Origin of the sequence: Pseudoalteromonas sp. A22, assembly GCF_018141345.1 — a bacterium.
GTDB lineage: Bacteria > Pseudomonadota > Gammaproteobacteria > Enterobacterales > Alteromonadaceae > Pseudoalteromonas > Pseudoalteromonas maricaloris.
The window spans coordinates 3837672-3953014 of sequence record NZ_CP047238.1; the positions used below are offsets into that span (position 1 = coordinate 3837672).

A 115343-nucleotide genomic window follows, 5' to 3' on the forward strand; every position below is an offset into this window, starting at 1 on the left:
GCGCCCACTCTTGCATGCTGATCAAACCATGCACGTATTGGTCGTGTGCATCGCTGAACAAGTGCATAGCGTCATGATAAGTTTCTAAGGCCATGCGAGGGGTTAATTGTGACAACGAATGCCATAACTCTTGTAATACTAGTGGGCTGGTATCTTGTGGTTGCACCGGTTCGACTTGATTTGGCGCTTTTTCTACGTCGATCACATCCGTGATCAGCATCGCGTGATGGGCAGTTAATGCTCGGCCAGATTCAGTAATAATATCCGGATGCGGAATGCTATTGAGCTCCGCAATATCATGAAAAGCATGCACCACATTTTTCGCGTATTCCGCCACTGTATAATTCATAGAGCATGAACTACGAGAACCTGAGCCTTCGTAGTCCACTCCTAGGCCACCGCCAACATCAACGATACGCAGCGGAACACCTAGTTGGTATAGCTCAGCATAGTGACGCGCACATTCTTTAAGCGCACGTTGAATATCGCGAATATTGGCAACTTGCGAGCCGATATGGAAGTGTACCAACTGCATTAAGTGCAAACGATTATGCGACTTAAGTAGCTCAACCGCTTGCAGCACTTGGCTAGCAGTAAGACCAAACTTGCCTTTTTCACCACCAGTATTTTGCCATTTGCCTTTACCAACTGAATTAAGACGAATACGAATACCAATCGACGGTTCAATGCCTAAATCGTCGATTTCCTGTAATAAGGTATCCAGTTCAGAGAGCTTTTCAACGACTATGTTTACTTGATGGCCCATCGCTTGACCGATGCAAGCTAAACGCAAGAACTCACTGTCTTTGTAACCGTTACAGACAATGGTAATAGGTTGGTGTGCCACACCCAAAATTGCCATCAACTCAGGCTTAGAACCGGCTTCAAGGCCAACAAGACCGCTTGGATGAGCCAATAACTTGCTGACAACCGAGCGCTGCTGATTCACTTTTATTGGATAAACACAAGTGTACTGGCCTTGGTAATCACGTTGAGTTCGTGCAGCAGTAAATGCTTGAGTCAAGGTATCGACACGATGTTTTAAAATGTCGGTAAAACGCACCAAAACCGGCAAAGTTAGCCCCTGCGCTTTAAATTGCTCAGTTAACTCTGGAAGAAGAATTGGTGGCTTAGTGCGATCACCATCAGGAAACGCCACTAACTGGCCCTGTTCATTGATATCAAAATAGCCGTCACTCCAGTGAGTAACGTTATAGATAGAACGTGCTGTTTGCAGACCCCAAGTCATTGCTGCTCTCAATTAATTCTTTATAAAGCTTCATTCTAATACGCGAGGCTAGTCAATGCGACCTAAAGTTGCGTTTTCATTAGCTTACAAACCTGATAAATAGCCCATGCTTGATTAGGACTAATATGAGGCAAAGTACAAAATGTTGACTAAAATTGATTGAGCAAAGGCGCAAGCACTGGCAAAATTGCCTTAATTTTTATCAAGTGTGAACACAATCATGGCAAACTTAGAAGCAAACCGTTGGTTTACAGAAATTAGCGACCGCGATGGCAGCGCTTTTTCACTTAGAGTCAACAAAAAATTAGACGAAATCCAATCACCATTTCAAAAAGTAGAAATGTTTGAAACGACGGATTTTGGTAACCTGATGATCATTGACGGTTGCACTATGGTGAGCACGCGTGAAAACTTTTTCTATCACGAAATGATGAGTCACCCAGCGCTATTCTCACACCCTGCACCTAAAAATGTTGTGATCATTGGCGGCGGCGACTGTGGCACATTGCGTGAAGTATTAAAGCACCCTGGCGTTGAAAAAGTAACTCAGATTGATATCGACGAAGTTGTGACGCAAATGTCTTTGAAATACTTCCCTGAGCTTTGTGAGTCTAATAACGATCCTCGCGCAACTGTGATGTTTGATGATGGCATCAAATATATGCGTGAAGCCGAAGCAGAGTCTATCGACGTTATCATCGTTGATGGCACCGATCCTGTTGGCCCTGGTGAAGGTTTATTCAACCACGCATTCTACAAGAGCTGCTTAGCAGCGCTTCGCACTGGTGGTATCATGATCCAGCAAAGTGAATCACCTCTGATGCACATGCCATTGCTACTAGAAATGCGCGATGCAATGTTGGAAGTAGGCTTTGTTGATCTGCAAACCCTGCCTTTCCCACAACCAATCTACCCAAGCGGCCTGTGGTCAGCAACAATGGCGCGTAAAGATCAAAAGTTTGCCGGATTCCGCGAGCAAGACGTCGATAACGCAACATTTGACACTGAGTACTACAACACAGGTATTCATAAGGGTGCATTAGCAACACCTAACTTTATGAAGCGTGCTTTCGAAAAGTAGGCCGAATCAAAATATAAACTTAATTGTTAAAGTGTAGTGGCTCATATCTGACTCTACAGCCTTGATGATTAGGTTAATACTTCACCTGACCTGCAGTTATGAGCGAACAATAGACGTTCGCTCTAGCTCGTTTTTGGATAAAAACGTTTTAGGTCCTTGGTTTAATGGCTTTGTTAGGCTAATTTTTCTCATTGTTTAGGATAGCAATTGCAGCATTTAAACGAATTGTTTCGTTTTCACTAGCTAATAGCTCATAGAGAACATTCAACGCTTCTGCTTTATTTCCTGAACACGTGACTTCAGGAGCCGACTCTGCTTCAAAGCCAGACACGATGTAATCGTCTAACAAATCATAGTGCTGAGATATCTGAGATAAGGTCTTTCGAGCACCAGATAAAGAACGTATTACCGCTGGCGGTAAATCTGCGCGAGAAACTGTTTTCAATAACTCGACAGTTACATAGTGTGGATTACCAACATCTTCTCGGTCAGCATCAGAGTCATATTGATACACACTCGTTGTTTTAAAAATATGTATCAGTGCTTTATTTGAAATTGAAGGTGTTAATACAATTGAGTTTGCAGGCATATCTACAAACAAATTCACCATAGAAACCGAAATTTCTGATAAGTCTGCATATCTTCCAGCCAGAGTTTTAGCAACTTCTTCACGAGATTTGTTAGCTAAAGAAGTGCCACAAGGCCAGCCTATGCTGATGCGCCCATCAAGAAATTCTTGTTCACGGTTAAAGCCGTGTGGTTTACAACGTAATATATATGCGTTCATAGGAGTTCTCTTTTGGTTCATTGAAGTACAAGAGAACTATAGATGAAGCCTTTCGCCCTGTAAAGCACTTAGAAGTTCTATTTTTAAATTTTGAAGTTCTATGAACGCTTATATCAGATGTATTGCCTATTAGCCTAAAACGCCCGCGTAATAAGCGCGAGCTAGCGAGCGTCCTGATTGACGCGTTTGTTAGCTTGTGTTGCACGAATAAAATCAAGATCACTAGTAATAACTCCAATACCCGATGCGACAACGTCATCGTAGGATTGGGTGATCGATTCATGTCGAGACCATAGATAAACATCCGAACCATAGCTTTGTAATCTTGATGCTAGGCGTTCAGGATAGCCCCAAAAATACTTTGTCATCGAGGGAGGTATAAAAAGAATGGTGTTCCTACAGGACTCAGGAACTAATCCCGCCCATCCAACTAAAAGATAATTTATTCCGCAACTCTTTACACTACCAACACTTGCTAACCGTAAAGATGAATCCTTGTTTCGAAACCACTCCATACCTTTTGAAGAGGTAATTACAATATGGCTAGATTTTTTTCCAGATAGATACTCATATAAAGTTTCGAATGAACGTATGTCGTTATCCTTTAGGTTTAACCAAAACTCATGCTTTGGATACCGTTTATAAAACGCCTCTAACTTAGAGATCCCAAAACCTTTTCCTCTAAATGGAAAAGTCGCACCATCATCGAACGTATATCCATATCCTGCATCAATACTTTTCAACTGCTCAAATGATGCTTTATGTACCGGCCCAGACCCGTTTGTAGCACAATCTAACGTCCAGTCATGAAAAACAACCAGTTGATCATCACGAGTTCTGTGAACATTTAGATGAATTACGTTCGCTCCGGCTGCAACGGAAGAAGCCACTGCTTCTAGTGTGTTCTCAACAGAATTGATGTTTGATGCTTTTATTGAAAGGGCGGTACAGCCAGTTTTCTTTAATTTTTCATAATTAACTGCGCTTCCCCCTCCTCGATAGGCCACGATCTCGCCATGTCGCTGAAGGTCAGGAACGAACACATAAGCGTTAACAACTCCTAGTGTGATTATGCAAAACAGTGCGATCAAAAACGTCTTAACTATTTTTATAAACATTTATTACCTGAATCCTTGATAGATGGTCGATGAAAGCTAACGCCCGCAACACCGGACAATTTGGAGCGCAGCGGAAAATCAGTCTGGCAACATGCGCTTGTTAGATGTTTTTAAATCAAATTTTTTGTTGCAAAAACAATTAGCATGATGATGCCCATGATAAATGATCCACCAGCTACTAAATAGGAATTCTGAGCATAAGTCTTAGTATTTTCATTCATCTCAACTTTTTGAATAGCATCACTAATATAAAGCATGGAAAATAGACTGGAGACGATTGAAATAAGGAATGACACCATCACTACTGGAATTAGATATACCCATTCTGGCTGCGAAAACACTTTAGTTAAAAAGGAAACTAATATCACTAGCGTACCCGTGCTTATAGTTGTCAGGTGCTTCATAACATCATAAAGCAGCCTGTAACCTTCCTCTTCTTGCTTACGTTCTAAAGGTAATTCGTTGTCTGACATAAATCGTTACCTACTATTCATCTAACGAGCCTGTAGAATAACTCGTTTCAAATTTGCTTTTGTAATCAACAAACGATAACTGAGTTCCTATTTTGATTCAATCGTTTAGTTGGGTGTGAGTTGTTATTTTAGGGCGTTTTTTAAGCTGGTTTGTTGTGGTTTGAGAGGCGTTTCGGAGCTGTTAGGTCAGGTTGTTCTTAGCTTACGACACCCTTTCTCGTAACTTTTCGATATTGTGAACAAGGCAGTATAGCTGCCATTGAGCATTGACTTTTACTTGGCCGCGTAATGTGAGCTTATTTATCCCTTTATTCACCGTGATGTTGCCGAATACTGGTTCGATACAACCAAGTCGTTTGCTGTATTGTCGTCGTCCTATTGGGCTGTCTATTTTTACTTTCATTTTGTCGATGTAACTGATTTTTTTGCGAGACTCATCACTCTTAAACTGTACTTGTCGGCCTGTTTTTATCGGTGGCTTTCGCATGCACTGCTGTTGTAGTGGGCATACTTTGCAATCTTTTAAGTAACCACAGAATCGCGTGTATTCTTGGTTGTAGCTTTTTACATTGATACCGCTTCGCCACATCTCGTTCCCTGCGGGGCAGTGGCAGGTTTGTGTTGCTTCATCATAATGGAAGTCGTCTGAGGTAAATAAGCGTGGCTTGCATTTACTGCGTTTTAATCGGCGCTTTTCTTGCTCTGTTTCGTAGGTTTCGCTCTCTTTAAACAGTGGGTTGCGTTTTCTAAATTGGTTATCAGCTATGTAAGTATCAAAGCCACTTTGCGCCATGAATTCAAGGTTCGCTTCACTATTAAATCCACTGTCTGCGGTAAATTTAATGGCCTGTTTGTGAGAGAATTTATCACTGTTCAGTTTTTCAAGTTGTCGTTTTAATTGCTCAACGGCTGGCTGCAGTGTTTGTTGCTCGCCCACCGAGCCCCATGCCTGTGCTTGTAGTATAATTTGATGTTTCTCATCGTTTATCGCTATCCCGTTATAGCCTTGAATTGTGCCTTTTGACGTGGTCATTTTCGCGCTGTCTGGGTCGGTAATATTACTTTTAACCGGCTTACCTTTACTGCCTGTTTTCTCTTCGTGAGTAGCTAAGAACGCGGTGATTTTATCTGCACTTTTATCTAGCTTTTCTTTTTGCTTTAAGTCTTGAGTGACCAGCTCTTCACTTAAGCCATCTTGCGCTTGATGGCGCTCAATTATGCGTTTGCTTGCGCGTTCTAATTTGGCTTTTTTACGGCCTAGCTCATCGAATGTACCGCTCCACTCTTTACTTGCGTTGGACTTCAATTTGCACCCATCAATGGCAAACATGTTGCGTCCTATCAAGCCTTCTTCATCACATATCATCAGCACTTGCGTAAATAGCGGTTCAATCTGTTCGTGCATTTTAGCCACAAAACCCGCTATTGATGTGTAATGCGGCTGAATATCACCCGACACACTCATAAATAAAATGTTTGTTTCACACGCTTTAGCAATTCGCCGACTACTGATTAAACCATGTGCATAGCCCAGTAAAATAACCTTTAACATCACCGCGGGCGGATACGCCGCAGCGCCTGTTTTGTCGTTGTTATACCAAGCGTCAAAGCCCGACAAGTCAAGCTTATTTTCGACTATATAACAAAGCGCATATTCAAAGGTTCCCGGCAAAATTTGCTCAGCGAAATTGATTGGAATGAATTTATTTTGGCGGGATAAGTCTGGCTTATAGTTGGCCATAACAGATTACCGTGGGTGAATAATAGCTATTAGATCACAGTAACCAACTCGATTCAAGGTTAAGAAATAGTCAATCCAAAACCAACACTCCAGTACCTGAAAAGAGTAATTCTACAGCCTCAACGTCGCCATCACAGGTGTCAAAAAGTGTAGTGAGTGAAACGAACATAGCTTTTTGACATCCTGTGCATGGCCTTGTTAGGTTGCTGCGGTAGCCGCTATTTGCTTTCGATACTTGAGAGAAATTCATCAAGTGCCTTGTTAAACTCATTTGGTCTTTCCCAAAACATCATATGCTTGCCCATGTAAACAGCTGTAGCAGAGGGAGTGTTAGATTTTATCCATTTTTCCGCAACTTTCTTCTTTTCTTCGCGGACGATGTATAACAACGGCATTTTCCCGTCTAGGGCGAGAAGGTCGGCGCTATAATCAAGATAGAATCCAGTCGCGTTTTGAATCGACGCGACACTACTGGATGTGTTGCTGGCGATTTTAGATAGCCAAGCAACATTCTCTGGTGATGGATTCTCTAACATCCATTTAACGAATTCTCTTATTACGTTTTCACGATCCTCGATAATACCTTCAGTGAATGACCTCGAATAACCATCTGAATCATCGTTAAGGTACCAGACCCATTCGTCATATGTTGCGCCGGCTATATCTGGGCCAGTATCGATCATAATCATGGCTTTGATTTTATCGGCACCAAACTGATTCAGATACGCCAATTGCTCTGTTACCCCGTAAGACCATCCCGCCAAAATTACATTTTTCAAATCTAGTTTCTTGATGAATTGAGCAAGGTCGCGAGCATGCTGTTGATAAGTATGGCCTTCAACGGGTTTTGATGATTTTCCTTGCCCCCGAGGATCAAACGCCACCGCTGTATATTTGGTCGATTCTTTGAAGTGGGCCAATTGATGCTCGAAAACCTCCGATGACATCATCCAGCCTGGGATGAAAATTATTGTGGTGTCACCGCTTCCTGACTGCTCATAATGAATGGTGAGATTGTCATCAATTTGAACTTCTTTCGCAGAAGTATTTACGGTAAATATACTGAGGCACATCATGGTTATGACTAGACTTGAAATTTTCATGGCTTCCCTATGTTGACCGAGTTGTTTACGTAGGCAGAATGAAAGCAACCTAACGCTTGCCGTGAACGGCACAAAATAGCAGGCTAAAATTGGCGACAAAGGAGCACAAGCCTGCAGTTTTGTGTCCTTGGTTTAACGGCTTTGTTAGCTGTACTTCACTAGAACTTCTTTAGCAAACCTATAAAAACAAACTGCCGTTAATAGTGTGAAAATAGAGGGGATAAGAAATACGAAAACCTCAATTAAGCCAAGCTCTTCAGAACTCTCTGCAATTGAACTTGCTACAAACGAAGAGAAAATTGTAGCAACAATAGAGATTTTAACTCCTTTGGCATGCTTACTTTTTGTAACTTTATCAAGCTTAACAAATGCGAAAAGTACTATGAAAAGAGCAATTAGATAAGTAAAAGTATCTACTATCATCACAGCGAATTCAGCCAGTGATATCCCATACATATTTTTGATAATTTCTGCGAACATTTCCACTACTCAGGTTTTCCTTGTACAGCTAACGCCGCAAATAAACGGCAAAAAATAGTTGGCTATAATTTTGTGAGGTACGAACAAAGCCAACTGTTTTTTGTCCGCACTTTTTAATTTGCCTTGTTATATGCCTATTTTCCTAGGCTTTTGAAATTAGATATTTCATAAAGTTTATTGCCTAAGTTAACAAAATTCTCTAAGTTTCTTTCCTGTGTCGAAGCTCTAGGTTCCCACAGGCATGCTTTTGAATACCCAGCACCATTTTTAGGCTTAAAACACCAAGTTGAACCATCCAATCCTCTTGTATTGTCTTCCCTTAAGGTAGCTTGAACTATTCGATACAAGTCTTTCAAGTAGATGACTGTGCCGGAATCTAACTTTGCTGTTGATTCATGCTTTATAGTTGTTTTCAATGGCCCGTTGGTTGAAACAGGTTCAATGTATTCTGACAATAAATAACTCTCTTCACCCGAGCAGAATTTGAAGAAATAACTCCCATGAAAAGAAGTGGTAATTTCAAACTCAAATAACTTTCCCCCAAGCACGTCTGTTTCTGAGCAATTAGGGAGATCGTTAGAAAATGCTTTGAAGCTAAATACTATTAATAAAGCTAAGGTTTTGTTCATAACTTAAAAGGCACATAACGCCGCCATATGGGGCACACAAATGCTTGGCTAAAATTAGCGACGAAGGAGCGCAAGCCAAGCATTTTGCGTCCAACTACCATAATGGCCTTGTTATAAGCCCTTTTTACAATGCATTGCTACTTTATGAGCCACTTTACTACCAGTTAGCATATTGATGGCAATAATCATCGATGGCGTATATAGAAATAATGCAGCTCCCGCAAAAGCATTTTTTGCCTCTGGAGCAAAAGTCATGATTACCATCGATGTGTTAACTAGAACAAATGACCAAATGAACCTTTTAATAAAACCATCAGCTTTAACAAAAAATTTATAGTATTTATTAAAGAGATAAATACCCGCTAATAATATTAAGCTGAACACAAAAACCTTTTCATAATAGCCGTGAACTGAGGTGTAAAAGATAAACCCTGGCACCACTACTGGAGATAAACTCGCAAATGCTAATTTTTGCCTAAGCATTTTATTTGTCACCGAACCTCCGAGGGCTTATAACGCCGTTGTAACTGGCTAAAAATAGTTGGCTAAAATTTGTGAGGCACGAACAAAGCCAACTAATTTTTGTCCGCGTTAACAACTTTGTTATGAACCGCATCCAGTTGGTTTAACTTCTTTAACCTCAATTGCGATTGGTAAGTCATTCTCCAATTTATATACTGAAACCTTACAAGATTGAAAAGCGACGCCTGTCCATAATGCAGAAATTCCTTTACCACCGATCCGCTCATTTACTACAACATAATTACCACCAAGCTCAGGAGTAAAGCTTACAAAAGGCCAGCATGATTTTTCCCAGCCTGAATTGTGCCACTTTATGATTGAAGTCAATGTAATAGGCTCATTAGCTGCTACTTTAATTATTGTATTTCGTTCAGTTTCGTTGAAGGTTGTTTTTAGCCCTGAATTCGTGCAGACAATAGGCTCACCGTTAAAAGGAACACCTTCCTCAGTCTCATATTTTTTATCCGCGCTAAATTCTATAGTCGCAAAATTTTGGTTTGTAGTATTCTTATATTTCGGAAGCTTTGTGCCAAAAGATTGTTCTGATAATGAAGTGGCAGCACACCCTGTTAGTGCAAGAAACGAGAATATAACTACCAATGCCTTAAATTTCACACTTATCTCCTGATAGGTTCATAACGCTTGCCGTAAACGGCACAAAATAGCAGGCTAAAATTGGCGACGAAGGAGCACAAGCCTGCTGTTTTGTGTCCTTGGTTTAACGGCCTTGTTAGTTACCATTTTCACGGAACTTGGCAATTTTTTGTTTTGCTATCTCGACCGAGTTACCTTCCCAGATATCTATTTTGCTACCTTCAGCAAAATAGTTTTCAAGAAAATTCTGAGCAAAATGCCATGGGTGGTATTCCCAACCGTTATTTTTAGCATTGGCGGAATTACGAATCCATAGATCCCAAATTGCCACGTCAATTGTATTTGATAAGTGAAGTTGCTGTTTAACGTAAACCCTCCAATCTCCATTAGTTGATTCGAAAAAGCTTGGGTGTTTCCGATTAAACTCTTGAAGGGCAGCTTCAGTTTCATTTGGCAATTTTTCCAACACGCTAATGATATAGAGTTCAAAGAAGTAATCTAATGGTTGCTCTGCCTGATAATGAGGAGCCAAAGTGATCATTACATCATCATATGACTTAGGGTATTCAGGCATTTTAGGTGGAACATATTGCTCTTGATTCAATTGATTATCCTTTTCAATGGCTTCAACACTAAAGCCAGTCAGTGCAAAGGCTAAAAATAATACTCGCAGATTTAGCATATGCTTCCTTTGGTAACTAACAATTTAATATCGACCCAATGGGTCGTTTTTCTAACGAGTCATGGGTCATTATTCTCATTGTACCAGCTTTATCACAATAACTAACTTGTTGCTACAGATATATTTTTAATCATTATAGAAGCTATAAAAAGGATAAAAACGACCCAATGAGTCGTTTTCTTGACTATAGGAGAAACACAACAATACTGTATATAAACACAGCCAAATTAGGGCTAGCTCAATGAGAACTCGTTCACCATTTTTAAACCACATCGCAGAGTTTATGCTGACTAAGCAATATTCGCTCAGAACCGTTGATACATATCTTAAGTGGATTTCTTCCTATATTCATTTTCATGATAAGCGTCACCCAGCTTCAATGGGCGATAACGAGGTTGTCGAATATCTCGACTGCCTTGTATTTAAACGTAATGTGTCGCCTAAAACACAAGCGACAGCGTTAAATGCATTATCTTTTCTGTATAAGCAAGTAATTAAACAGAATTTGTGTCCTAATTTAACGTTTGTCAGAAGCAAGCGCCAATCTAAGTTGCCAATTGTTATGACCCCCGATGAGGTTAAACGCCTCATGTCGTTTTAAGTAAACGATATTATTTAATTTCAGGTTTAATGTATGGTAGCGGCTTACGTGTAATGGAAGCCGTTCAACTACGAGTTCAGGACATTGACTTTGACTACAAGTGCATTCGGATCTGGAATGGAAAAGGGAATAAACATCGGGTAGTTACACTTGCCACTGAACTTATACCTTTGCTAAGAAATCAAATTGCTCAGGTTAATGAATACTTAAAATTAGATTCCCAGAACGAATATTATGCTGGTGTTTGGATGCCAAACGCACTAGCAAGAAAATATCCTAGCGCTAATAAGTCAATTGCTTGGCAGTATCTATTTCCCTCATATAAGTTAAGTGCTGATCCTGAAACTGGCGAGATCCGCCGACATCATTTTCATCAAACAGGAGTACGTAAAGCGGTTAAAGAGGCAGCCAAAAAAGCACAAATAACAAAACCTATAACGCCCCACACTTTTAGACATTCATTTACTACAAAGTGGTGCAGATATCAGAACCGTGCAAGCTCAACTTGGTCATTCCGATGTGAAGACAACGCAAATATATACTCATGTTTTACAGCAAGGCGCAAACTGTGTTGTTAGCCCTTTGAGCAAAATTTTCTAGCTTTTTTTGGGCCAGAAACGAGTTACGCCTGCGGGTTCGTTTCCGGCACATACACAACGGTCCAATTTGATTGAGCTCCGTTAATAAAGACTAACAGATCACATTAAGACGTATTCAGATAAAGGGCTTAATTACCCTTTATTTTTTCCAAAAACAACCGTTTTTGTTCTGGGGTTGCTTGTTGCCACCAATAGTCCAACATGCCAACCACATCTGGGTGTGCTGACTTAGGCGCCGCTGGCGTTACGGCTCGTGTGGTAGTACTTGGCGTTGAATAACGTGGTGCAGTGGGTGTTGAAGGCTCACTTGCTATCGTTGTCGTTACTCTTGGTCTTTCTTGCGTCACCACCAGTGTTGTCGCTAACGATTCATTGGGTGCTTGCAACATAATCAACGGCTGATCTGCAAATGCCTTTGCCGCAACCACATTGTCAGGTCGGTTAAATTCAACCTGATACTCGCCGTCTTGATCGATACTTACTTTCGCCCAGAATGGCTTCGACTCTATGGTTTCGTGGTCGTCATAGCCCACTTCATACAAATCGGTGTAACGCATTTTGACCGCATACTCTCCTTTTGCTAAGTCCAACTCTCGCACTTTGGAGAAGAATGAGTGTTCAATGGTTTTATCATCAACTTGCAAGGGAATAATTTCTTCAGGAAAACTTAGCAACGCGGCCTGTGAAAGCGGTGACAACAGTAAAACAGCGGTCGCAAGCGTATATTTTAAGCGCATCTATTCACTCCTTCGTGAGTACCAAATCATTATACCTTGATGAGATTACTGCATACCTGCTTATATCTCTACCCTTTTAATTGATGCGCAGCGGGATAACGCATCAAATCTATTGAGTCTCCTTGAGAGTTAGCTATGCTAGAGCAATTCAATATACAGATAAGGAAGGACCATGAGTTCAGAAACTATTTTTACCAAAATTATTAATCGAGAGATCCCAGCAGACATCGTTTACGAAGATGAACAAGCACTCGCGTTTAGAGACATTAATCCACAAGCGCCATTTCACGTCTTAGTTATTCCTAAAACAGCAATTGCGACTATCAATGACGTGACGGAAGAAAATGCTCATCTTGTTGGTCATTTGTATGTTGTTGCAGCCAAACTAGCGAAAGAGCACGGCTTTGCAGAAGATGGTTATCGTGTAGTGATGAACTGTAATGATCACGGTGGTCAAACCGTATATCACCTTCATCTACATGTATTAGCTGGAAAAGAAATGGGCTGGCCGCCTTATCAAAATACGAAAAAAGTACCAGTTTAGATTATTCTCTGTTAAGCAATGTAAATAAGTAAGTTATTAACAGAAAATGCTAAAAGCTTACTTATTTCAACAAATTACATTTCAATACATATTCTGTACATAATTTCGATTTATTATTTCACTTTGTTATATAGCGGATTTCTCTATCTTGTACTAAAAATTCTAATACAAAAGGTCTGAATCCCATGTTAGCATTGAGAAATCGGAAAAATTAGAGTGTGTCCTAAAATGAGCAGTAGTGCTTTTTTGTTATTAGATAAAGAACCGGTTAACACCATTGGTATCAATGTGTTACAACCTTTGTTAAAAACCCAAGGGTTGGATGTTACGACTGGAACTGATATCTCAGATGTGCCTGAAGGCACTCGATTACTTTTCATCGAAACCGCAGTGAACGATTCTTGGGGTAAATTAAAAGAACAACTAGTCAACCTCAAAGTCAAATGCGATATCGTACTATTCAACTTAGATGAAAACCCAGAGCTGGCCAATCGTGCGCTGCTAAGCGGGATTCGTGGTGTCTTCTACACGACAGATAATGCCGACGTGCTAATGAAAGGGATCCGTTTGTTGCTTGAAGATCAACTGTGGTATCGCCGTGACGTGATGTGTAATGTGTTAAATCGCATGCTGCAATTTAATAAAGATGCATTACATAAACTAACCGAAGGTGATATCGAACCTGTGAAACTCACTAAGCGAGAAAAAGCAATTATCGCGCTGATGAGTAAGGGTGCGAAAAACAAAGAGATCGCTGAAGAGCTAAATATCAGTCCACATACGGTGAAAACGCATTTGTACAGTGCATTTCGTAAAACCAAATGTCGTAACCGTATCGAACTCCTTTCGTGGGCTCAGCAGAATATTCCTGACGAGATCCGCTAAGCTTCATCTGTCTTTAACCTGCTGACGCAAGTCAGTGGGGGAAAGACAGCGCTGACATCGCGATATCGAGGCTTCTGCGTCATACAGGCTTTACTGCCTTGGCGAATACCTCTATGCTAAGTTTTTCGCAACTGAAAGCAGCCTTAGGTACATGCTCGACCCAAAAACCCTCTACCTAACTAGTCTCGTCATGACAGCAATGATGGCGCTCCTTACCTTTTTAACGTGGCGAGCAAATAAAAGCACACCCGGAACGCTGCTCTATATTTTTTACCCTCTGGTTTTGCTCTGTGCGATTTCTTCCTTTGCATTACACGGCTATTTTGACAACTGGGAAACTATTCCCATTGCTAATACCTTGCTGTTTGCGGCTTCCATTATCCACTGCATGGCGATAAGGCAATTTTTAGGGGTTAAAGGCCCATCTTTTAAAGTGTTTCTCGGCGTTACTGCTGGGCTCTTCATTTTGTTGATGTACAGCAGTATTTTCTCTCCAAACTTGAGAGATAGGATCCTTATCTCGGACTTACAACACTTAGCTGAAGCGACACTCCTGCTCTATTTCTTTAGCCGCTTTGCACGAAATAAATACCCTAACGGCAGCATAGTCTATATCACCATTTTACTTATTATATTGGTGATATTTACCGGCAGAACCCTATTAATGGGAGAAGTAACGCATTTCACGCTGTTCAAAGAGAACTGGTTTACCATCACTATTTTCTTCAATGGCGTTCTTGCACCTATTTTTTATGCAACAGGTATGGCGCTGTTATGTAACGAGCAAAGAGAACAAAACCTTAATAAATTAGCATTGAAGGCTCAACAAGACCTTGAGCTACGCGGTATGTTTTTATCAACGATCAGTCATGAGATACGGACTCCGCTTAACGGCATCTTAGGCAGCGCCCAACTCGTACTGGGACGCACCAGAGATAGTCGCAACAAGGCCTACTGTGAGGCCATCGTAAACTCTGCTGAATCGCTAAACTTACTGATTGATAAAGTACTAGACTACGCCAGTTTGGAGCAAAGTGATGAAGCCTTGTACGAAGAGGACGTTGAGCTTAGAAGTTGGCTACAAAACCTTTGCTTATTGTTAAGCCCGCTTGCGGAGCAAAAGAAGCTGCACTTTGAATTGGTGTACGAGCTGCCCGATCAGGTGTGCTATTACTTTGACCAACAAAAGCTGAGACAAATTCTTATCAACCTCGTTGGTAATGCTATTAAGTTCACTGATAAAGGGGAAGTAAAGCTCAAAGTTGAGATTTTAAAAGACCAACAAATTGAGCATAAAGTGCGCTTTAGTATCACGGACTCAGGGCCAGGTATTGATAGTGAAGATATTAATAAACTGACCGAGCCATACGTGCAAAGTAGTGCGGGTAAAGTTAAGGGTGGCACAGGCTTGGGGCTTGCCATTACCAGTCGCCTACTCAACCGTCTGAATTCACAGCTAGATATTCAAAGTGAGCTTAACAAAGGCAGTACATTCAGTTTTGATTTACTGCTAAACATTGGTGAACTGAGCTTAGTGGAGCAGCGCCCGCAGCACGATAATTGTATCACTGGTCTGAAAGTACTGTTGGTAGAAGACCTGGATCTCAACCAAAAAATCGCTATTGAGTTTATGGCAGAAGATGAGCATAAGGTTAAATTGGCAACCAATGGTAAAAGCGCCATCGAGATGCTAATACAGCACCATTTCGATGTGGTGTTGTTAGACATGAACTTACCCGATCTTTCCGGGCAAGAAGTATTAAAGCAGCTACAAAATTGTGAGCATAAAAACAAACGAACCCCTTTTCTAGCCTTTACTGCCAGCCTCAGTCCAGATGAGGTAAAAGAATACTTGGCACTCGGCATTCGCGATATTGTTGGCAAACCGATAAAGCAAGAGAAATTACGCCAAGCGCTTAGTGAGTCGCAGTCTCCGAAAAAGGCCAATGTCAGCGTAGAATTGCCCGATATCCTATACGATGAAACGGCTGTAAACGCCCTAAAATCTGGATTTAGTGAAGATGAAGTCTCTTCGATTTACAACGAGTTTGTGTTGTCGGCTCGTAATAAACTCATCCATATTCAGCAGCTATTAGAGCAGGACGAAGATCAATGCATCAGACAGCTTCATCGTCAAGCCAGCACCGCCTTACAACTCGGATTTAATCGCTATGGCTCAAACTTGAAAAAAGCAGAGCGCCGTTTATTGGATGGTAAATCTTGCCATGATGAGCTCACAGAAGCCATGACGCTATGGCAAGACAGTCTCGCGGCATATCTCCACTTCGTTCGTAAAGAGGCAATGGGTTAAGCGTCATTAAACGCATGTTGTTCGACATCATAATAAAACTTGTTCATGCTTAGTGAGCATTTACATTAACGCTAATTTAACCGAGGCAAACCGCTCGCCTTGGGCAATAACTATAAAATTAAGGGAACATCTATGTCATTTTTTAAATCACCATTAGCCATTGCTATTGGTGCTGCTGTGATCGGTTTGGCTCAGCCAGCCAGCGCTGATGATGCCGTTACAGCCACGCAAACAGAAGAGAAGTCAACCAAAGGCTGGGATGTGCTCAACCCTCCAGGTGAAAAGCAAACCATCACCATCGATACCAACGAAACCACATGGAGTAACTTAGATGTTAGCCCTGATGGTAAAAGCATCGTCTTTGATATGCTTGGCGACCTTTACATCATGCCAATTGGCGGTGGTAAAGCAACTGCCTTAACATCCGACATGGGCTGGAACATTCAACCTAAGTTTTCGCCTGATGGTAAACACATCGCATTTATCTCCGATCGCGCAGGTGGCGATAACCTGTGGGTGATGGACGTAGATGGCCAAAACCTGCGTCAGGTGTCAAAAGAAGTGAATAATATTGTTCACAACCCCGCATGGTCGCCGGATGGTCAATACATTGCAGTTAAGCAAGGTCAAGTAACGGGGCGTACCATCCCAGGTGGCTCTATTCGTATGTATCACATCAGCGGTGGTAAAGGCGTGTTGGTCCGTGAGCGTCTACATGGTGCAAAATCGCAAAAGAACGTTGCAGAACCCGCTTTTTCTCACGATGGCAAGAAAATCTATTACTCAGTTGATGCGACCTCTGGCGTGCGCTGGGAATATAACAAAAACTCGCTCGACGCTGTTTTCGAAATTCGTAGTTGGGATTTAGCAACCGGTGAAGAAGAGACCGTGATCCGTGGTGCTGGGGGTGCTATTCGTCCAACTGTCAGTCCTGATGGTAAATCTATTGCGTTTGTTAAACGCGAAGATAACGGCAATGAAATGATCGGTGCTTTGTATATTAAAGATCTACACTCTGGGGTCGAAACTCGTGTTTATGCTGGCCTTGATCGCGATTTACAAGAAGCCAATGGCGCACATGGCAACACGCCTTCTTTTGCTTACACGCCGGATGGTAAATCCCTCGTTTTTTGGGCGAAAGGGGTATTCAACCGCGTCAATATTGCATCGCACGAGGTCAACGTCATCCCTACTCGCGTTGTCGCTGAAAAACAAATCACACCGGCACTACGCTTTGCGGTAGATGTCGCACCTGACACCTTTAAAGTCAAACTTGCACGCTGGTCTCAAATTTCTCCTGATGGTGAAACTGCACTATTCCAAGCGCTTGGCTACCTTTACGTAAAAGACATTGCGTCAGGCAAAGTAAAACGCCTCACTAAGCAAACTGACCACTTTGAGTTCTACCCAAGCTATTCTCGCGATGGCAAGTCTATTGTTTACACAACTTGGAGTGATAAAGACTTAGGCGCAATACGTGTTGTATCTGCAAACGGTGGTAAAGGTAAAGTGATCACCCAAGAACCCGGTCACTATATATCACCTAGCTTTTCACCAAATGGCAAAAACGTGCTATTTAAAAAGGTAACTGGTGGCTACTTGCTAAGCGGTGACTGGTCAATGCATCCAGGGATTTATCTAGTTAATGCCAACGGCGGTGAAGCAAAACGCATTATTAAAAGCGGTGACAACCCGCACTTTGGAGCCGACTCTGAGCGCATTTACTTCTCCACCATGAGTGATGAAACACATCGCGAACTAAAAAGTGTTAACCTCAATGGTCAAGAAGAACGTAGCCACTTCAAAGGTGATTATGTCTTTGACTTTAAAGTCTCTCCAAATGGTCAATACGTTGCATTTATCGAGCATTTCAATACGTTTGTTGCACCTTTTACCAGTACAGGTAAAACCTTATCCATTAACAAGGGTGAGAAAGCTTTCCCAGTTAAGCAAGTGTCAAAGTACTCTGGTGATTTCCTAAATTGGAAAGCAGACAGCAGCGCGCTAACTTGGGCATTTGGTCCCACACTTTATCAGCGCAAACTGACTGACACTTTCGCTTTCGTCGATGGTGCATCTGACAACACCGACGAGCTAACCGCTGAAGGCATCGACTTGAGTTTTGAGCAAAAAGCAGATAAACCTGAAGGTATGATTGCGCTAGTTGGCGGTAAAGTAGTGACCATGCGTAACGCTGAGAACGAACAAGAAATCATCGACAATGGTGTGATCCTAATCAAAGAGAATCGCATCGTTGCAGTCGGTAAGCAAGGTGAGCTAGACGTTCCTAGCACAGCTAAAGTAATGGATATTAGCGGTAAAACCGTGATCCCAGGCCTTATCGATGCCCACGCGCATGGTAGTTACGGTAGCTATAACCTACAGCCACAGCAAAACTGGAATCAGTATTCTAACCTTAGCTTTGGTGTGACGACTATCCATGATCCATCAAATAACTCTGCCGAGGTATTTTCTATGGCAGAACTACAAAGAACGGGTTTAACGGTCGCGCCACGCACCTATTCTGTTGGACGTATTTTATATGCTGGCCACGCGCCGGGTTATAAAACACCAATCAGTAACCTTGAAGACGCAGAGTTCCACGTTAAACGCCTAAAAGACGCTGGCGCTATTTCAGTGAAGAGTTACAACCACCCTCGCCGTGAGACACGTCAGCAAGTATTGGAAGCGGCGAAGAACATGGAAATCATGGTTGTGCCTGAAGGTGGTTCAAAATTCCAACACAACATGAACATGATAGTCGATGGTCATACCGGTGTTGAACATGCCCTGCCGATCCCGAATATTTACTCTGATATCGAACAAATGTGGGGACAAACAAACGTTGGTTTTACGCCAACTTTTGTTGTGGCCTATGGCGGTATCTCTGGCGAAGAATACTGGTATCAACACACAAATGTATGGGAAAACGAGCGCTTAATGAGCTTCGTTCCTGAGTATGTGGTAAAGCCAAGATCAATTCGTCCAAGCAAAGCACCTGAACGTCACTATAACCATATCAATGTCGCCAAAACCGCAAAACAGCTTCGCGATAAGGGTGTGACTGTACACATTGGTGCTCACGGCCAGCGTGAAGGTCTAGCTGCACATTGGGAATTATGGTCTATGGCACAAGGCGGGTTTACACCTTGGCAGGCGCTTCGCAGCGGTACAATCGACGGTGCAAGATATCTAGGTATGGACCGTGACCTTGGTACGATTGAACAAGGAAAACTCGCCGATCTTGCCATCATAGATGGTGATGTGCTGTCTAACATCCGTGATTCGGAGAAAGTTGCCTACACCGTGATCAATGGCCGTGTCTACGATGCGGCAACCATGAATGAAATCGGCAACTATGACAATAAACGTCAGCCTTTCTTCTTCGAAAATGGCGCGCAAACCCAAATGCATCCAGCAACTGCTGAGTATATGGAAGAAAAGGCCCATACCTACCATTGGAAACACTAATACGTAGCACGATTGAAGCGTGAAACGTTAAGTTTACAAGCCCGGCTATCTAGATAGCCGGGTTTTTTATTTTTTGTCTAGATCTTAATCAATACTGTTCTATGCTGTTATAGGTACTTCCATAGCAACAGGGAATTAGGTTATGTCTGGGTTTTCGCAATTTTTTAACTCTCTTAATTTAACTAAAAAGCTGATTTTTGCATTTCTAATCGTCGCGCTCGTGCCGTTAATAGTAATTATTTCCATCGCACTTAATACCGCATCGAATGCCATGACAGCGCAAGTATATTCACAACTTGGTGCCGTTAGTGAGATCAAAAAAAGCGCGGTTAATCGCTACTTTAAGACCGTTGAGGATAAACTCGATGCCTTTACAGCAAACCCATTGCTTCCTGTGATTGCACAAGAGTTTATTACTAGCTTTCCTAGCGCTCAGGCCGATATTAACTATGCCAAATTATCTCGATTTTATGATGAAGTGTTCGTACCTAAATTCAATCAAGAAAACCCCGAAGATACGAGCACAGCAAGGCTCATTGGTAACATTTCAGAGTCTGGGCTTGCGCTGCAAGCACGTTACTTAGCAAGCAACCCCTACCCAGTTGGTGAAAAATACAAATTTATTGAAACCGGTCACTTAGATAGTTATGACCTTGCTCACCGCAGTTACCATCCATATATGCTTAATATCGCCGACATTTATGAGTTTTACGATATCTTTATCATTGACCCAAGTAATGGAAATATTGTCTATTCTGTATTTAAAGAGGTTGATTTTGCTACGTCACTAGAATCGGGTCCTTATGCCAATAGTAATCTAGCTTCTCTTTATCGAGAACTGAAGGACTCAACGGATCCGACAATCAGCGCTTTCGCAGACTACAAACAATACCTCCCCTCCTATAATGCACCCGCTAGTTTTATTGCCAAACCTATCGTGGTGAATGGCCAAACCGTTGCAATTGTAGCTGCACAGCTATCTATTGATGCCATCAATGCCATTATGACCGAGCGAGAAGGCTTGGGAGAAAGTGGTGAAACCTACCTAGTCGGCCCTGAGGGCCTGATGCGTTCAGACTCATTCTTAGATCCACAACATCATTCCGTGGTGAATTCATTTCGATACCCTGAACGCGGCAAGGTAGCCACGCTTGCAGTCTCTCAAGCATTAAATAATCAATCTGGACAACAGGTTATTGAAGACTACAACGGCGAAGCCGTGTTGTCTGCCTATACACCAGTGGAAGTCTTTAATACCCGTTGGGCACTGCTTGCCGAAATTGACGAAGCGGAAGCATTTGCTTCTATCACCTCGCTCTCTCAATACCTGATGATTATTTTAGCGGTCACTATAGTGTTAGTACTGATAGTCGCCTACTGGTTCTCAAAAACGCTTACCAAACCTGTTCACGAGTTGGTAGAAACCATGAAATCAGTTGAACAAGAAGGCAACTTTTCATTGCGAGCGCCCATTCGTAGCCACGATGAAATAGGCAACAGTGCACAGGCATTTAATTCACTACTGGATGCCTTACAGCTTTCTATCACTGAGGCTAATCGAGTCATGAATCAAATGGCCTCGGGTAAGTTTGACGACCGCATAAAAGTACCGTGTCGGGGCGAGCTTGAAACCCTAAAAGAAGCCACTAACCACTGTGCCAATACGTTAAGTCGAGCGATTTCTGAGCTCAACGAAATTTCCATTGATATGGCAAATGGTCGCTTCGATACCAAACTTAATGCCCCCATGTCTGGCGATTTAGAAAAGCTCAAAAATAATATTAACGATTCTTTGGCATCGATTAATTCGACTATGAACGGTATTGTTCATGTGATGACCAATATTGAGCAAGGTAACTTTAAGGAACAAGTCACCGTGCCCGCTAAAGGAAAATTAGCGCAACTTAAAGATTCGGTAAATAATTCCGTACGCAGCCTTAGCAGTGCGATTGACGGTATCAGCACGATTATGTCTGCACTACGCCAAGGCGACTTTTCTGCGCAACTCGATGCCCCTCTCGCAGGCCAATTAGATACCTTAAAACAAGATATCAACTCCAGCATGGCAAACCTAGACAGAGTAATGAAAGAAATAGGCACTGTGATGGCTGGCGTCAGCAACGGCGACTTTAAACAACAAGTGGACGTAGCAGCAACGGGTCAGCTCGCGCAACTTAAAGATAATATCAATGCTTCTGTGACCGCCGTTGATGTTGCTATCTCGGAAATCTCTACGGTGATGATGGCTATTAGCCATGGTCGATTTGACCGCACCATTCAATCTGCGATGTCTGGTCAGCTCGATAATCTCAAAGGTGATATTAACCGTTCGGTCGAGAACCTCAATCAAGTCATTGAAGAACTCGGCAGCGTAATGGGCGCAATGTCCGAAGGAGACTTTAGTCAAAAAATAGAGTTGCCACTACAAGGTCAACTGCAACAACTTAAAGAGAATGTAAATGACTCGACTTTACAGGTCTCTGGGGCTATCTCCGAAGTCAGCAGTGTGTTGGCTAACGTTGCTCAAGGTGACTTAAGTAATCAAGTAAAGGGTGAATATTTTGGCGTGTTTAAGTCTCTTCAGAATGACACCAATACCACAATTAAAAAACTCACCAGTGTAATCGAAGGGATCCAAGCCGCAGCAAATTATGTTGCTCAAAGTGCCGGTGAAATAGCGGCAAGTAACACCGAAATCAGCCAACGCACAGAAGAGCAAGCAGCAAACTTAGAAGAAGCCAGTGCCAGCACCGGCAATATGTTAGATGAACTCACTAAGGTTTCAAACCAATCTGGTGATGCCGTAGGACTAGCAACAAACGCAGAAAACATAGCCAAAGAAGGAGGCAGTTTATCTGCCCAAACCGTAGCTGCAATAATTGAAGTGAACAAAGCCAGTAAAGACATTAATGAGATTGTATCGGTGATTGATGGACTTGCGTTTCAAACCAACCTGCTGGCACTAAATGCTGCCGTTGAAGCGGCACGAGCGGGAGAAAATGGCCGTGGCTTTGCTGTCGTTGCAAACGAAGTACGAGAGCTGGCAGGGCGTAGCGCCGCTTCAGCAAAGCAAATTAAAGAAATTATCTCTAACAGTAATCAGAAGGTAGAGCAAGGTACTGAGCTTGCCAATAGTTCCGGTGAAAAGCTGCAACAAATCGTTGGTGCCGTGAGTGATGTAAATAACAACATCATTAAAATCAATGAGTCGACTTCAATGCAGCAACAAGCCATTAAAGAAGTGGACTTGGTGGTGCAAAGGCTAACGGATCTTATTCAAGAAAACTCTGCAATTACCGAAGAAACGATGGCAGCGGCGAGGCAAATGGCTGAGCAAGCCCATGAAATGCGTACCCAGTTGAGCTATTTCCGTTTATCAAAGAATGATTACAGTGCCACTGGCAGAGAAGGTGAATTGCTTGTGCATCAATATAATGCATCTTAGAACCTGTTGATCTTTGATAGTTAAATCATGCCCAACTAAGCCTTTTAGTTGGGCATGTTATGCATGTACCAATGTGTATTATGCCAGCGTAAATTTATCCGCATCGAGATGGGCTGGAAATTTAGCTTTATACTGCTGCAAGTCGCTCAGTTTTAGCTTTACGGTAATAACTTCTGCTTGGTCATCTGCTGCCGAAACAAGACTATTACCATTGAAGTCAATCGCTTTTGTACCACCATTATGCGCGGTGCCATACCCATCTTCACCTACGCGATTTACCGCAAGCACAAAGCACTGATTCTCGATTGCACGAGCAGCCAGTAGAGTATCCCAATGATTTCGGCGTGCCGCTGGCCAGTTTGCAATATTAATCATAACCTCATAATCGTTCTGATTACGCTGGAATACTGGAAAACGTAAGTCATAGCAGATCTGCGGTAAGAATTTAATGCCTTTTAATTCGAACACTTCACGGTGCTCACCAGCAACCACAAAATCACCCTCATTACCCAAACAGAATAAGTGTCTTTTGTCATAATGAAGTATCTTTCCATCCGGCAGGCACCACACCATACGGTTGGCCTTTTTATCTCCTTGCGGAACCAGTACGCTGCCTGCTACAACAGCCTGAAAGCGCTGAGCACATTGCTGTAAAAACTCGATGGCTGCATCAGCATAGCGCTCAACATCCGGCTCTTTTACGGCGAAGCCGGTAGCAAATGTTTCTGGTAGCAAAATTAAATCGCTTGGCTCGACATTTTCTAGCAAACGTTCAATATGGGTAAAGTTGGCCTCAGGTGAAAGCCACTGAATATCTGTTTGAACAAGGGTAACGGTTAAAGTTGACATAAGCGTTTTGCAGCCTCTTCTAATGTCTGGTTTTCCTTAGCAAAGCACAATCGTATGACCTTGTCTTCAGGTGCTTGTTGGTAAAAAACGCTGAGTGGCACTGCCGCAACCCCAACCTCTTCCACCAGATAGCGACAAAAGGCAACATCATCAAGATCAGAAATTTCACTGTAATCCAAAAGCAAAAAATAAGTCCCTTCACTTGGTAATAGCGTAAATCGACTTGACGCTAACGCCTTAACCAGAACATCGCGTTTTTGTTGATAAAATACACTCAGCTCATCAACGTGCTCAGGGTGTTCAGCAAGCATATCAGCCAATGCAAGTTGTGCCGGAGTGAAGCTTGAGAACGTTACATACTGATGGATCTTTCTAAACTCAACAGTCATTTGCTTTGGCGCCACACAGTAACCCATTTTCCACCCTGTACTATGAAAGGTTTTACCAAAGCTAGAGATCACAAACGCACGCTCAAACAATGCAGGATCAGTTAATGCGCTCAGATGAGGCAAACCATCAAAGGTAATATGCTCGTATACTTCATCACTGATCAATAACAAGTCATGTTGATTTAGCAGCTGTTTTAGTTGCTCTAAATCTGACGGCTTTAGCGTTTTAGCTGACGGGTTATGCGGTGTATTGATGATAATAGCACGGGTATTTGGGTTGATACTCGCTGCGACTTGTTGCCAATCGATATGGTAGTGCGGCGCAGTCAATGCAACATGCACGGCTTTCCCGCCAGCGAGTTCAATTGCAGGCTCATAAGAGTCGTAAGCTGGGTCGAATACAATAACTTCGTCCCCTTCAGATACTATTGCCTGAATTGCCACGAAGAGTGCTTCCGTTGCACCCGAGGTCACCGTGATCTGTTCTTGTCCTGAAACACTCACCTGATAGCGACGTTCAATTAATGCCGCAACTTGTGCTTGCAAGCTCGGTACGCCGGCAGAAGGCGAATACTGGTTTTGACCTTCGCTAACATAGTGGCTCAGTTGCGATTTTAGGTAATCAGGCGCATCAAACTCCGGAAAGCCTTGCGATAAGTTGATCGCACCATGCTCGTTCGCTAATGCCGTCATTTGGCTAAATATACTAATTCCAACCTGAGGTAACTTACTTTTCACTGCAACACTCTCTTTCTTATGGTGCTAATCGTGAGTGGATGCTATCATTGCTCAAAATAGATGTATAGCCGTCCAAACGCATTTAATTTATAGGTGTTAACTATGCACACACAAGCCGCAAAACTCGCGCTTATCGACGCAGGAGCTTGGGTTGCTCAGCAAGGCTGGGTTCCCGCGACTGGTGGTAATTTCTCTATCAAAACAGACTCTGGCTTTGTTGTCACGGCCAGCGGCTTTGATAAAGGTAAATTAACACCAGAACAATTTCTGGAATTAGACGCCACAGGCACCATCATTGCCGGTAGTGGCAAGCCTTCAGCCGAAACTGCATTGCACCTAAAATTATATGAATTATGCGTGGGTGCACAGTGTATATTACACACTCATTCCGTTGCTGCGACTGTGTTGTCGCGATTTATTCAAGGCGAGCAATTTCAGATCTGTGGTTATGAAATGCAAAAGTCACTGTCTGGCATTCAATCGCATGAAGAAACCTTATCCATTGCTATTTTTGATAACGATCAGGATATAGAGCGGCTAGCACAGCGCGTGGCGCAATCTCATCAAACTACACCGGTTATACACGGTGTATTGATCCGAGGTCACGGGTTATACGCAGTGGGCCGTACAGTGCAAGAAACGCGTCGTCATATTGAGGGCTTAGAGTTTTTATTTGCCTGCGAATTAGAACGCATTAAATTGGAGGGGCGCCAATGATCAAAGCCATTTTAACAGATATTGAAGGGACAATTACCCGTATCTCATTTGTTAAAGAGATACTATTCCCGTATGCCGCTGCGCATTTACCGCAATTTATTCGCGACCATCAACATGACGCCGCCGTTGCCGAGCAAATTGGTGCCGTCAGAGCAGAATTGGATAATGCCAACGCTGATATTGATACCGTGATTGCCGCACTACTTGAGTGGATCGCCGCAGATAAAAAAATCACGCCATTAAAACAGCTACAGGGTCTCGTTTGGCAGTTTGGCTATACAAACGGCGATTTTACCGGACATTTATATGAAGATGCCTACCAGTTTTTAACACAGCAAAAAGCGAACGGCCGCGACCTCTACGTGTATTCGTCGGGTTCAGTGAAAGCGCAGCAGCTACTTTTTGCGCACTCAGACTATGGTGATATTCGCCCGCTATTTAGCGACTACTTTGATACTAAAGTGGGTGCCAAGCAGGAAGCCTCGGCGTATCAGAATATTATTGCAGCCCTACCGTACCAAGCAGAGCAAATCCTCTTTTTAAGCGATATCGTTGCCGAGCTAGACGCAGCAAAAGCCGCCGGCATGCACACATTACAGCTGTTTAGAGATGCACAAGCAACCTCACCTGAACATCCAGTTATATCAAGCTTTGACCATTTTGATGAAGGGGCATTTTCATGAGTCAACTGACTATATATCAGGTACAGAATCCAAGCCAAGCTTTACAACAAGAACAAGACGCAAATATCATCGCATCTTTGCTCGCTGAGCAAGGCGTACGCTTTGAACAATGGCAGGCTAACACCGATATCACAGCTGAAATGTCACAAGACGACATTATTAATGCCTACCAGAGCGATATTGAAAGAATAAAGACGCAAGGTGGTTATCAAACTGTCGACGTGATTTCACTCGCAAAGGGCAACCCTAGTGCCTCGGAGTTGCGACAAAAATTTCTTTTTGAACATACTCATAGCGAAGATGAAGTACGTTTTTTTGTTAAAGGACAAGGGCTATTCTGCTTACACTTAAACGATAAGGTTTACCAAGTTTTATGTCAGCAAGGTGACCTAATCTCAGTACCAGAAAATACGCCTCATTGGTTCGATATGGGTAGCGATCCAGAATTTACCGCCATTCGCCTATTCAATAATCAAGAGGGTTGGGTTGCAAAAAGCACGAACTCCGAAATTGCAAAGCAGTTTCCATTACTTGATTAATACAAGTCTAAATACTCACAGTGCTAACGAAGCGCTGTGAGTACTTGCTTACTCATGTTAGGCTCGCAACCTTCAACAAAATACACACCGATATGGTTATCACGATAAGCGTGATTATATTTACCGAAAAAATCTGCTTGAAACTTAAATCCAGCGTTATCCAACTCAATCAAAAGTTTATCCACCACATCCCACGACATTGTTAGCGGTGAAAAAAGCAAAGTATTTGTGTGCATGCCGGTAGGAATTTCAGCCTCAGAGGGCGATATAACTAAGCTATCTGTCGTATCGATAAACAATTGTTCAAACACCTGAGGGGGGCAACTTGCAACTATATGGATGTAGGTTTTTTGCGGCTGAATAGAGTGGCAACTGCATAAGGCCAGTACAACCACACCAATAATGAACCATCCCTTCATTAGCGACTTTCCTTACTTCAAAATCCCCATAGTAGTACAGCTTGTCCCCAAAAATAAAATGAAGATTTTGTGACTACTTCACGAAAAAAGCGGTAAGCAAAACGCATTTGCGTGCCAATAGCAGGCTATTAGCACGCAAATTCAACGTGATCAGCACCAAGTCAGTACCATAGAGGCGTTACATACTTAAATACTACAGAGTAATCAACAGCATGCTGCGATGTTCAGAAACAAAACTGTAGCTAATATAGCTTTAAATTACAAAGTTCTAAGTAGCTCTTCCTTCGCTTCCATAAAAACTATAACTGCAGAGGTTCTTCTAGGAATTCGAGCACTTTCTTAAAGTATTTCAGACGATGTTCCGGTTTATAGAAACCATGCCCTTCATCTTCAAGTAAGTAATACTGATAAGACTTATCAGCCTTTTTCAGTGCATCAATTAAAGATTCCGCTTGTTCAATTGGCGCTCTTTGGTCCTCACCACCATGTACGATAAGGACAGGAACCTTAAGCTTATCGACATTATAGCTTGGAGAAAATGCCTTTAACTGTTTCTCATCGGTACCAAGTACACGTTCTAAATATGCGACCCCTGAGCTACGCTGAGCAACATCACCTTCTTCAAACATCAGTGGTAAATCGTATACACCAACAACACCGACTGCACATTGGAATAAGTCGGGTTCTAATATTGCGCTTTGCAATGCAGAATAACCGCCAAAACTTGCCCCCATAATACAAATCCGCTTTTTATCGACGATACCTTTGGAGATTAAGTCACGGGTTCCATCAATGATGTCATATTGAATTTCCTTGCCCCACTTTTGGTAGCCAAGCACTTCAAATGCATCTCCATAACCACCAGAACCTCGAAAGTTAACTTGTAATACAGCCATTCCTCTGCTCGCTAGCATTTGTACCTCAGGGTCAAACTGCCAATAATCTCTTGGCCCATGAGGTCCACCATGAGGCATAACAATCAGAGGAAGGTTTTTCTTTTCTGCGTTTATTGGTGTTGTGAGATATCCATGAATAGTAAGTCCATCACGGCTTGTGAATTTAACAGGCTCGACTGTAGACATTTGATTTGGTTTAATCCAGCCTCTTGCAGACGCAAGATATTTCATCTTGTTGGCTTTACTATCATAAAGGTAATAATCCCCAGGATTGGTATCGCTGCTTGCGAATACAACCACTTGTCCACCATCTCTCGTGCTACTTACAATACGTATTTGATTTCCAGGGATCGAAGCTATCAGAGACTTTAAGCGTTGACTCCAATCAGCACTTTCATCAATAAATGCATAGGTAGGATATCCGGGGTCTAGTTCAATAGCGAAAGGGGATTTATCAATCGGATCTATCCATACTTTTGTTGGATCAACCACTTTATCTTGAAAAACATGAGTAAGTTTTTTGCTTTCTAAGCCTAATTTATAGAAGGCCATGGGCTCACCAGCCGTAGATGCTGAAAGATAAACTGACGTTCCAGATTTATCGAATCCATGCATCCAGAAATCATCTAAGTTGTTTTCTAATGTGAGCTCAGCCCATTTTGAGCCTGCTTCTTCACGGATGAACACTAATGAATTGCCATCATCATCCTCAGACACAACGGCGCGAACCTCTCCTTGGTGATCGGTCAAAAAGCGCCCCATTTTTTTTGGAGAATTTGTCACTTTGCGTCTGACACCAGTATGAACGTTAACCTCGTAAACTCGTGTAGTAGGCTCTTTCGAGCCAGTCCAAGGATAGGTCACAATCAACATCTTGTTTTCGTCATTGACCAAAGGGTCAAGAATATAAGATGTGCCATACAGCGGGGTAGCTTTGCGCAAACGAGACCCCGTTTGTCCCTCACCTTGGTAACCCACCAAATATTTACCACGGCTTCCATCTACATTTACGCCGAATAACTCACCATGAAACTCAGGGTGATCTTTCCAGCCTCTAATATATTCCTTTTCTAATACCACACGGTCATCATTCACCCATTCATAGCGGCCAATTTGAGCATTGTCATTGAATCGCACGGCGTGAATGAGTTTGAATTTATCAAGTTGTAAAAAACCTAATGTGTTTTTACCTTCCCTTTTTGTGATAAAGCTAAGATATTCTCCGTTAGGTGATATCTTTACATCGGAAAACTCACTACCTTTACTAAACGACTCTAGTGGTATTTCCTGTTTAGCGAATGCCTTAGCAGCTAAGGGCAACAACATCAAAGCAATAAACTTCTTCATCCTGTTTTACTTTCTCCATTTATATCGAAGCACAAAATGGGTACATTTTAACAAGATTTTGGATTTACGAGTAGTTAAAGTAATTACAAATGTTTAACTTTGTGAAAATACACCTAGGGCAACCTTATCACCCGTAAACAACCCCGTATCCAGCACCCATCCGGTGATCAAACTCGCTGGTGTAACATCGAATGCTGGGTTGTATACCTCAGCATTGTTGGGTGCCCATTGGCAATCACCAAAACTACCACTGACACCTGTTACTTCGCTTTTGGCGCGTTGTTCGATTGGAATGGCTGCGCCATTTGGACAACTGCGATCTAATGTTGTGATCGGGGCAACCACATAAAAAGGAATATTATGGAAATGGGCTAACACCGCGAGATTATAAGTGCCGACTTTATTCGCAAAATCACCGTTTGCCGCAATCCTATCTGCCCCCACAAAGACTTTATCAACTTTACCCGCCGCCATTAAACTCGCAGCCATATTGTCACAAATTAGCGTGTATGGGATTTGCCATGCATCTAGCTCGAACGCAGTAAGCCGACCACCTTGTAACAGTGGCCTAGTCTCATCAACCCAAACATGAATGTCACCATGTTGTTTTGCAGCATGATAGATTACGCCAAGAGCGGTGCCTACACCGGCCGTTGCCAGCGCGCCAGTATTACAGTGAGTAAGAATATTGTCTCCCGCATTCACAAGCTCCGCACCAATGTTTGCCATACGGTCGCATAACGCAGTGTCTTCTTCAAATAACTGTTCAGCGGTTGTGATCACTTGTTGTTGCCAATCAATCGCTTGCAACGCTTCACGCAATTTCGCCATGCAGTGCATTAAATTCACCGCAGTAGGGCGCGTGGCCTCAAGTTCATCTATCGAACGGGCAATTGCGTCTTTATCTTCTCCTTGTTCGACGAGATAACCAATTAACAAACTTGCCGCTAAACCGATAAGCGGAGCGCCGCGAACCTTAAGTGTCAGAATGAGCTCGCTCATCGTCGCAACGTCGCGGCATTCATGCCACACCTGTTGATGTGGCAGTAAGTATTGATCCAATACCTGTACCACGCCCGATTCAAATTTAAGACTACGTGCAATTAAGGTTTTCATGACATCCCGCTCTTTCAAAGTGTACTAATGATATTTTACATCAAGATATAAAGAAGTATAGACATCTAAACACTTAAAAATATAGAATGCTAACAGCAAATATCCACAAGGTGCTGAAACATGTCGAGCTACATTGAATTTGATGCAGAAAAAGTTATTGATTACATTACTAATTTAGGAAGCTTCTTTGATAAAGATGCAACCTTATCTTGTTATGAATTTGGTGATGGCAATCTGAATTTGGTTTTCCGCGTACAAGATACGCAAGAAAATAGCATCATCGTCAAGCAAGCTTTGCCTTACGCTCGATGTGTGGGTGAGAACTGGCCACTGACGTTAGACAGAGCCAGAATTGAAGCCAGTGTATTACAGCGCCATGGTGAGATCTGCCCAGATACCACAGCAAAAGTGTTGCACCATAATACGGAGTTAGCACTAACTGTGCTGGAAGATCTTGGTCATCTACGCATTTTACGCGGTGAATTAAACCAAGCGAACACCTTTACAAGGCTCAGCAAAGACGTCGCAAATTATCTAGCAAAAACCAGCTTTTACCACTCAAGCTTTTATTTAACACCGAGTGAAAAGAAAGCCCTAGTCACCGAGTTTACTAATCCTGAGCTATGCGCAATCACAGAAGATTTATTCTTTGACGACCCATACCGCGATGCTGAAAGAAACAACTTTCCAGAGGCGTTGCAATCGTCTGTGGAAATACTGAGAAAAAATAAGACGTTATTAGTTGAAGTGGCAAAACTCAAAGCCCAATTTCTCAATGCACCAGAAACTTTACTTCACGGTGATGTCCATACAGGCAGTATTTTCGTCGACGCAGAGCACACTAAGCTAATCGATCCAGAGTTTGGCTTTTTTGGCCCCATAGGCTTTGATTTAGGCTCATTTATCGGCAATTTACTGCTTAACTACTGTGCCCAACATGCTCGTATTAACGCTCTGCCAAAACGTCGAAATATGCAGGTGTATTTACTCGATAATATCGCCACCACCCTATCTAACTTCTATGCCACTTGGCTTGAACTGGCGAAAACACAAACACGCGATCTCTCATTGCAAGCAGATGGCTATGCGGAATACTTCCTCACTAAGGTACTGCAAGACGCGGTTGGTTATTGTGGGTGTGAATTGATCCGCCGCACCATTGGTCTCGCACATGTTGCAGACATTGATGCGATTGAAGATGAAGACGCGCGCTTAGCGGTACAACAGCGAGCACTACACTTAGGTGAACAGCTCATCATTAATGCCAATAAATGCCGAACGACCGACGATGTATATCAGCTAATTATTAGTTTTGTAAACTAAACTAGCTTAGGCTAATAAAATGATAAAAGCCCAAGGTTACTACTTTGGGCTTTTTTATTAGAGGGATAATCTCGATTACTTACGCGCTTGATTCATCGTGGTTTCAATATATTTGTCGATTTGCTCTTCAAGCACAAATAATGGCACAGAGCCATGACGTAAGATTTGGTGGTGAAATTCACGGATATCAAATTGATCACCCAGTGCTTTTTCCGCTTTGCGACGTAGCCGCTTAATGGTTAGTTCACCAATTTTGTATGACAGTGCTTGAGCTGGCCACGAGATATAACGATCAGTCTCCGTTTTAACATTATGTAAGGACAAGGCAGTGTTGTCTTTCATAAAGTTCATCGCTCGTTCGCGGCTCCAGCCAAACATATGCATGCCGGTGTCTACAACCAAACGAGCCGCTCGCCACATCTCGTAGGTTAAACGACCAAAATCACTGTAAGGGTCTTGATAGAACCCCGCTTCGATACCCAAAAATTCAGAATATAACCCCCACCCTTCACCAAAAGCTGAAATATATTCGTTACGACGATATTCCGGTAGGTAATCAAGCTCGGCATTCAAGGAGATCTGCAAATGGTGACCAGGCACGGCCTCATGTAGAGTCAATGCTTCTAATACGTATAACGGGCGCTTATCCAGTGCGTAGGTATTTACCCAATAGTAGCCTGCATCAGTATCACTGCGTGCCCCCGAATAACGCCCAGTCGTATATTTAGGCGCAATGCTCGCAGGTACTGGGGCGACGCCGTATGGCTTTCTTGGTAATGTATGGAATAGCTTAGGTAGCTGAGCATCCATCTTCTTTGCTATATATGCAGCTTCTTTAAGTAACGCTTCGGGGGTCTTGGCATAAAACTGTGGATCGGTTCTTAAGAACTGCACAAAGTCGGCAAAAGATCCCTTAAAGCCTACTTTTTTAATAATTTTTTCCATCTCCGCACGGATCCGAGCCACCTCTTTGAGACCAAGTTCGTGGATCTCCTTAGGCGTCATATTCGTGGTGGTATAGTATTTCGCTCGATTCGCATAAAACGCCTCACCATTTGGTGTCGAAGAAATTCCAATTTCAGTTCTCGCCGCAGGACGATACTCATTGACAAAGAAATTAAGGTAATCTTGATACGCTGCGATCACATCGCCTTTAATAATCTTTTTGGCACGCTGTTGCAGTGCTTTAAATTCGGTATCAGGCAAACCCGCTTGGTTTTGTGTAAACGGGCCATAAAACTCGGATTTTGTCACATCATCAACGATATAAGCTTCGATAGAACTTTCATAACCTTCAAGCACCGCTTTCGGCTGAGTCAAGCCAACCGCTATACCTTCTTTCATCCAGTCGATATTTTGCTCAAAATAGCGTGGAACCTGCTGCAAACGTGCCAAATATAGCTCGTAACCAGCACGTTTCTTAAAGTCATGACTCGAGATCATAAAAGACAGACCGGAATGAAAACCGTATTCCGAGGTGAGCGGCATATAATGGCTATGAAACCGATATTCATCGACGTTATTCTGCACTTGTGCACGCAATATCGTGAGATTGATTTGGTTTTCCTCACTTAGCGCTGAAGTGTCGATATTATCGAGCTGAGCCAAAAACTGTAGACGCTGCTGATTTGTGGTCGCCAACTTTTCTGCACTGAGGTTTGGTAGCAGAAACTCTGCTTTTGTATCACTGCGACCATAGGCATTGTTATCACTTCTAAATTTCATAACGCTGCCAGCTATTTGAGTAAACTCAGCGTTATTGTCAGTTCCGGTAATAGCACAACCAGATAAGGCGACAGTTAAATAAACGGCGACACTTGAACGTTTAGTCCACAGCTTTAATTTTGGTGATAACACGCTGACTTCCTCAATACTTTGTTGTTACTCAGTTCGCGGTAAAGTAGCCAAAAAATAATGATTATCCATCGCTCTGAGCTTTGTTATGGTGAAATGAACTTTCTGCTAGTCAAAGTAGGAGAGTCCCGTAACAGATGCAACTTAATTCGATAGAATCACGAATATCTCAGATCGAATACAATTTACCCAACCTAGTAAAAATTGATGAGAAAATCAGCAATTCAACAAAAAAATGTAAATTTTCTATTTCAAAGACAAATTTTTTACTTTTAAATTCGGACGATACAGATTAATGTAGGTCTAGTGCAATTAGGACAAGAGTTACACCGAAGGAGCTGGTGGTAGTTCATTAACGTTTGATAATTAATTGTTGTGGTAAATGAAATGATGTTCCATGATCCCATGGCTGTTGCCCAAGAAAAAATGACACAGGTGTGCCTGTTTTTAGAGCAACATCATTTGCCGCCTACGCCTTTAAATTATCAGGTTGCTTATACCCATATTAGCGCCACGAACAAAGATCTCGACTGTGCCATCAACAAAGCCATCAAAGCGCACACAAAAATAGACTGTGTATTCATTGAGCAACTCTACTATCAGTTTCTAGATCAAGGACAAAAAACACAATCTGAATTGCTTGAAGGTGTTGATTCTTTGGTGACTGAATTACACGAAAATGCAGAAACCTCACAAAAGCAGGTTATTCGCTTTGCCCAACAAGTCAGTCAATGTGTGCATAATTTAGATGAACACAACATTCAAAAGAGTAAGCGCGCACTATCAACACTCACCAAACAAACTGAGCTATTGCTAAAACAGCACAAACAATTTAAACAAGCGTTAATAAAATCGCGTTTAGATTATGAACGTAATCAAAAGTTACTACTCGACTTGCGTAAACAACACTTATTAGACCCACAAACGGGTCTTTATAAGCGTCACTATCTTCATCAAAAAGTGTCCCTATGGCAATCGCAGCAAAAATCCGTCTGTGCGCTTTCTATACAAGTTGATAACCTTGACGAGTTTTCAACGCGGTTTGGTGATGTTGTGGGTGAAGTTGTGCTTAATCGTATCGCCAATAATATCAAACGTTATGTCGTTGAAAGCGGCTTACCTGGTCGCACCGGTAAAAAAGAATTCACGGTTATCCTTGCCGATGTAGATTTAGATACCGCGAGTGTTATCGCGGAAAAAGTGCGTAAAGGTGTTGAGCGATTAAAGTTTGTCAGCGCGAAAGGGAAAATTCCATTACCTAATGTGTCTCTGGCCCTTGGGATAGCCCAACTTGCACCAGAGCAAGACTTTAATATGTTGGCAAAACGCGCAGGTTACGCTGCACAGAAAGCACATTCTCTCGGCCAACACTGTTATATTAGTCACTGATCCGCAATATCCTCTTTTGTTTGCATTTTCAACAATACAACACGGATAAGAAATTGCACCTACGGCTACCAATCAAGTACACTAGCAACCATAGTTGCAGAGTAATGATGGAACCCACATGAAAGAGTCACAAGACAATACTACCCACTTTGGATACAAAACAGTCGAGACCGACAAAAAAGCCTCTATGGTTGCAGACGTATTTCATTCTGTAGCTGCAAAATACGACATCATGAATGATCTGATGTCATTCGGTATCCATCGTTTGTGGAAGCGTCAAACTATTGCCTGCTCTGGTGTACGCGCTGGTCACAAAGTACTTGATCTTGCTGGCGGTACGGGTGATTTAACCGCAAGATTTAGCGAATTAGTTGGTGATAAAGGACAAGTTGTTTTAGGTGATATTAACGACTCAATGCTTAAAGTAGGCCGCGAAAAATTACGCGATTCGGGACTTGTTGGCAATATTGAATACGTTCAAATGAACGCAGAAATGCTGCCATTTGACGATAATACTTTTGATGTCATCACTATTGCCTTTGGTTTACGTAACGTAACTGATAAAGATAAAGCATTGCGCTCAATGTACAGAGTACTAAAGCCAGGTGGACGCTTACTGGTACTTGAATTTTCAAAGACCGATAACGAGGCGCTGGCAAAGCTGTATGATATGTATTCATTTACACTATTACCTGCAATGGGCAAATTAGTTGCAAATGACAGTGAGTCTTATCGCTACCTTGCAGAATCTATTCGCATGCACCCAGATCAAGAAACGCTAAAATCCATGATGGATGAAGCCGGTTTTGAACAAACTGACTACCAAAATATGACCGGAGGCATCGTCGCCCTTCATCGCGGCTTTAAATTCTAGGAGTTGCTGTGTTAGCTTCATTACTTGGCGCCGTACTTGAGACGGCTTTAAACAAAGGCCTTAAACTCTCGCCTGAGCTAAAGCATGTGCTAAGTAAAGGCCAACACAAAGTGCTCAGTGTTGATATTCGAGATCAAAATACTTGTTTAGCTGTGACTTACACAGGCATTAACATTCACGTTTTATGTCCTTTTGATGGCGAAGCCGATTGTTCAATTAGTGCCGATTTACCAACCTTGCTTGAGCTCAAAGATCCAAGCCAACTCACTGCGCTTATCCGTCAAGATAAGCTCGACCTTGAAGGGGATTTGGCGCTCGCACAACTATATAGTAATGCATTAGCAACACTTGATATTGATTGGGCGGAACACCTCGCCAAATATGTCGGTGATGGGCCCGCACAAGTTGCCGTAGATGCTTTTCATAAGTTGGCGCATCGCGCAAAGCAAGATGGACAGGTAGCCAAGGCAACCCTAACTGGGTTATTTCAAGATGAGTTGAAGGTTGCGCCTCACCCGCTCGAGTTTCAACAGTTTAAGCAGCAAGTGAGAACATTAAACAATCAAGTCGAAAGCTTAAATCAACGCCTCAGCGCATTACTTCAGCAAAACAAAGGAAATTAGGTTGTCTTTACTTCGCTTGCATCAGATCACCAAAACATTTTTAACCTATGGTTTAGACGAAATCGTCCCTGCGCATAAGCAGCCTTGGTACGGTAAACTCGCTCGAGCGAGTTTGTTTTGGCTGCGCAACAAACATAAAGACAAACCAGTAGGCACACGCCTACGTCTGGCATTACAAACTTTGGGGCCGGTGTGGATCAAGTTCGGCCAGATGCTTTCAACCCGTCGAGATTTACTACCACCAGATATTGCTGAAGAACTTGCATTTTTGCAGGATCAAGTTCAACCATTTGACCCCGCGATGGCACAAAAGCTCATTGAGCAAGCACTAGAAATCGACAATATTCATGAATACTTTGCTGAATTTGAATCAAAACCGCTGGCTTCAGCCTCGATAGCGCAAGTACATGCAGCCAAGCTACAACACAAAGATGAGTTAAAAGATGTCGTGATCAAAGTTATTCGTCCCGATATCGAGAAACAAATCCATGCAGACCTCTCTTTAATGGAGCGTTTCGCTAAAATCGTTGTCAACTTACTCAGCGAAGGAAAACGCCTGCGCCCAGTGGAAGTTGTTAGGGAATACAAAAAAACCTTACTCGACGAGCTAGACTTGATGCGAGAAGGCGCGAACGCAATTCAACTCAGACGCAACTTTGAAGACTCAGATTCACTGTATATCCCTGAGGTATATAGTGATTATTCACGTAAAAACGTGCTGGTGATGGAACGCATCTACGGTATTCCGGTTTCAGACACCGAAGCCTTGTTAGCACAAGGCACCAATATGAAATTGCTGGCCGAGCGCGGCGTGGAAGTCTTTTTCACACAGGTATTCCGTGACAGTTTTTTCCACGCAGATATGCATCCTGGCAATATTTTTGTCTCTCGTGAAAATCCTCATAATCCTAAATATATTGGTATAGATTGCGGCATAGTCGGCACCTTAAACCGCGAAGATAAACGCTATTTGGCCGAAAACTTTATCGCCTTTTTTAATCGTGATTACCGCCAAGTAGCGCAACTTCATGTGGATTCTGGTTGGGTTCCTGCAGATACCTGCGTAGAAGAGTTTGAGTTTGCCATTCGCACTGTATGCGAACCCATTTTTAACAAACCGCTTGCAGAAATCTCTTTTGGTCATGTGCTAGTAAATTTGTTTAATACGGCAAGACGGTTCAACATGGAAGTGCAACCACAGCTAGTATTATTGCAAAAAACCCTGCTGTATGTAGAAGGCCTAGGGCGCCAACTTTATCCGCAGTTAGACCTGTGGAAAACGGCCAAACCTTTTTTAGAGCATTGGGTGCAAGAACAAGTTGGCCCTCTCGCGGTGGCGAAAAAGCTATATGCGAATTTACCATTTTGGGCTGAAAAAATGCCTGAACTGCCAGATTTGATTTACCAAAATCTTAAGCGCCGCCCCCCTCCAGCTGTCACACAAAAAGCAGATACTGCGACTAAGCCTCTATTATTGGGCTTAGCAGCGAGCAGTTTTGCAATTATATCGGGATTGAGCTTTATTTTTGACAAGCCTGTCGCAAGTAGCCTACTTGCGATTATTGCCGTGCTAGTATTTATTGGCGCATGGCGTAAAACAGGGTGATTTTTTGCTCGCTAGGCGTATAATCATTATTCATAAGCAGTAAGTATCAATGGAGTTATTATGGGATTCGGTGGGATCAGTATTTGGCAATTACTTATTATTTTAGCCATCATTGTTTTGTTATTTGGAACTAAAAAACTACGCGGTATTGGTAGTGATTTGGGTGGTGCAGTTAAAGGCTTTAAAAAGGCGGTATCGGATGAGCAAGCTGCGACTGATGCTGAGCCTGAAAAGTTAAAAAATACAACAACTGAGCAAGCACAACCGGTATCAGAGAAAGAAAAAGATAAGGTGTAATTCAGCATGGGTATGTGGGAGTTAGTGGTCGTTCTTATCGTTGGCCTAATTGTACTTGGCCCTGAACGTCTTCCCGTTGCAATCCGCACCGTAGCAAGATGGATAAAAACGGTAAAATCTGTCGCCAATTCAGTCAAGGCTGAAGTGAGTGAAGAATTACGTGTTCACGAGCTACATAATAACTTAAAGAAGGCGGAACAACAGGGAATGCAAGATTTGGCCCCTGAACTCAAGCAATCCGTTCAAGAGTTACAAGATGCGGCTGAATCAGTCAGACATTCTTATAAATCAACCGAAAATAATAAAAACAAAGACTAATCAATCTAGCAGTTAGATAGTTCAGTCAAAGGCTAGTTTTGGGTAATTTAGACGCCCAAACAGCTCCTTTTTGTTATATCTAACTGGAATTATATTCGTACGAGTCAAGTTACATGACAGAATCAGCCCAAAGTGGATTTATAGCTCACCTTGTTGAGTTAAGAAACCGCTTAATGAGAGCGTTATTGAGCGTTTTCGTTATCTTTGTTGCTTTGGTGTACTTCGCCAATGATATCTATGCCTTCGTTGCAGCACCGCTTGTAAATAGCTTGCCTAGCAACACAACCATGATAGCTACAGATGTTACAGCGCCGTTTTTTGCTCCGTTTAAATTAACGCTTTTTGTGTCACTATTTGCCGCTGTGCCTTTTATTTTGCATCAGGTGTGGGGCTTTATCGCACCCGGTTTATATAAACACGAAAAACGTATGCTTATCCCCATATTACTCTCAAGTGTATTGTTATTTTATGGCGGAATAGCATTTTGTTACTTTGTTGTCATGCCTATCATACTTGGCTTTTTTACCAGTGTGGGGCCTGAGATGATGACATTGTCACCAGATATTAGCAGTTACCTTGGCTTTATCCTTAAGCTATTTTTTGCTTTTGGCATCGCCTTTGAAATTCCCGTCGCTATCATGCTTATATGTTGGAGTGGCATGACAACCCCTGCGAGCTTAAAAGAGAAACGACCTTATGTTGTCGTTGGTGCTTTTGTCATCGCAATGTTTTTAACTCCACCAGATGTTCTATCTCAAACTCTATTGGCACTCCCTATGCTACTCTTGTTTGAACTAGGACTCATTCTAGCCAAATTTTACAGCGCCAAACCAAAACAACAGGAGTCAGAACAATGAAAAAAACCATGATACTGTTCGCACTAGGATTTTCCTCTTTATGCGCCGCAGAGCCGATAAATACGCAAGCACTACAAGCTTGTACTCTGATTGAAAATGATTTTAAACGACTCATGTGCTACGACAATGTGATTGCTAATAAACCAATCACGGAAACACATTCAAGCAAAGCGCCTGTAAACAAAGATAAAATAAACACAGTGCGCAATGAAAAAAAAGCAGAATTGAAAGAAGATGGCTTTGGTTTAGAGCATAAAGTTAAAGCGGCAAGCGAAGAAATCGAAGAAATTACAGCTAAACTCGTAAAAACAACCACTCAAGGCCGCGATAAAATGGTATTCACCTTAGACAATGGTCAAGTATGGAGGCAAGTTTCTTCAGAAACTTTTTTCGCCAATGAAGGAGACACATTAATTATTGAACGCGCGTCTTTTGGCTCTTTTTTAATGAAGAAAGCGGGCTCAAACCGTACAACGCGAGTTAAACGAGTTAACTGATGAACACGATGTTCGATGCTGGTGTAAACCTCACCAGCTCGCAATTTTCATCCGATTTGGCCGAGGTAATTGCTAGAGCCAAAAACGCTGGCATAGAATCTATGCTCGCCATTGGCTGCGATTTAACAAGCAGCGAACAAAGTATTTCACTCGCTGAGCAATACCAGCTTTATTGTACAGCAGGTGTCCACCCTCACGACGCAAAAGATGCACCTGACACGCTCTACGATGATCTCCTCACTCTTTTAAAAAGTAGCAACAGGGCTATTGCTGTTGGTGAATGTGGCTTGGACTTTAATCGCGACTTTTCACCAAGGCCGATACAACAAAGCGTATGCTTGACGCAACTGCAGTTAGCAGAAGCTATTGATTATCCAGTGTATCTGCATGAAAGAGACGCGCACGATGCGCTATTTTCGTTACTGCAAGAAGTTAACGTTCATGGAGTACTTCACTGTTTTACTGGTGACCATAACGCACTACGACGTTACTTGGACTATGGGTTAATGATAGGCATCACAGGCTGGGTTTGCGATGAACGTAGAGGCCAAGCACTACAAGATCTAATCCAGTACATCCCCCTAGACCGTTTGCTGTTGGAAACTGATGCGCCCTACCTACTACCTAGAACAATTAGCCCAAAGCCCAAGTCTCGCCGCAATGAACCAATGTATTTATCTTATGTGGCTGAACAAATTGCACACCTAAAACAATGTCCTGTCACGGAAGTGATGAGCACGACTTCGGCTAATTTTAAACAGCTGTTTGTGAGGTAAAGCCAGTAATGCGCATTGTGTTGTCTTTACTTATATTGATATACAGCTCTGCTGTATTTTCTGCCGTCACTATTTCAGAGTCATTTAAGGTAGAACACCAAGTAAAGCTAAGTTACACACTGAGTAAATATGCATCGTTAAACGAACTGCTTGCGGCTCCTGTCGAATGGCATAGCAGCACCCAAATCCCCACAGGCCTTCGACCTGTAGCAAAGTACTTATGGCTAAAAATAGCGCTGCACAATACTAATAACTCGCTCACGCCAGTATTGGTAAGTATAAACAATAATCTCATCGATGCGGTAACTGCCTATCATGTCAGGCCGAACCATCCAATATTCAGCTTAGATATGGGCGATGCCTTGCCACTGATTAAGCGACCACTAAAGTATGAATCTCTAGTTGTTCCGCTTGAGCTGCAGCCACAAACGCAAAGCCATTTATACTTACAGATCAGTGATGAGGGGGTTATCACGGCTCCTCTTGCAATTTGGGAGCCGAATGAATACCTCCAATTTAAGAGTAAATTTAATCTTATTTTTGGAATTTTAGCAGGCTTTGTACTAGCACTCGCCCTAACCAATGCCACGCTCTATTGTGTTACAAAAAAAGGTTACTTTTTATGTGCCACTTTGTTTATCGCTACAGTATGGCTTTTCAATGCACATATCTATGGCTTTGGTTATCGATATTTTTACTCTTCATGGCAGTGGTTTCAACAGTATGGTCAAGGCATGATGATGTTATTGCTCAGCGCACTGCTGTTGCCCGCTTTGAGTTATTGCTCTGGAAAGTCACTGCTTGCGCACCCAAAGCTGACGAAAAGAAAGGCCATTCTAGCGACATTGTGCTTGTTTCTGCTCATTGCTTTTTTACCTGTTTCTCAGTCTCTCCTGCTAGCGCTTAGCATCAGCTTTATTGTCTCTGTATTGATTATCTATACGCTCGCTCGTGTTAACCACAAGAGTCGAAATATCTTAATTGCAATCGCACTCTGCCACTTTATCGTAATTAGCTACCCGTTTACGGTTGAGCTGGGGGTTCAGTCCGGCAGCTTTTTGAGCCATTTGGGTTACTTTGGTATTTTTGTCGTTGAAGCCACGTTGCTGAGTTACCTGCTCATACGTCTATATATATTTCAAAGAGATGAAAAGCTGGCCAAGCAACAGCAACGGCTAGCTCATACTCAAGCTGAAGATGCCCTATTAAAAGAAAAGCTTAAACTACAAGAACAGGCGCAGTACGACTTAGAGTCCAACATTGAGGAACGCACTTTTGAGCTTCAAGTCACATTAAGGGAACTTGAGGATAAAAACCGAGAGCTCGAGCGCATGAACATGGAAGATCCACTCACAAAAGTGAAGAACCGGCGCTATTTCGACAAGCGTTTACAGATGGAAGTACGTCGTTCAAGACGAGAGCAGACAGTATTGAGCCTTGTTATTTTTGATATCGATCACTTCAAAAAAATTAACGACAAATATGGTCACTTGGCTGGTGATCAAGCAATTTGCGAATTTGCCAACTTAATAAAATCACACTTGCGGCGACCACATGATGAAGTGTTCCGCTATGGTGGTGAAGAGTTTATTTTGCTACTACCAAACACCCCAGAAGAAGGTGCTGTCGGAGTAGCTGAACGCCTGAGAGTGGCTACAGCAGATCTCAATATCAAATTTGGTGAAGATACGCTTAAGTTGACCACCAGTGCAGGCGTTTATAGTGCAGTGGTTAGCGATCCACATAACCCACAGCTTTACACTGACAATGCGGACAAAGCCTTGTATCAAGCAAAACAGCAAGGTCGTAATCGTGTTGTTACTTTCAAACCCAATCAGGAGAACTAACGTGGCTCAATCAGGACTCGATCTTTTCCCCCTAACTCGCATGCGCAGAATGCGTCGCGATGACTTTTCAAGACGTCTAATGAGCGAAAGCACGCTAACGGTTAATGACTTAATCTATCCAGTATTTGTATTGGATGGTGAATCTAAGCGTGAAGCTATCCCATCAATGCCAGGTATTGAGCGTTTATCTATTGATCTATTAGTTGAGGAAGCCAAGCAACTAGTAGAGCTAGGGGTTCCTGCCATCGCCTTATTCCCAGTAACACCGGCGGAACAAAAATCGTTACTAGCTGAGGAAGCATACAACCCTGAAGGGATTGCACAAAGAGCGGTACGTGCTATTAAAGCAGCATGTCCTGAGCTTGGTGTGATCACCGATGTTGCATTAGACCCATTCACAGTCCACGGTCAAGACGGTATCTTAGATGAAGATGGTTATGTCATGAATGAAGAAACCGTGGAAGTATTAGTCAAACAAGCGCTTTCGCATGCAGAGGCAGGTGCCGATATCGTCGCCCCTTCCGATATGATGGATGGCCGAATTGGCGCTGTTCGTGAAGCACTTGAAGAGTGCGGTTTTATCCATACTCGTATCATGGCGTACTCTGCCAAGTATGCATCGAGTTATTATGGCCCTTTCCGCGACGCGATTGGCTCTGCAGGCAACCTAAAAGGTGCAGACAAGAAAACCTATCAAATGGATCCTGCTAATTCTGACGAAGCATTACGTGAAGTGGCTTTGGACTTACAAGAAGGTGCTGATATGGTGATGGTAAAACCAGGTATGCCATACCTTGATGTTGTCAGACGCGTTAAAGATGAGTTTGGAGTACCAACATTTGCTTACCAAGTCAGCGGTGAATACGCCATGCATAAGGCTGCGATTGATAACGGCTGGTTGGCTGAGAAGCCTGTTGTACTGGAGTCTCTACTAGCATTTAAGCGTGCTGGTGCGGATGGCATTTTGACTTACTTTGCAAAACAAGCCGCAATTTGGCTGAATGAAAAGTAATACCAATTGCATTAATGCAATTGGTGTGAAACCTTTAAATTTGAGCAGGTGAAACCCTCACCTGCACTTCCTTTATTACACCTTATCTGACCAAACTTTCTGCTTTTAAAAGCTCATCGCGATTCATTTTCCAGCTAAAGAAGCGAATAATACGACCATCATCAAGATATACCTCGGGAAGGCTTACAATACCTAAAGAGCGCAACCTAATCGCCTGAATATGTTCCGTATGGATATAATGGGTTTTACCTAAAAAGTTATAGCTAACCCCCGCCTTATCTATATGCAGAAAACGCTTTCCGGTTAGTGACAGTATCAATATTGTTAGGGTAAAAAATAGTAAGGTAAGTGTAACTATTTGCAATAATGATGAGGGAGTATCTAAAATGAAAAACAGTTCATTACCCAGCCAGATAAGGGACAGTGCCAGTACATAGAAAAGCCAGTTTATTTCCAGCTCTAAAGTTCTCATTGAGTATCTCCTTTATTTACCCAACCACAATCAAATTTGAGCCCACGACGCAATAATGTGACTCTATTTATTGAAGAAAAGCTAATGATAAAGTGCTAATATTCCTAAAGCAAGAACTTTAAAATTAATAAAACATGAAATAATCGTGACGACTTTTAGACAGGGTATTTAACTTATAACCAATTGAATTTAAAAATAAAAAAGGCCGCCAAAGGCGACCTTCTCATGCAAAATAAGTAATTAATTACTTAGCTGCTTTTTTCTCTTTCTCAGCTGCGATTACCGCGTCAGCAACGTTTGCTGGACATGGTGCATAGTGTGAGAATTCCATTGAGAACTGACCACGACCAGACGTGATAGTACGTAGGTGACCGATGTATCCGAACATTTCAGATAGTGGTACTTCACCCTTGATACGAACGCCCATTGCGCCAGCTTCTTGGTCTTTGATCATACCGCGACGACGGTTAAGGTCACCGATTACGTCACCTACGTTGTCTTCTGGCGTGAACACGTCAACTTTCATGATTGGCTCAAGAAGTTGTGCTCCCGCTTTAGGGATAGACTGACGGAATGCGCCTTTAGCAGCGATTTCGAACGCGATTGCTGACGAGTCAACTGCGTGGAAACCACCGTCGAATAGCTCAACTTCAACGTCTAGTACTGGGAAGCCCGCTAGTACACCTTCGTCCATCATTGACTTGAAGCCTTTCTCAACTGCTGGCCAGAATTCCTTAGGAACGTTACCACCAACAACTGTAGACTTGAACGTAAAGCCAGAACCAACTTCACCAGGCTTGATACGGTAGTCAATCTTACCGAACTGACCAGAACCACCAGACTGTTTCTTATGCGTGTAGCTATCTTCAACTTCTTGTGTGATAGTTTCACGGTAAGCAACCTGAGGCTGACCAACGATTAGGTCTACACCGTATGTACGCTTAAGGATATCTACCTTAATGTCTAGGTGAAGCTCACCCATACCTTTAAGGATAGTTTCACCTGAATCTTCATCAGTCTCAACTTGGAATGAAGGATCTTCTGCAACCATCTTACCGATCGCGATACCCATCTTCTCGTTACCACCTTTATCTTTAGGTGCAACAGCGATTGAGATTACTGGATCAGGGAAGATCATCGCTTCAAGTGTACACTCGTGCTTAGGATCACATAGTGTGTGACCAGTTTGAACGTTCTTCATACCAACAACAGCGATGATGTCACCCGCTTGTGCTTCAGTAAGTTCAGTACGCTCGTCCGCTTGCATCTCAACCATACGGCCGATACGCTCTGTTTTACCAGTTGCAGAGTTAAGGATAGTGTCACCTTTCTTCATGCGACCTGCGTAGATACGGATGAACGTAAGTGCACCAAAACGGTCGTCCATGATTTTGAACGCAAGCGCTTTAAGTGGTGCATCAGCGTCAACAGTAGCTACTTCACCAGTAGGCTCACCTGTTTCAGGATCTGTTAGTGGCTGGGGCTCAACTTCTGTAGGAGAAGGTAGGTAATCTACAACAGCGTCAAGTACAAGTTGCATACCTTTGTTTTTGAACGCTGAACCACAGAAAGTTGGGAAGAACGCTAGATCACGAGTACCTTTACGGATACACGCTTTGATTTGCTCGATAGAAGGTACTTCACCTTCCATGTACGCTTCCATTAGGTCGTCGTCTTGCTCAACAGCAGACTCAACTAGCATCTCATGGTATTCTTCAACTTTGTCTACCATGTCAGCTGGAACGTCAGTAATTTCGTAGTTTTCAGGAAGACCTGTGTCATCCCAAACGTATGCTTTTTTCTCAAGTACGTCTACAACACCACAGAACTGGTCTTCGATACCGATTGGAAGCGTCATCACTAGTGGGTTAGCACCAAGTACTTTCTCAACCTGACCAACTACGCGGTAGAAGTCTGCACCCATACGGTCTAGTTTATTTACGAAGATACAACGAGCAACTTCTGATTCGTTCGCATAACGCCAGTTAGTTTCTGATTGTGGCTCAACACCACCAGAACCACAGAATACACCGATACCACCGTCAAGTACTTTTAGTGAACGGTATACTTCTACTGTGAAGTCAACGTGTCCAGGAGTATCGATAACGTTTAAACGGTGGCCTTTCCACTCACAAGTTACCGCTGCTGATTGGATTGTAATACCACGCTCAGCTTCCTGCTCCATGAAGTCAGTAGTAGACTCACCGTCGTGTACTTCACCAGTTTTGTGGATTTTACCAGTAAGCTTTAGAATACGCTCAGTGGTGGTAGTTTTACCCGCATCAACGTGCGCGAAAATACCAATGTTTCTGTATTTCGATAAATCTGCCATTGTTTTACTCTATTTAAAGTAGAAAAATTATTCGGCGGGAGTATATCACCTCTTGTAGCGAACATCATCCTTGAAGTCGTCTAAAATGCAATCAATTCGCGAAAAAGTTTCTAATGCGAAACTTTGTGACCCATTTTTACCGTATCGCTTACTGCTAGGCCGCTGTATTTAAGAAAATTCCGTTGTATTTTGTCAATTTCAGGGCGGTGAGCTTGGGTTTTTGTTTAAAATATCTGCTTTCCAAACAAGTTAGCATGCTGGACTTGGAAGGCATCATCTAGCAAAGAAAAATGTGCTATTTTACCCACTTCAATGCTACCAAGTTCATTGTCCATATTTAAATAAGTTGCGGGTACTAAACTTGCCATATTAATGGCTTCTAGAAGCGGAATGTTGGCCAATTCTGCTAAATTCTTCACCGCTTTTTCAAGTGTTAGTGTACTGCCGGCCAAACTGCCGCTGTGAGTTTTCGCCACGCCATCCTTAACCACAACTGGCATTTCACCCAATTGATATTCACCATCTTTAAGGCCTCCAGCATTAATACAATCACTGATCAAGGCCACCTTATGCTGACCTTTGAGGCGGTAGATCAACTGTAAAATCGCAGGGTGTAAATGGATACCATCGGCAATCACTTCCACCAGGGCTTGGCTATCAAGTAACAACGCACCAGCACAGCCCGGCTCACGGTGATGAATGCCGCGCATGCCGTTAAACACGTGCACCCCGCCGCAGGCACCATGTGCTAGAGCGGCATTGGTTTGCGCAAAATCCGCATCACAATGACCTAACATCACTCGCACCCCATGTTTACTTAGGTACTGTGTCATCTTAACGCCATTAGCCTTTTCGGGCGCGAGTGCCACCGCTTTAAGCGCACCATCAGCCGCGCTAATCATTTCATCAATTAAGGCTTCGTCTAACGGCTTAAAGAAAGCTTCGTTATGGGCACCTTTGTGTTTTTCACTAAAAAACAAGCCCTCACTGTATCCGCCCAGCACCTGAGCGCCCGGCATCTTTTGCTGATAGGCAGCTCCAATAACTTTCATCGCGGCAATAGTTTGTGGCCATGTAGTCGTCACCGTGGTTGCCAAAAAACCAGTGACGCCATGTTTGAGCAACGAGGTGCTAATGGTTTTTATACTGGAGAGTTTGCCATCAATAACATCACAGCCCTCGCGGCCATGAATATGCAAATCAATTAACCCAGGCCACATATCTAAATTAGCATAACATTCGGTATTATCAGGCGCTTCCGTCGCTGGAATAATCGCGTGAAAACGCTCACCTTGTATTACCGCAACGTGCGCTTCAAGGACGCTGGTAGGGGTATAGATACAACGGGGCTGAATATAACGAAGCTGCTCAAGCATGTACTTTGCTCCCAAGTAATGCCGCACCCAATGCGCCACTCGCATCACCATGCTTGGCTCTAACAATATCTGGCACTGATACCGCTGAAAACACATGGGGTTCGATGGCTTTTGGGAGCGTCTCTACAAGTTCATCAATCAGCGACATACCACCGCCAAGCACGATAACTTCTGGGTCATATGCTTTGATTAAATTTGCAAACGCCGAGCCCAACAGATCCATATAACAATTAAAAGCATGGCGAGCTTCACTTTCTCCAGCCCGCATCGCTGTGATAACTTGTTCTGAGGTAAGTGTTCGCGTAGTGAAATGTTGATACAAACCGGCAAGCCCTGGCCCTGCAACATAACGCTCTAAACACCCTTGCAGTCCACAGCCACACGCTAAAATAGGCAGGTGATATTTTTGCTGTAACACCGCAGAAAGCGGATGGTGGCCATATTCTCCGGCGATCCCTTGGGCACTTTTATACAACGCGCCATCAATACAAAATCCGCCTCCAGCACCGGTGCCTATTATTGCCCCAAAGACCTTTTGATATTGCTTACCGGCTCCAAGACTGGCCTCTGATAACGCAAAGCAACGGCAGTCATTTTCCACAGCGATGGGCCGTTCAAGTTGTGCAACAAGATCAGTCTTAACTTCTTTGCCATTGGCGCAAGGGACATTTGCTGATAGCACGCGCTGCTGCGCATTTACTATCCCCGGCATACCAATACCAACCTGTCCTTTACAACCATATTTGTCATCGGCTTGCTGCACCAAAGTGACGATTTGCGCCAAAAACGCCTCATAACTGTGCTTTGGTGTCGCCACACGCCAAGACTCTATACGTTGCAGTTTTTCATCGAACACCGCAATTTCAATTTTGCTCCCGCCAACATCCACTCCATAAATCATACTTCACTCCCAAATGGATGAATGACTACGCCCTGCACAACTCTATTCACTTCCCCCGACGGGCAAGGGTTGTCCGGTGAAATACCGAGATTCAGCGCTTTATAGAAACTTAACTGCTGTGCAAACAACATATACAGTAACCCTTGCCACACATCTTCTAGTGGTGGCACTTTAGGGCAAAGTGAATGCACCGTCATGGCTGTACCGTCACGCTGCAATTCAGCAACTAAATCCTGATCGTACAAGCTGGTATAACCATCACTTGAGATAAAACATACCACGACAGTTTTGCTATTGATAAGTGATTTTGGACCATGACGGAACCCAAGCGGTGACTCGCTCACGCTCATTACTTGGCCTGCCGATAACTCAAGCATTTTTAGCGCAGCTTCCTTTGCAAATCCCAGTAAGCAACCTGAGCCTAGATACACCAAACGTTCAAATGGTTGTTGTGCAAATGCACGGATATTTTGCTGTTCTGTTGCAGCTAACATGCTTTGCGCTGCATTGATCAACTTATCCACGGAGCCGTCATCCACTGCAAAAAGTTGTAGCGCTGCGACCATCATTGACGAATAGCTACTTGTCATTGCAAAACTTTGGTCAAGCGTTGGCTCCGGTAGCAATATACTTGTTGCACTGCTTGCCTGCTGAGCTGCTTGATGCAACTTTCCATCACGGTTGCAGGTGATAAAAAGGTGCTGACTGTTACTAACCAGCTGTGTTACCAGCTCTACGGCCGCAACACTTTCTGGACTATTACCAGAGCGAGCAAAGGAAACCAATAAACACGGTTTATCCGTCGCTAGGTATTGCCTTGGTGCAGCAACTAAGTCAGTTGTGCTCACAGCCCGCACACTTTGGTGCATGTGTGCATTAAGATGAGTGGCGATAGCGTCACCGATATAAGCGGATGTACCCGCCCCCGTCAAAATAACCTGAGTATCTGGGTCATCTAGAAAAGGAGCTAACTCCACCAAAAGCCTAGGCTTTATGCTCGCGACTAATTGAGCGGTTTCTTGCCACATCTGTGGCTGCTGGGTGATCTCTTTTGCTGTCCAATAGGCATTTCGTGTTTTTAATTGCGCAATTTCGTGTCCTAGCAAAGTGTTCATGACGCTTTCTCCATGGCAAAACACGCATTTGAATAGCGAGCCACAACACGTTGAATTTTGGCAATCACTAACGCTTTGGCGTCCCTTTCTATTTCACCACGGCGTACTTGTTGATATAACTCCGGAAAATATTGGCTGATAAGCGGCAATGATAAAGTCTGCTGCGCTAGGTTTTCGAGCATAGTTGCTAACGCCTTTTGCACCGCATCTTGATGCCAGTAATAGCGAATACGGTCGCTAAAGCTAAATTGACGCAAGAAACGGAGTTGCTGTGATTCGCCGTGATAAAAACGCTGCCAACTCGTAGGCTCTGCCAGCATGACCTCGTCCACCACCTCAACAAACTGACTATGAACATAGGGTAGTAATTGCTTTTCAATATGGTGAAGCGCGAATAATCCTTCGCGCAGCGCAAAGGTCAATTCAGGCCCGACTTTCAAAATGGCAAAGTGGTCAGCAACCAACGACTGATAAGCGCCTGCAGTTTGATAATCTGTCGAATGCGCTTCGAAAGCGATACGGTCAACGGTACAAATAAAATCTTTTAATGCACTCGCTTCATTCGATTTGTAGTCAAAAACTTGGGTGTTATCAAACTCAACACCCGGCTGCACCACCATTGCAACCACGCGTTGCCAAGCATCCGCTAATCCTTTATTTGCAAAGAGTTCACGATGGCAAGCTAGGGTTTCTTGCGCAGCAACTTGGCTGGTCGGTTGTAGACTGTCAATCTGTTCATCAGCGCCACCAGGAGGGGGAACTTCAGTACCAATCACATAAACAATATCACTACGACCAAACGTCGCAATCGCGGCGGCTTCCGCAGTTTGACACAACAAGGCAGCGCGATCAGCGACAATATCATCGCTTAACGCGTCAGGATCGTCAGCACAGGGCATGCTGGCATCTAAGTGAACTTTCTTAAAACCGGCCTTCACGTATTCAGCGACTAAGTCGCACGCTTTGGCCATCGCGGCTTGGCTATTTTCACTCGTCCAACAGACTGGTCCCAAGTGATCACCACCAAAAATCAGTAACTGCTTATCAAAACCAAGCTCGTCGGCCATCTCTTCAACTTTGGCAATAAAGTCCGCGGGACGCATCCCGGTGTAACCGCCAAATTGGTTAACCTGATTGGCCGTGGCCTCAATTAATAGCAGCGTATTTTCCTGCTTGGCATATCTTATCGACGCTTCTAGCACCCAAGGGTGAGCTGAGCAAATGGCATAAATACCTGAGTTTTTCCCTGATTTATTGGCTTCGATTAGGGCTTGAAAACGCCGCATATGATCACCTCTTAAGACGTTATTAAATGTACCTCAATTCCGGCGGCAACCAATTGCTGATGAATATCAGCTGGAATACCACTGTCCGTTACCAAAACGTCAATTTCTTCGCAGGCGATAATACGGTGTACACCTTTACGATCGAACTTGCTGGAGTCCGTCACCACTATGACTTGCTTTGCAGCTTTACACATCTCGCGGTTAAGCGCGGCTTCTGGTTCAAAGTGTGTTGTTACACCAACATCAACAGAAAACCCGTCGACACCAAGCACCAAGCGGTCAAAGTGATATTGCTTTAGCTGATCTTCTGCGTGGCTGCCATAAAACGACAGCGACTTTTTACGCAGTGAGCCTCCAGTCATCAACACTTCAACGCCATCGGCTGCAACGAGCGCTTGTGCCACGTTAAGACCATTGGTCATCACCACTAGCTGTTGATGTTCAGTAAGCTGCTTCGCAACCTCTTCAGTGGTGGTTCCTGAGTCCAAAATAATAGACTCATTATTGCCTATAAGGCCCGCCACCAACTTTGCAAGCTCGACTTTCACTTGGTGATGATGATCGTGCTTTTCCGTTATGGTGAGCTCTTTGGTTAACTTAGAACTCGCAACGGCACCACCATGAGAGCGAACCAACAACCCTTTATCATGTAAGGCATTGAGATCATTTCTGATCGTCACGGTTGATACACCAAATTGTTCTGCCAGCTCAGATACTTCTACTCGTTCCGTTTGACCAACGAGTTGAACGATTTCGTGGCGTCTTTCGATGGTGTTCAGCATGACACCTCCTTTCGTTTTGGTTAAATTTAGTCTACACAGCTTTCATTTGCTTTCAATTTATTTTTTTAACTTTAAACAAAAACAATTACAACCACCTGTTTTACAATGATTTAAAGTTAAATCGCAAACAAATTGAAATACAAACGAAAGAATATGAAAGATATTTTTCTTGCGTTCAAAATAAAACTGCCGTAATAATAACCAAAAAATAACATTTCGTTTTTAACAACAAGAGTGAACAACTAAGAGGTTATTATGGGTGATCTAAACCGCCGGCGATTTCTTCAATCAATGGCTGCTATTGCAGCAACAAGCGCAGTGGTTGGCTGCGCAAGTAACAATAATAAGACGCCGCTTACACCAAAGCCACAAGGAAATTCAGTTCAAGGTTTAGTCGTACCGAAACTGGATGTCGTGCGAGTGGGCTTTATTGGTGTGGGTCAACGTGGTGTTGGCGCGGTAAAACACTTTTGCCATCTTGACGGTGTCGAGATCAAGGCCATCTGCGATACGCACCAAGAAGTCGTCGATAGAGCCGTTAAAATTGTTGTCGACAAGGGCTTACCCAAGCCAGCGACTTACGGCAAGAGTGATATGGACTATCGCCGCATGTTGGCGCGCGATGACATTGATATTGTGATCATCTCTACGCCTTGGAAATGGCATACGCCTATGGCGGTAGACACAATGGAAAGTGGCAAACACGCTTTGGTTGAAGTGCCAGCTGCAGTGACCATAGAAGAAGCGTGGCAATTGGTAAATACCGCAGAGCGCACGCAAAAGAACTGCATGATGTTGGAAAACGTTTGCTATGGCCGCGACGAGCTGATGGTATTAAATATGGTTCGCCAAGGGCTATTCGGTGAGTTACTGCACGGTGAAGCAGCTTATATCCATGAACTTCGTTGGCAAATGAAAGAAATTGAGCATAAAACTGGCTCATGGCGCACACATTGGCATACCAAACGTAACGGTAACCTCTACCCAACTCATGGTTTAGGCCCAGTTTCTCAATATATGAATATCAACCGTGGCGATCGCTTCGACTATATCTCGTCCATGAGCTCACCAGCACTTGGTCGTGCAGCCTATGCCAAACGTGAATTTCCAGCAAATCATGAACGAAACCAACTGAACTATATTGCTGGAGATATGAACACCAGCATCATTAAAACCATCAAAGGTCGTTCGATTATGGTACAGCACGATACCACTACCCCACGCCCTTACTCCCGCCATAATTTAATTCAAGGTACTAACGGCGTATTTGCAGGATTCCCCAACCGCATCGCGCTTGAAAACGGCGGGAGTAAGAGCTTTCACGAGTGGGATTACGACATGAATGATTGGTACGGTAAATACGACCATCCACTTTGGCAAAAAATGGGGGCTGAAGCAGAGCGCAACGGCGGCCATGGTGGCATGGATTTCTTAATGTTCTGGCGCATTATTTACTGCCTTCGTAATGGCGAGCCGCTAGATCAGGATGTTTACGACGCAGCTGCTTGGTCAGCGGTCTTCCCTCTTTCAATGGACTCAGTTGCAGACAGAAGTAATAGCAAGGACTTCCCGGATTTCACCAGGGGCACATGGCGCACTGCAGCACCACTAGGCATTGTCACATAACTAACCAGAGGTTAAATACGCTATCTATAGCAAATGCTAACAATGCCTGAATAAGCGCTCGTATAGCGGGCGCAATAATAACAACACTCAACAGGACAACAAGATGAAACACACTCTAAAACTGTGTGCTGTGGGATTGGCTGTGAGCTGTGCCCTGTCCCAATACGCGCACGCACAGGAAACAGAACAGAACAGCGGATCCGACGAGCAAGATAAAGCCAAGCAACAAGTCGAGAAAATTGAAGTACGTGGCGTACGTTCGAGTATCAAAGAGTCACTCTTTCTCAAGAAAAACGCCGTCGGCGTAATGGATGCCATCGTTGCCGAAGACATTGGTAAGTTCCCAGATCAAAACCTTGCTGAAGCGCTACAACGAATGACGGGTATCGCCATTACCCGTAACGCCGGTGAAGGACAAAACGTCACGGTACGGGGGCTTGGCGGGGACTTTAACGTTACCACCATCAATGGTCGTAGAATGGCATCTGAACACACTAGCCGTGACTTTAACTTCGATTTAATTGCGCCTGAGATGGTTCAAGCATTAGAAGTGTACAAGTCACCGCAAGCACAAACGCAAGAGGGGGGGATTGGTTCAGTCATCAATATAAAAACCCGCCGACCATTAGATATGGATGGCTTTACCCTCGCCGGAAGTGCCAAAGCCATTTACGAAGAGCGTACTGGCGATACCAACCCTCAAGCTTCCTTCCTAATTAGTGATACCTTTTTTGACAATACCTTTGGCGCACTATTCACCGCCGTTTATTCAGAGCGAACACAACGCGAAGACTCCTACGAGGGACAAGGGTTTTACGATCCTGAAGAAAATACCGACGTGCGAGTCCCGGTTGATAGTAACCGAAATGGTGAGCTAGATGAGGGCGAGAAAGTACACCCCTCAATGATCCCAGGATATGTACGCTACTCGAACTGGCAAGACGAACGTGAGCGCATTGGTGCAAGCCTTGCGTTACAATGGCGTCCAACGAATGATATTGATGTCACCTTTGATAGCTTATACTCAAGCTACAAAACCGACGGTGAAAAATATCAAATCTCTTTCGTCACCTATGATGAACCTTGGACGCCGGGGATCCCAGCAGTAGGTGAGTTAAAATTTAATGAAGATGGCAACGTCAACTACATTGAGTTAGTCGATGGTGCAATGGCTGAGCTACTGAACGTCTCTGAGCCTCGCAATACCGACACTTGGCAGGCCGGTCTTAACTTCAAGTGGTATGCTACCAGCGACCTAACGCTTGAATTTGACGTGTCTAAGTCCCGTGCTGAGCGGATCAATGATGGCGACAACCGCTACATCGTGGCGCGTGGCTTTGTTGATACTATCACCATAGATCAAACAGGCGACAACCTCCTGCCAGATGTGACCATGTCACCAGCACTTAATGCCGATCAACCCTTTGGTGCTCACTACAGCTACAACTATGGCACGGAAGTAATAAGTGATGTTGAAGAGTTAAGGCTAGAAGGAACATTTATTCCGGAATGGGAATTTGTCAAAGACATCAAGTTTGGCTTTCATTACGGTAAGCAAACTAAAGGCAGAGACGTGAGCAAATCAAATAACCCATCAATGTTCAGTAATGGTGGAGCTTATTTTAAAAACTCAGATTACGACAGCTTTGATAACTCAAGCGTAGAAAAGCTCGGTGGCCTTAACTTATTTAGACTACCCGCAGATGTACTTGTACCCGCCAACTTTGATAACTTCCTAGAGGGTGAGCCAGGCATGCACCCTGCGCCGTGGGCAAGCTTCGACTACGACAAACTCTATGCTTTTTATCAATCCATTAATGCCCAAGCCGCAGATGAAAAAATTAGAGCTTCCAAGAGCCCTAAAGATTCCTACGAGCTTTCTGAGTCAACGTTTGCACTTTATTTAGAGACCAATCTAGTCGGCGAGCTGTCGGAAATGCCTTACAACTTAAACCTAGGCGTAAGAGCAATCAAAACCGAGATCACCTCTGATGGCTACATTTTTGATTACCCAAGTCTGGTATACAACGTAGAAGAAGACGAAGATGGCGACATTATCTATCGCATAGAAGGGGATATTGCCGATTATTACTCCGATTCTTACGTAGAAGATGACTACACTGATGTACTGCCTAGCATGAACTTTAAGTTAGAAATAACAGACTCACTGTTATTTAGAACCAGCGCGGCTAAAGTTATCACCAGACCTAGCATCGATTTTCTAACCCCATATAGCTCAATTAATTTCAGTAAGTTTGAGCTTAATCTTGCCAACCCTGGGATCAAGCCACTTAGAGCAGACCAACTTGATTTGGGACTAGAGTGGTACTTCTCTGATTATGGTGCGCTCACCTTTGCAACCTATTACAAAGACATTAAATCTGTTATCGCTCAGGGGCGTATCGGTACGATAAAAGTGGGGAAATTCTTAAAAGACGGCGTTGAAGTTGACGGTCCGGAATTTACCCAAGTATCTCCACGTTCAGAAGCAGGAGCAGAGATCAAAGGGTTCGAAATTGCTTACCAACAGTCGTTTGAGGAATTGCTACCGGCACCTTTTGATGGCCTAGGTATGCAAATCAACTATACATTTACGGATAGTAAATACGACGACCCAGAAAAAGACGAGCTACCATTCGCTGGAATGTCTGAGCATTCTTACAATGCGGTTATCTATTATGAAAAGGATGACTACCAAGCGCGTATCGCTTACAACTGGCGAGATGATTACCTGAAGTATCCAGATGCGTGGGGCGGCCCAGAATGGGCAGCGGATTATGGTCAGTTTGATTTCAGTGCCAGCTATAATCTTACGGCAAAGACACGGATTGATCTAAACGTGACCAACCTCACCAATGAGCGTCAATGGTCATACATTAAAACCCAAGAGCAAGTGAGCCACTTGAGCCGTTACGGCCGCAGTATCAGTTTAGGCATTAACACTTCTTTCTAATCAACATGGGGCAACGCGCCCCATTCAAGGAACTTAAGATGAAGAATACAATAATGACACCGATACTGCTGTGCGCCTCGCTATTTGCCTCAGCACAAGAGGCTTATATCAGCAGTTACGGTAATGCTTGGGCCAACAACGATATTGACGCCAGCAGGCAATATATAACTCAAGCCGGAATTGCCCCATGGCAAGATAAGCAGCTTAGGTTTAATCACTATTTTTATGCCAATAACGTTGGCACCTATACCCTCTATTTACACCTTGATAAACCAAGTGCACCAAGCACATTACTGGTAACGCATAACAACAAACAAGTGACGCTTAACCTCGATAGACAAAGCCCCACTAAGGTTAAAGTCGGTGACTTTGCCGTGACGCAAGTTGGCTATCAAACTGTCCAAATAGCCGGTGATACATTAGCCAAAGGGCGAAACAGTGCCTTCCCCGCCATTACTGGGCTCAGTCTCGATGGCGAGGCCATGACCCCCGCACCGAACTATGTCAAAGAAGACTTCTACTGGGGTCGTCGCGGCCCTTCAGTACACCTTTCCTATACCGTACCTGACAAAAAGGACTATAACTGGTTTTACAACGAAGTAACGGTGCCATCTGGCTATGATCCACAAGGTTCGTATTTTATGGCGAATGGTTTTGGCGAAGGGTACTTTGGTATTCAGGTAAACTCACCCACCGAGCGCCGCGTGCTGTTTTCGGTTTGGAGCCCATACCAAACGGATGATCCGAGCACAATTCCCGACAACCTTAAAATCAAATTACTCGCTAAAGGCGAAGGCGTTTACGTCGGTGAATTTGGCAATGAAGGTTCTGGAGGACAAAGCTATTTACGTTATAACTGGCAGCCAGATACGACATATCGCTTTTTAGTCAATATCGAGCCCAGTACAACTTATGAAGGCCATACTGAATATCGCGGCTATTTTTATGCGCCGGAAACCGGCCAATGGAAGCTGATCGCAGCCTTTAGCCGCCCTGAAACCAATACCTATGTTGCAAGACCGCATAGCTTTTTGGAAAACTTTTTACCCGAAGCTGGACAGTTTGAGCGTAAGGCATTTTATAATCGCCAGTTTTTGCGTGACACCCAAGGTAACTGGGTTGAGTTAAATCAGGCTAAATTCACTTATGACGCCACCGCCAGAAAAGGATCGCGTTTGGATTATCAAGGTGGTGAGGAGCAAAACCGTTTTTACTTACGTAACACCGGTTTCTTCACGGGACCCACACCTTATCTCAGCGAATTCACTCGCCCTAGCAGCAATGATGCGCCGGTGATCCCATGGCAGTCACTACAGGCACACCCTTAATTTAAATGATAGCTTCTCTCTGGTCGGCCAATGCTACCGTAGCTTTGGTCGGCTTTTACTTCTTCTATACTAACCAAAAACTCTAAATAGCGCCGAGCGGTTGAGCGACTCACCCCCACCAATTCTCCCATTTGGGTTGCTGTAAACACCTGCTTGGGCTGGCTTTGAAATGCCGTACGAATTTTTTCCAAAGTAAGTGGGTCAACGCCTTTAGGTAGTCTAGCCGTACTTTGTACGCTCGCCTGTTCACTACCAAATAAGGTGTCGACCATAGATTGCGTCACTTCATTGGCACCATCCAAACACTGCTGACGTGCTTCAAAGCGGGCGAGTGCGAGGTCGAGCCGTTCCAAGATCAGCGGTTTAACTAAAAAATCGCAAACTCCCAGACGGATCGCCTTTTCTAGCGTCGCCACTTCTTTTGCTGCGGTGATCAGCATCACTTCGCTTTTACAGCCTTGCTCGCGTAGCATCTTTAAAAACTCAAGGCCATTGCCATCGGGTAGATAAATATCCAATAAAATTAAGTCGGCTTGTATCGCACTCAACAGTACCGTCGCGGTAGAAACATTGTCGCTACTGGCCACCACCCGATATTGCCCTTGTCTTGCGCTACTTGGTGTTGCCGGTGTCACAAGGTATTGCGCTAATAATTGTGCCACAGCTACTTCATCTTCGATGATCACCACAGAATAAGTCATTGTTATTGCTCTTTTACTTGCTTGGGAATAAAGACCGTGATCCTTGCACCAAGTAATTCAGACTCCCCAACCTCTAAGGTTCCGTGGCAGGAATCAAGATTTGTTTTTACGAGATATAAGCCAACACCATGTTGGTCGCCGGACTTAGTACTAAACTGCGGCGTAAACGCCTCTTCGACGTTACCAATCAGTCCAGTGCCGCTATCTTCAACATCAAAGATAATATCCTGAACCGTTTCATCCACTGTTACGACCACTTTGGCAGACCGCAACTGTGCCGTCGTTCTCGCCGCTTCGATGGCATTATCAATGAGATTACCTAATATTGAAACTATTCGTTCCAACATCTCTTTTTGATGGATAGCGCACAGCGCACTGTCGGAACTCACCTCGAGTGCCACATTATGCTCTCGTGCTTTATGGTATTTACCGAGTAATAAGCCCGCGATCACTGGCTCTTGTATATAAGTGAGAAGGTTTTCAATTTGCGCTTGTGAGCCTTGGCTTTCTTGACCTATCAGCTCAATCGCTTTGTCATATTGCGCCATTTGGATAAGCGCGCCAATGGTATTTAACTTGTTTGAATAGTCGTGCGTTTGCACTCTCAACAGTTCTGCAAAAGCCTGTACTTTAGTGAGCTGCTTAGACACGTACTCTAGTTCATCGGAGGGCCGCATACTCAGTAAAATTCCCTCGTGTTGACCTTGCACTTGCAGCGCAAACCGCGATAACACCAAACGCTTGTCAGCAACAAATAGCTCGAAACCAACCAAAGGGCGATTGGGATTATGCAACAAGAAGTCGCTATGCTCTGGCAACAGATCGCTCAGGTGTAAACCCTGCTTACTCAAGCCACGAGGCTTTTCGAGAATTTCGCACGCACGTTGATTCAAACGGCGCACACGGCCATCGGGGTCGAGCGCGATAATCCCCGTGCGTACGGTATTCAGTATCGCCTCTTGCTCTGCAAATAAGCGCCCGATTTCATCTGGTTGCAGGCCAAAAATGGCTTGGCGGACACGTCGACCAATCCAAATTGCGGCAATGACACTGAGCAGTAACACCGCTGCAGCTCCAACAAAAACGGCAATGCTGCGCTGCAACACCAACGACTCAACGGATTGCACTAAAAAGCCTACCGAGACTAAACCAATCACCTCACCAGCGGGAGAGTACACCGGCACTTTGCCGCGAATAGATTCACCTAAACTGCCCTGTGCCGTTGAGATATAACTATCTCCAGACAGTGCGGCTTGGCTATCCCCACCGACCATAGTGCGACCAATTTTTTGCTCATCTGGGTGGGCAATGCGTCGCGTTTCGGTGTCACCAATGACGATAAAATCTGCGCCAGTTGCCTGGCGCAGCAGCTCAACATTAGTATTGAGGCGTTGGATCTGTGAGCTATCCCTATCTGTTATGAGTGCCGTCATAACATCTTCACGAACCGCCACCGCCTTAGCCAAAGCCAAGGCTTTTTCTCCCACTTCCTGGTGTAAGCTTTGCGTAATAACCTGATACACCAACGCGGTAAATAAGCATGCTTGGATCACACACAAGCCCACAACCCAAGTGATCAGTCGCGTTTCTAAGCGTTTTGGTCTGCGTGCTAATTTTTGTGATTGCGACACACGTATTTCCTCACTGCTGGGTTACTGCGCAACTTTTCGTTGCTGGAAGTACTCTTTTAACGGGATCAATAACACTAACATGGCAAGCGCAAATATGCCTAAAGTTAATGGCCTCTCCCAAATAAAGCTAATAGAGCCATCCGAAATCATCATGGCGCGGCGGTAATTGCGTTCGATCATATCGCCAAGAATAAACCCAAGGAGCAAAGGTGCCATCGGGAAACTCAATAATCTCAGCACCACCGCCACCAAGGCAAAACCCACCATCATAAACAAATCGAAGGTATTAAATGACACCAGATAAACGCCAATCAAGCTAAAGAATAAAATCATCACCGTGAGGACCGAGCGTGGCAGAGTCAAAGCCTTTGCAAAATAAGGGATCAGTGGCAAATTTAAAATCAGCAGTACAATGTTGCCAAAATACATGCTTACAATTACCGACCAAAATACCGTAGGATTGTCCTGCATTAACGTAGGGCCCGGCTGAATACCATAAGCAATCAGCGCCCCTAACATAATCGCAGTGGTGCCAGACCCCGGGATCCCAAGCGTTAACAAGGGCACAAATGACCCAGTACAAGCAGCATTGTTTGCCGACTCAGGTGCCGCTAAGCCGCGAATTTCACCACGCCCAAAACGCTCACGAATGGCTTTGGGTGCCAAATTTCGCTCTGTCGCATAAGCCATAAAACTCGCAATCGTTGCGCCAGCCCCCGGCAATACGCCAATGATAAATCCTAAAATTGAAGAGCGCCCCACAACTGGCGCCATTTCTTTCACTTCAGCGCCAGATAGTTTTGTTGAGCCAATAACGGGGGTGTCATCATCATTCGAACCTTGATTAGCTTTTTCAGGACGGATCACGTTGATCAGTGCCTCAGACAATGCAAAGGTTGCCATTGCGACCAACAAAAAGCTTACGCCGTCTAGCAAGTCCGCCTGACCAAAGGTAAAACGCTCAGTTCCAGATGAAGGGTCTATTCCCACCGTCGACAACATCAAGCCAAATACGGTCATCATCATGGCTTTTAAAAATTGCCCTTTTGCAGAAAAAGCAGCAATCGCAGTCAAGCCCAAAAACATCAACATCACATAGTCTGGAGACTGAAAGCTTAAGCTCACTTTTGCAAGCAGTGGTGCGGCTATCATAAGCATCAACGCACCAATCGTTCCGCCAGTAAATGAAGCATAAGCGGCAATAGCCAAAGCCTTGCCTGCATGTCCTTGTTTTGCCATTGGATAGCCGTCAAATGACGATGCCACAGTACCAGCTACACCGGGAGCGTTAATCAAAATAGAGGAAGTCGAGCCACCAAAAATTGCGCCGTAATATACGCCCGCCATTAAGATCATACCGGAGTCGGCACCGATGTTGTAAGTGATAGGGATCATCAACGCAATCGCCGTGATTGGCCCTAAGCCGGGCAACATGCCGATAAAAGTACCGACAAAGCAGCCAACAATTACGTACAGTAAGTTTTGCCACATAAAGGCCGTGGACAGGCCAACTAAAATACCGTCTGACATGGCTTAACTCCAAAAATCCCCAGGAACCAGATAGATCCCAAGTAGCTGCGTCATAATGGCCCAAAACACGATAACCACAGGTACCGACGCCAATAACAAAATTTGTTTACGTCGCTCACCCATAATTAAAAAGCCACAGCCTAAAAACAAAATGGTCGAAACAATAAACCCGAGTATCTCAAGCACACTGCTGTAAATAAGCATCAATACAATCAGTGCTGCACATTGGACGATGGTTGCCTTGGAGATAGTCTCCGCTTCTTCACGTTTATCAAGCGCAGGGACGCCTTTAAACAGTGTTGCGGCAATCGACAAAAGACAAACAACAATGCCAATCAGCGCGTATACTTTAGGCAAAGTTGCTGAGTTTACCGCCTCGTATTCTTCAAAAGGCATAATCGGGATTTGCCAAGCAGATACCGCATAGAGTGAAAACAGAATTAAAAACAGCACTGGGCCTAACAATTCTCGGTTTAACATAGTGAATTACCCACTTTTAGGTGGTGCAGTAACCTCACTGCAGCCACCTATTTAATTTAATCAGCGTCTAACGAAACCCAATTCTTCCATCACCACTTTCAGCTGCGCTTCTTGTGCCTCTAGCGCCTCAATAAACTCGTGCTGTGGCTTGAATAGATTCAACCAACCGTTGCGTGCGCGCACCGCTTCCCACTCTTTGCTTTGCACCAGCTTTTGTAATCTCACGGTATATTCGTCGAGTTTTGCTTGGGGGAGATCCGGAGCCGCAAAAAAACCACGCCAGTTAACAAATTCCATGTCATAGCCTAGAGACTTCAGGGTTGGGATCTCTGGATAGTCCGCGATAGGCTCTGGCGCGGTAACAGCAAGAATGCGCGCCTGACCACTTTTTGCCATGTCGAGCGCTTCACTTAATCCGGTCGAGAGCATCTTCACCTCGCCAGACAATAAACCCGCCTTGGCTTTGCCACCGGCATCGTAAGGAATGTAACGCAACTTACGACCGTCAACGCCTGCCGCTTTTACTGCTTGTGCTGCAACGAGATGATCCATACTACCGCGAGCAGAACCACCCGCAACGGTTACAGAGCCCGGGTTTACTTCTAGACGAGCAATCACCTCCTTCCAGCTCTTAAAAGGCGAATCATCACGCACCACGAATGCACCATAATCGGCAATTACGCTGGCAACGGGCGTTAAATCACGATAACTATAGGGAATCTTACCCGACAATGCGCGCAGCACGATTGGCGTTGAATTAACCATCAACATATCGCCTTTTTTATTGCCCGATTCAATCAAATAAGCAATAGCACGGCCGCCACCGCCGCCTGACATATTCTGAAACGACGCATTGGACTCAAGTCCTGATTTCACCAACGCCTCACCCACAGCTCGAGCCGTCGTATCCCAGCCACCACCTGGACCGCCGGGAATTAAAAAGTGGGTATCCGCTAATACCTGAGTAGACATCATTGCTACACCAGCCATTGCTAACTTGAGATGCTTTAATGCAAACTTCATAACCTGCTCCCGTTAAAATAGATACTGCAAGCGTGCAGCAAAGCCGAATCCTGAATCTTCGTCACCAACCAACGCGGTACTTCCAGCTCCTGAAACATCCGCATAGACAAGGTTAGCCATGAACTTTAAGCTGCTGGAATGGTAATAGGTACCGCCCAATGTGTAGGCGTCGACTTGCGTGCCTTGCTTGGCGTTTTCAGCATCCATACTGGAAATACGCGCAACCAACTCCCACGCATTTTTTACCCCTTTAGGTTGCTTAAATACCGCAGAGCCTGCGGAGTATTGCTTGTGTTCACCGGTCAAGAAATAGCTCAAAGACAAGTGATAACCCGAAATATCTCCCCCATCTAAAGCAGAAGTAGGGTCGAGGGTATCTAAGTTGCGTGTGGCATATTCGGCCTCAAGCATAAAGGCGTTATGTTGATAAGCGAGTTCTAACCCGGCTTGTGACATGCTATCAAGGGCAACTACATCACCGCCTGCAGCATAATCCACGAGGCGCACTTTGGCTTCGCGTACTTCACCGCGAGCAAGGCGATTACCCAGCGTTGCACCGCCCATATCACGGTACGAACCCCAACCACCTAAATGCAGGGTTTTACCGGGAGTGTGTTGCGACCAAGTCAAACGCCCCGAATAGGCAAGTGCCAGACGGTCATCTTGGTCACGCCCAGATGCACCAAAGGCGTCGTTTTTATATACCCCTAACGCATAGCGAAAACCGGTATCTTTAAAATATTGATAAGCTGATGCGCCCCATCGAAAGTAAGGAGAAAACGTATCAGCGATAGAGCTGCGCTCTATGGTATTGATGTGTTTGCTGCTGGTGAGCGCATTTAGAGTGATATCTTCTCTTAATTTACCAAACTGAAAGCGCGGGCCGTTGTTCCAACCGGTATAGCGCACTCTTACTGTGACTATCTCGGCATCGCCTTCAGCAAAATCGAGTAGCAACTTATGCTCCCAATCGCCTTGCTCGCTCTCTACATAGGTGCGGATCCGACGCGGAAAAAAGTCGCTGGCGGCATTACCCTCATTATCGGCGCTGTATGCACCACTAAAATGGTTAAAATCGAGTTGTACACGCCCACCAAACTCAAGGTTTAGTGATTTATTGGACTGTAATTCCTTTAATTGCGCTTCTAGCTTTGCAACCTTGCTGGCTAGTGCTTCATCTTGTTGTGCCAAAACGGGGCAAGCAGTTACTGCAATTAATGACATTGCTGCAACTGGCTTCATTATTGTTGTTCTCATTGCTCTGTACTCATTTGTCTTAAACGTATTGTGACTAGCGACTACAACCTGCTATCAAGTACGAGCTTATTGTTAACCCTCAATTAACCATAGATTGCGGAAATAAGTTGATTAAGTTGAGTAAAGCGCGTTTTGTGCATAAAAATCATGAGCAATATGCACAAAACCAAAAGTAGTGAGGAAATAAATAACGAGTGAAGCGAAAGTATGACCGCTGCGTTAATCAAAATATCTAAGATGTGGATGGTGAATTAACCGAGCTTTTCTCTGAAGCTCTGGAAACGGTGAGCCTACAAGGCTCAATATAGAATAATACTTTGCCCCCTAGAATAAGCAGAAATAAGACATACAACACACCAAAAACCATCACATTAATAAAACAATACACTCAATAAATTTAAATCTGGTGTAATTCCAACCACTTAGATCTAAATAAGAATTATTTTCAAAAGTAACGTTGACAGCCCCTCAAATCTAATTGATAATCACTATCAACAAGACGAGAGTGACGGCTCAACTTGTTATCACAATAGTTTCTTGACCCGAAACAAGGCTGGTATCCACAACTACCAAGGACGTTAGCAGGCACTTGCATTGCTCCTCGTATTTCGACGCTAACTCCACTTTTTACTTGCTACATTGCTCATATCGGTGACGGTAGATATGAAATCAAAAAGCCCTGCTCAGGGCTTTTTTTATGCCCAAAATTTATTTTTACTTCGGTATTTCCTAGAAAAACAGCCACATTAATATTAATGAGAATTATTTTCAAAAAAGTATTGACTCATCGTTAGATCTAACTGATAATCACTATCAACAAGACGGCAACGTGTTGTTTCGCCAACTCAGTTAGTAAGGTTGATAGTTGTAAAGCCCTGTCTACCTGATGTACTCGCTACCTTGAGATTGGCATTAGTACTCTAGTTTGTTTCTCGACCCTGAAACACGGCTGGCCAACGTTAATGGCTTGAATGAGCTTAATTCAGTCGCCCCTAAACCTGACTAAGTTTATTCTCACAATTTACTTGCTACATTGCTCATATCGGTGACGGTAGATATGAACGTAAAAAGCCCTGCTCAGGGCTTTTTTTATGCCCAAAATTTATATCTATTTTCAGCACTTACCGAAAAACAGCTGCACAAACATTAATGAGAATTATTTTCAAAAAGGTATTGACCTAACGGCTAATCTAATTGATAATCAATATCAACAAGAGGACATACTCTTGCTGATTCGACCCTGAATCGTGTTGTCGGTGATGTGCTACAACGCCCCTTGATGTGTATCACTGGCAACCACTTTTTACTTGCTACATTACTCATATCGGTGACGGTAGATATGAATCAAAAAGCCCTGCTCAGGGCTTTTTTTATGCCTACATTTTCTATCAGCGTTTGTTCAGCTGTAATGTCGTGTAATCGTTTTCTTTTACTAGAATCCGTATCATTCTATTTTTCCAAAAATAACAATAATATGAACGCTCGACGCTACCGTTATAACATGTTGTTAAGCCTGCTGCTGCTGGTAGGGTTTATTTTCACCAGTTGGATAAGTATCGAGCATGCTAAACAATCGTTGTATAAAGGGGTGAGCGATGATGCTCTGCCACTCACCAGCCATCTGATTGATTTAGATATACAAAAACGGCTTCAAGCTCCAATCATTGTTTCTCAGCAAATGGCAAATAATGTCTTTATTAAACGTTGGCTAACGTCTTCACAGCAAGACCCTACGCTTATTTTCACCTACTTAGAAGATACTCGATCATTACATCACGCAAAAACAAGCTTTTTAGTGGATGACAAGAGCCTCACTTATTACCACTTTGATGGTAACACCCAGCAGTTAGACATTCGCGCCAAACAAAACGATTGGTACCGAGAAAGCCTGCATAGCGATGCTGACTATGCGCTCAATGTTGATATAGACCCAAGAGATAACAATGAAGCCATTGTTTACGTCAATCATAAAATAAAGCAAAACAACGATGTAATTGGCGTTGTTGGGGTTGGTATCTTATTGGCTGATTTACACAATTTAATTGAACAATACGAAGCCAGCTACGCACGCAAACTGTACTTTATTGACCACAAAGGCAGGCTCTTATTTTTTAACGATCAGACCCTATCTGGCACCAGTATTCATGATCGTTTTCCAACCCAAGCAACGGCGCTACTCAATCAATCTGAATATCAATTTCGGTTGGAAACCGACGACCATGCCGAGTTTGTCCATTCGCGCTATTTGGACTCTATAGGCTGGTATTTAATTGTTGAGCAAACAATAGATAAATCCAGTGGAATAAGCGACATACTCACAACCAATTTATGGGTAGGGAGCCTCGTCACCCTATTAATATTAGCCGTGGCGCAGTTGACGTTTAATCACTATCAAAAACGCTTAGAAAAAATGGCGAAGTACGACAAACTCACCGATACCTTTAATCGTCAAGCCTTTGAGCCACAGCTTCAGCACCATTTAGCGAAAGCGCGTACCCAATCAACCCCAGTAGTGATGTTGATGATGGACATTGACCACTTTAAACAAGTGAACGATCAACATGGCCATGTGGTAGGCGACAGAGTGCTGCAATGTTTCTCCAACGTATGTAAACGCCAGATAGAAAACAAAGGTTTGCTGTGCCGCTGGGGGGGTGAAGAATTTATGGTATTGCTACCCAAAGCGACGTTAGAGCAAGGAATTGCGATTGCTGAGAAGATCCATGTTGCACTAGAGCAAGCGGAATGTGAGGTCAAAGTGACAGTCAGTATTGGCGTTGCACAATACCATATTGATGAATCAGAAGATGGTTTTATAAAGCGCGCCGATGCCGCGCTCTATCGTGCCAAACAAGGCCGGAATCAAACCAAATTCGCCGCTTAGCGGCGATTCTTACGCGCTCTTGCGCGGCGCTGACGTTTTTCGTCTTCACGCGCGGCCTTTTTAGCCTCAGCTTGTGCTCTTAGCTCAGCAACCATTTCTTCTTCCGACTCACGCATTTCCGGCGTTTCCATCGTGATCTGCCCGATAACAGCATCGCGCAGTTCGTTGATTAAAATCTCCGACATCTTATGCGTATCAACCTGATTGCCGCCCTTTACACAACCACGCTTGCGGCCAGCCATCTCGATAAATGTCCAGTCACAGTCCGGTAATTCGTCGAGCTTGTAACGTGCTTTTAAAAGCTCTGGATATGCACCTAGCAGATATTCAGCGGTGTAACTCGCCACTTCTTCATAATTGATAGCCGTATCGCGAATAGCACCCGTTGCCGCCAAACGATAGCCCGAGTTTTCGTTCTCAACCTTTGGCCACAACATACCCGGCGTATCGTAAAGCATAATGCCGTCTTCAAGCTTAATACGCTGTTGCGCTTTAGTTACCGCTGGTTCATTACCTGTTTTTGCAACAATTCTGCCAGCAAGTGTATTGATAAGCGTCGATTTACCTACATTTGGAATACCCATGATCATGGCTTTTAGCTGCTTATCTTGACCCACTTTATGAGGTGCAAGCTTTTTGCAAAGCGCATTAATACGCTGTACTTCATTCGCCTTATCATGACCAAACGCCAGCGCTTTTACACCGCTCTCGCGTTCAAAATACTCCATCCACTGCTTGGTCAGTTCAGGATCGGCAAGGTCCGCTTTATTCATGATTTTGATAACAGGCTTGTCACCACGTAACTGCCCTACCATAGGGTTTTCGCTACTGTATGGAATACGAGCATCCAGCACTTCAATAATGACATCCATCTGCGGCATGATCTCTTTGATCTCATTGCGCGCTTTATTCATATGCCCTGGGAACCACTGTATTGCCATTATAACCACCTGTATTAATTAACTTTAAAAGCTCATATGTTGAACACCTTGCCAAACTCACACACCATAACCTCGTTCGTACGGAGCGTGAAATAAGTGTAGGATACAACATAGGGTACTAAACGCTTTTAATACAGCAGCAGTACCTCATCACTAAGTTGGCTATTCTACTATAAATTGACAGGATTGGGTTAATGGCTATGAATTCTGTTTAATTCACGTATCACTCTCAAAATACTTGCCTATGTATCGCTGCTATGAGTAAAGTCAGCCCGTCCTCCTGATCGGGTTTTGGCGCCCCTCCATCACACCCAAAAAGCATAACTTCTCGGCGGGTGAGCCGCTTCCCACGAAACTATTTGCACTGCGAATTGGGAGGCTATACTGATAGTTTTTGTAACCCTTGCAAACAGCTTATTCCATCTTCCATCACACCTTTCATGGATGGCAACTGTCTACCCGAGAATATTGAAAAAGTGGACTTCATCACACATCTACACTTAATTGCAGATATGGGAGATATGGAAATCACTGATATGGCCAGCTTGGTTTCTAGAGCAATAAAATAACAATTAAATTGAACTCGGAACATGGAGTTAGCTTACTAACAGATTCACAAGGCGTTTTGTTAGACATTAGCAGCGCAATAGGGAATTTACTCGCCTTGAATAATCCACTCACAAGTTGAGTGAATTATTCAAACTCAAGAACTCACAACGTAAATTTGGACAGCAGCGCTTCTTGTTCATGGGCGTTTTTAGCGAGTTCTTCGCTGGCATTATATTGTTTGTCTGAAAAGCTGCCGACCTCCACGCTAATATCGTTGATATGTATTGTATTTTTATTGATTTCTTCAATCACCACACTTTGCTCTTCGATGGCGGTTGCGATTTGAATATTGCGATCCATAAGCTCTTTTACTGCTTCTGAGATTTCTTCTAGCATGTGTGTCGCTTGCTCGGTTTGTGACACACATTGCTGGGTTTTATCTCGGCTACTTCCCATAGATTGCTGAACTTGAATGGACGAGGCTTGGATCTGGTCGATCATGGATTTAATTTCGGTGGTAGATTCCTGTGTTTTTGATGCTAGAGAGCGCACTTCATCGGCCACAACTGCAAAACCTCGGCCCTGCTCTCCTGCACGTGCGGCTTCAATTGCAGCATTAAGTGCCAGTAGATTGGTTTGTTCTGCAATACCATTAATGACCGAAAGAATATTCTCAATATTTTGGCTATATTCTGCAAGTTGCGTACTCAGCTCGTACGATGCAGTAATATCGTCAGCCAAAGCATTAATTTGGCTTCGCGCTTTAAAGAATATCTCTTGCCCTTCGGAGGTCTTTTCATTTACCGAGGTGATAGAGCTTGCGGCTTGCTGCGCGTTACCCGCGATTTCGGTCGAGGTAGTACTCATTTCATTCATCGCGGTAGCGAGGTTTTCAATTAGGCTAACTTGTTGATCAAGTTTCTGTGAGGAATGTGTCGACAGCTCTTTGGCGGCATCACTGCTTATCACCACATCGTCTGCACGTTCTTTTACGTTACTTACTAACCCATGCAAAAAGCCCAAGAACAAATTAAATTGTCGCGCTACCGTACCGCACTCATCTTCGTTCACGATTTTTAAGCGCTGAGTTAAGTCACCGCCTCCACTTGCCATGCCAGTGATTGCAGATTCCAAATCCCGTAATGGTTGGAGTAAGTGAATTGCTAACGTCCGTACGCAGAATACTCCAATAGCCACGGCTAAAATAGCAATGATCAGGGAGTTTATTGTAATTTCAGTCAGTGTTTTATAGGCTTTTGATTTATCGATTAATACCGCCAAATACCAGTCCGTACCAAAGGTGTTATCAAGCGAATGTAAGTAAAACAACCTTTTGCCTTCTTTGGTATCCACTTCTTGCAACTTATCTACGCTATCTAAGCGTAAAGCTGGATATACCTGTTGCAGTTTTTTGCCGTTAAATTCGGCCTGTTGATGAGAAATGACATTACCAGACTTGTCGACCAAAAAGGCATAGCCCGTGTTATCAAAGTTAACCTGATTGACACTATTGGCAATGGTTTTTAGGCTTAAATCTCCCCCAATTACCCCTTTAAAGTTACCGTTCACTACAATGGGAGATACCACCGACAGCAATAACTCACCTGTCGCCGCGTCAGTATATGGACTGGTATAAACGGTTTTATTTTGGTTTTTACCAAGCTGATACCAAGCTCGCTCTCTAAAATCTACGCCCGGAGGATTTTTGCGAGCGGGGTTGTTCGACCTGAGCCCTTCCTCATTAGCCAAAGTACCAAAAGCCAGCAGAAACTCCTTTTTAAACACTGGTGTATTCAGTGCTTGTTGAAAGTGATCATCGCTAAAGTTTTGCTCTAACTGACTTTTTATCACATTAATTTGCGTTGCTTTACCGGCCAGCCAATTTTCTATGCTCACGGCCAGCAATTGCGTGCTATCCGTTACATAGGCATGGGTTTTGGTTTTTACCGAATCGCTAACAAACCAGTAAGTAGAAAGCGTCGTCGTGGTGATGATCAATAAGATCACTATGGCAGAAGTCACAGAGAACTTAGTGCGGATCTTCATATTCAACAGCCTGAATAAAAAGTGCTCGAATATCAAAAGTGTTGTCTATAATTCGATTATTGGCAACTGAGCGATGTAAAAACCATGAATTTTACTTTGAGCAACTCAAACGCACTGATTGGCCTAGCCTGTTTACTGACTTCTTCAGCAGCTTTGGCAGCCGAACGCCCTGTCACCATGGCCGACATTGAAAATCTTGAGCGGCAATTGGCTGAGCTTAAAGCTCGGTTTATGACGCAAAATAGCGAACTAAAGGCCGCAGCTCCTGTGGCAAAATCAACACCACAAAGTGACCCTGTAAAACCACCTACCGAGCCCTCAACCACGCTCCAAACCTATGCCACAATACGCCCGACATTTGGCGTAATCAATCAAGATGACGCAAGTAACTGGGATGTTCGTGATGCCTTATCCCACGCAGGGATTAAAGTGACTCATGAATTTATGCCGGGCTGGCAGGCCGAACTTCATGGTGAATGGGGCATCGATCTCGCCAATGAAGGAAATTTTGGCAAGTCACGCCGTGCTTATACTGCGCTAGGTACACCGTATGGTCGATTTGGCATTGGCAAACAAAGGCCTGCACAGTATCTGTTTATTGCCGAATACGTTGATATTTTTAATCACGCCAGCAGCCCATTTGCTTACGATCCAGAGAGTATTTTTTTCGTTGATAATTTAGTTACTTACCGCTACGAATTGGGGCCGATGACGTTTATCGCCGCAGGCCAATTTAATGGTGACAAAGGCGATAACCAAACGGATTTATTCAACACTGGGTTAAGTTACGATAACGCAGGTTTACACGCAGCGATTACTTATCAACAAAACGATGTATACGATAACGAGCAGCATATTGGCGAAAACCAACTTTGGTCTGGTGCGCTGGCTTATCAATTTACCTCCCGCTTTTACGCTGCCATGGCGTATCAGGACAAAGACTATCAACGCGTGGGCGCACTTGATTCTCGACAAGGCCACACCTTTGATCTTTCGTTGGCCTATCAACTCGCAAAACACTATAAACTCAAAACCGGATATTTTGATTTTGATGACGGTTACGGCAGTCATGACCCGCTTAATCAAAGCTTCGATGGCTACAATGTGACACTTGAGTGGCTACCAACACCGCCGCTCAGAGTGCACTTGGAGTATTTGAACAAGTCCTTCGACAACCAAGTCGATATGGACTCCATCTCCATTGGCTTTAGGTACGATTACAAGCAAGAGTGGCAATTTGATTAGCCAAGATCACAGGGTCTAGGATAATAATTTTTTAATTTGGATTGATTTATACATCAAGTATTCAAGTGGGGGTGGTACACTCGCGCAAGGCTTAGAAGTATTCAAGTTTAAAGGGGCGGCATGAACCACTCTCCTATTCCACTCAATATTACCGCGAGCGCCAACATCGAGAGTATTGTGGTGCTGCATGGCTTGTATATGTCTGGCTTTGTGATGCGGCCGCTTAGCGCTCGCTTAGGTAAATCGGGCTACCGTATTCTCAATTTAAGCTATAACACGTTAACGCCAGATATTGATGAGATCTGCGCCGCTATTGATACTTTCGTTGGCGATCGCCCCGCCGCCCTCGTTTGCCACTCCATGGGAGGCTTAGTTGCAAGAGCATATTTAGAACGAGGTTCTGCCGCGAGCAAGCAAGTAAAAAAAGTGGTGACCTTAGGGACACCACATAAAGGCAGTGCCATTGCCAAGCATATGCACGACAAAGGACTGGAGCTACTGTTAAAAAACAGTGTGGAGTTTTTATTATCTAACAATCAAGATTGGCCTTTCGACGCCAAGCTTTACAGTATTGCCGGCGACCTACCCATCGGACTAATGCCACTACTACAAAAAGGTAGCCAGTCGGATGGCACTGTGTTGTTAGAAGAAACCAAGCTCAGTGGCATGGCCGAGCACAAAGTATTTCATCTCAGCCATACCAGCTTAATATATTCCCGTGCGGTAATGGACTATATCTGCGAGCTGTTAGAGAGGCCTTAGTGCTCTGCGCTTGCAGCTACTTTGTAAGCAATCACTGCGATCAAGCCAACTAATAACGGTACTGGCGCTGCAATATAGCCAAAGGTATCTGAGTTTGCGATGCTTGCGCCAGCTAAGTGACCCACTAGCCCAACAACAAAAGCCACTAAAGCGATAACAACGACGACGAGTTCCATTTTATGTTCTGATTTTGTTTTGCCTTTCATACTCATTTCCTCAAGTAGTAGACACCGCGTTTTTTGTGTCTTGATGAAATGATTATGCGCTTATGATGCGGCGATATTTTGACCTAAATCAAGTTTAAAACCGCCAAAATACGAACGAGATTAAACACTTGTCTTAGATCAAAAACTACGCGCTCTGGTAAAGTTTTGGGAAAAGTTGGCAAGCTTTATTCCCGCCAAGTATTCATGTCACTTGGTTACTTTTGAGCGCTTTTTGGGGTTTCATCTTGTTTTTTACCACGCTCATCCCAACGTCATATTGTATTAATATTTGATATGTTTTTATTTTATTGATTGATTTTTCCGATTAAACACTTTGATTTTAATCATTGGGCAATCACCTAAGGTTGCGCCATACTGACTGTGAATCAACAAGGAGCATCGCATGACAAACATTAATTCTATCGGTTTAGACAAAGCTAAGAGCCAAGCACTAGTAACGTCACTTAATACGCTACTAAGTAGCTACCAAATTCAATATATGAATGCCCGTGGTTTTCACTGGAACATCAAAGGTCGTGAGTTTTTTGAACTACACCTAAAATTTGAAGAAATTTATACGCTTTTGCTTGAGAAGGTCGACGAAATCGCAGAGCGTATTTTGACGATTGAAGGCAACCCATTGCATGCGTTTTCTGATTATTTGGAAACCAGTAAAATTCAAGAAGCAAAAGGGATCAGCAATGGTACACAAGCACTAGAAACCTTGCTTGATGGCTACACAACGCTTATTTCTATGCAGCGTGAAATTTTAGCGCAAGCGGGCGAAGCCGAAGATGAAGGGACTGCTGCGTTAATGAGCGACTACATCAAAGAGCAAGAAAAGCTAGTGTGGATGCTTAAAGCGTATTTAAACTAAGATAGACGGTAGGTCAGGCTAAGGCTAGGGTGTACGAGTCGAGCTAAAGCTACGACCTACAAGCGAGACAGCTCCCACCTAGGTTATCCTCTGGTAGGAGCGAGTTCACCTCGCGATCTTTTATCTCGCTGTTGTCGGGCTAAGGTTAGGGTATACGAGTCGAGCTAAAGCTACGACCTACAAGCAGAGCCAGCTCCTACCTAGGTTATCCTCTGGTAGGAGCGAGTTCACCTCGCGAGCTTTTATCGCTTTTTTGTCGAGCTAACGTCAGGATGTACGAGTCGAGCTAAAGCTACGACCTACAAGCGAGCCAGCTCCTACCTAGGTTCTCCTCTGGTAGGAACGAGTTTACCTCGCGAGCTTTTATCGCTTTTTTTCGAGCTAACGTCAGGATGTACAAGTCGAGCTAAAGCTCCGACCTACAAGCAGAGCCAGCTCCTACCTAGGCTTTCCTCTTGTAGGAGCGAGTTCACCTCGCGATCTTTTGTCGCTACGACCTACCATTCAATAAGCTGATAAAGAATGCCATTTCTAGCGCTCTTTCATGTAGGCTTTTAAATCGGCCTGAGGCACCACCGTGACCCGCTTCCAAGTCGGTTTTAAAGATCAGTACATTATCATCCGTTTTATATTCTCTAAGCTTAGCAACCCACTTCATGGGCTCCCAATACTGCACTTGCGAGTCGTGCAGACCTGTGGTGACTAGAATATTTGGATAGGCTTTGGCTTCAATATTGTCATACGGTGAATACGCTAAAATATTCTGGTAGTCCGCTTCATTATTCGGATTACCCCATTCATCATACTCGTTGGTGGTCAATGGGATTGACTCATCCAACATGGTAGTTAACACATCCAAGAAAGGCACATGGCAGCCTAACCCTAAATACAGCTCTGGAGCTTGGTTTGCAATTGCACCCATTAACAGGCCACCTGCACTTCCGCCTGATGCAAACACTTTGTCTTTATGGCCGTAGCCCTGCTCAACCAAGGCCTTGGTAACATCAATAAAGTCGTTGAAGGTATTTTGCTTATGCGCTTTTTTGCCTTGCTCATACCATTCACGACCAAGCATCTCAGAACCTCGAATATGCGCAATCGCGTATACAAATCCTCTATCTAACAAGCTTAGAATTTGACTAGAGAAGTTAGGGTCGATAGTAATACCATAAGAGCCATAGCCATACTGCAATAGTGGATTGCTACCGTCTTGATTAAACTTATCTTTGCGATAGACCAAAGATACAGGGACTTTAACGCCATCTCTGGCGGTTATGTGCAAACGTTCAGAGTGATAATATTCTGGTTTAAAATCACCTAACACTTGCTGCTGCTTTTTAAGCGTTTTCTTACCTGTGGTTAAGTCACAATCGTATACTGAGCTTGGAGTTGTCATGCTCGAATAGTGGATACGAATATTACTTGAACTTGGCTCAGGGTTATTTCCAACCGTGGCAAAATAACAAGCATCATCAAATCCAAGGTGATAGCTCTGCCCTTGATAATCGTGGACAACAAAACGGATCTGCCCTTGTTCACGCTCAGTCAGCACAAAGTGACTATTGAACAGCTCCAAGCCTTCTAATAGTATATGGTCGCGATGGGCAACCAACTCTTCCCATTGCTCGACATCACCAACGGTTGCTGCTGTTGCACGCATTAAACGGAAGTTTTTAGCATTCTTATTACTCAGGATGTAAAAGAACTCTCCCATTTTTTCAAGACCATATTCATGGCCAATTTCTCTTGGAATAAGGGTACTAAACTCACCGCAAGGATCGTTTGCATCCAGTATTAACTGATCGCTCGTTTCCGTCGCTGCGAGATAGATATAAATAGCGCTTTCGTCACGACTTTTACCCAATCCCATATAAAATTGGCGATCTTGCTCTTCAAACACCAAAATATCATCACTTTGTGGCGTTCCCAACACATGGCGATACACTTGGAAGCCGAGCAACGTTTGCTCGTCTTTTTTGACATAAAATACGGTTTTATTGTCGTTCGCCCAAATTACCTGACCTTCCGTGTTATACAGCACGTCTTGTAGTAATGTATTGGTGTTTAAATCAAGAAACTTGATGGTGTAAATTCGACGCCCATCGGTATCTTCACTATAGGCAAGCAGTTGCTCATCTGGGCTTACAGTAATATCACCGATGTCATAAAACTCGTTGCCAGCGGCTAACTGATTAATGTCTAACAGCAGTTTTTTATCCGACAAATCTTCTTGTGATGCACGATAATACTTAGCATATTCCTCATCACCACTCACTTCACTCACATACCAATAGTTGCCATCTTTGGCGGGCACTGAGCTATCGTCTTTTACGATACGACCTTTCATTTCTTCAAACAGCTGGGTTTGCAGCGCTTGATGAGGCGTCATTTGCGCTTCACAGTAATCATTCTCTGCTTTGAGGTGTGCCAACACATCAGCATTTTTACGCTCGTCATCACGCATCCAGTAGTAGTTGTCGATACGTTCATGATTATGGTGCAGCAAGGATTTCGGCTGCTTTTTGGCTAGCGGTTGAGTTTTTTCCATCACCAGTTGTCATCCTAAATTCGTTATTTTTCGCCAGTGTATCACAGCAAATTTAGGAATTAACAACCATCTAAAAAGCTTTCTGGTGTTTCCTCTACAGCAACACCCTGAGACTTTGCAACCTGCCACAATTGCTCTCCTTGTGATTTAGGCACAAGCCAATTACAGGCAAAACTCGAATATAGATAAACTTCTTCATCTTCTACAGAAAGTAGCTCAACTCCAAATTGATCCTGCTTATTTGGATGGCGATAAACACAAAGCTTATTGTTGCTCGTCATTCTATACACTTTCGGCAGTGGTGAGCGCCAGTTATAAATGTGAATTTCACGATTCTCAAAGTTGAGGATTAATGTGTGTTCCAGATTAATGATTGCATAAACAATGACACCTGCAGTGAGCAGTAGCATCACTATTATTGCTGGTCTTGCCAAACTAGCATCCACAGTCAATGAATTGCCAGAAACGACATCCTCAACCGTTATCGCATAATAAGTACCCAATGCAAAAAATATAGTGCATGCCAAAATTTGCAAAGGTAGAAGCCTAAAGCTTTTTTTTAATGTAATGCACTGAATCATAATATCCTTTATTTTCTAATCACTGATAATCAACTCTATTGGTATAGCGCATATTAAGACGTTAAATTAGCAGCTAAAATAGCTTAGATGTAGGCCCAACAGCCCTCATTTTTCTTTTGCCATATGCCAAAGCAGCAAAGAAAGAAGTGGCGATACGGACTCATATTGGCAGATAGCCGGAGCGTTTTGTAAACGTAATTTTTGTCTGCATAGGATAAAACTCAGAAAATTTATTACTTAACAAATGATAAGAAATATTATCAGCTCACAATACTCACTTTTAGTAAGTATTGTGAGCGAACAGAACTACTAACTACTCATGCTTAAAGCCAATACGTATCACAGAAATAGCATATTCAATCCCCTCAACATCCATGCGACCTTGCTGATTTCTATTCCCTGTACTCATTTCATCAAGGTAAATCGTTAAAGACTTGTCTGCTGCTGCAATGAGTTCACCATCATCAATCACCCCGTTGTAATTAACATCTTGCCAAACCTTAAGGTAATGATAATTATTATCAAATTTATCGAGTATTGCATCTTGGTTTGAATCTAATAGAGAAATAGTGTCTTGAGTCTCAGTAAATGGCTTGAATAATATCTCACTCGCACTATCTAACTGATTGTTTTGATTTGCATCAACGATCAATAATGCATCATCACTTCCCACTGTAATGGAGTTGGTGTTTGGATTAAGTGACCATTCTACTCCATCCTGTGCCAGATCAAGTGCGATAAAATGCCCTGACGTAGCTAAAGTATCTAGGCTTCTATAGCCTCGGCAAGGTGGCTCATCAGGTCTATGTACTACACTCATCATACCGCAAACTATATCTGTAACGGTTTCCGGTCTTCCATCATTCGGATTTGACCAACTAGTTGGAATATTAAACTCTTGCTGTATAGCTTGATCCATAAATGACTCAAACTTACTACCAACGAAAAAGCTAGAAGCTGTACCAGCAAATGCAGAAAGCAACATACCTTGTGGACTGGTCCCCGCTAATATTGACACAGCTTTGGCTACTCCCATGCCTGTACTGATCCCTACAACAAATGTCATCGCCTCTGAAATAGCAAGCCGATTCTCGCCGTTAGCTAGATGGATAAAAGTCTGCAATGTTCCATTTGTAGCGACTATCAACATGTTAATTTTCGCTATTTTTTCACTTACTTTCTGATGTAGCCTTCTATTCGTTCTCACCTTCTTTCGATATTCTTCTAGAGCATTTAGTATTTCCTTTGCTGCCACCGCAAGATCATTTGCGGTTTCATTAAATTTGGCTTCTTGCTCTGCTGTAGTGTCTGAATTACCATTACTCCCGCTACCCGAAGATGCTCCACTGCTACTTGAACTGCCACCGCCAGAATCTCCCCAACCCCCCGAGAAACATCGTGCCTGCCTCATACTACGTACATTAATTACGCATTCTCTCTCGTGCTTCCAGCCATTAACTTCAATACGTTCAACGTCATCACTTGCTTGTACTTTAGCTGATGCACTGATGACCCCCAGAGCAAATGTAATAGCGCCTGAAATAAGTGATACTTTCAAAACAACCCCTCAATTAAACAATTTTTTGCAATTATATTAAAATTACCCAAAACAGGTATAGCAAGAAATTATTAATTTCCCTTTTTCAGAAACGAATTAGGTTTTTAATACACAAAAAAGGCCGAGCATCACTGCGCGGCCTTTATATTATTGAGTGTAAACGAGAGTTTCTAAGCTTCTGCTTTCTCTAGTTGGTTATCGCCAGATTTAGGCTTGCGTCTGATCTTCGCTTTTAAGCGCGAACCCGCACCCTGCACATCCGTTAGGATGATGTATAAGGCCGGCACTAACACCAGCGTGATAAGCGTTGCGAATAGCACTGCAAAGCCAAGTGATACCGCCATCGGAATAACAAACCTTGCTTGTAGACTCGTTTCAAAGATGATTGGCATGACACCGGCAAACGTCGTGATAGAGGTTAGCGTGATTGCCCTAAAGCGTGCACAACCCGCTTCAATAACCGCCTCTTTAAGCTTAACCCCCTCGGCACGTGCTTGGTTGATATAGTCCGTCATTACCAAGGAGTCGTTGATCACAACCCCAGCGGCGGCTACTAGTCCAAACATAGACATAGTACTCATATCTAAGCCAAACACTAAGTGACCCCATAGCGCGCCAACTAAGCTAAACGGAATAACCGACATCACGATAAGCGGTTGCGCATAGCTCTTCAGCGGTACAGCCAATAGGATATAAACCATCAACATACCAGCGGCAAAGAATAAGATCTGCTCACTGGTTTGTGCTTGGCGCTCTTCCACACTGCCACCTAGCTTAGTTTTTACGCCAGGGAACTGTTTTAGTAGCTCTGGTAAGATATTTTCTTCGATATTCTTAACCACGGCATCTGGCTCAATCAGCTCTTCATCGATGCTACCGTATACATATACCGTTCTAAAGCCATCTTCACGACGAATATAATTGATACCCGGCTTCTCGGTAAACTCTACGACATCGCCTAGCATCACTTCTTTGCCTTTTGGCGTTGTGATGATAGTACGCTTAAGTGAAGCCAAAGCTTTACGATCTAGTTCAGGATAACGCACCATCACTTTGATCTCTTCGCCATCACGAATAACACGCTGTGCTTCGCCACCGTAGAAGCTATTACCAACCTGAATCGCAACATCAGAAAGTTGCAAGCCAAGCTCATAAGCCACTGGCTTAAGCGCGATCTGCATTTCTTTACTCGCAGGGTCAATACTTGAGCTGATATCAAATAACCCGGGTTGCTGCTGCAACATAGAAATAAGCTGTCTGCCCGCCGCATTGAGGGTCTCGATATCAGAACCTAGCAAGCGATAACCAAATTCACCCTCACCACCACTTTGATCGCCAACACTGTCATACACAATGATTGATTTCACTGCGGTGATCTCTGGCATTGCCTCGCGCCAACGACGTGCAAGTTCAAAAGCCGTAAATGGTCTTTGCTCTTCATCAACTAATGTCGATAACACCGAGCCCTTAGTGCGGCTTTGGTTCCAAGAATATACATCCTTAATCATGCCTTGACCGAACTCTTGAGCAATCTCTTTATCGACATTGCGTACCATTAACTCAATAGACTGCATCGCTGTAATGGTCTGCTCGTCTGATACGTTGTCGTTCATGGTAATTTCGATCTTTGGATAATCTTCAGGCACCTTAGGGAACGGAATAAAGCGCACTAAATTCGAAGTCACTAAGCTAAAGCTAAATACCAGCATCGCCACAAAAGTTAATAATACGGTCCAGCGCCAGTCAACACAGCGCTGAATAAAGCGTCTGTATGGTCCGTTTACAAATGCAAAGAACTTCTTGTTAAATGCAGCACGACGACTGTTTGGACGTAGTGGTTTAATCTTAGTGTGAGCAATGTGCGCTGGTAAAATCCATTTGGATTCAATCAAACTGAATACCAAGCACAGAATAATAACGCCCGAGATTGACTTAAAGAATGCACTTTCAGGACCAGATGAGAACAACATAGGTGCAAACACAGCAATGGTTGTTAATACACCGAAAGTTGCTGGCGTTGCAACACGCTTAGCGCCAATTACCACATTCTTAACGCTGTGGCCTTTGCGTTCAATTTCGGAGTAGGCGGACTCCCCTATGACGATGGCGTCATCCACCACGATCCCAAGTACCATGATAAAGGCGAACAGCGATACAATATTAATACTGATCCCAAGTGCTGGCATAAATAGGAACGCACCGAGGAAACACACCGGCAAACCAATCATTACCCATAGCGCTAATTTGAAGCGTAGGAAAATAGTCAGCATGATTGCGACAAGTAACGCCCCCTGTAACATATTGCTCTTCATCATCTCGAGTCGAGCGTTCAGGTAGTACGTCATATCAACGATTGGTTCTAATCTTAAGCCTGCGGGTAATTTAGCGTTTTTCTCTTCGATATATTTATGTACCGCTTTCGCGATTGGGATCATATTTTGGTCTTTGGTCGCTTTAACCGACAGGAATACCGCATTTTCACCATTCAAACGGAAGTAATATTCACCTTCAGTCAGGCCATCTTTAATTTCTGCGATATCTTGAAGATAAATTTTAGCGCCGTTATCACCGACCTTAACAGGAATGTTTCTAAACTCATTACCACGGTACATTTGATTTTCAACACGCACTGCAATAATGCCAGATTCGGTCCTGATTTGACCTGCTGAAATGTTGGTCGAATAACGTCTAATTGCGCTACTTACATCACTAATCGTTAGGTTGTAGCGGCGCAGAGCATCTGGATCAACTTCAATGCCAATCTCGTAATCAGGGGTTGAACGGTCAACCAGTGAAATCGTTGGAATTTCTAATAATTCATCTTCGATTTCTTTGGCAATTGGCTTGAGGGCATTCAAGGGTAGATTACCAGCCAGCGCGATGTTCACCACGTCTTGACGAAATTCTATAAGCTGAACCTGCACAGGCTCCATGGACGCTGGGAAGGTCGCGATACTATTCACACGCGAGCGAATTTTATCTTCTACTTCCGTTAGGTCTTCATCTTTATAGATTTCAAGTTGCGCACTACCGCTGCCTCTAGCGGCACGGTAAACCCCTTTTTTGATTTCTGTAACGTCTTTTAATGCTTCTTCAATTTTGATCAAGATCCCCTCTTCAATTTCTTGAGGAGACGCACCAGGATACACGGCTGACACCGTCACATAATTGATCTCAAAGTTTGGAAACATTTGCCTTTGGATAGTCATATAACTGATAAAACCCATTATCAGTATGAAGACCATCAACAAGTTTGCCGCTACCGTATTATTCGCAAAATAAGCGATAATACCGCGCTGCGATGTTTTTTCTATATCACTCATGGTCGCTCCTTGCTGTTACAGCTTTTCCGGCTGACTACTTGGCTTTGATGAGGAGTCCGTGCCAGCAACTTTAACTTCCATGCCTTTTTGTGGATATTCAGGTGGTGTCATGACCACTTTATCGCGACTTGTGATGCCATCACCAATTAGGAAGAACTCACCCTCTTCGCGGATAACTTGCACTTTACGTGGCTCAAGCTGGTTATCTTGATTAAGTAACCAAACCGACTGATTATTCACGATATCCTGAGGTAGACGGTAGATTTGTTTTAACGTTTTACCCGCAAAGCTAACTTGTACATACGTACCGTATTTTATCGCTGGCTGGCGCGTTGTAAGACCGTACGGGTCGTTAATACGCACCACCAAGTTGTTCATACGCGTTTGTTGGTCAACAGTACCTAAATCTCTATCAATTACCGCTTCACGAGTGAAAGCACTCACACCACGCTGATAAACCGTAGCGGCAAGGCCTGACACTCGCTCAGGTAAAAACACAGAATCAAAACCCGCGATAGGAATAATCACTTCCGCAGTTTCGATGTTATTGACCGTACCAACTGAGCTACCCATAGAAACGAACTGACCAAGACCAACGTCTTTTTTCACCACTAGTGCGTTATAAGGCGCGATAACTTCGCAGTTTTCTAGGTCTCGCTTTGCACGCTGCAGTGCAGCTTTTGCCGATTTTACTGAGGCTTTGGCGCTCATGACCTGTGGTTTACGTAAAAATAGGTCGGTATGCTTTTTATTTGGAAATCTTCTTGCTTCATCAGCAGCTACATCAGCTTGTGCTTGCTCTTCGATAAGCTGCGCCTCGGCTCTGGCAAGTTCTGCTTCTGCTTGTAACAACGCCGCTTCGTAGTTATCTTGCTCGATACGTAGTAACACCTCGCCTTTTTGTACCACACCGCCTTCAACAAAGTTAGGGTGCCAGTATTCAACTTCGCCCGATACTTGAATAGAAAGCTGTGTACTTTCTAGCGGTTTTACTTCGCCATAGCTTTGGATCACAACTTGGTGATCTTGCGCAGCGAGAGTTTCAACTTCAACAACAGGACGAGAATCGACTTCTTGCTTCTCAGGTTCACTCTTAGCAACGGCATTGACGAACATAAATCCGACAACACCGACTATAAGCACGGTAAAGGGTAGAATCCATTTTAAAGTTTTAGCTTGCATGACAGTACCTATTGATAATTTTCTGACCGTATAGTACCAAGTTTAGCGCGTTCTCGGATGTGACATTTGTAAGAATCTGTTACACCTTTAGAACAACTTTTTATAACTATCGAAAAACAGTGGGAATTATAAAGTTATTTCAAACAGTTAATCACCAAAACCATTGATTTAAAAAGACCTTTCCAATTACGGCTTTTGTAATTTACATAACAATTTCCTCAGCTTTTTGTCACATTTTCACCCTAGATCTGCTTAGTGACATGGTGAAGCTCAAGCGCTAGAACGATACAGCCTACCAATACGATAGCGAACAACAGATAGATCCCAAGCAGCGGACTCAAGATGTCAAACATACTCGCCACAACTAAAGACAAGAAAACAGCAATAACCACCGCGACTAACACGAGAGAAGCCCGACTCCAACACTGCTCAATAAGAACATCGCGTACCTTAGCACCGACTAAACGCTTAATATTAAAGACTGGCGCATTTAATATGGCGAGGTAGCCGAGCAAACCATACATACCTGCAATTACCTGTATCAACATCATCAGTGCGATCATCAGCCCAGCTAAAAAGCTCAGCTTGGCTGTTTTGTTGAGTTGCTGCATACGTAATTTAATATCGACGAGCTTTAAAATAGATTGGCTTGGGTTTTGTTGCTTGTACAAGGCGGTAACCGTATGCAAGTCTAATTTCTCTCCCGCTTTGGCTCGCACCAGAATATTTCCACTAATAAAATTAAAAGGTAGATAAGCCAAGGCTTGTGCTTGGGAGGTATGGCTAAAGGTGTTTTCAACAATACCCACAAGGGTAATAGGGCGCTGATTTCTGTCGTAGATAGTCATGCCGATATCTGCAGCTGTTACGCCAAGGCGCTGTGCTAAAAGCTGATTGAGCACCACTTTTTTCCCCGAACCATTGATAGCTAAGTCATCCTCAGAGAATCCGCCACCAGCAATAAATCTTAGGCCTGAGGTGCTAAAGTAATTGGGCCCGCTGAGCTGTAAATAAGCAACGACTGAGTCGCTGCCATCATCAACTAAGCTTAGCGGCTCCAGAAATACAAACTCGTGGGGTAATACGCCAGCTAGAGCAGCACTCTCGACACTTGGGAGCTGTCTAAGCGCCGACAAGTTTATCATCGCTTGATTATATCTTGCTTGAATAGCATCTGAGCTGCGGTCGTAGTTACTTTGCTGTAACTCAACAAAATAAAGGTTATTTGAGTTAAAACCACTTGAGGTATTTAGCTGCCCGCCAAAGTAACTCAATAGCCAAAATGCAAAGCTCATTGTGACTATACCCACACCAATTTGCAATCCGAGTAAGGCTTGGCTCATTGCCTTAGGTAATTGTTTGACCTGTCCCTTTCCTGAGCCACTTAGTTGACTACGAATATCCTTAAATGACACCTGAGACATTGCCAGTTTTACAAACACCAATGCGCAGAGTTGAGCAAAGACAACCACCAACAAGCAGCTCCACCAAGGCAGCGTTAGCCAAACTGCGTGTGCTAAAGCCTCCTTTGCCCAAAACTGCATTAGCCAAACGCCAGCATTCGCTACCCCTATAGCAAACAATGACGCAAACAAAAAAATTAAGGCGATATAACACCACTGCTCTAGTTGTAGATTAACGCGCTTAGCACCGAGTACAATAGCCAGTGCCAGCTTGTTTTGTTTGGCTTTAAAGTCTAGCAAGTAGAGTGAAAATGCATTCACTAAGGTAATGACAAGTAGCCCAACGCCTGCAAGTGATAACCATTGCGTCGTTGTTCTTAGCTGCCCTTTTAGTTTATCTGCAAGTGGTAACAACGAAAACCTGAGCGTCGCACGACCAGATATCGCCTGTTCTAACTGAGCTTGCTCAAAGGCAACTTGAAACTGTGCTTGTAAAAGCGTTAACTGCGCCTGTACATTGCCTTGCTTTATACGACCTACAAAAAATAAGTCGCTTCTTACCGCCAAATGATCCATACCCGTAATACGGTCACCCATCACCTGCGTAAACGGCAGGAATACTTCACTGCTGCGGTTAGATTGATATAACTGTGGTTCAGACTCATCGCACGCGACCACTCCCACCACGATATAACGACGATCATCTAGCTGAATGCTCTGCTCTATAATATTTTCATCAGGAAAATATTGCTGCACAAAGCACGCTGTCACAACGACTTCGTTAGGTGCTGTACCAAGCTCATTACTTTGGGAAAACCACCTCCCTTCTTTTAAAGCAATATTAAAGAGCGAAAAGAAATCATCACTGACGTAAGTTGTCTCAATCCTCGGCTCAACCACTGAACCACGTAGTAAGCTGTGGCTATACAATACTGCGGAGGCTTTATCAAACAATTGCTTGTCTTGAGCAAGCTGCCACGCAACAGGCGTGGAAATAGCATTTTCCATGATCGCCTTGTGATGCTCATCTAACATATCCCCTTGCAGCCAAAAGAGTTTATCGCTTTGCGGATAAGGTAGCGGCTGATAAGCTTGCCATGATAAGCCAATACTCATCATCATAGCAGCGAAAGCGCCGCTCAATAACACAACTAACATTAGATTAAGCCTATACCTCAAACGCCTCAATAGCTTATGCCATAATGTCATGCTTATCCCTTCACTAATTCAGATGGGTTGATTAATGCATTGAGTGGCCTGCGCAGTATTTGCTGTAGTGAAAAGTACAAACACGAACTCGATACCAACACTATCCCCACAGCCGCAATCGAAAACTCTGCCACATTAAATGTTTGCTGAAAGTATGGCGACAATAATAAACAGCCTGTCAGGGAGATCATTAACGCAATACCTATGTGCTTAAAGTGGGTATTAAGATCCTCTCGAGTTAGATCGCTGTGTTTGGCACCCAGCACCATTTTCGTGCCGTAATAAGAAACCTTAAGTGATTGGCTATAACGAAAGACACCAAACAGGCCAATAATCACGAGCAACAACGCCAATGCAAAGATAAATAGTGCTCCATAGGTGACCAAGGTATCGGTCAACAGGTATTGCTCACGCTGCGCAGTAAGTGATTTAAAACTAAAGATTTTCAATGCTGGATGAACTTGCGTAAGCAGCGCTGCAAAATGGGATTTAGTAACCGGCTGCTTAGTCTTAATTAACGCCGTATTACTTCCTTGTACTGCTCGATACACATGGGGCAGTGCGGGTTCGCCTGGCACGGCTAAATCAGCAACGACACCAATAATTTCAAACGCTGCATCTTCGTCTGTAATGTTAAAACTCAAGCGCTTGCCTAGCGCCTTTTCCTCTCCACCTAGTTGCTCTGCAAAGGTCTTATTGATAATTAACTGCTGCTCACCGCGGCGCACCGCTTCACTATCGAAAAACTGACCTTGTAGTAACGGCAAAGAAAAAAACTCAAGATAACCACTATCCACAACTCGGCCAACCGGATGCACTCGTTTGAGCGTCTCGACTTCTTGCAATGACCAAGTGCCAACGCCTTGCCCGATGGGTGAACGGCTTCGACTCACCGCGATTACTTCTGCGGTATTCCCTAGGGCTTCACTGGCTTGACGCATGACTTCTCGGTATTCGTCTCTCGGCATTGTGTCAGGAGCATAAAACGTGACTTCGTATTTATTCTTGAGATCTACCGCATAAGCATTGTTGAGATGAGATATGGCAGCAACACCGACATTAAAGCAGAAGAAGGTCAAGATAATAGAAATACTTAACTGACTCACCGCCATGATCCGTTGCACTCGCGCACTCACAACAACGGCATTCCCCTTACCACTTTGTTTTAGCATGTGCGTTAAGTGACGAAAGCGAATTGCTGACATTCCAGCTAACAACAATAAGCAACTCGTCAATAAAGCGACCAATCCCAGTGTAAGTATACTTTGCCAGGTTAACGAAATCAGCTGCGCTTGCGGCAACAGTCCCACGAGTTCTGTCTGTAGCCACAGGCAAATAGCATAAGACGCGCCAATTGCAACCACGAGTGATACTGAGCAAAGTGCTAGCAACGGTAACCACTGCATCAGCGCAATATCTCTTATTTTTGCTCCCACCACCGCTTGAATTGCCAGCCGGCGCTGGATCTGGCTGAGTCTAGCAAGGTATAAGTTACTGATATTTAAGAGTGCTATACCGAGTAAGCCAAGCGATACCACAAACATTCCAAATAACAATAAGGGAGACTTACCGAGCATAATTGATTTCAACGGCACCGCGCGAATGCCAATATGCCACTTCGCAAAATACTCACTATCGCTCACTTTGCTGCGCCAAAGTGTGTTCATTTCGTTGGAAAGTGAGAGGCTAACTTGTGCATGCTTCACACCTGTAGCCAGTTTACCCACCATCAAATTAACCGCGTAGCGGTTCCACCAGTACGGCTTTGCTTCCTCTAAAGTTAGGTTATATTGCCAAGGTAGCCATACCGCAGTGTTGTGCGTGAGCTTTTTTAAGTTAGGTTCATAAAACCGCTCTGCCGCCACCCCGACAATCGTAAACTCCCGCTCATCCAGACGCAGCGTTTTATTTAAGATATTAGGATCGCCATTGAAGTGGTTTTGCCAAGCTTGAAAGCTCAGCACAGCCACAGGGCTGCTCTCATCGACAGGTTCGGTAATAACCCGCCCCATCGCAAGCGGCATATCAAAAATACTAAACCACTCGGGCGAGACATAAGCCGATTCAACTTGAGGGGCATCGGCATCCGAAGTAAGCAATTGCTCGGCATAATGCACCATCGCCAGTTGCTCCATTGCGGCAGGTTTATGCTCGTATAAATGCATCAATGATGGGTAGTTAAAGGCTTCGCTGCTCTCGTTGCCATTTTCATCAAACATCGGGTATTCAAGTTTAACAATACGTTCTGAATCCGGGTATGGTAGAGGTGAGAAATACAGGCTATGTAACATTCCCATTGCGACCAGCATCACAACGAATACGCAGCTCAGCGTAGTCACCACACTAACATGGTAAATATTTGCACGGCCTAAGTTGAACACTTGCATGGTGCCCTCTCTATGCTCGTTGACTAACAGATTGAGCAGAAGCGACGGTGCCTAACAGCTCACCATCAAACAATTTCACCTGCCTTGGAGCCATATCGGCATAACGAGGATCGTGCGTCACCATACAAACTGTGGTGCCTTGTTGATGCAATTCAGCGATTAATTGCATCACCTGATCGCCACTTTTCGAATCTAAGTTACCCGTCGGTTCGTCCACCAGTAGAATGCTTGGTTCGGTCACCAAAGCACGAGCAATCGCGACACGCTGCTGCTGCCCGCCTGATAACTGATTTGGCTTGTGTTGAACGCGATGCGACAATCCAACCTTTTGTAAACAATACTCGACTCGTAGCTTTACTTCAGCCTTACTCAACTTCTCAGGACGATACTTTAGGGGTAAAGCGACGTTATCGAATACCGAAATTTCATCAATGAGATTAAAGGCCTGAAAGACAAACCCAATATGCTCATTGCGAAGCTCAGCGGCCTGATCAAGCGTCAGGGTTGTTACATCATGAGCACCAATCGTATAACTGCCACTTGTTGCTTGGTCAATTAAACCAATGATGGATAACAAAGTAGATTTACCACAACCAGAGGGGCCAGAGATCGAAATAAAATCGCCTTTTGCTATTTCCAGTGAAATATTTCTCAGTGCGTGTGTTTGCAGCTCTTCGGTTTCGAACACTTTATTGATATTTTTAAGCACTATCATTTTGATATTCCTACTTTAATAAGATTGTCTCATCTAGACTGGCAAGATAGGCTAGATCAGAAATGATTAATCGTCTCCCGGCTTCAACGCCAGAATCTATAACAATATATTTCCCAGTTGAAGCACCAAAGGTGATTTCTACTGGCTTTGCGCTATCATCACTAGTCAGGGCAAATAAGGTCTGCGTTTGATTTTCTTTGGCATTGGCGGGGCGCTGCACATAGGTGGCATTGGCAAGATGCTTAATGGCGATGCTGGCAGAGATACTCAGCTGCGAGCGTGCCTGCTTTGGTAATGTATTTGGTAAACTCACCTCAACTTCCACACTATTGTTTGTCACCACTGGGTCAACTCGGAGCACTTTGCCTTTTACTTTGTTGGCCTGCATGTTCACCATCACGTCTTGCCCAGTTTCAACCCAGCGCACTTGGGATTGTGGCACAGACAATACCGCCACCAACGACTGGTTAGAGCCAATCAATGCTAATTCATCACCAACATTGACTCGTTGCCCAAGCGCCAGAGGCATGCGCTCAATGATCCCTGAAGTGCTGGCTTTAATCTCCAGTTGTTGTTGTTTTTCCAGCAAGTTATTGAGTTCTTGCTCGCGAATGTTAATTTCTTCGTTGGCAAGTGTAAGCGCCGAACCATGCAGTGCTTGAAGCTGTTTAGCTTGCTGTTCTAACATAGTGATTTCATGTTGTAAGGTACTCAAACTGGTTTCAGTTTGGGCAAAGTTCAGCGCGGAAATAATGCCTTGTTGTGCAAGGTTTTGCTCCGCGCGGTGACGCAATACTAAGGTTTTTAGCGCGCCTTGTTTTTGCATCAGCTGTGTTTGTTCGTTTAACAGCTCCCGTTGTTGAGTCAGTAACAGCTGCTCTTTTATTGCCCACGACTGACACAAAGCTTGTTTGGCTTGTTGAACCTGTAACGCCAAGTCTGGACTCACAAGCTCGGCGATCACTTCACCTTTGTGCACAATTGCGCCCGCTTTATGGTGGATAGTTTTAACGATAGCCGCGCTTTGCGCGTTTAATAAAAACTGCTCAGCACTACGTAATTCTCCAAAGCTATCTACTGATAAGGTAAACGGACCTTGTTTCACCTCCGCTACCAGTATTTCAGCGCGCATCACACTAGAATGAGGCGCCCATTGTTGCCACAGCAAATAAACAACTATCGCCGCCATTAAACAGGCAACAACGATATAGTGTGTGGTTTTTTTTGGCTTCACTGGTTTGACTAGATCCATTTCCCCTCCTAACTGACTAAGCGCTAAGAGCGAGATTTATGCCAAAATTCAATAATCTTAAATTTCAATAAGTTAAAAAAATTGTAACTGCGAAAGTCAGATGATATTCCGAAATCGGAGCATTCACTCCGGGATCGGAGAGTAACGGCAGTAGATGCAATTTATCTTTTGTGGGGCCCTAAATAAGTACGCGACAAGTCAAAACATAGCAAGCTCCGTAATGGACCTCGTAGCAGCTCACATCGCCCCTCTAGGCGTTGACCAAGGTGATATCTTCCAAACCGGGTCCATATGATGGTACTTGGCATTCAAAAGTCTGTAATAGACCAAGTACTACACGCGAATGTATTACAACGTATCAACGACTCTGAGTACTATGGTAATGAATACAGCCTAAACGAGGTGATGAACAACCTGACCGCCGCTATTTTCGTTGCTGATAAGAATGCAACGACACTGAGCCAAAGCCTGCAAGCAAATAGAGTACGTTTCTCGCTTGAGCAAAACGAGCAAATACGACAATTTGGCAAAAGCCGCTGCACTATTCCAGCTGCAGAGTATTTTGGATAAGAGTACAGCTTGGGGTGCCGATCAGGCACATATAGCGTATATCGACCGTATGATCACAAAAGCGCTAGAAGCGTAACTCAAAAGCTTTTGTATTACGCGAGTGAAATGAGCGAAAACGTTAAGGGCTAGCAATTTGCTAGCCCTTGTTTTGTCTGGTTATATCACTAAGCTAAAGCAGGTTTAGAGCGATAGTACTGAATACAACCTAATTGTGCGGCATTAGTCAGTAAAATCATCACAAACATCAACACGTGAGCAACACTAACATGACCTAAGCTCAGTTCTGCAGCCAATCCAATTCCTCCCGCTAAAAACTGCAGTGAGAAATACCTAGCGCTTAAGTTAGAGACATTACCGCTTTTAATCGTTTTATAGGTTTGTGGCATAACGCGAATTGAACTCATCACTAGCCCTAAGTAAGTTAACGCATTTAGCAACGCAGCAGCTTCGATGTCCTTTGCCAATAAAAGCCCAAATGGCAACGTCGACAAAGCAAGCAAGAGTGCTAATTGATTACGCTGTTTCGAGCTTGCGTTGTACCGAATAAAATAATATAAAATAAGTGCGCTCAAAGAGCCTGTAACAACAAAAGGCAGCACCATAAAAAAACGTTCAAAGAAAACGTTGTAGGTAATAAAGTAAGAGCTTTGTGCAACACCAAAACTCATCATTAACAGTGATACACCTGACACACTGCGATTTTTACGGATCTTCCTAATCAAAGGAACAAAGCTTAAAACCAAAACGAAGGAAGAAACGATCGGTAAATATTCGCTCAATGCCAACTCCAAATGTCTAAATTGTTGCAAAGTTAAAGTGCTGTAAAACCTTTAAAAACACATTGTAAATTTATGATTTTTAAGGTTTTATTTTTGAAGGCGCGCATTTTAAGAGCTAAGTTTTAAAATACAACTGGACGCCTAACATCCAACTTTGAATAGGTGGCAAGGCTGGAATACAGGTGTATATAAATAAATACAAGGAATTACTATGAAGTGGCTACTCATGATACTTACTAGCATTGGCTTGAGCGGATGCAATTCCACTCACACCACTACAGCTGACATGAAACAGAAGGTAGACGTAACTTCTCTATTCAATCACTCTCTTTTTACGCTGAAATCAGTTCCTTCAGAACAACAAATCTTCACTTTACCTAAGCAAGAAGAAGAAGCTTTATTAACCTATGTTGAGCGGTTCAGAGGTAAAAGTGTAACCAAAGACGAAATTCTTGGTAATTTCCTTCAGGCAAAAATTGGCCACTTTTCTTACGACGGCGAAACATTCATAGCCAGTGAGTCGCTAAATCAGCAGTCCGGAAATTGCATTTCTCTAGCTATATTATCTCAGGCCTATGCCAATATTCTCGGTATTGAAACTAGTTACGCCAAAGTCGATAGCTTTCCCATCTATCAGAAGAACCAAAATTTCGTACTCACATCAAGCCATTTTAAGACAAAACTAATTACACCAAAGGAAGAATTAGCAACTCTAAATAACAGATTTTTCTTTAGCGGAACTGTTGTTGATTATTTCCCTGAGCAGGATAGTGTATTTTCAGGGAATGCGCAGTATGAAGATTTAGTCGCAAAGTTTTATACCAATTTAGCCGTTTCCGCTTTGTTGGAAGCTGACTATGATATGAGTTATTCTTTGTTGTCTGCCGCGCTCAAATACGCCCCAAGAGACGCTGAAGCTATCAATATTGCCGCGCTGTTACATAAGCATGTTGGTGATAGAAATAGTGCGAAGCAAATCTATGATTATGCCTTCAACAATCACCTCACCAGCACCAATTTATTATTGAATTACCTTAACTATATTCCCAAAGACCAAACTAATCTCAAGAATATGATCCTAGCGGAGCTTGAAAAAAGCCCTACCTCCCCTTTCGATACCCTCTCGTTAGCTTCGAGCTACATAAAGCAACAGCGCTATAAAAAAGCCAAAAAACTTATTGAGCCTTTATTGCTGAATTATCATTACTTGCCGGAAGTTTATGTCGAGCTTGGGAAAATTGCTTATTTAGAGCAAAGATACCAAACCGCATCTGAATACTTTGAGCAAGCAGTCAATAAGTCTAGAGAGCAGTATAAAAAGGACCTATACACCGCCAAGCAAAATATGTTGAACCATTTATTGGTTCGTAATGAGGATATAAAATAAAGAATGACATAAGTTAAGTAAAACTTATGTTAAAATAATATATATAAAACTTTACAAACCACATTATTGTTTCTATTTTGGTGTGTGGATGTTCAAAAAACATACCACTCATTGGCCGTGCTCTACAGTGCACCCAAGGCTTGGTATTGAACGACGCCCAACTTTTTAATTTCAAGTTGGATAACCACACACTCAAAAGGAATAACAATGAAACGACACATTCTTGTCACAGCATTAGGTTTAGCATCTGGTATCGCGATGGCACAAGCGCCATTAACAGAAGCTCAGATGATGGAGTATACCAGCAAAGCTAGCAAGGCAATGATTGGTAAAAAGTACGATCTCAACCTTCCACTTATTACTCAAAACAGTGCTACAAATACTTCAACGTCTACACAGACCATTGTGCAAACAGTTTCACACCCAGATGCAAGCTACATCAAACTACACTTTAAGAACCTCAATCTTGCAAACGGCGGTAAACTTGTTGTTCGCTCGGAGGATAGTGGCGAGCGCTATGAATACACCCAAGGAAGCCTCCGCGCAGCAACGGTTGATCCAAGCCTCGGCGATGACGGCGTTAAACAGTTTTCTGCTATGTCAGTCTCTGCTGATAAAGTCATCATTGAATATACTCCAGGCCAAGGTAATGCAGGCAAAACACCCGAAGTCGATTTTTACTATCATGGTACTGAAGGGCAAGCAACTGTTGAGGGCTTGACCGATGTGACGCCCATGTCAACTTGTGGCGCAATGGAACGCAAAGACGTGCAGTGCTGGGCGCAATCGCACCCGGTGGAATTCGAGCGCTCGCGTCCAGTCGCCAGACTGCTTATGAACGGCAGTCGTTTGTGTACGGGTTGGCGTGTTGGTGCAGATAACCGCATGTTTACCAATAATCACTGTGTGGGATCCGCATCAGAGCTGGCAAATACTGAGGTATGGTTTAATTATCAAAGCACGAGCTGTAACGGCAGTCAGCGCGAGACTGTGGTTAAGATCACAGGTAAAGACTTCCTTAAAACAGATTATACGCTAGATTATACGTTGTTTACCGTCAATGATTTCGCTAAAGCTCAGCCGTTTGGTTACTTCGGCTTAGATGTGCGTAATCCATCGCAGGGCGAGCGTATTTACATTCCTCAACATGGTTCAGGTAACCCTAAAGAACTGTCGATTGAGTCTGATCAAGACACCAATGGACTATGCTCTGTTAACCAAGCAACGGCGAATGGTCGAGGTACCGGCACAGATATAGGCTATTACTGCGACACTATTGGTGGCTCGTCAGGTTCGCCAGTACTTGCAGCCTCAACCAATAATGTTGTTGCGCTACACCACTTAGGTGGCTGTACCAATAAGGGCGCTAAAATTAGCTTAATTTGGCCTCAGGTTTCTACTCACTTTGGTGGCCAAATTCCTGTTGGTGATAATGGCACTACTGATCCATTGCCTGTTGCGTTATTTACTTACAGCTGTAATGACCTAAGCTGCAGCTTCGATGGTTCAGGATCTAGCTCACCAAACGGTTCTATTACACAGCATAGTTGGCAGTTTGGTGACGGCGCATCCGCTTCAGGCGCGCAAACTTCACATAGCTTCACAAACTCTGGCAGCTATACCGTAGAACTCACCGTGACAGATAGTAATGGCGACACCGCGTCAACAACACAACAAGTTGCCGTAACGCTGCCAGGTGAAGAGCAAAAGCTTATCAAGGGAGTTGCAAAAACGGGGCTTGCTGGTGCTAGCGGCAGTGAAACTTTCTTCTATTACGATGCGCCAGCTGGCGCAAATACAGTGACATTTAACACTAGCGGTGGCACTGGTGATGCTGATATGTATGTACTAAAAGGTGCAGAGCCCACCACCAGTAATTGGACTTGTCGTCCTTATCGCTCCGGTAATACTGAGTCTTGCAGCCTAAATGAAGGGGCTGGGCGTTATTGGGTGATGATCCGCGGATATAATGCTTACTCAGGTTTGCAAATCGTAGCAGATCACAACTAGCCTAAACTTCGAATAAACAAACTAAATGATTTGCGGGGGCTCGCCCCCGCTTATTTGACAGCAATCTTCAGCGATTATCTACAACTCATACCAAACACTAAACCAGACACGGTTTTCATTAGCCATGTTACGCCCCTCAATGCGACCCACTCCAGCATTAAACTGTAAATCGGTTAATCCTGCAGGAGCAAAATCAGCGGCCTTGTCTAATATCACTCGAGACAAAGGTAAGCGCATCTTAATACCGTAATTTTGCCCAATAACTTCTCCATCTAACTGATGCTGCTTATAAAATAACTTAGGTTTGCCCTGCTGCCATGACGTTGCAAATTCATAGCCTAAATAGCGGCTTCCCGTTGCAAATAGATGCGGCAACATAGGTTCGCTGACAGCGTGTAAACTGTTACTAATGCTAGTGCTGGTAAGTGATCCACCACCCAAAGATAAAGGCAATTCGCTGCTGTAGCGGCTATCGACCGATGCATAGAATGGAATTTGCCATGCTTTAGCGAACAAACTCAGCTGATAATCAAAACCATCTAATTCACCTAGCCACTGAGCTGCAGAGACTTGCAGTGCTACACCATGCTGCTGTGTATCCCACATTGCACGACCGTTAAAGCCGTAGCGCCCGCCGCTCCATGTCTTTTCACCATGTTGCACACGAATAACCCCCAATTTAGGAGCGAGGTAATTCAATGCTTCACCAAAACGATAGCTAGATGACAAAGCAAATTGCTTAAAGCTGTTTTCATTCGAGGTATTTGCTTGTAGCGAGTGAGACTGCTTATCCGCTTCTAGCTCTTGATATCCAGCATCAAACGTTGTTTTCCAGTTTTCATGACGATATTCGAATTGGGCGAATGCACCCATCAACGCGCCATTATTGATACTTTTCTCGACTCCAAGCTGCCAAGCAAGTTGGCGCAGCACATCCTGCCCTTTTAATGCCACGCCCAAACTATCAAAAGAGGCGCTATTTAATGCGCCTGATAAGGCGACAGAATAAGACTGTTCGAACACAGAATAATCAGAGCTGGGCAGCGCGGTTTGATCTATCTTAGCCGCAGGTAATTGATGAGGATGCAGCTCTTGTAGCTCAGCCTCATCCACTTGCTCCAACACACTCACGGTGCGCCAAGCCGGAGCAACTATTTTGTTAACCTTGACCCCTTCAGGGGTCGCATAGCTCACCAGTAACTGCTGTGAATGGGTAATAATTTGCTCAAGCGGTTTAGCACTCACAGGTAAGGTTTCAAGTATTTTACTCACCACGTCATACCGCATCACCGCTAAATGGCCTGCGACTCCAGAAATAAAGTACAGCTTGTCATCATCATGAGACCAAGTTAACCCCGAAAGGTATTGATGTGACTTGGGTAAGTAGACGATTTCGGTTGTATCATGGCTAAGATCTTTAACAACAAGTTGCCAGCGTTTGTTAGGAGTAACATGCACATAGGCTAATGTCGTCTTTTTATTAGAGAGCACAGGAAAGTCATGGACATCCCCAAGCTTGCTTGTGGTGATCGGCGCTTGCTTGCCTGAGTCCAACTCTATGGTCACTAGCTGTGAGTAACCCAAACGAGACACCTCCGCAATAATGGTATTAGCATCAACAATACTAAAGCGACGAATACCCGCGCCTTCGGTTAGTTGCTTCGGCTTTCCAGTACCAATTTTCCAGACAAACAAATCATTGATAAAGGTATCATCTGCAGCTGGCGTTTTTGCAACGAAGTAAATATGACTGTCATTCAGCCATTGAGGGTAATAGATACCAGCAAAATTGTGAGCATCAAGCTGCGCAAGTCGCTTTTTTGGAAAGACTTCAGGTGCGATATCCACAATATCTTTAGGATCGGCATTTAATATCGCTTCGTTGCGCTTATTAAATTGCTCAATGGCTTCTACATTTTCTTTGTTTTCGTAGATATTGAGTGTGACTTGGCGTTTGCGATTTTGCTCCACCACCAAAAACTGACTGCCATCTGGAGAGAATGCGATATCTCGAGCAGCATATGCGAACCGCTGCCAAAGCTCACTCTGTGTCGGAACCAAAGCCAGCTCTTGCTGCATAGCCTGATAGCTATATTCAACAACAAAGCGACGATATAACTGGCTGGCTGGCGCTCCAAAAGCACCACTAAATGCGGTTTCAAAACTGCGAGATTCCACCGCCTGCACTCTTGTCCACACGGCATCTAGCGTCTGTGCACCATAATTATCCTCAAGCCAAGCTAGAAAACGTACGCCTACTAAGTACGCCATGGAATTGGAAAGGTAAGACTTGTCGCCATTATCTAAAGCGCTATAGGTCGGTAATGCGCCTTGCTGCGCGTAATAACGCACAATGCTCTCACTGTAGTTATCGTACAAACGTCCTCGCCCCGTTAATCTAGACTCCAGCAAGGTAGCATAGCCTTCGCTGACCCAACGCGGTAATACCGCATCGAGCAAGTCGGTAATATCGTGCCAATCTCTGAGATGTTGTCGCCATTGATTACGGCTAGGCTGTGATAGATGAACGAGATGAATATATTCGTGCAAAATGAGCAACTGCTGCCAACTGGTGTTATTTGCGATGACGGAGTCAGCTTGAGGCGGCGTTGCTTGCAGTGCCATCATTGGTTTATCTGTGCTGGGTAATGCAAAGCCATTGGCCGTATTTTCTGGATCGTAAATAATCACATCAGCACGTTCACTCAAGGCTCTACCTTGTTGTGCCAGCACTTTATCTCGCACTACTTCCAGCTCATTTGCTGCAGAATACGCCCATTGCTGAAGCGCCTGAGGATAATGCACATTGAAGTTTTCGGTTTTAATGGTTTGCCACTTTGCCTGTAAACCAAAGCTAGTAAAAGCAACAAAAATTATCAGTAGCGCTCGCATTACCTTTCCTATATAAATCCGGTGGCGCTAGCTTAACAAGAGATGTAAAGAAAAAGTGTGCTTTTTAGTAACAATTTCTTGCGCACGTTACACCTTAAAACGTCTATTTTGAGGCAAGCAAGATCTGCGTTGCTCTAAATGCGCGTAATTTTTCAGTGCTTTTGTGGCTGTGCAAGGGTGATAAACAAGCCAAGTACCCCAAGAGATACTGCAAACACAAAAAATACCACGGTTGAACTCAACCCCGCCTGCCATTTTGCCGCGGCAATAAAACCCGCGCTCAATAACACCGCCAGTTTTGCCTTGGTGTGCGCGTGTGGTTTGAATGATTTGGAGTAGCTATACGCCATAAAAATAAAGCCGCTGGCCAACAGATAAGTGACTAACATGGTAGCTCCTTGCCAAGATTTTGAAGGAGCTTTAATTACATGCTAATGATAATTATTATCAATAAGGTAAAGTGATTTTTATCAATCCTCCTGAGCCTGTGTTGTGACAACTCAGTTGTCCATCGTGTAACTCTACAATGGTGCGGCTAAAGGTTAAACCTATTCCCTGCCCACCTTCTTTGGTGGAATAGAAAGGTGTAAGCATGTTATCTAGGTTGGCAAAGCCCGGGCCATTGTCTTGTACACCAATCACCGCTTGTTGCTGCTGATAATAAGCATGTAGTGTCAACTTAGCATTTTCACCACTGGCCTCAATGGCATTTTTAACTAAGTTAATCAGCACTTGCTCAATTAAGGCTTTATCGAGATGGAGCGTCTTCACGGTGCAATTTACTTGGATGTCGGTATCCTCAAATAACGCAGCAACAGAAGACAGTAACAGCATGATGGAGACTGACTCCCGATCAAGCCTTGGGGTTTGCGTAACTTTGGCGTATTGGCTCACAAATTGTTGTAAATGCTGGCAACGCTGACCTATTACACTTAGCGCATGCTGCTCTTTTTCGTCCTTTGCTCTTGCTAATAAGGTTTGCGCTAGGGAGCTGACGGGCGTCAAACTGTTGTGGATCTCATGACTTATTACTCGGATTAAGTGTTGCCAAGCAGCCAGCTCCTTTTTACGTAATGCCTTAGTAATATCGAGTGCAACAAGTAAAGAAAACTGCTTACCCTCTTGAAAGAATTCACTACTTTGTAGCTGCCACCGAGATTGCTGCGCTGTATCTCCAAAATGCCAGTGATTATCTTGTTGCACCAGCCCAAACTGAGCCGCACTTATTCCCTTACACTCTAACCAAGGGCGATGATAAAGCGACTCAAATGCACCATTGGCATAGGCAAGTTTGAGCTTATCATCAAACATCATAATAGGCGTATTAAGGCTGTCTATTAGCTGATAAATGATAAACTGCTGACTATGATAGCGGCGCTTTTGACTGTGCAGCTGTGCACTTAAGGCTAGCAAGCGCTGTTCAAATTCAGCCACCACGCCCGCCGTATAATGTGGCTTAATGGTTTGAGTAAAGTCACTTTGTGCAATCGCTTCTAGCTGCCAATTAGCACGCATGGCAATACGTTTAAGGTGAGACAACAGTATTTTCTGTAACCCGCCCAATAACCCCAATACACTCACCGATACGACAGCCACCCACATTACCCCAAGCTGTAATTGCAGAAGCAGTAAAGTCAGTAAAACCGTACAGCTAATGGTTAACAGCGTACAGTAGGCCCCAAGCCGCCACTCGGCGCTAGCCAGATGTTTTAAGGCCATATTTTTCCAAACGCCGATAAAGAGAAGAAGCCGTGAGCCCTAGTATTTTAGCGGCTTCTGCGACATTGCCTTGAGCCCGTTGCATCGCCTGCTCCACCATTTCTTGCTCCACTTGTTGCAAAGTCTTGCTTGGCATATCACTGGTCACTTTAGGTGCGGCGGTAAAGCGTAGTTGGCAGTCACTGAGCTCAATCTGCAAGCCCTCTGCCATTAACACGGCACGCTCCATAACGTGACTTAACTCACGCACATTGCCGGGCCAAGCGTGTTCAATCAATGCGGCTTTAACCGCTGGGCTAAGTTCACGAATTGGCTCACCATACTGCGCACAGAATTTAGCGACAAAATACTCAGCCAACGGCACGATATCGCCAAAACGCTCGGCAAGCCTCGGCACTTCAATCACAATTGTGTTGATGCGGTATAACAAGTCTTCTCGGAACTCACCGGCTTTCACTAAGTCGTTAAGATTGGTGTTGGTTGCGCAAATAAGTCGACAATCCGCTTGTTGTGTCTGACTGCTACCCACAACTTCATAACTGCCATTTTCCAGCACCCGCAGTAATTTTGCTTGTAAAGGAAGTGGAATAGTCGCCACTTCATCCAAAAATAATGTGCCCTGCTTTGCCATTGCAAAACGACCAACACGATGCTGCTTTGCATCTGTAAACGCCCCTTTGCTGTGACCAAACATCTCACTTTCGAACAAGGACTCTGGCACCGCGCCCATATTCACTTCAACCCAAGGTCCTGCTGAACGATTAGATTGTTGGTGTAACCACTGAGCTAAATGACTTTTCCCCGCGCCACTTGGCCCAGTAAGCAGCACCCGAGCGTCGGTTTTTGCTACTTTAGCAAGCTGCTTATATAAAGATTGCATCGCCTGAGAGCGCCATTGAAACGCGCCGCGCTCGCTGTGTTTTGCTACGCTATTCGCTTGCTTTAATGATATTTTGAGTTGTTGCTGCACGGCTTGCAGTAGCTGCTGATTGTCCCACGGCTTTTCGATAAAGTCGCTCGCACCAAGCTGCATTGCAGACACCGCTAACGCGACATTTCCCCAACCGGTAATACAGATCACAGGCACATTAAGATTGGAGTCACGTAGCCAGCGCAAAAAGTCCAGCCCTTCATTGCCTGAAGTGGTATCTCGGGAGAAGTTCATATCGAGCAAAGCTAATGACACTTGCTTAGCGGTGAGCAGTGGCTTGGCAAGCTCTAAGGTTGCCGCCTCAATTACATTGAAACCTTGATCTTCTAAAAAGAATACGGCGCTGAGGCGTACTTCGGCGTTATCATCGATAACCAGTATTGTGGGCTTTTCCATAGGGAGAATTTTTATTGTTATCGGGTTTCAGCGGAGCATAGTGTGCTCCGCGAATATAAAATTATAACCAATGGATGATTGTACTTAGGGTATGGCTTTCACCTGGTGCAAGTTGCACGGCATCGTCCATTACGTTACAAGCTTCTAAGCACAACATCTTGTGGTATTCATCATCATTAAAGTTGCTTAAACGCTGTGATTTTTCAATCCATGGGTTCCAAAGCACACAAGAAGTTGAGTTTTCACGTTTTACTTCAATAATGCCCGCCGGAGTGTTGATGGTTTGTACTGGGCTTGCTTGGGTGTATACCATATCGGTTTCGCGGGCAAAGCCAACCACTTCGGTTTGCTCAAATGGACCTTCATCAAACTCGATATATTTCGCGCCTTGTAGCCCGTCTACCGTGGTATTACTGACTTCTGGCGTTGGGAAATACGTATGTAAGGCTTGCGTTAACGTAAATGGCGCATCACCAGTATTGATATTGGTCAGCCGCACTTCAAGCTTGTCTGATAACACAAATTCGACCTCTAATTGTGACGTGTGTGGCCAGTATTGCGCTTCAACTAAGGTCATCGGTAGTGTGAGTTTAACGGTAATTTCATCGCTTTTTTCTTCAACGCTGTGTGCGCGCCAAAGTAGCTTGCGAGCAACCCCATGAATTGGCCAATCCGCTTTGCTATGTACGCCAAACCAAGGCCAACAGATTGGAATACCACCGCGTACTGGTTTGCCTTCAAGGTAATCTTCCGCCTCAGAAACCCAAATTAAATTGCCTTTTCCTGCTGGTGTAAACTCGGTAAGTTGCGCGCCCTGTAAAAAAATCTTCGCTTGGCAAAATGCACTGTCGACCCAAATATACTCAAGTCCGGACTCGGTGCGCTCGATTGAAACTGAAGGTGATAATTCCATGGTGATTCCTACGTCAACTCAATGATATGCCTACCTTACCACTTAAATACTACGAGTAAACTGTTATCCATCCAATTTGAAAGTTATTCAATTATACCAATGCGGTAGCACCGTGAGAGTGTTGCTCTCACGGTTTATAGAACTTGAGGGTTGGGCTAAAACTATACTTTAAATTTGCCCACCAGCTCTGTGAGCGTGCTCGATAATGAATGTAATCTCACGCCATTTTGATTGGTATTCACAGCGATATCACTCACGCTATCCGCAGCATTTTTAATTTCCACCACGTTGCGATTAATGTCTTCAGCAACATGTTGCTGCTCTTCAGCTGCGGTGGCGATTTGCGTGTTAAGGTCGCTAATATTGACAATCGCTTGGGTAATTTCACTAAATTGTTGTTGCGCTGAGTTTGTCAGTTCAACCGTTTTCTCCGTGCGCGTTAGGCTGCGCTTCATTTCTCCCGACACCATTTCTGTCATTTTTCTAAGTTTATCAAGCTGAGAGGCAATTTCTTCCGTCGATTCAGAAGTACGCTGCGACAACGCGCGTACTTCATCAGCCACTACAGCAAAGCCACGGCCATGTTCACCTGCCCGTGCCGCCTCAATTGCCGCATTTAACGCTAAAAGATTGGTTTGTTCTGCTATGCCTCGGATCACGCTGAGTATCGACATAATATTTTCGCTTTCGGTGTCAAGCTGCATGATATCTGCGGTTGCCTTGTTGATCACTTCAGATAATGTTGTGACGCTCTCGACAGACTCTGTGATCACCCTTTGGCCCAGCTCAGATGCTTGCTGAGTTTGTCCGGCCAGCTCAGCCGCATTGGCGCAGCTTGCCGCCACTTCGTTTGCAGTTGCCGCCATCTCATTAATTGCGGTGGCAGCCATTTCAAGCGCTTGCTGTTGTTGACTGGTAGCGCCCGTGAGCTGATCAGACTGCGAAGCGGTTTGTCGTGAGGTTTCATTAACTTGCTGTGCACACTCATTAATTTGCGTCACCAACTCAGCAATGAGATTTAAAAACAAATTAAAACTCGTCGCCAGTTTGCCCGTTTCATCCTGAGCTTTAATGTCTAAACGCTGCGTTAAATCACCGCCGCCTTGCGAAATTTCAGTTAAGCCATCACTCACTTCTACAATGGGCGCTGAAATCAACTTAGAAATATAACTTGCTAGCAACAAAAATACGGTGATCAGGACGGCACTTAAAATCAATATCGTCAGCGTCATCGCATTGGCTGCAGCCATTACCTCACCTTTTTCAACTAAACCAATAAACTTCCAGCCTAATTTGGGTGCTGTATAGATGTTGGCAAAATAGTCTTGCCCGTTAATTTCAAGCTCAAATAACCCATCTTTATTTTGAGCCAATTCGCGATAGCGGCCGTTCGCAATGTCTGCCAACTTTTTAAATCTATGTTCGGAGAACTTGGCATCGACCAACACATTTCCGGTGTCTTCCACTAGCATCAAATAGCCAGTCTCGCCCAACTTGATATTGCGGATGATTTTGGTCAACCCTTGTAGTGACACATCCATACCTTGGACACCCACGGTTTGACCATTGGCAGTAACCGCTTTTACCGTCGACACAATCACCATATCATCCGGCGCCCAATAATAGGCGCTGGTGCGGATCGTCTCGCCATTTCCTGATTGCCCCGTTTGATACCAAGGACGCTGCCGAGGGTCATAGTTTGCATTCACTTCACCTAGAGGCCATTGAATATAACCACCTTGCTGATTTCCCATGTAGATATAGGCAATGCCGGGGTGCGTGTTACCAAAGTGCTCAAATAACGAATATGCTGCTTGCTCTGTTTTACTTCCAGCTTTCGAATTAAGTCGAGTGGTGCTGGTTGAATCCATATAAGTTTTCACGTCTTGCTGCGCACTCAAGACCTGAGCATGGGTTGCTAAATAGTCTACGTTTTTTGCAATTTCATCAAAAAACATCTGGATACCATTCTCAACCTGTAGCGCCTCTCGATCACTGAGCTCCGAGAAAGTCTCTATCCCCTGCTGCCTAGTTTGACTGATAATAAGCCCCGCGATGATTAACAAAGGAAGCGCGATTGCCGTTGCGAAAGACAGCTTTAATTTTTGCGATATATTCATGAATAAACACCATTTCACAGATAGTAAAAATATAGTGAGGGTTAGGCTATTGGGCAAGAATGACATACAAATGTGATCACTTGTTCGTCTTATATTCATCTTCGGTATGGTTAAATGTTGGGTAACTTTGAGGTCAGATAGGCCGCAGTGTTACTATAGATAATTCAATCAAGGATCATAAAATTTATCTGCTTTCTGCAATGATAGCTTTGGTGGTCTACAATTTGTAAGAGGTTTTTGCGCTCAACTATTTAACAACGGGACAACTATGTTAAAACTTTCAACCATCTCACTCGGATTAGGTCTAGCACTTTGCTCTAATTCAGTGCTTGCCGAAAACTCAGAAATTGACGCGTTAAAGCGCCAATTGGCTGAACTTCAGAAGAAACTCACGCAGCTAGAACAAAAAGAGCAGGCGCGAGCACAACAGGAAAAAATCGCTAAGGCTGAAAAAGCCGAAGCAAAAGCTGAAACTAAAACTCAAGTTGCAGCAGCTGAAACAAAACCGACCATCAAAGTCGGCGGCGCGATCAGAACAAACTACAGCCATACGTCTTATGACGATGACAACAAGAACCGTGGCGGCGATTTTGACTTCGATATTTTCAGGTTGAACTTCTCTGGCAATGTCGGTGGCTTTGGCTTAAATGCCGAAATCCGCTTTTTCGACTATATGACTGCGGTAAAATACGCTTACCTAGACTATGACTTTGCCGACCATTGGCAAGCTCAGGTTGGTATGACTAAAGTACCTTTTGGTAACTCACCTTACAATTCGCACAACTGGTTCTTTAACACTACCTATTATATTGGTCTTGAAGACGACCACGATATGGGGGTGGTATTTAAACGTAAAGTGGCGGACAACTGGCAGCTTGATCTTGGCTTTTTCAAAAATGATGAGCTAGGTGGTGTCGATGGTTATGTGGATGACCGCAGCGATCGCTACTCTTATGACGTGGTAGGTTTCCGTAAAGCGGGCGATGGCGTTTATGACGACCCAACGCAACCAATCGGGGAATACAACACCTTTGTTGGTCGTTACGCGTATCATATTGAACACAACGGTGGCACCACTGAAATTGGCGTCTCTGGTCTTGCCGGTGGCCTTCACGATGGTAATGACCGAGCAGGTGATTACAACGCGTGGGCACTACATTTAAATAGTAACATTGGCCCTTGGAACTTACAGCTACAACACGGTGAGTACCAGTACGATATTGATGACGTAAACCGCATGGCGGTAGGTGCTTATGCGTTTTATGATTCCATCGCAGCAGAAGCCACCATGTCGAACTTTAATGTAGCGTACAACCTGCCAGTTGAGTTCGGTCCAATTACCGATCTGCAATTTTATAACGACTTCGGTATTATTTACGACAAATCCGATAACACCGAAGACACTTGGATGAATGTCACAGGTGTCTCACTCGCTGCGGGTGCATTCTTCACCTATGTTGATTTAGTTCATGCGAAAAACCAGCCGTTTATTGGTGGTTCAATCGCAGGCGATAGTGACGAAAGCGAGCGTCGCTTCAACATTAACTTTGGTTATTACTTTTAATCTAAGGGATTAATTTTAGATATTAAATGAAAAAGGCGATGCGCTTGTTGGCGCATCGCCTTTTTATTACCTTATTTTCTGTAATACCAATAAGACCAACGTTAGTTTGTGGCTGCTCTCCAACCTAGGCGCTCCGCTTCAGCGGCGGCAAATTGAGGTAAGTCTGCGGCGATAAATTGTTTGTGTAGTATTTGCACACCAAGTAAATGATTGATCACGGCATCTAGTTGCACTTTGAGTGAATCATCGGCGTCTGGCGATTCATGTAATTCAAATAGCGCATTTACCGCTTCAAAGTCTAATAAACCTGCGGCTTCTACAGCTTGTCTAGACAAGTATTTATCAGCCAGCACGCGCATTGCCGCCCATTTTTTCTTATCCGAGTGCGCTGGCGGTGCCATAAAAGCAAACTTTTCTCGTTCATACAGCACTTCTGGCAGCAGCCCTTTCATCGCTTCACGTAACACATACTTTTCTTTACGGTCTTTAATGCGATATTGCGGGGGAATGGTAAAAGCAAACTCTGCGAGGTGATGATCCAAAAAGGCAGGCCTTGCCTCCATCGAATTAGCCATGTCGACCCTATCACCGCCCCAAGTTAATATTTGTCCCTCAAGCATGGTTTTAATCCATACATACTGGGCTTTATCGAGTGGATGACGGGACTCCAACATGGCATCATCTAAAGTCTCAGCGATTGCTTTGCCTGCATCATAACCCGTGAGTAGCTCTCTGTGTTCGGCGGCAACGAGTTGATGGGCAAAGTGACTGCATGACAGCCAAGGCTGCAAACAACTTGGTGTGAAACCAACCACTTCATCTAATGCCGCACTGTCGTATTGCTCACGGGAAAGCATAGCCCCCTTAAACAACTTATTGCTGTCTTCCAGCATGGTTTGCCACTGGGCTTTTTCGGTGTCATCAAGTTCATCTAAGCCATATAAAAACAGGTCTTTTCTAAATGCAGGATAACCCGCAAAAAGCTCATCGGAGCCCTCTCCGGTCATCACAACTTTATAATTAGACTCGTTAACTTGCTGACTCATCAAATACTTAGCAACACCAAGCGTGTTATAAATAGTTCGCTCGGTATGCCATAAGGTTCGCTCAAAATGGCCATATAGCTCGTCACCGCTTAACGACATAATATGATGATCGGCCTTGGTGGCTTGTGCCATCTGTTTTGCAATCGGCGTTTCATCGTACTCTGCACTATCAAAGCCTATGGTAAAGGCCTTAATTGGTGCTTGTGCTGCGGCCGAAGACAGACCCAAAATAGCACATGAGTCTATGCCACCACTTAAGTAACAACCTACCGGGACATCTGCGGTGAGTCTCAACTGCACTGCTTCTAGCAGCTGTTTGCGCACGCCATCAATATAATATGCTTCATCTTTGCTATTTAAATACGCTTGCGCCGTCGGAAAGTTAACATCCCAATAAGGTCTATCTTCAATGCTAAAACCTTGTTCGCTTCTGGTGATACTAACAACATGTCCAGGTTTGATTTGATGCACATTCGCAAATGCCGTGCTGCCGGGCACCATGACTTGGATCAGTTGATGAAATAGACCTTCACTTGAGAATTGGCGCTTAACTTTAGGGTTGGCAAACAGCACCTTCAGCTCTGAGCCAAACACAATTTCGTCTTCTGTTTGGGTGTAGTACAAAGGTTTAATACCAAAGCGGTCTCGCACTAAGTGTAGTGTATCGGTTTGTTGGTCATACAACGCAAACGCAAACTCACCGCGCAAATGCGTCAGCATCTCATCAAGGCCAAGCTGCTGATATAAGTGCATGGCAATTTCTGAGTCGCTTTTACTTTGGAACCTTGCCCCTTTTGCTACTAGCTCAGCTCGGATCCGCGCGTAATCGTAAAACTCGCCATTGTGCGCCAACATTAGGCGCTTATCAGAACTAATAAAGGGCTGTCGCCCCCGTTGCTCGTCGAGGTCGATTATCGACAGTCTGGCGTGACTAAATCCCACGCCAGCCATTTGTTTATAGCCAAAACCATCAGGACCACGATGATGTTGAATGGCTGCCATGTTTACCAATAATTGATTATCTATTTGTGTTTGCGCTTGCGTTGAAAAAATACCAGCAATTCCGCACATAATATCTCCCTAAATCACATCCATCACAGTGCTGGCGCGCTGCACCATACAGGTCAATAAGGCTTGGCGTAAAAAGACGGCACCACGTGCCTGACTAAAATACCAATTGTGTGGCGTGGCATCTAAACTGGTGCACAACTCTTCACCTCGAGCCAGAGGATGAAGCACTATCGCATCAGGCTTAAAGGGGGAATCCGCGCTCAATTTAAACGACTTTCCATAGGTTTCGAAGCTTTCACCAACCCATGCAATGGAATTGATATACACCACATCAAGCTCAGGTAAAACGGCGTTCAAGTCATGGCCGATAGACACCTTAACCCCCACCTCCTCTAGCTGGGCTAATTGCTCGCTCGACACCGCTTCCTCGACACTCTCGTCGTAGAGCAGGAATATTTCGTCCACAATGCGCGGAAAATGCGTAAACATTTTCAACAGGCTACGTACTGTACGCATTTGACTCGGCACGCCAATCACACCAATTTTTATAGGACTAAAAGCTTCACTCTCAGGGAGTAATAACGACGGCCGCCATTTGAAGATAGTGTATAGATCGGACATCGCTTGTGTTGGGTGCTCATCAATGCCATTACCAGCGTTGATAATTGGGATCCGTAGGCTGTGGATCATCTCTTCAATAGACTCCACTGAGGTGTCACGTAAGACGACACAATCGCCATAATTATTGAACATCTCGGCGACATCCTGCAGCGACTCCCCTTTCGCTATGCCCGTTGAGGAGCGATCGGTGATCGACATAATGTCGCCCCCTAAGCGGTGCCATGCACTTTCAAACGACAGACGGGTGCGGGTGCTGGGTTCATAAAACGCACTGATCAAAATTTTGCCACTAAGCGGCGAGCTGAACCTTGCAGGATTACTTTCATACTTCGCGGCGAGGCGAAACAACTGGATCAGCACGTCTCGGTCAAGATGGTCGACACTGATAATGTGCTTATTCTCCAAACAATGCAGCCTGTCACCGTCTTCTTGTATCGCTCTGAGTAATGCTTTGGGGTGTGCATCCCCGTAAACATCCGGCTGCGCTCGATTAAACTCTACTTGCTGCGCACTTACCATAACTGCCTCTTTTTAAAATCAATAAGGAACATAACGACAAGGACAACAGGACATAAACAACTGAGCACTATGGCCAGCCAAATTAAACTAGAAAATGCGCCCAATGAGATCATACATCCTCCACTTTGCTTTGCGTGCCCAACGCTTGCCAATGGAATGATTGCTGACTAAAACGCCAAGCAATCACACAAATTAATAACGACACCGCACAAGAAACTAATGCGGCGACATAAAAACCAATATAAAAATACCCAATCAAACCTGATAGCGTGCCAAGCAACATAGCCCAGCCGGCGCTATTTCCCGTCATTCGCGCAAAGTACAAACCAAATACGATAGGCCAAATGGTGCTGGCGACAAAGGCGCCAGCGAAGTTCAACAAGGCACCCAACGTGGCGATTTTTGGTAAACACAAGAGCCAAGTCACTACGCCGAGTATGACAATAATCCACTTAGCACTTTTTAAGCGTTCGCTATCGCTTGCCTTTGGTTTGATGTATTGCAGGTAAATATCTTGATTGATGAGATCTGACGTTGCGGCAAGCAAGGAGTCCAAACTCGATGCCAGCGCGGAGAACACCACAATGAACAGAATGATCGAGCCGGTATAGCCGAGCACTTGGCTTGCAACCAAGGGCCCCACCATATCGGCGCTAGCAGGATACAAGCCTAAACTAGGCGCTGCCAACGCAATAAATCCTGTCACGATTGGGATCGGTAACCACAGCAAACCTGCGATAAAATACGCCTTTTTGCCCACCCCACCTTTAAATGCAAACGCCCTTGACCACCATACGTTGCTATGAAAAATTTCTCCTAAACCAAAAAAGATATTATTGAACAAAAACATCACAGCGGCAGGAAAAAGCAGGTCGAGTAGCTTAGGGTGGTCGCTACTGAGTTTTTGGTGAATTGGTTCAAGCCCAACATTCATCGCCACGACAATGGCAATTCCGACGACACCTGCCAAAATAATAATGGCCTGTAGAAAGTCCGTGGCGATCACCGCTTTTAGACCGCCAAAGAGCGTGTAGACCACACACATCAGCAGAATAATCGACATACCAAGGTGATAATCTAAGCCACTTAGGGTGTGTAGCAAAATGCCACCCGCCATGCCTAGGCTAACGAGCCAGCTCATGGCATACACGAAAGAGATCAGCAAAAAGACCCACCAAGAGAAACGCCCAAACCGCAACCGCATGAAGTCGCCACTGGTGTAGCCGTGGGGCAGTAAAGTTTTGATGCGTTGGCTTAGCGGCGCAAATAGCAACAATCCGAATGCGGCACAGGCATAGCCTATCATGCCCCAAATGCCAAACTGATAAGTGAGCTGTGGCGCAACTAAAGTGGTGTTACTGGTGACCCAAGTTGCCATCGCAGTGGCGCAAGCAAAGGCCAATCCGACATTTCTACCGGCCAACGCAAACTCATTATGTGACTGCACGCGCCTGCCAATCCACCAGCCAAAAAATACCCATAGCAAAGCAAACGCTAGGGCAAGACCGAGCGCCAATGAAGCATTTATCATACGCTTTCCTTATCGTGCGTTTGCTTATTACCCACCACAATCATCCCTACAAGCAGCACAAATAAGCACAAGCCCAATACAAACAGTGCAAGCGCCAGCGTTAACTGATGATGTTTGACTGAAAATGAGACCGACGTTTGTGCCGAGTTAGTAGAGGGATCACCTAAGGTTGCGAGATAATCACCATCAGCCAAGCCACTAATGGTTACCGCTTGTTGAGTCGGCTGAAGCGAAAGAGAGAGGGAGTAAGGTTCTGAAAGATGCTGAATGGATAGCTGTGTTGATTGCTGTAGAGGGGGACCTGTACGCTCAATGTGCAGCGTAATAAACCCAGCAGTCACGACCTCATCGCTCACCCTCAACGAGGCGGCAAGCCCATTAAAGCTCGCAGCAAGTAAGACCAAGGTTACTACTCGGGCGATCCACATCCTCATAATCCCTAACTGCGGTTATCCAAGTCCGAATTCGCCGCAAATTTTGCTATCCACATTATTCTAGTAGTAACAAAGACTAGCCCAAGGATCAAATTTGTCTAGTAAACCGCCACCCAACTTTATCTTCACTTTACATTTATTCTTTTGTTTTTATTGCTCTTTTTTGAACACATTGCAGCAGTAAATTACTTCCAGCTTCAACATCATGCCAATGACTCCATTCGTCTGGCGCATGGCTAACGCCGTTGAGTGATGGAATAAATATCAGCCCCGTGGGACACACTTCTGAAAAAAACTGGCTATCGTGACCAGCACCACTTGGCATGATTTGATAATTCAGTGACAAGGCCTCTGCTTGTTGACTAATAAATTCCACCATCTCAGGTGTGCACTTCATTGGAGACAACCAACTCACCTGCTCGTATTCAAACATTAAATGGTGTTTTCGAGCGATGGCTGAAAGCGCTTTACGACAGGCAATTTCAAGGTTCTCCATCACCGTTTCGTCCATATCACGCGCGACGATGGTGAAATCCACCTCTCCAGCAATCGTATGTGCAAAACCCGGCTTTAATTCTGCCTTACCGACGGTGATCCTTGTGGTATCTGTGCCGTCCTCTGCAATAATGCGGTCTAACTGGTAGGCAAAATCAGCCAGTCCCATAAAGGCGTCGCTGCGCATCTCCATGGGGGCTGTGCCTGCGTGGTCGGCCTTCCCAATTAATTTAACCATCCATTTAAATACCCCTGAAATCCCTTCCACCACACCAATTTGAATGCCTTTTTGATCAAGCACGGGTCCTTGCTCTATATGTAATTCAAAAAAACTATTTATTTGCTCAGGCTCTAGCCTCGCGTTCAGTGCATCCATAGGATCTAACCCTTGCGCCCGCATGGCATCGCTAAGCATACAGCCATCCGCATCATGACTTGTGAGTAATTGGTGAGGCGTTAATTTTCCAGTGAGCGCTTGCGCCCCAATCATGCCACCAAAACGCCCTTCTTCTTCACTGGTACCGATGACCCAAATCGGCCTATCTAATTGCACATTGTGCTCTTTTAAAATACGAATACACTCAAACCCCGCAATGACGCCTAAGGTGCCATCAAACATGCCACCTGCTGGTACACTATCGAGATGGGAGCCAATGATCACCGCAGGTTTTGCTGCAATATCCGGGCTGGTCATTTCAATAATCACATTGCCAGCGCCATCCATACGACTCACAAATCCTTCGCTTTGTGCGCATTCCATCAGCCATTTACGCGCTGCAAAATCCTCATTGCTAAAACCTTGGCGATAAATTCCCTTATCCTCATGGTTATAGCCGAACTCCGCGAGCGCAAATAAGGTAGACTTTAGACGTTCTAAATTTACTTGCATACTTTGCTCCTCAACGTTTCAGTCGCAACACTTCCTTGAACCTGAGATGAGATCAGATTAGCTATTTTAAACACTGACGTCCGACTGATGATCTCTTTGCTTTAGCTTAGTTGAAAATTCGCGAATTTCAGCCGCTGTGATATGCTTTTAATAATTGGCTTCAAGTTAACAATGTTGGCTCAGGTCATCGTGATGCGCTGTCAGTTCAGCACTCCCGAAATATGAGGATGCCTATGCGTAAAAAAATCCCCTTATTCAATCGTTGTTTTTGGCTTCATGTTGCTGGCATCGTCTTCGTTGGTCTCGGCTTTATCGGCATGGCACTGCCTGTTATGCCTACCACCATCTTTTTTATTCTCGCTCTCGCTTGCTTTACCCGCTCTTCTCCCAAATTAGAAAATTGGCTGCTCACCCACCCCAAATTTGGCCCGAGTCTGGTTGCATGGCGGCAACATCAGGTGATCCCTATAAAAGGCAAGATTGGCGCTGCGGTTGGCATGAGTGTTGGTTTAGTGGCTTTGAGTTTTAGTAGTGCACCAGTTTGGGTCGTATGGTCTGTCGCGATAACTGAGGCTGCCGTACTCAGCTATATTTTTACACGTCCATCAGTCATTCCTATGGATGTAAAACAGCCTCACTTATAGCAAAATAAATGCCTCTCTACTAATTAGCTAAACGCTTTAAAAGCATCATCCAGCGGAGTATGCGCGATATGATTCACGTAGTTACTCATAACCTTTTGACTTAGCGCTAAGATAATTTCCAGCAGATTTTGTTTAGTATAACCTGCGGCAAAAAACGCTTTGGTTTGTGCATCGCTCAACTTGCCACGCTCGCGCAGCATTTCAAGTGTTGTGGCACGCAGCACTTCTAGTTTCTCATCGCCAAGTGGTGCTTGCTCACGCAGTGCTTTGACCAATTCATCACTTACTTTCATTGATTTTGCGATGGCAGAGTGAGCTGGCACACAGTAGTGACATTCATGTTCTACATTAATCGCTTGCCACACCACAGTTTTTTCATCGTTATTGAACGAGCTATTTAAAAAAGCCTCATGTAACACTTGATAACCATGCAGATGCTCTGGTGATTCCGCCATGACACCATGAAGGTTCGGAATACGTCCAAATGCTTGCTGGGACTTCTCAAGTAATGGTTTACCTTTTTGCGGTGCAGATTCTACGGTATGGATTGTAAAGTCAGTCATCAGTTGCTCCTCTTGGTGCATTTTGTATTGGTATAACCTGAGATCTAACTAACCTCAGGTTAACTAACCTGAGCTGCGGATAATTAATGCCTTTCTAGCAGCCAGTTTTAGCGCTAACTGCGTTGAATTCACTTCCAATAGCCAGCTATTGGGGCGTAAATTCGCCTTGTTATCCCCAAAAACTTTCTGGCTAGATAAGGAAAAAATTTAATGTGAGCTTAAGAATAAAGAGTTAGCTCATTCCTTATCCAAACCTCAGGTTAACTACTCATCGGGTGCTAGACTAACCTTACTTGAATGATCATTCAAATAACTATTCGCTATAGTAAACACCATAACTGTCTAAATTAATATGAAATTTAATTAGCTACTGACTGGTCGGGTCAAGCCAGCAGCGTTGGGATTAAAAGTAAATTTTGTTCTTTGCGTAGTCGATAATTAGCTTATCGTCGTTGAAATTACTTAAACCCAGCAGGATAAACGGCTCGTCTTTATATCCAAGCACCTCAAACACTGGCATATCCGATAAGTGACTTTCGGTATTGATGATTTCCTTGCCTCCTAAGCTAAAGCGCAGTGATCCTATGGCCACCTTTTTAGTTGCTTGGTCGTTTAACCCGCGGCTGATGTCTTCTTCGCCCAGCGTTAATGTTAGTTTATTGGCCAAATGTGAGTTGATGTAGTTGGTTGGAGCGCCGGTATCAAGCACGGCGTCTACCTCTTCGCCATTAAAACTTGCTGTCAGCTTGATGAAATTGTTATCTATTTTAAAACTTTCACTCTCCAAGCCTTGTGTCACACTACTTGGGCAAGCCCCTTGATACAAACTCAGCTCATTATTTTTAAAATCAAACACATTACAATATTGCGACATGTATCCATGCCCCAAAATTCCAGGCAAGACGCCTTCCACATCTAAGCGGGTCATATCTTTAAATACATATGGAAGCGACTCTGCTGCTAAGTGGCCGACGCTGGTGTGGTCTATCGTTGCCAATACTAGCTCTGAGCTACCACTTGCGCCTTGTACGTCCATTTTGCTTAGCTTATCTTCTGGCAAGGCAAGTGCTGCTTTCAGATTAACCGGTAAAATACCAACATTCGCAGCACTATCTAAAATCATAGGATGGGTAACCGTATGGTTAAGCGTTGCCATCACATAGGCATGACCTTTCTCGGTGTACTTCATCGGTAAAGTGAGTGATTGTGGCGCGGTAGACGCGGTAGACGCGGTAGACGCGGTGATCCCACAGCCAACGGTGGTACATGCCAATGCTGATAAAATAATTGCTCTCATATTCTTGCTCTCAAACTGTTGATGTCGTTGTTGAGCTAACTATGCCGAGCAATTGTCAAGCAATTATCAAGTTAGTCGAGAAAACCGAAGTGAAAAGCTTGCGCCTTGATTTTCAGTACTGGTCGCGGTCAATGTCGCGCCCATCAACTCGGCAAGTTGACGGCTAATTGGTAAGCCGAGCCCCAAACTGGATGTATCGTGGCGCGACCCCTGCGCACGGTAAAAGCGCTCAAACACCTGATCGAGTTGATTAGGCGACATACCTTGGCCGCAGTCAGCAACCGTAATCACCAGTTCATTATCTTGATAACTGAGCTTTAAGGTCACAACGCCACCATCAGCGCCATATTTAAAAGCATTATCTAATAAGTTCACCACTATCTGTCTGACTCTTCCGGCATCAAGCGTCACGCTCACATCTTCTTGAATATCTGCGTCCAATTTCACGCCTCGCGCTTTGGCCTGTGCTTGGTAACGCACTAAGGTCGATGTTAACAGATCAGAGAGATTTACTCGTGTTGATGACAACGTCA

91 protein-coding genes and 1 pseudogene (2 of these 92 cut by a window edge) are annotated in these 115343 nt (G+C 44.1%); 34 read left to right on the plus strand and 58 right to left on the minus strand.

Features of this window, described 5'->3' with window-relative positions; translation table 11 throughout:
- Positions 1-1249: the 5' portion of a biosynthetic arginine decarboxylase gene (gene speA, locus GSF04_RS22220; protein ID WP_130165100.1), read on the minus strand. Its footprint begins 632 nt before the window's first position; the window shows 1249 of its 1881 coding nt (coding positions 1-1249); the start codon lies at positions 1247-1249; its stop codon lies beyond the left edge, outside the window.
- A 220-nt stretch (positions 1250-1469) separates the two neighbouring features.
- Between speA and speE the strand changes: the two genes are divergently transcribed.
- Positions 1470-2330: a polyamine aminopropyltransferase gene (gene speE / locus GSF04_RS22225; RefSeq protein WP_010378188.1), complete on the plus strand. Its 861-nt coding sequence runs from the start codon at positions 1470-1472 to the stop codon at positions 2328-2330.
- A gap of 178 nt (positions 2331-2508) precedes the next feature.
- Here speE and GSF04_RS22230 read toward each other — a convergent pair whose 3' ends face one another.
- The 10 genes from GSF04_RS22230 to GSF04_RS22275 all read right to left on the minus strand — a co-directional run bounded on the left by GSF04_RS22230 (position 2509) and on the right by GSF04_RS22275 (position 10459).
- Entirely contained in the window at positions 2509-3117 is a 609-nt protein-coding gene (locus GSF04_RS22230; protein ID WP_045987811.1) for a hypothetical protein, read from the minus strand.
- A 161-nt stretch (positions 3118-3278) separates the two neighbouring features.
- Positions 3279-4235 carry a glycerophosphodiester phosphodiesterase family protein gene (locus GSF04_RS22235; protein WP_211858815.1) on the minus strand — a complete coding sequence of 319 codons (957 nt, stop codon included), beginning with the start codon at positions 4233-4235 and terminating at the stop codon, positions 3279-3281.
- A 110-nt stretch (positions 4236-4345) separates the two neighbouring features.
- Positions 4346-4708 carry a hypothetical protein gene (locus GSF04_RS22240; protein ID WP_010606842.1) on the minus strand — a complete coding sequence of 121 codons (363 nt, stop codon included), beginning with the start codon at positions 4706-4708 and terminating at the stop codon, positions 4346-4348.
- Positions 4709-4910: 202 nt separating this feature from the next.
- Positions 4911-6449, minus strand: coding sequence for a transposase (locus GSF04_RS22245; RefSeq protein ID WP_211858816.1), 1539 nt, complete (start codon positions 6447-6449; stop codon positions 4911-4913).
- Positions 6450-6667: 218 nt separating this feature from the next.
- On the minus strand, positions 6668-7552 hold the full coding sequence (locus GSF04_RS22250; protein ID WP_211858817.1) for an alpha/beta hydrolase: 885 nt from the start codon (positions 7550-7552) through the stop codon (positions 6668-6670).
- A gap of 144 nt (positions 7553-7696) precedes the next feature.
- On the minus strand, positions 7697-8032 hold the full coding sequence (locus tag GSF04_RS22255; RefSeq protein ID WP_211860111.1) for a hypothetical protein: 336 nt from the start codon (positions 8030-8032) through the stop codon (positions 7697-7699).
- A gap of 134 nt (positions 8033-8166) precedes the next feature.
- Positions 8167-8661, minus strand: coding sequence for a hypothetical protein (locus GSF04_RS22260; protein ID WP_211858818.1), 495 nt, complete (start codon positions 8659-8661; stop codon positions 8167-8169).
- Between the two features lie 111 nt (positions 8662-8772).
- On the minus strand, positions 8773-9156 hold the full coding sequence (locus GSF04_RS22265) for a hypothetical protein (protein ID WP_211858819.1): 384 nt from the start codon (positions 9154-9156) through the stop codon (positions 8773-8775).
- Between the two features lie 108 nt (positions 9157-9264).
- A complete protein-coding gene (locus GSF04_RS22270; protein ID WP_152085820.1) occupies positions 9265-9798 on the minus strand; it encodes a hypothetical protein in 534 nt (177 codons plus the stop codon).
- 115 nt (positions 9799-9913) lie between these two features.
- Positions 9914-10459, minus strand: a complete 546-nt coding sequence (locus GSF04_RS22275; protein ID WP_211858820.1) for a hypothetical protein — start codon at positions 10457-10459, stop codon at positions 9914-9916.
- A 241-nt stretch (positions 10460-10700) separates the two neighbouring features.
- Here GSF04_RS22275 and GSF04_RS22280 point away from each other — a divergent pair.
- A pseudogene (locus GSF04_RS22280) lies at positions 10701-11660 on the plus strand (integron integrase).
- 127 nt (positions 11661-11787) lie between these two features.
- On the opposite strand, the gene GSF04_RS22285 reads toward GSF04_RS22280, so the two are convergent.
- On the minus strand, positions 11788-12396 hold the full coding sequence (locus GSF04_RS22285) for a DUF2057 domain-containing protein (protein ID WP_211858821.1): 609 nt from the start codon (positions 12394-12396) through the stop codon (positions 11788-11790).
- A 172-nt stretch (positions 12397-12568) separates the two neighbouring features.
- Between GSF04_RS22285 and GSF04_RS22290 the strand changes: the two genes are divergently transcribed.
- The 5 genes from GSF04_RS22290 (at position 12569) to GSF04_RS22310 (ending at position 23052) form a co-directional block, all read left to right on the plus strand.
- Positions 12569-12940, plus strand: coding sequence for a histidine triad nucleotide-binding protein (locus GSF04_RS22290; RefSeq protein WP_010376435.1), 372 nt, complete (start codon positions 12569-12571; stop codon positions 12938-12940).
- 228 nt (positions 12941-13168) lie between these two features.
- Positions 13169-13825: a response regulator transcription factor gene (locus GSF04_RS22295; RefSeq protein WP_010376437.1), complete on the plus strand. Its 657-nt coding sequence runs from the start codon at positions 13169-13171 to the stop codon at positions 13823-13825.
- Between the two features lie 151 nt (positions 13826-13976).
- Complete coding sequence (locus GSF04_RS22300) at positions 13977-16136, plus strand: ATP-binding protein (RefSeq protein WP_039493436.1); 2160 nt, start codon at positions 13977-13979, stop codon at positions 16134-16136.
- Positions 16137-16268: 132 nt separating this feature from the next.
- On the plus strand, positions 16269-19607 hold the full coding sequence (locus GSF04_RS22305; protein WP_211858822.1) for an amidohydrolase family protein: 3339 nt from the start codon (positions 16269-16271) through the stop codon (positions 19605-19607).
- 142 nt (positions 19608-19749) lie between these two features.
- Positions 19750-23052 carry a methyl-accepting chemotaxis protein gene (locus GSF04_RS22310; RefSeq protein ID WP_211858823.1) on the plus strand — a complete coding sequence of 1101 codons (3303 nt, stop codon included), beginning with the start codon at positions 19750-19752 and terminating at the stop codon, positions 23050-23052.
- A 78-nt stretch (positions 23053-23130) separates the two neighbouring features.
- Here the strand turns inward: GSF04_RS22310 and GSF04_RS22315 are convergent, their stop codons facing one another.
- Positions 23131-23901, minus strand: coding sequence for an amidohydrolase (locus tag GSF04_RS22315; RefSeq protein WP_211858824.1), 771 nt, complete (start codon positions 23899-23901; stop codon positions 23131-23133).
- Positions 23889-25028, minus strand: coding sequence for a methionine aminotransferase (locus GSF04_RS22320; RefSeq protein ID WP_211858825.1), 1140 nt, complete (start codon positions 25026-25028; stop codon positions 23889-23891). The genes GSF04_RS22315 and GSF04_RS22320 overlap by 13 nt, the downstream gene beginning before the upstream one ends.
- Positions 25029-25130: 102 nt before the next feature.
- Here GSF04_RS22320 and GSF04_RS22325 point away from each other — a divergent pair, with 102 nt between their 5' ends.
- The 3 genes from GSF04_RS22325 to GSF04_RS22335 are packed head-to-tail and all read left to right on the plus strand — an operon-like array spanning position 25131 to position 26967.
- Positions 25131-25745 (plus strand): methylthioribulose 1-phosphate dehydratase, encoded by a 615-nt coding sequence (locus GSF04_RS22325; RefSeq protein WP_010376449.1) that lies wholly within the window; start codon positions 25131-25133, stop codon positions 25743-25745.
- Positions 25742-26428, plus strand: coding sequence for an acireductone synthase (gene mtnC / locus GSF04_RS22330; protein ID WP_211858826.1), 687 nt, complete (start codon positions 25742-25744; stop codon positions 26426-26428). Before GSF04_RS22325 ends, mtnC begins: the two co-directional genes overlap by 4 nt.
- Entirely contained in the window at positions 26425-26967 is a 543-nt protein-coding gene (locus GSF04_RS22335) for a cupin domain-containing protein (RefSeq protein WP_211858827.1), read from the plus strand. Before mtnC ends, GSF04_RS22335 begins: the two co-directional genes overlap by 4 nt.
- Positions 26968-26990: 23 nt before the next feature.
- Here the strand turns inward: GSF04_RS22335 and GSF04_RS22340 are convergent, their stop codons facing one another.
- The 3 genes from GSF04_RS22340 to mtnA all read right to left on the minus strand — a co-directional run bounded on the left by GSF04_RS22340 (position 26991) and on the right by mtnA (position 30745).
- Positions 26991-27386 carry a hypothetical protein gene (locus GSF04_RS22340; protein WP_211858828.1) on the minus strand — a complete coding sequence of 132 codons (396 nt, stop codon included), beginning with the start codon at positions 27384-27386 and terminating at the stop codon, positions 26991-26993.
- A gap of 299 nt (positions 27387-27685) precedes the next feature.
- Positions 27686-29629: a S9 family peptidase gene (locus GSF04_RS22345; RefSeq protein WP_211858829.1), complete on the minus strand. Its 1944-nt coding sequence runs from the start codon at positions 29627-29629 to the stop codon at positions 27686-27688.
- Positions 29630-29722: 93 nt separating this feature from the next.
- Positions 29723-30745, minus strand: a complete 1023-nt coding sequence (gene mtnA, locus GSF04_RS22350; RefSeq protein ID WP_211858830.1) for an S-methyl-5-thioribose-1-phosphate isomerase — start codon at positions 30743-30745, stop codon at positions 29723-29725.
- 120 nt (positions 30746-30865) lie between these two features.
- Between mtnA and mtnK the strand changes: the two genes are divergently transcribed.
- Positions 30866-32068, plus strand: a complete 1203-nt coding sequence (gene mtnK, locus GSF04_RS22355) for an S-methyl-5-thioribose kinase (protein ID WP_211858831.1) — start codon at positions 30866-30868, stop codon at positions 32066-32068.
- Positions 32069-32143: 75 nt separating this feature from the next.
- Here mtnK and GSF04_RS22360 read toward each other — a convergent pair whose 3' ends face one another.
- Positions 32144-33925 (minus strand): DUF885 domain-containing protein, encoded by a 1782-nt coding sequence (locus GSF04_RS22360; protein WP_039493407.1) that lies wholly within the window; start codon positions 33923-33925, stop codon positions 32144-32146.
- Between the two features lie 384 nt (positions 33926-34309).
- On the opposite strand from GSF04_RS22360, the gene GSF04_RS22365 reads away from it, so the two are divergent.
- From GSF04_RS22365 to hemB, 11 genes are all read left to right on the plus strand, one after another.
- Positions 34310-35311: a GGDEF domain-containing protein gene (locus tag GSF04_RS22365; RefSeq protein WP_211858832.1), complete on the plus strand. Its 1002-nt coding sequence runs from the start codon at positions 34310-34312 to the stop codon at positions 35309-35311.
- 118 nt (positions 35312-35429) lie between these two features.
- Positions 35430-36185, plus strand: coding sequence for a bifunctional demethylmenaquinone methyltransferase/2-methoxy-6-polyprenyl-1,4-benzoquinol methylase UbiE (ubiE, locus tag GSF04_RS22370; RefSeq protein WP_010376465.1), 756 nt, complete (start codon positions 35430-35432; stop codon positions 36183-36185).
- A gap of 8 nt (positions 36186-36193) precedes the next feature.
- Entirely contained in the window at positions 36194-36808 is a 615-nt protein-coding gene (locus GSF04_RS22375) for an SCP2 sterol-binding domain-containing protein (RefSeq protein WP_017218336.1), read from the plus strand.
- 1 nt (position 36809) lies between these two features.
- Positions 36810-38414, plus strand: a complete 1605-nt coding sequence (gene ubiB / locus GSF04_RS22380) for a ubiquinone biosynthesis regulatory protein kinase UbiB (RefSeq protein ID WP_017218335.1) — start codon at positions 36810-36812, stop codon at positions 38412-38414.
- A gap of 60 nt (positions 38415-38474) precedes the next feature.
- Positions 38475-38711 carry a Sec-independent protein translocase subunit TatA gene (gene tatA, locus GSF04_RS22385; RefSeq protein WP_138582521.1) on the plus strand — a complete coding sequence of 79 codons (237 nt, stop codon included), beginning with the start codon at positions 38475-38477 and terminating at the stop codon, positions 38709-38711.
- A 6-nt stretch (positions 38712-38717) separates the two neighbouring features.
- Positions 38718-39029 (plus strand): Sec-independent protein translocase protein TatB, encoded by a 312-nt coding sequence (tatB, locus tag GSF04_RS22390; RefSeq protein ID WP_010376473.1) that lies wholly within the window; start codon positions 38718-38720, stop codon positions 39027-39029.
- A gap of 113 nt (positions 39030-39142) precedes the next feature.
- Positions 39143-39886 (plus strand): twin-arginine translocase subunit TatC, encoded by a 744-nt coding sequence (tatC, locus tag GSF04_RS22395; protein ID WP_026001017.1) that lies wholly within the window; start codon positions 39143-39145, stop codon positions 39884-39886.
- On the plus strand, positions 39883-40383 hold the full coding sequence (locus GSF04_RS22400) for a hypothetical protein (RefSeq protein ID WP_017218332.1): 501 nt from the start codon (positions 39883-39885) through the stop codon (positions 40381-40383). The genes tatC and GSF04_RS22400 overlap by 4 nt, the downstream gene beginning before the upstream one ends.
- The gene (locus GSF04_RS22405) at positions 40383-41159 is read left to right on the plus strand and encodes a TatD family hydrolase (RefSeq protein WP_017218331.1); all 777 of its coding nucleotides are present in this window, start codon (positions 40383-40385) and stop codon (positions 41157-41159) included. The genes GSF04_RS22400 and GSF04_RS22405 overlap by 1 nt, the downstream gene beginning before the upstream one ends.
- An 8-nt stretch (positions 41160-41167) precedes the next feature.
- Entirely contained in the window at positions 41168-43006 is a 1839-nt protein-coding gene (locus GSF04_RS22410; protein WP_017218330.1) for a diguanylate cyclase, read from the plus strand.
- Position 43007: 1 nt separating this feature from the next.
- Complete coding sequence (gene hemB / locus GSF04_RS22415) at positions 43008-44018, plus strand: porphobilinogen synthase (protein WP_026001016.1); 1011 nt, start codon at positions 43008-43010, stop codon at positions 44016-44018.
- Between the two features lie 82 nt (positions 44019-44100).
- Here the strand turns inward: hemB and GSF04_RS22420 are convergent, their stop codons facing one another.
- The 7 genes from GSF04_RS22420 to agaR form a co-directional block, all read right to left on the minus strand.
- The gene (locus tag GSF04_RS22420; RefSeq protein ID WP_017218328.1) at positions 44101-44490 is read right to left on the minus strand and encodes a hypothetical protein; all 390 of its coding nucleotides are present in this window, start codon (positions 44488-44490) and stop codon (positions 44101-44103) included.
- Between the two features lie 244 nt (positions 44491-44734).
- Positions 44735-46822: an elongation factor G gene (gene fusA / locus GSF04_RS22425; RefSeq protein WP_017218327.1), complete on the minus strand. Its 2088-nt coding sequence runs from the start codon at positions 46820-46822 to the stop codon at positions 44735-44737.
- A 224-nt stretch (positions 46823-47046) separates the two neighbouring features.
- Positions 47047-48198 carry an N-acetylglucosamine-6-phosphate deacetylase gene (nagA, locus tag GSF04_RS22430; RefSeq protein WP_211858833.1) on the minus strand — a complete coding sequence of 384 codons (1152 nt, stop codon included), beginning with the start codon at positions 48196-48198 and terminating at the stop codon, positions 47047-47049.
- The gene (locus GSF04_RS22435) at positions 48191-49099 is read right to left on the minus strand and encodes an ROK family protein (protein WP_211858834.1); all 909 of its coding nucleotides are present in this window, start codon (positions 49097-49099) and stop codon (positions 48191-48193) included. The genes nagA and GSF04_RS22435 overlap by 8 nt, the downstream gene beginning before the upstream one ends.
- Positions 49096-50214, minus strand: a complete 1119-nt coding sequence (locus tag GSF04_RS22440) for an SIS domain-containing protein (protein ID WP_211858835.1) — start codon at positions 50212-50214, stop codon at positions 49096-49098. Before GSF04_RS22440 ends, GSF04_RS22435 begins: the two co-directional genes overlap by 4 nt.
- Positions 50211-51500 (minus strand): D-tagatose-bisphosphate aldolase, class II, non-catalytic subunit, encoded by a 1290-nt coding sequence (locus GSF04_RS22445; protein ID WP_211858836.1) that lies wholly within the window; start codon positions 51498-51500, stop codon positions 50211-50213. Before GSF04_RS22445 ends, GSF04_RS22440 begins: the two co-directional genes overlap by 4 nt.
- 11 nt (positions 51501-51511) lie before the next feature.
- A complete protein-coding gene (gene agaR, locus GSF04_RS22450) occupies positions 51512-52282 on the minus strand; it encodes a transcriptional repressor AgaR (protein ID WP_130165136.1) in 771 nt (256 codons plus the stop codon).
- 255 nt (positions 52283-52537) lie between these two features.
- Here agaR and GSF04_RS22455 point away from each other — a divergent pair, with 255 nt between their 5' ends.
- The 3 genes from GSF04_RS22455 to GSF04_RS22465 all read left to right on the plus strand — a co-directional run bounded on the left by GSF04_RS22455 (position 52538) and on the right by GSF04_RS22465 (position 58189).
- Positions 52538-53908 carry a Gfo/Idh/MocA family oxidoreductase gene (locus GSF04_RS22455; RefSeq protein WP_045964720.1) on the plus strand — a complete coding sequence of 457 codons (1371 nt, stop codon included), beginning with the start codon at positions 52538-52540 and terminating at the stop codon, positions 53906-53908.
- A gap of 103 nt (positions 53909-54011) precedes the next feature.
- Positions 54012-56861 carry a TonB-dependent receptor gene (locus GSF04_RS22460; protein ID WP_211858837.1) on the plus strand — a complete coding sequence of 950 codons (2850 nt, stop codon included), beginning with the start codon at positions 54012-54014 and terminating at the stop codon, positions 56859-56861.
- Between the two features lie 38 nt (positions 56862-56899).
- Entirely contained in the window at positions 56900-58189 is a 1290-nt protein-coding gene (locus GSF04_RS22465; protein WP_211858838.1) for a DUF3472 domain-containing protein, read from the plus strand.
- On the opposite strand, the gene GSF04_RS22470 is transcribed toward GSF04_RS22465, so the two are convergent.
- Genes GSF04_RS22470 through GSF04_RS22495 form a run of 6 tightly spaced genes read right to left on the minus strand, consistent with a single transcriptional unit; the run spans position 58186 to position 64796 of the window.
- Positions 58186-58890 carry a response regulator gene (locus GSF04_RS22470; RefSeq protein ID WP_069021687.1) on the minus strand — a complete coding sequence of 235 codons (705 nt, stop codon included), beginning with the start codon at positions 58888-58890 and terminating at the stop codon, positions 58186-58188. The genes GSF04_RS22465 and GSF04_RS22470 overlap by 4 nt on opposite strands.
- Before the next feature lie 2 nt (positions 58891-58892).
- Positions 58893-60521, minus strand: a complete 1629-nt coding sequence (locus tag GSF04_RS22475; RefSeq protein ID WP_211858839.1) for a sensor histidine kinase — start codon at positions 60519-60521, stop codon at positions 58893-58895.
- Between the two features lie 21 nt (positions 60522-60542).
- Positions 60543-62051, minus strand: a complete 1509-nt coding sequence (locus GSF04_RS22480) for a tripartite tricarboxylate transporter permease (protein WP_211858840.1) — start codon at positions 62049-62051, stop codon at positions 60543-60545.
- Between the two features lie 3 nt (positions 62052-62054).
- Positions 62055-62531, minus strand: coding sequence for a tripartite tricarboxylate transporter TctB family protein (locus GSF04_RS22485; protein WP_211858841.1), 477 nt, complete (start codon positions 62529-62531; stop codon positions 62055-62057).
- 60 nt (positions 62532-62591) lie between these two features.
- Positions 62592-63554 carry a tripartite tricarboxylate transporter substrate-binding protein gene (locus tag GSF04_RS22490; RefSeq protein ID WP_017218314.1) on the minus strand — a complete coding sequence of 321 codons (963 nt, stop codon included), beginning with the start codon at positions 63552-63554 and terminating at the stop codon, positions 62592-62594.
- A 12-nt stretch (positions 63555-63566) separates the two neighbouring features.
- Positions 63567-64796 (minus strand): porin, encoded by a 1230-nt coding sequence (locus GSF04_RS22495; RefSeq protein ID WP_211860113.1) that lies wholly within the window; start codon positions 64794-64796, stop codon positions 63567-63569.
- Positions 64797-66285: 1489 nt separating this feature from the next.
- On the opposite strand from GSF04_RS22495, the gene GSF04_RS22500 reads away from it, so the two are divergent.
- Complete coding sequence (locus GSF04_RS22500) at positions 66286-67695, plus strand: sensor domain-containing diguanylate cyclase (RefSeq protein WP_211858842.1); 1410 nt, start codon at positions 66286-66288, stop codon at positions 67693-67695.
- Here GSF04_RS22500 and ylqF read toward each other — a convergent pair.
- Both ylqF and GSF04_RS22510 read right to left on the minus strand, forming a co-directional pair.
- Complete coding sequence (gene ylqF, locus GSF04_RS22505) at positions 67692-68636, minus strand: ribosome biogenesis GTPase YlqF (protein WP_039493363.1); 945 nt, start codon at positions 68634-68636, stop codon at positions 67692-67694. The genes GSF04_RS22500 and ylqF overlap by 4 nt on opposite strands.
- 711 nt (positions 68637-69347) lie before the next feature.
- Positions 69348-71231 (minus strand): methyl-accepting chemotaxis protein, encoded by a 1884-nt coding sequence (locus GSF04_RS22510; RefSeq protein ID WP_211858843.1) that lies wholly within the window; start codon positions 71229-71231, stop codon positions 69348-69350.
- An 84-nt stretch (positions 71232-71315) separates the two neighbouring features.
- Between GSF04_RS22510 and GSF04_RS22515 the strand changes: the two genes are divergently transcribed.
- Together GSF04_RS22515 and GSF04_RS22520 are read left to right on the plus strand one after the other, a co-directional pair.
- The gene (locus tag GSF04_RS22515) at positions 71316-72476 is read left to right on the plus strand and encodes a porin (protein WP_211858844.1); all 1161 of its coding nucleotides are present in this window, start codon (positions 71316-71318) and stop codon (positions 72474-72476) included.
- 120 nt (positions 72477-72596) lie between these two features.
- Positions 72597-73238, plus strand: coding sequence for an alpha/beta fold hydrolase (locus GSF04_RS22520; protein WP_039493352.1), 642 nt, complete (start codon positions 72597-72599; stop codon positions 73236-73238).
- On the opposite strand, the gene GSF04_RS22525 is transcribed toward GSF04_RS22520, so the two are convergent.
- Positions 73235-73444 carry a hypothetical protein gene (locus tag GSF04_RS22525; RefSeq protein ID WP_010376516.1) on the minus strand — a complete coding sequence of 70 codons (210 nt, stop codon included), beginning with the start codon at positions 73442-73444 and terminating at the stop codon, positions 73235-73237. The genes GSF04_RS22520 and GSF04_RS22525 overlap by 4 nt on opposite strands.
- Before the next feature lie 403 nt (positions 73445-73847).
- Here GSF04_RS22525 and GSF04_RS22530 point away from each other — a divergent pair, with 403 nt between their 5' ends.
- Positions 73848-74321, plus strand: a complete 474-nt coding sequence (locus tag GSF04_RS22530) for a Dps family protein (RefSeq protein WP_010376518.1) — start codon at positions 73848-73850, stop codon at positions 74319-74321.
- Positions 74322-74811: 490 nt separating this feature from the next.
- Here the strand turns inward: GSF04_RS22530 and GSF04_RS22535 are convergent, their stop codons facing one another.
- The 9 genes from GSF04_RS22535 to GSF04_RS22575 all read right to left on the minus strand — a co-directional run bounded on the left by GSF04_RS22535 (position 74812) and on the right by GSF04_RS22575 (position 90479).
- Entirely contained in the window at positions 74812-76869 is a 2058-nt protein-coding gene (locus tag GSF04_RS22535) for a S9 family peptidase (RefSeq protein ID WP_211858845.1), read from the minus strand.
- Between the two features lie 59 nt (positions 76870-76928).
- Positions 76929-77405 (minus strand): hypothetical protein, encoded by a 477-nt coding sequence (locus GSF04_RS22540; RefSeq protein WP_167310203.1) that lies wholly within the window; start codon positions 77403-77405, stop codon positions 76929-76931.
- 358 nt (positions 77406-77763) lie between these two features.
- Positions 77764-79008 (minus strand): hypothetical protein, encoded by a 1245-nt coding sequence (locus GSF04_RS22545; RefSeq protein ID WP_130165143.1) that lies wholly within the window; start codon positions 79006-79008, stop codon positions 77764-77766.
- A gap of 170 nt (positions 79009-79178) precedes the next feature.
- Positions 79179-82331, minus strand: a complete 3153-nt coding sequence (locus tag GSF04_RS22550; RefSeq protein ID WP_211858846.1) for an efflux RND transporter permease subunit — start codon at positions 82329-82331, stop codon at positions 79179-79181.
- Positions 82332-82346: 15 nt separating this feature from the next.
- On the minus strand, positions 82347-83513 hold the full coding sequence (locus GSF04_RS22555; RefSeq protein ID WP_211858847.1) for an efflux RND transporter periplasmic adaptor subunit: 1167 nt from the start codon (positions 83511-83513) through the stop codon (positions 82347-82349).
- 242 nt (positions 83514-83755) lie between these two features.
- Positions 83756-86074, minus strand: a complete 2319-nt coding sequence (locus GSF04_RS22560) for an ABC transporter permease (RefSeq protein ID WP_249122428.1) — start codon at positions 86072-86074, stop codon at positions 83756-83758.
- A 53-nt stretch (positions 86075-86127) separates the two neighbouring features.
- A complete protein-coding gene (locus tag GSF04_RS22565; protein WP_211858849.1) occupies positions 86128-88512 on the minus strand; it encodes an ABC transporter permease in 2385 nt (794 codons plus the stop codon).
- Positions 88513-88522: 10 nt separating this feature from the next.
- Positions 88523-89227, minus strand: coding sequence for an ABC transporter ATP-binding protein (locus GSF04_RS22570; RefSeq protein WP_039493341.1), 705 nt, complete (start codon positions 89225-89227; stop codon positions 88523-88525).
- 10 nt (positions 89228-89237) lie between these two features.
- The gene (locus tag GSF04_RS22575) at positions 89238-90479 is read right to left on the minus strand and encodes an HlyD family efflux transporter periplasmic adaptor subunit (RefSeq protein WP_211858850.1); all 1242 of its coding nucleotides are present in this window, start codon (positions 90477-90479) and stop codon (positions 89238-89240) included.
- Between the two features lie 291 nt (positions 90480-90770).
- Here GSF04_RS22575 and GSF04_RS22580 point away from each other — a divergent pair, with 291 nt between their 5' ends.
- The gene (locus tag GSF04_RS22580; RefSeq protein WP_249122429.1) at positions 90771-91049 is read left to right on the plus strand and encodes a zinc-dependent metalloprotease; all 279 of its coding nucleotides are present in this window, start codon (positions 90771-90773) and stop codon (positions 91047-91049) included.
- A 164-nt stretch (positions 91050-91213) separates the two neighbouring features.
- Here GSF04_RS22580 and GSF04_RS22585 read toward each other — a convergent pair whose 3' ends face one another.
- On the minus strand, positions 91214-91828 hold the full coding sequence (locus GSF04_RS22585; RefSeq protein ID WP_211858851.1) for a SemiSWEET family transporter: 615 nt from the start codon (positions 91826-91828) through the stop codon (positions 91214-91216).
- Positions 91829-92039: 211 nt separating this feature from the next.
- Here GSF04_RS22585 and GSF04_RS22590 point away from each other — a divergent pair, with 211 nt between their 5' ends.
- Positions 92040-93215 carry a hypothetical protein gene (locus tag GSF04_RS22590; RefSeq protein WP_211858852.1) on the plus strand — a complete coding sequence of 392 codons (1176 nt, stop codon included), beginning with the start codon at positions 92040-92042 and terminating at the stop codon, positions 93213-93215.
- Between the two features lie 207 nt (positions 93216-93422).
- Complete coding sequence (locus tag GSF04_RS22595; protein WP_211858853.1) at positions 93423-95225, plus strand: PKD domain-containing protein; 1803 nt, start codon at positions 93423-93425, stop codon at positions 95223-95225.
- Between the two features lie 78 nt (positions 95226-95303).
- Here the strand turns inward: GSF04_RS22595 and GSF04_RS22600 are convergent, their stop codons facing one another.
- The 6 genes from GSF04_RS22600 to GSF04_RS22625 all read right to left on the minus strand — a co-directional run bounded on the left by GSF04_RS22600 (position 95304) and on the right by GSF04_RS22625 (position 104196).
- Positions 95304-98117 (minus strand): hypothetical protein, encoded by a 2814-nt coding sequence (locus GSF04_RS22600; RefSeq protein ID WP_211858854.1) that lies wholly within the window; start codon positions 98115-98117, stop codon positions 95304-95306.
- A gap of 152 nt (positions 98118-98269) precedes the next feature.
- Complete coding sequence (locus tag GSF04_RS22605) at positions 98270-98506, minus strand: hypothetical protein (RefSeq protein WP_211858855.1); 237 nt, start codon at positions 98504-98506, stop codon at positions 98270-98272.
- A 58-nt stretch (positions 98507-98564) separates the two neighbouring features.
- A complete protein-coding gene (locus GSF04_RS22610) occupies positions 98565-99836 on the minus strand; it encodes an ATP-binding protein (RefSeq protein WP_211858856.1) in 1272 nt (423 codons plus the stop codon).
- Positions 99814-101163, minus strand: coding sequence for a sigma-54 dependent transcriptional regulator (locus GSF04_RS22615; protein WP_211858857.1), 1350 nt, complete (start codon positions 101161-101163; stop codon positions 99814-99816). Before GSF04_RS22615 ends, GSF04_RS22610 begins: the two co-directional genes overlap by 23 nt.
- A gap of 61 nt (positions 101164-101224) precedes the next feature.
- Complete coding sequence (locus tag GSF04_RS22620; protein ID WP_039493321.1) at positions 101225-102076, minus strand: D-hexose-6-phosphate mutarotase; 852 nt, start codon at positions 102074-102076, stop codon at positions 101225-101227.
- A 161-nt stretch (positions 102077-102237) separates the two neighbouring features.
- Positions 102238-104196, minus strand: coding sequence for a methyl-accepting chemotaxis protein (locus GSF04_RS22625; RefSeq protein ID WP_211858858.1), 1959 nt, complete (start codon positions 104194-104196; stop codon positions 102238-102240).
- 268 nt (positions 104197-104464) lie between these two features.
- Between GSF04_RS22625 and GSF04_RS22630 the strand changes: the two genes are divergently transcribed.
- Positions 104465-105760 (plus strand): porin, encoded by a 1296-nt coding sequence (locus GSF04_RS22630; RefSeq protein WP_017218285.1) that lies wholly within the window; start codon positions 104465-104467, stop codon positions 105758-105760.
- A gap of 101 nt (positions 105761-105861) precedes the next feature.
- Here the strand turns inward: GSF04_RS22630 and asnB are convergent, their stop codons facing one another.
- The 5 genes from asnB to GSF04_RS22655 all read right to left on the minus strand — a co-directional run bounded on the left by asnB (position 105862) and on the right by GSF04_RS22655 (position 112306).
- Positions 105862-107877 (minus strand): asparagine synthase (glutamine-hydrolyzing), encoded by a 2016-nt coding sequence (asnB, locus tag GSF04_RS22635; protein WP_211858859.1) that lies wholly within the window; start codon positions 107875-107877, stop codon positions 105862-105864.
- A gap of 9 nt (positions 107878-107886) precedes the next feature.
- Positions 107887-108957: an aspartate carbamoyltransferase gene (locus GSF04_RS22640; protein ID WP_211858860.1), complete on the minus strand. Its 1071-nt coding sequence runs from the start codon at positions 108955-108957 to the stop codon at positions 107887-107889.
- Between the two features lie 109 nt (positions 108958-109066).
- Complete coding sequence (locus GSF04_RS22645; RefSeq protein WP_174170204.1) at positions 109067-110488, minus strand: sodium:solute symporter family protein; 1422 nt, start codon at positions 110486-110488, stop codon at positions 109067-109069.
- A complete protein-coding gene (locus tag GSF04_RS22650; protein WP_211858861.1) occupies positions 110485-110916 on the minus strand; it encodes a hypothetical protein in 432 nt (143 codons plus the stop codon). Before GSF04_RS22650 ends, GSF04_RS22645 begins: the two co-directional genes overlap by 4 nt.
- 142 nt (positions 110917-111058) lie before the next feature.
- Positions 111059-112306: a Zn-dependent hydrolase gene (locus tag GSF04_RS22655; protein WP_010606935.1), complete on the minus strand. Its 1248-nt coding sequence runs from the start codon at positions 112304-112306 to the stop codon at positions 111059-111061.
- Between the two features lie 233 nt (positions 112307-112539).
- On the opposite strand from GSF04_RS22655, the gene GSF04_RS22660 reads away from it, so the two are divergent.
- Complete coding sequence (locus GSF04_RS22660) at positions 112540-112950, plus strand: YbaN family protein (RefSeq protein WP_211858862.1); 411 nt, start codon at positions 112540-112542, stop codon at positions 112948-112950.
- Positions 112951-112973: 23 nt separating this feature from the next.
- On the opposite strand, the gene GSF04_RS22665 is transcribed toward GSF04_RS22660, so the two are convergent.
- The 3 genes from GSF04_RS22665 to GSF04_RS22675 all read right to left on the minus strand — a co-directional run.
- Positions 112974-113513: a carboxymuconolactone decarboxylase family protein gene (locus GSF04_RS22665; RefSeq protein WP_088532102.1), complete on the minus strand. Its 540-nt coding sequence runs from the start codon at positions 113511-113513 to the stop codon at positions 112974-112976.
- Between the two features lie 403 nt (positions 113514-113916).
- Positions 113917-114810, minus strand: a complete 894-nt coding sequence (locus GSF04_RS22670) for a retropepsin-like aspartic protease (protein ID WP_211858863.1) — start codon at positions 114808-114810, stop codon at positions 113917-113919.
- Between the two features lie 66 nt (positions 114811-114876).
- A protein-coding gene (locus GSF04_RS22675; protein ID WP_211858864.1) for a HAMP domain-containing sensor histidine kinase crosses the window boundary here: on the minus strand, positions 114877-115343 show its 3' end. 913 nt of this gene lie beyond the right edge of the window; the window shows 467 of its 1380 coding nt (coding positions 914-1380); its start codon lies off the right edge, out of view; the stop codon is at positions 114877-114879.

Coding starts and splice junctions, on each gene's coding strand:
- speE (WP_010378188.1), top strand. CDS start 1,470: ATGGCAAACTTAGAAGCAAACCGTTGGTTTACAGAAATTAGCGACCGC.
- GSF04_RS22230 (WP_045987811.1), bottom strand. CDS start 3,117: ATGAACGCATATATATTACGTTGTAAACCACACGGCTTTAACCGTGAA.
- GSF04_RS22235 (WP_211858815.1), bottom strand. CDS start 4,235: ATGTTTATAAAAATAGTTAAGACGTTTTTGATCGCACTGTTTTGCATA.
- GSF04_RS22240 (WP_010606842.1), bottom strand. CDS start 4,708: ATGTCAGACAACGAATTACCTTTAGAACGTAAGCAAGAAGAGGAAGGT.
- GSF04_RS22245 (WP_211858816.1), bottom strand. CDS start 6,449: ATGGCCAACTATAAGCCAGACTTATCCCGCCAAAATAAATTCATTCCA.
- GSF04_RS22250 (WP_211858817.1), bottom strand. CDS start 7,552: ATGAAAATTTCAAGTCTAGTCATAACCATGATGTGCCTCAGTATATTT.
- GSF04_RS22255 (WP_211860111.1), bottom strand. CDS start 8,032: ATGTTCGCAGAAATTATCAAAAATATGTATGGGATATCACTGGCTGAA.
- GSF04_RS22260 (WP_211858818.1), bottom strand. CDS start 8,661: ATGAACAAAACCTTAGCTTTATTAATAGTATTTAGCTTCAAAGCATTT.
- GSF04_RS22275 (WP_211858820.1), bottom strand. CDS start 10,459: ATGCTAAATCTGCGAGTATTATTTTTAGCCTTTGCACTGACTGGCTTT.
- GSF04_RS22285 (WP_211858821.1), bottom strand. CDS start 12,396: ATGCGCTTAAAATATACGCTTGCGACCGCTGTTTTACTGTTGTCACCG.
- GSF04_RS22290 (WP_010376435.1), top strand. CDS start 12,569: ATGAGTTCAGAAACTATTTTTACCAAAATTATTAATCGAGAGATCCCA.
- GSF04_RS22295 (WP_010376437.1), top strand. CDS start 13,169: ATGAGCAGTAGTGCTTTTTTGTTATTAGATAAAGAACCGGTTAACACC.
- GSF04_RS22300 (WP_039493436.1), top strand. CDS start 13,977: ATGCTCGACCCAAAAACCCTCTACCTAACTAGTCTCGTCATGACAGCA.
- GSF04_RS22305 (WP_211858822.1), top strand. CDS start 16,269: ATGTCATTTTTTAAATCACCATTAGCCATTGCTATTGGTGCTGCTGTG.
- GSF04_RS22310 (WP_211858823.1), top strand. CDS start 19,750: ATGTCTGGGTTTTCGCAATTTTTTAACTCTCTTAATTTAACTAAAAAG.
- GSF04_RS22315 (WP_211858824.1), bottom strand. CDS start 23,901: ATGTCAACTTTAACCGTTACCCTTGTTCAAACAGATATTCAGTGGCTT.
- GSF04_RS22325 (WP_010376449.1), top strand. CDS start 25,131: ATGCACACACAAGCCGCAAAACTCGCGCTTATCGACGCAGGAGCTTGG.
- mtnC (WP_211858826.1), top strand. CDS start 25,742: ATGATCAAAGCCATTTTAACAGATATTGAAGGGACAATTACCCGTATC.
- GSF04_RS22335 (WP_211858827.1), top strand. CDS start 26,425: ATGAGTCAACTGACTATATATCAGGTACAGAATCCAAGCCAAGCTTTA.
- GSF04_RS22340 (WP_211858828.1), bottom strand. CDS start 27,386: ATGAAGGGATGGTTCATTATTGGTGTGGTTGTACTGGCCTTATGCAGT.
- GSF04_RS22345 (WP_211858829.1), bottom strand. CDS start 29,629: ATGAAGAAGTTTATTGCTTTGATGTTGTTGCCCTTAGCTGCTAAGGCA.
- mtnA (WP_211858830.1), bottom strand. CDS start 30,745: ATGAAAACCTTAATTGCACGTAGTCTTAAATTTGAATCGGGCGTGGTA.
- mtnK (WP_211858831.1), top strand. CDS start 30,866: ATGTCGAGCTACATTGAATTTGATGCAGAAAAAGTTATTGATTACATT.
- GSF04_RS22365 (WP_211858832.1), top strand. CDS start 34,310: ATGATGTTCCATGATCCCATGGCTGTTGCCCAAGAAAAAATGACACAG.
- ubiE (WP_010376465.1), top strand. CDS start 35,430: ATGAAAGAGTCACAAGACAATACTACCCACTTTGGATACAAAACAGTC.
- tatA (WP_138582521.1), top strand. CDS start 38,475: ATGGGATTCGGTGGGATCAGTATTTGGCAATTACTTATTATTTTAGCC.
- tatB (WP_010376473.1), top strand. CDS start 38,718: ATGGGTATGTGGGAGTTAGTGGTCGTTCTTATCGTTGGCCTAATTGTA.
- tatC (WP_026001017.1), top strand. CDS start 39,143: ATGACAGAATCAGCCCAAAGTGGATTTATAGCTCACCTTGTTGAGTTA.
- GSF04_RS22400 (WP_017218332.1), top strand. CDS start 39,883: ATGAAAAAAACCATGATACTGTTCGCACTAGGATTTTCCTCTTTATGC.
- GSF04_RS22405 (WP_017218331.1), top strand. CDS start 40,383: ATGAACACGATGTTCGATGCTGGTGTAAACCTCACCAGCTCGCAATTT.
- GSF04_RS22410 (WP_017218330.1), top strand. CDS start 41,168: ATGCGCATTGTGTTGTCTTTACTTATATTGATATACAGCTCTGCTGTA.
- GSF04_RS22420 (WP_017218328.1), bottom strand. CDS start 44,490: ATGAGAACTTTAGAGCTGGAAATAAACTGGCTTTTCTATGTACTGGCA.
- fusA (WP_017218327.1), bottom strand. CDS start 46,822: ATGGCAGATTTATCGAAATACAGAAACATTGGTATTTTCGCGCACGTT.
- nagA (WP_211858833.1), bottom strand. CDS start 48,198: ATGCTTGAGCAGCTTCGTTATATTCAGCCCCGTTGTATCTATACCCCT.
- GSF04_RS22435 (WP_211858834.1), bottom strand. CDS start 49,099: ATGATTTATGGAGTGGATGTTGGCGGGAGCAAAATTGAAATTGCGGTG.
- GSF04_RS22440 (WP_211858835.1), bottom strand. CDS start 50,214: ATGAACACTTTGCTAGGACACGAAATTGCGCAATTAAAAACACGAAAT.
- GSF04_RS22445 (WP_211858836.1), bottom strand. CDS start 51,500: ATGCGGCGTTTTCAAGCCCTAATCGAAGCCAATAAATCAGGGAAAAAC.
- agaR (WP_130165136.1), bottom strand. CDS start 52,282: ATGCTGAACACCATCGAAAGACGCCACGAAATCGTTCAACTCGTTGGT.
- GSF04_RS22455 (WP_045964720.1), top strand. CDS start 52,538: ATGGGTGATCTAAACCGCCGGCGATTTCTTCAATCAATGGCTGCTATT.
- GSF04_RS22460 (WP_211858837.1), top strand. CDS start 54,012: ATGAAACACACTCTAAAACTGTGTGCTGTGGGATTGGCTGTGAGCTGT.
- GSF04_RS22465 (WP_211858838.1), top strand. CDS start 56,900: ATGAAGAATACAATAATGACACCGATACTGCTGTGCGCCTCGCTATTT.
- GSF04_RS22470 (WP_069021687.1), bottom strand. CDS start 58,890: ATGACTTATTCTGTGGTGATCATCGAAGATGAAGTAGCTGTGGCACAA.
- GSF04_RS22480 (WP_211858840.1), bottom strand. CDS start 62,051: ATGTCAGACGGTATTTTAGTTGGCCTGTCCACGGCCTTTATGTGGCAA.
- GSF04_RS22485 (WP_211858841.1), bottom strand. CDS start 62,531: ATGTTAAACCGAGAATTGTTAGGCCCAGTGCTGTTTTTAATTCTGTTT.
- GSF04_RS22490 (WP_017218314.1), bottom strand. CDS start 63,554: ATGAAGTTTGCATTAAAGCATCTCAAGTTAGCAATGGCTGGTGTAGCA.
- GSF04_RS22495 (WP_211860113.1), bottom strand. CDS start 64,796: ATGAAGCCAGTTGCAGCAATGTCATTAATTGCAGTAACTGCTTGCCCC.
- GSF04_RS22500 (WP_211858842.1), top strand. CDS start 66,286: ATGAACGCTCGACGCTACCGTTATAACATGTTGTTAAGCCTGCTGCTG.
- ylqF (WP_039493363.1), bottom strand. CDS start 68,636: ATGGCAATACAGTGGTTCCCAGGGCATATGAATAAAGCGCGCAATGAG.
- GSF04_RS22510 (WP_211858843.1), bottom strand. CDS start 71,231: ATGAAGATCCGCACTAAGTTCTCTGTGACTTCTGCCATAGTGATCTTA.
- GSF04_RS22515 (WP_211858844.1), top strand. CDS start 71,316: ATGAATTTTACTTTGAGCAACTCAAACGCACTGATTGGCCTAGCCTGT.
- GSF04_RS22520 (WP_039493352.1), top strand. CDS start 72,597: ATGAACCACTCTCCTATTCCACTCAATATTACCGCGAGCGCCAACATC.
- GSF04_RS22525 (WP_010376516.1), bottom strand. CDS start 73,444: ATGAAAGGCAAAACAAAATCAGAACATAAAATGGAACTCGTCGTCGTT.
- GSF04_RS22530 (WP_010376518.1), top strand. CDS start 73,848: ATGACAAACATTAATTCTATCGGTTTAGACAAAGCTAAGAGCCAAGCA.
- GSF04_RS22535 (WP_211858845.1), bottom strand. CDS start 76,869: ATGGAAAAAACTCAACCGCTAGCCAAAAAGCAGCCGAAATCCTTGCTG.
- GSF04_RS22550 (WP_211858846.1), bottom strand. CDS start 82,331: ATGAGTGATATAGAAAAAACATCGCAGCGCGGTATTATCGCTTATTTT.
- GSF04_RS22555 (WP_211858847.1), bottom strand. CDS start 83,513: ATGCAAGCTAAAACTTTAAAATGGATTCTACCCTTTACCGTGCTTATA.
- GSF04_RS22560 (WP_249122428.1), bottom strand. CDS start 86,074: ATGTTAGTTGTGTTATTGAGCGGCGCTTTCGCTGCTATGATGATGAGT.
- GSF04_RS22565 (WP_211858849.1), bottom strand. CDS start 88,512: ATGCAAGTGTTCAACTTAGGCCGTGCAAATATTTACCATGTTAGTGTG.
- GSF04_RS22570 (WP_039493341.1), bottom strand. CDS start 89,227: ATGATAGTGCTTAAAAATATCAATAAAGTGTTCGAAACCGAAGAGCTG.
- GSF04_RS22575 (WP_211858850.1), bottom strand. CDS start 90,479: ATGGATCTAGTCAAACCAGTGAAGCCAAAAAAAACCACACACTATATC.
- GSF04_RS22580 (WP_249122429.1), top strand. CDS start 90,771: ATGATGGTACTTGGCATTCAAAAGTCTGTAATAGACCAAGTACTACAC.
- GSF04_RS22590 (WP_211858852.1), top strand. CDS start 92,040: ATGAAGTGGCTACTCATGATACTTACTAGCATTGGCTTGAGCGGATGC.
- GSF04_RS22595 (WP_211858853.1), top strand. CDS start 93,423: ATGAAACGACACATTCTTGTCACAGCATTAGGTTTAGCATCTGGTATC.
- GSF04_RS22600 (WP_211858854.1), bottom strand. CDS start 98,117: ATGCGAGCGCTACTGATAATTTTTGTTGCTTTTACTAGCTTTGGTTTA.
- GSF04_RS22605 (WP_211858855.1), bottom strand. CDS start 98,506: ATGTTAGTCACTTATCTGTTGGCCAGCGGCTTTATTTTTATGGCGTAT.
- GSF04_RS22610 (WP_211858856.1), bottom strand. CDS start 99,836: ATGGCCTTAAAACATCTGGCTAGCGCCGAGTGGCGGCTTGGGGCCTAC.
- GSF04_RS22615 (WP_211858857.1), bottom strand. CDS start 101,163: ATGGAAAAGCCCACAATACTGGTTATCGATGATAACGCCGAAGTACGC.
- GSF04_RS22620 (WP_039493321.1), bottom strand. CDS start 102,076: ATGGAATTATCACCTTCAGTTTCAATCGAGCGCACCGAGTCCGGACTT.
- GSF04_RS22625 (WP_211858858.1), bottom strand. CDS start 104,196: ATGAATATATCGCAAAAATTAAAGCTGTCTTTCGCAACGGCAATCGCG.
- GSF04_RS22630 (WP_017218285.1), top strand. CDS start 104,465: ATGTTAAAACTTTCAACCATCTCACTCGGATTAGGTCTAGCACTTTGC.
- asnB (WP_211858859.1), bottom strand. CDS start 107,877: ATGTGCGGAATTGCTGGTATTTTTTCAACGCAAGCGCAAACACAAATA.
- GSF04_RS22640 (WP_211858860.1), bottom strand. CDS start 108,957: ATGGTAAGTGCGCAGCAAGTAGAGTTTAATCGAGCGCAGCCGGATGTT.
- GSF04_RS22645 (WP_174170204.1), bottom strand. CDS start 110,488: ATGATAAATGCTTCATTGGCGCTCGGTCTTGCCCTAGCGTTTGCTTTG.
- GSF04_RS22650 (WP_211858861.1), bottom strand. CDS start 110,916: ATGTGGATCGCCCGAGTAGTAACCTTGGTCTTACTTGCTGCGAGCTTT.
- GSF04_RS22655 (WP_010606935.1), bottom strand. CDS start 112,306: ATGCAAGTAAATTTAGAACGTCTAAAGTCTACCTTATTTGCGCTCGCG.
- GSF04_RS22660 (WP_211858862.1), top strand. CDS start 112,540: ATGCGTAAAAAAATCCCCTTATTCAATCGTTGTTTTTGGCTTCATGTT.
- GSF04_RS22665 (WP_088532102.1), bottom strand. CDS start 113,513: ATGACTGACTTTACAATCCATACCGTAGAATCTGCACCGCAAAAAGGT.
- GSF04_RS22670 (WP_211858863.1), bottom strand. CDS start 114,810: ATGAGAGCAATTATTTTATCAGCATTGGCATGTACCACCGTTGGCTGT.